Source organism: Sodalis praecaptivus (assembly GCF_000517425.1).
GTDB lineage: Bacteria > Pseudomonadota > Gammaproteobacteria > Enterobacterales > Enterobacteriaceae > Sodalis_A > Sodalis_A praecaptivus.
In genome coordinates this window covers 346,029-449,897 of record NZ_CP006570.1, presented here as the reverse complement: position 1 = coordinate 449,897, position 103,869 = coordinate 346,029, and the positions used below count along the sequence as shown (strand labels likewise).

The 103,869-nt window shown below is 54.0% G+C and carries 81 protein-coding genes and 2 pseudogenes (1 of these 83 cut by a window edge); 37 read left to right on the top strand and 46 right to left on the bottom strand.

The window, feature by feature from the left end:
- The first annotated feature begins 1,953 nt into the window (after positions 1-1,953).
- The 3 genes from SANT_RS22770 (at position 1,954) to SANT_RS22760 (ending at position 5,442) form a co-directional block, all read left to right on the top strand.
- A complete protein-coding gene (locus SANT_RS22770) occupies positions 1,954-2,982 on the top strand; it encodes a RepB family plasmid replication initiator protein (protein WP_025424535.1) in 1,029 nt (342 codons plus the stop codon).
- A 1,546-nt stretch (positions 2,983-4,528) separates the two neighbouring features.
- Positions 4,529-5,164 (top strand): AAA family ATPase, encoded by a 636-nt coding sequence (locus SANT_RS22765; RefSeq protein ID WP_025424534.1) that lies wholly within the window; start codon positions 4,529-4,531, stop codon positions 5,162-5,164.
- Complete coding sequence (locus SANT_RS22760) at positions 5,164-5,442, top strand: ribbon-helix-helix protein, CopG family (RefSeq protein ID WP_025424533.1); 279 nt, start codon at positions 5,164-5,166, stop codon at positions 5,440-5,442. Before SANT_RS22765 ends, SANT_RS22760 begins: the two co-directional genes overlap by 1 nt.
- 592 nt (positions 5,443-6,034) lie before the next feature.
- On the opposite strand, the gene SANT_RS22755 is transcribed toward SANT_RS22760, so the two are convergent.
- Together SANT_RS22755 and SANT_RS24440 are read right to left on the bottom strand one after the other, a co-directional pair.
- Positions 6,035-6,919, bottom strand: a complete 885-nt coding sequence (locus SANT_RS22755) for an N-acyl homoserine lactonase family protein (protein ID WP_025424532.1) — start codon at positions 6,917-6,919, stop codon at positions 6,035-6,037.
- Between the two features lie 22 nt (positions 6,920-6,941).
- Positions 6,942-7,490, bottom strand: coding sequence for a hypothetical protein (locus tag SANT_RS24440; RefSeq protein ID WP_148296393.1), 549 nt, complete (start codon positions 7,488-7,490; stop codon positions 6,942-6,944).
- Positions 7,491-8,204: 714 nt separating this feature from the next.
- Between SANT_RS24440 and SANT_RS22750 the strand changes: the two genes are divergently transcribed.
- The 11 genes from SANT_RS22750 (at position 8,205) to SANT_RS22700 (ending at position 17,915) form a co-directional block, all read left to right on the top strand.
- Positions 8,205-9,029 (top strand): N-acyl homoserine lactonase family protein, encoded by an 825-nt coding sequence (locus SANT_RS22750; RefSeq protein ID WP_025424531.1) that lies wholly within the window; start codon positions 8,205-8,207, stop codon positions 9,027-9,029.
- A complete protein-coding gene (locus SANT_RS22745) occupies positions 9,026-9,352 on the top strand; it encodes an NIPSNAP family protein (RefSeq protein ID WP_025424530.1) in 327 nt (108 codons plus the stop codon). Before SANT_RS22750 ends, SANT_RS22745 begins: the two co-directional genes overlap by 4 nt.
- 54 nt (positions 9,353-9,406) lie before the next feature.
- On the top strand, positions 9,407-10,279 hold the full coding sequence (locus SANT_RS22740) for an NAD(P)-dependent oxidoreductase (protein ID WP_025424529.1): 873 nt from the start codon (positions 9,407-9,409) through the stop codon (positions 10,277-10,279).
- 18 nt (positions 10,280-10,297) lie between these two features.
- Positions 10,298-11,734 (top strand): aldehyde dehydrogenase family protein, encoded by a 1,437-nt coding sequence (locus SANT_RS22735; protein WP_025424528.1) that lies wholly within the window; start codon positions 10,298-10,300, stop codon positions 11,732-11,734.
- Positions 11,735-11,803: 69 nt separating this feature from the next.
- Positions 11,804-12,208, top strand: coding sequence for a carboxymuconolactone decarboxylase family protein (locus SANT_RS22730; RefSeq protein ID WP_025424527.1), 405 nt, complete (start codon positions 11,804-11,806; stop codon positions 12,206-12,208).
- A 107-nt stretch (positions 12,209-12,315) separates the two neighbouring features.
- Positions 12,316-13,668, top strand: coding sequence for an MFS transporter (locus SANT_RS22725; protein WP_025424526.1), 1,353 nt, complete (start codon positions 12,316-12,318; stop codon positions 13,666-13,668).
- 20 nt (positions 13,669-13,688) lie between these two features.
- The gene (locus SANT_RS22720; RefSeq protein ID WP_025424525.1) at positions 13,689-14,597 is read left to right on the top strand and encodes an NAD(P)-dependent oxidoreductase; all 909 of its coding nucleotides are present in this window, start codon (positions 13,689-13,691) and stop codon (positions 14,595-14,597) included.
- 3 nt (positions 14,598-14,600) lie between these two features.
- Positions 14,601-15,002, top strand: coding sequence for a cupin domain-containing protein (locus SANT_RS22715; RefSeq protein WP_025424524.1), 402 nt, complete (start codon positions 14,601-14,603; stop codon positions 15,000-15,002).
- On the top strand, positions 14,995-15,738 hold the full coding sequence (locus tag SANT_RS22710) for a carboxymuconolactone decarboxylase family protein (protein ID WP_025424523.1): 744 nt from the start codon (positions 14,995-14,997) through the stop codon (positions 15,736-15,738). Before SANT_RS22715 ends, SANT_RS22710 begins: the two co-directional genes overlap by 8 nt.
- 87 nt (positions 15,739-15,825) lie before the next feature.
- Positions 15,826-16,494 carry a GntR family transcriptional regulator gene (locus SANT_RS22705; protein ID WP_025424522.1) on the top strand — a complete coding sequence of 223 codons (669 nt, stop codon included), beginning with the start codon at positions 15,826-15,828 and terminating at the stop codon, positions 16,492-16,494.
- 311 nt (positions 16,495-16,805) lie between these two features.
- A complete protein-coding gene (locus tag SANT_RS22700; protein WP_025424521.1) occupies positions 16,806-17,915 on the top strand; it encodes an AI-2E family transporter in 1,110 nt (369 codons plus the stop codon).
- Between the two features lie 266 nt (positions 17,916-18,181).
- Here SANT_RS22700 and SANT_RS23735 read toward each other — a convergent pair whose 3' ends face one another.
- The 8 genes from SANT_RS23735 to bla form a co-directional block, all read right to left on the bottom strand.
- On the bottom strand, positions 18,182-18,586 hold the full coding sequence (locus SANT_RS23735; RefSeq protein ID WP_025424520.1) for an RcnB family protein: 405 nt from the start codon (positions 18,584-18,586) through the stop codon (positions 18,182-18,184).
- A gap of 317 nt (positions 18,587-18,903) precedes the next feature.
- A complete protein-coding gene (locus tag SANT_RS22690; protein ID WP_025424519.1) occupies positions 18,904-20,142 on the bottom strand; it encodes a M20 family metallo-hydrolase in 1,239 nt (412 codons plus the stop codon).
- Positions 20,139-21,212, bottom strand: a complete 1,074-nt coding sequence (locus SANT_RS22685; RefSeq protein WP_025424518.1) for an arginase family protein — start codon at positions 21,210-21,212, stop codon at positions 20,139-20,141. The genes SANT_RS22690 and SANT_RS22685 overlap by 4 nt, the downstream gene beginning before the upstream one ends.
- Positions 21,213-21,352: 140 nt before the next feature.
- The gene (locus SANT_RS22680; protein WP_025424517.1) at positions 21,353-22,186 is read right to left on the bottom strand and encodes a substrate-binding periplasmic protein; all 834 of its coding nucleotides are present in this window, start codon (positions 22,184-22,186) and stop codon (positions 21,353-21,355) included.
- A gap of 33 nt (positions 22,187-22,219) precedes the next feature.
- The gene (locus tag SANT_RS22675; RefSeq protein ID WP_025424516.1) at positions 22,220-22,975 is read right to left on the bottom strand and encodes an amino acid ABC transporter ATP-binding protein; all 756 of its coding nucleotides are present in this window, start codon (positions 22,973-22,975) and stop codon (positions 22,220-22,222) included.
- A gap of 29 nt (positions 22,976-23,004) precedes the next feature.
- Positions 23,005-23,670, bottom strand: coding sequence for an amino acid ABC transporter permease (locus SANT_RS22670; protein WP_025424515.1), 666 nt, complete (start codon positions 23,668-23,670; stop codon positions 23,005-23,007).
- Between the two features lie 44 nt (positions 23,671-23,714).
- Positions 23,715-24,302, bottom strand: a complete 588-nt coding sequence (locus SANT_RS22665; RefSeq protein WP_025424514.1) for a cupin domain-containing protein — start codon at positions 24,300-24,302, stop codon at positions 23,715-23,717.
- Between the two features lie 471 nt (positions 24,303-24,773).
- Positions 24,774-25,628 (bottom strand): class A beta-lactamase, encoded by an 855-nt coding sequence (gene bla, locus SANT_RS22660; RefSeq protein WP_040133580.1) that lies wholly within the window; start codon positions 25,626-25,628, stop codon positions 24,774-24,776.
- A 344-nt stretch (positions 25,629-25,972) separates the two neighbouring features.
- Here bla and SANT_RS22655 point away from each other — a divergent pair, with 344 nt between their 5' ends.
- The 3 genes from SANT_RS22655 to SANT_RS22645 all read left to right on the top strand — a co-directional run bounded on the left by SANT_RS22655 (position 25,973) and on the right by SANT_RS22645 (position 28,363).
- Positions 25,973-26,515, top strand: a complete 543-nt coding sequence (locus SANT_RS22655; protein WP_025424513.1) for a TetR/AcrR family transcriptional regulator — start codon at positions 25,973-25,975, stop codon at positions 26,513-26,515.
- Positions 26,512-27,642: an MFS transporter gene (locus tag SANT_RS22650; RefSeq protein ID WP_025424512.1), complete on the top strand. Its 1,131-nt coding sequence runs from the start codon at positions 26,512-26,514 to the stop codon at positions 27,640-27,642. The genes SANT_RS22655 and SANT_RS22650 overlap by 4 nt, the downstream gene beginning before the upstream one ends.
- A gap of 211 nt (positions 27,643-27,853) precedes the next feature.
- Positions 27,854-28,363 (top strand): chorismate mutase, encoded by a 510-nt coding sequence (locus SANT_RS22645; RefSeq protein ID WP_420480366.1) that lies wholly within the window; start codon positions 27,854-27,856, stop codon positions 28,361-28,363.
- 279 nt (positions 28,364-28,642) lie between these two features.
- Here the strand turns inward: SANT_RS22645 and SANT_RS24435 are convergent, their stop codons facing one another.
- Positions 28,643-28,888, bottom strand: coding sequence for a hypothetical protein (locus SANT_RS24435; protein ID WP_148296392.1), 246 nt, complete (start codon positions 28,886-28,888; stop codon positions 28,643-28,645).
- Positions 28,889-30,066: 1,178 nt separating this feature from the next.
- Between SANT_RS24435 and SANT_RS22640 the strand changes: the two genes are divergently transcribed.
- Together SANT_RS22640 and SANT_RS22635 are read left to right on the top strand one after the other, a co-directional pair.
- Complete coding sequence (locus SANT_RS22640; RefSeq protein ID WP_040133579.1) at positions 30,067-31,839, top strand: glycoside hydrolase family 3 N-terminal domain-containing protein; 1,773 nt, start codon at positions 30,067-30,069, stop codon at positions 31,837-31,839.
- 104 nt (positions 31,840-31,943) lie between these two features.
- Entirely contained in the window at positions 31,944-32,510 is a 567-nt protein-coding gene (locus tag SANT_RS22635) for a TetR/AcrR family transcriptional regulator (RefSeq protein ID WP_025424509.1), read from the top strand.
- Positions 32,511-32,528: 18 nt separating this feature from the next.
- Here the strand turns inward: SANT_RS22635 and SANT_RS22630 are convergent, their stop codons facing one another.
- Complete coding sequence (locus tag SANT_RS22630; RefSeq protein ID WP_237234709.1) at positions 32,529-33,242, bottom strand: cysteine hydrolase family protein; 714 nt, start codon at positions 33,240-33,242, stop codon at positions 32,529-32,531.
- Positions 33,243-33,613: 371 nt separating this feature from the next.
- Between SANT_RS22630 and SANT_RS22625 the strand changes: the two genes are divergently transcribed.
- From SANT_RS22625 to SANT_RS22610, 4 genes are all read left to right on the top strand, one after another.
- Complete coding sequence (locus SANT_RS22625; protein WP_025424507.1) at positions 33,614-34,222, top strand: class I SAM-dependent DNA methyltransferase; 609 nt, start codon at positions 33,614-33,616, stop codon at positions 34,220-34,222.
- 410 nt (positions 34,223-34,632) lie between these two features.
- Positions 34,633-35,943 (top strand): phosphatidylinositol-specific phospholipase C domain-containing protein, encoded by a 1,311-nt coding sequence (locus SANT_RS23140; RefSeq protein ID WP_025424506.1) that lies wholly within the window; start codon positions 34,633-34,635, stop codon positions 35,941-35,943.
- A 481-nt stretch (positions 35,944-36,424) separates the two neighbouring features.
- The gene (locus SANT_RS22615) at positions 36,425-37,843 is read left to right on the top strand and encodes a hypothetical protein (protein ID WP_025424505.1); all 1,419 of its coding nucleotides are present in this window, start codon (positions 36,425-36,427) and stop codon (positions 37,841-37,843) included.
- Between the two features lie 438 nt (positions 37,844-38,281).
- On the top strand, positions 38,282-39,817 hold the full coding sequence (locus SANT_RS22610; RefSeq protein WP_025424504.1) for a cryptochrome/photolyase family protein: 1,536 nt from the start codon (positions 38,282-38,284) through the stop codon (positions 39,815-39,817).
- Between the two features lie 120 nt (positions 39,818-39,937).
- Here SANT_RS22610 and tehB read toward each other — a convergent pair whose 3' ends face one another.
- The 3 genes and pseudogenes from tehB to norV all read right to left on the bottom strand — a co-directional run bounded on the left by tehB (position 39,938) and on the right by norV (position 43,420).
- Entirely contained in the window at positions 39,938-40,804 is an 867-nt protein-coding gene (gene tehB, locus SANT_RS22605) for an SAM-dependent methyltransferase TehB (protein ID WP_025424503.1), read from the bottom strand.
- A 43-nt stretch (positions 40,805-40,847) separates the two neighbouring features.
- Positions 40,848-41,981 (bottom strand): annotated as a pseudogene (gene norW / locus SANT_RS22600) (NADH:flavorubredoxin reductase NorW).
- 11 nt (positions 41,982-41,992) lie between these two features.
- Positions 41,993-43,420 carry an anaerobic nitric oxide reductase flavorubredoxin gene (gene norV, locus SANT_RS22595; RefSeq protein ID WP_025424502.1) on the bottom strand — a complete coding sequence of 476 codons (1,428 nt, stop codon included), beginning with the start codon at positions 43,418-43,420 and terminating at the stop codon, positions 41,993-41,995.
- A 158-nt stretch (positions 43,421-43,578) separates the two neighbouring features.
- On the opposite strand from norV, the gene norR reads away from it, so the two are divergent.
- The 4 genes from norR (at position 43,579) to SANT_RS22575 (ending at position 49,518) form a co-directional block, all read left to right on the top strand.
- Positions 43,579-45,117 (top strand): nitric oxide reductase transcriptional regulator NorR, encoded by a 1,539-nt coding sequence (gene norR, locus SANT_RS22590; RefSeq protein WP_025424501.1) that lies wholly within the window; start codon positions 43,579-43,581, stop codon positions 45,115-45,117.
- Between the two features lie 342 nt (positions 45,118-45,459).
- Positions 45,460-46,374 (top strand): Rpn family recombination-promoting nuclease/putative transposase, encoded by a 915-nt coding sequence (locus SANT_RS22585; RefSeq protein ID WP_025424500.1) that lies wholly within the window; start codon positions 45,460-45,462, stop codon positions 46,372-46,374.
- A 305-nt stretch (positions 46,375-46,679) separates the two neighbouring features.
- Complete coding sequence (locus SANT_RS22580; protein ID WP_148296391.1) at positions 46,680-47,540, top strand: hypothetical protein; 861 nt, start codon at positions 46,680-46,682, stop codon at positions 47,538-47,540.
- Between the two features lie 898 nt (positions 47,541-48,438).
- Positions 48,439-49,518, top strand: coding sequence for a hypothetical protein (locus SANT_RS22575; RefSeq protein ID WP_025424498.1), 1,080 nt, complete (start codon positions 48,439-48,441; stop codon positions 49,516-49,518).
- A 234-nt stretch (positions 49,519-49,752) separates the two neighbouring features.
- On the opposite strand, the gene SANT_RS22570 is transcribed toward SANT_RS22575, so the two are convergent.
- From SANT_RS22570 to SANT_RS24425, 14 genes are all read right to left on the bottom strand, one after another.
- On the bottom strand, positions 49,753-50,661 hold the full coding sequence (locus SANT_RS22570; protein WP_025424497.1) for an AEC family transporter: 909 nt from the start codon (positions 50,659-50,661) through the stop codon (positions 49,753-49,755).
- 314 nt (positions 50,662-50,975) lie between these two features.
- Positions 50,976-51,764, bottom strand: a complete 789-nt coding sequence (locus SANT_RS22565) for an ABC transporter permease (protein ID WP_040133578.1) — start codon at positions 51,762-51,764, stop codon at positions 50,976-50,978.
- Positions 51,764-52,537 carry an ABC transporter permease gene (locus tag SANT_RS22560; protein WP_025424495.1) on the bottom strand — a complete coding sequence of 258 codons (774 nt, stop codon included), beginning with the start codon at positions 52,535-52,537 and terminating at the stop codon, positions 51,764-51,766. The genes SANT_RS22565 and SANT_RS22560 overlap by 1 nt, the downstream gene beginning before the upstream one ends.
- The gene (locus SANT_RS22555; protein WP_025424494.1) at positions 52,534-53,550 is read right to left on the bottom strand and encodes an ABC transporter ATP-binding protein; all 1,017 of its coding nucleotides are present in this window, start codon (positions 53,548-53,550) and stop codon (positions 52,534-52,536) included. Before SANT_RS22555 ends, SANT_RS22560 begins: the two co-directional genes overlap by 4 nt.
- A 216-nt stretch (positions 53,551-53,766) precedes the next feature.
- Positions 53,767-54,474, bottom strand: coding sequence for a radical SAM/SPASM domain-containing protein (locus SANT_RS22550; protein ID WP_025424493.1), 708 nt, complete (start codon positions 54,472-54,474; stop codon positions 53,767-53,769).
- 11 nt (positions 54,475-54,485) lie between these two features.
- A complete protein-coding gene (locus SANT_RS22545) occupies positions 54,486-55,715 on the bottom strand; it encodes a glycosyltransferase (protein WP_025424492.1) in 1,230 nt (409 codons plus the stop codon).
- Between the two features lie 343 nt (positions 55,716-56,058).
- Positions 56,059-57,288 carry a 2-deoxy-scyllo-inosose synthase gene (locus SANT_RS22540; RefSeq protein WP_025424491.1) on the bottom strand — a complete coding sequence of 410 codons (1,230 nt, stop codon included), beginning with the start codon at positions 57,286-57,288 and terminating at the stop codon, positions 56,059-56,061.
- A 9-nt stretch (positions 57,289-57,297) separates the two neighbouring features.
- On the bottom strand, positions 57,298-57,573 hold the full coding sequence (locus SANT_RS22535; RefSeq protein ID WP_025424490.1) for a DUF6137 domain-containing protein: 276 nt from the start codon (positions 57,571-57,573) through the stop codon (positions 57,298-57,300).
- A complete protein-coding gene (locus SANT_RS22530) occupies positions 57,570-58,340 on the bottom strand; it encodes a PIG-L deacetylase family protein (protein ID WP_025424489.1) in 771 nt (256 codons plus the stop codon). Before SANT_RS22530 ends, SANT_RS22535 begins: the two co-directional genes overlap by 4 nt.
- Positions 58,341-58,379: 39 nt before the next feature.
- Positions 58,380-60,248 carry a hypothetical protein gene (locus SANT_RS22525; RefSeq protein WP_025424488.1) on the bottom strand — a complete coding sequence of 623 codons (1,869 nt, stop codon included), beginning with the start codon at positions 60,246-60,248 and terminating at the stop codon, positions 58,380-58,382.
- Complete coding sequence (locus tag SANT_RS22520) at positions 60,245-63,925, bottom strand: hypothetical protein (protein ID WP_025424487.1); 3,681 nt, start codon at positions 63,923-63,925, stop codon at positions 60,245-60,247. Before SANT_RS22520 ends, SANT_RS22525 begins: the two co-directional genes overlap by 4 nt.
- Positions 63,926-63,946: 21 nt before the next feature.
- Positions 63,947-64,600 carry a histidine phosphatase family protein gene (locus SANT_RS22515; protein ID WP_025424486.1) on the bottom strand — a complete coding sequence of 218 codons (654 nt, stop codon included), beginning with the start codon at positions 64,598-64,600 and terminating at the stop codon, positions 63,947-63,949.
- Between the two features lie 20 nt (positions 64,601-64,620).
- Entirely contained in the window at positions 64,621-65,889 is a 1,269-nt protein-coding gene (locus SANT_RS22510; protein WP_025424485.1) for a DegT/DnrJ/EryC1/StrS family aminotransferase, read from the bottom strand.
- Positions 65,890-66,642: 753 nt separating this feature from the next.
- On the bottom strand, positions 66,643-67,263 hold the full coding sequence (locus SANT_RS24425) for a hypothetical protein (protein ID WP_148296390.1): 621 nt from the start codon (positions 67,261-67,263) through the stop codon (positions 66,643-66,645).
- Positions 67,264-67,507: 244 nt separating this feature from the next.
- Between SANT_RS24425 and SANT_RS22500 the strand changes: the two genes are divergently transcribed.
- Positions 67,508-68,578: an LD-carboxypeptidase gene (locus tag SANT_RS22500; protein WP_025424483.1), complete on the top strand. Its 1,071-nt coding sequence runs from the start codon at positions 67,508-67,510 to the stop codon at positions 68,576-68,578.
- A gap of 30 nt (positions 68,579-68,608) precedes the next feature.
- On the opposite strand, the gene SANT_RS22495 is transcribed toward SANT_RS22500, so the two are convergent.
- The 9 genes from SANT_RS22495 to SANT_RS22455 all read right to left on the bottom strand — a co-directional run bounded on the left by SANT_RS22495 (position 68,609) and on the right by SANT_RS22455 (position 78,681).
- Positions 68,609-69,910 (bottom strand): MmgE/PrpD family protein, encoded by a 1,302-nt coding sequence (locus SANT_RS22495; protein ID WP_025424482.1) that lies wholly within the window; start codon positions 69,908-69,910, stop codon positions 68,609-68,611.
- The gene (locus SANT_RS22490; RefSeq protein ID WP_025424481.1) at positions 69,907-70,833 is read right to left on the bottom strand and encodes a serine hydrolase domain-containing protein; all 927 of its coding nucleotides are present in this window, start codon (positions 70,831-70,833) and stop codon (positions 69,907-69,909) included. The genes SANT_RS22495 and SANT_RS22490 overlap by 4 nt, the downstream gene beginning before the upstream one ends.
- A gap of 5 nt (positions 70,834-70,838) precedes the next feature.
- Positions 70,839-71,603: an ABC transporter ATP-binding protein gene (locus SANT_RS22485; RefSeq protein ID WP_025424480.1), complete on the bottom strand. Its 765-nt coding sequence runs from the start codon at positions 71,601-71,603 to the stop codon at positions 70,839-70,841.
- Complete coding sequence (locus SANT_RS22480) at positions 71,600-72,466, bottom strand: ABC transporter ATP-binding protein (protein WP_025424479.1); 867 nt, start codon at positions 72,464-72,466, stop codon at positions 71,600-71,602. The genes SANT_RS22485 and SANT_RS22480 overlap by 4 nt, the downstream gene beginning before the upstream one ends.
- Positions 72,459-73,394, bottom strand: coding sequence for a nickel transporter permease (nikC, locus tag SANT_RS22475; protein WP_025424478.1), 936 nt, complete (start codon positions 73,392-73,394; stop codon positions 72,459-72,461). The genes SANT_RS22480 and nikC overlap by 8 nt, the downstream gene beginning before the upstream one ends.
- Positions 73,391-74,464: an ABC transporter permease gene (locus SANT_RS22470; RefSeq protein WP_025424477.1), complete on the bottom strand. Its 1,074-nt coding sequence runs from the start codon at positions 74,462-74,464 to the stop codon at positions 73,391-73,393. Before SANT_RS22470 ends, nikC begins: the two co-directional genes overlap by 4 nt.
- A 12-nt stretch (positions 74,465-74,476) precedes the next feature.
- Positions 74,477-76,069 carry an ABC transporter substrate-binding protein gene (locus SANT_RS22465; RefSeq protein ID WP_025424476.1) on the bottom strand — a complete coding sequence of 531 codons (1,593 nt, stop codon included), beginning with the start codon at positions 76,067-76,069 and terminating at the stop codon, positions 74,477-74,479.
- 22 nt (positions 76,070-76,091) lie between these two features.
- Positions 76,092-77,519, bottom strand: coding sequence for a M20 family metallopeptidase (locus tag SANT_RS22460; RefSeq protein ID WP_025424475.1), 1,428 nt, complete (start codon positions 77,517-77,519; stop codon positions 76,092-76,094).
- A gap of 241 nt (positions 77,520-77,760) precedes the next feature.
- Positions 77,761-78,681 (bottom strand): LysR family transcriptional regulator, encoded by a 921-nt coding sequence (locus SANT_RS22455; RefSeq protein WP_025424474.1) that lies wholly within the window; start codon positions 78,679-78,681, stop codon positions 77,761-77,763.
- Between the two features lie 853 nt (positions 78,682-79,534).
- Here SANT_RS22455 and SANT_RS22450 point away from each other — a divergent pair.
- Complete coding sequence (locus SANT_RS22450; protein ID WP_025424473.1) at positions 79,535-81,613, top strand: prolyl oligopeptidase family serine peptidase; 2,079 nt, start codon at positions 79,535-79,537, stop codon at positions 81,611-81,613.
- A 26-nt stretch (positions 81,614-81,639) separates the two neighbouring features.
- Here the strand turns inward: SANT_RS22450 and SANT_RS22445 are convergent, their stop codons facing one another.
- A complete protein-coding gene (locus tag SANT_RS22445; RefSeq protein ID WP_025424472.1) occupies positions 81,640-81,990 on the bottom strand; it encodes a hypothetical protein in 351 nt (116 codons plus the stop codon).
- Positions 81,991-82,575: 585 nt separating this feature from the next.
- On the opposite strand from SANT_RS22445, the gene SANT_RS22440 reads away from it, so the two are divergent.
- The 3 genes from SANT_RS22440 to SANT_RS22430 all read left to right on the top strand — a co-directional run bounded on the left by SANT_RS22440 (position 82,576) and on the right by SANT_RS22430 (position 88,007).
- Complete coding sequence (locus SANT_RS22440; protein ID WP_025424471.1) at positions 82,576-84,300, top strand: FAD-dependent monooxygenase; 1,725 nt, start codon at positions 82,576-82,578, stop codon at positions 84,298-84,300.
- Positions 84,301-84,843: 543 nt separating this feature from the next.
- A complete protein-coding gene (locus SANT_RS22435) occupies positions 84,844-86,634 on the top strand; it encodes a glycoside hydrolase family 3 protein (RefSeq protein WP_025424470.1) in 1,791 nt (596 codons plus the stop codon).
- Positions 86,635-86,735: 101 nt separating this feature from the next.
- The gene (locus tag SANT_RS22430; RefSeq protein ID WP_148296394.1) at positions 86,736-88,007 is read left to right on the top strand and encodes a glycoside hydrolase family 10 protein; all 1,272 of its coding nucleotides are present in this window, start codon (positions 86,736-86,738) and stop codon (positions 88,005-88,007) included.
- A 240-nt stretch (positions 88,008-88,247) separates the two neighbouring features.
- Here the strand turns inward: SANT_RS22430 and SANT_RS22425 are convergent, their stop codons facing one another.
- Genes SANT_RS22425 through SANT_RS22410 form a run of 4 tightly spaced genes read right to left on the bottom strand, consistent with a single transcriptional unit; the run spans position 88,248 to position 91,645 of the window.
- Positions 88,248-89,087, bottom strand: a complete 840-nt coding sequence (locus SANT_RS22425) for a metal ABC transporter permease (protein ID WP_025424468.1) — start codon at positions 89,085-89,087, stop codon at positions 88,248-88,250.
- The gene (locus SANT_RS22420; protein WP_025424467.1) at positions 89,084-89,944 is read right to left on the bottom strand and encodes a metal ABC transporter permease; all 861 of its coding nucleotides are present in this window, start codon (positions 89,942-89,944) and stop codon (positions 89,084-89,086) included. The genes SANT_RS22425 and SANT_RS22420 overlap by 4 nt, the downstream gene beginning before the upstream one ends.
- A gap of 8 nt (positions 89,945-89,952) precedes the next feature.
- Positions 89,953-90,762, bottom strand: coding sequence for a manganese/iron ABC transporter ATP-binding protein (locus SANT_RS22415; RefSeq protein ID WP_025424466.1), 810 nt, complete (start codon positions 90,760-90,762; stop codon positions 89,953-89,955).
- Positions 90,755-91,645, bottom strand: a complete 891-nt coding sequence (locus tag SANT_RS22410; RefSeq protein ID WP_162149620.1) for a metal ABC transporter substrate-binding protein — start codon at positions 91,643-91,645, stop codon at positions 90,755-90,757. Before SANT_RS22410 ends, SANT_RS22415 begins: the two co-directional genes overlap by 8 nt.
- Before the next feature lie 518 nt (positions 91,646-92,163).
- Here SANT_RS22410 and SANT_RS22405 point away from each other — a divergent pair.
- The gene (locus SANT_RS22405) at positions 92,164-93,558 is read left to right on the top strand and encodes a lytic polysaccharide monooxygenase (protein ID WP_025424464.1); all 1,395 of its coding nucleotides are present in this window, start codon (positions 92,164-92,166) and stop codon (positions 93,556-93,558) included.
- Positions 93,559-93,653: 95 nt separating this feature from the next.
- Here the strand turns inward: SANT_RS22405 and SANT_RS22400 are convergent, their stop codons facing one another.
- Positions 93,654-93,881 carry a hypothetical protein gene (locus tag SANT_RS22400; RefSeq protein WP_237234708.1) on the bottom strand — a complete coding sequence of 76 codons (228 nt, stop codon included), beginning with the start codon at positions 93,879-93,881 and terminating at the stop codon, positions 93,654-93,656.
- Between the two features lie 157 nt (positions 93,882-94,038).
- Here SANT_RS22400 and ppk1 point away from each other — a divergent pair.
- A pseudogene (ppk1, locus tag SANT_RS22395) lies at positions 94,039-96,093 on the top strand (polyphosphate kinase 1); the annotation flags it as partial.
- 331 nt (positions 96,094-96,424) lie between these two features.
- Here the strand turns inward: ppk1 and SANT_RS22390 are convergent.
- On the bottom strand, positions 96,425-97,372 hold the full coding sequence (locus SANT_RS22390; RefSeq protein WP_025424461.1) for a bifunctional helix-turn-helix transcriptional regulator/GNAT family N-acetyltransferase: 948 nt from the start codon (positions 97,370-97,372) through the stop codon (positions 96,425-96,427).
- An 811-nt stretch (positions 97,373-98,183) separates the two neighbouring features.
- Between SANT_RS22390 and SANT_RS22380 the strand changes: the two genes are divergently transcribed.
- Positions 98,184-98,639 carry a hypothetical protein gene (locus SANT_RS22380; protein WP_025424459.1) on the top strand — a complete coding sequence of 152 codons (456 nt, stop codon included), beginning with the start codon at positions 98,184-98,186 and terminating at the stop codon, positions 98,637-98,639.
- Between the two features lie 273 nt (positions 98,640-98,912).
- On the opposite strand, the gene SANT_RS22375 is transcribed toward SANT_RS22380, so the two are convergent.
- A complete protein-coding gene (locus SANT_RS22375; protein ID WP_025424458.1) occupies positions 98,913-101,174 on the bottom strand; it encodes a metallophosphoesterase family protein in 2,262 nt (753 codons plus the stop codon).
- Positions 101,175-102,078: 904 nt separating this feature from the next.
- Here SANT_RS22375 and SANT_RS24420 point away from each other — a divergent pair.
- Positions 102,079-102,417 carry a hypothetical protein gene (locus SANT_RS24420; protein ID WP_148296389.1) on the top strand — a complete coding sequence of 113 codons (339 nt, stop codon included), beginning with the start codon at positions 102,079-102,081 and terminating at the stop codon, positions 102,415-102,417.
- A gap of 972 nt (positions 102,418-103,389) precedes the next feature.
- On the top strand, positions 103,390-103,869 hold the 5' portion of the coding sequence (locus tag SANT_RS22370; RefSeq protein WP_025424457.1) for an Rpn family recombination-promoting nuclease/putative transposase. 429 nt of this gene lie beyond the right edge of the window; only the first 480 of its 909 coding nucleotides appear in the window; it begins with the start codon at positions 103,390-103,392; the stop codon falls past the right edge of the window.

Here is a 103,869-nt window from a genome sequence, read left to right as displayed (position 1 = left end):
ATGAAAACATTGACTTGGCTGCTACACAACAAATAAATCACGCACAACCGGAAAAATCTAGACATAGGTAATTGATTAGAAAGTAGATTTGGTTGAGAAACAGTCATAAACGTTGGAATCGGTCATCTAGTAGTGCGATAAATTTGAAATTTATCGAAGATGTCATGTGTGATGTGTGATGTGTGATGTGTGAAATAATACTATTTTGATCATATAATCGCATAGCAAGTATATGTAAGAGAAAAAAGCTTTGAGAGCTTATCAAATTAACCTTTAAAATTTCATCTATATGAAGTAATACATAATATATACTAAGTGTTACTTTATAGTATATTGTAGTACTTCATACTTATGTAGTAATCTCTCTTTCTTGCATGCATTAAAACTTGGAGAGAAAGACTACTTTTAGGGCAAAAGGGCAGGGTAATGGTATTCAAGTTGCTTGGCTCCAGCAACTGACCATTGAACCTAGTAGGGCATATCCAATGGAAGAACAGAATGTGCAGGGCCGGATTTACTTATCACGTTGAGCCAAAACGAAAGAGTGTATGTACTCGTTATGTACTACCACGAAGAAGTGAAGAGGGCTGTTGCAGATTGGTGTAACCTATCCACTGTATTGAGCAGGCGAAGCCTGAATTTAACTTAGACCCTGCATTGCATGATTAACTTGAAAAGCATCGAGACTCATCATTGTGCTTCTAATCGCGCGGGTGTCGCAGGTCTAGATGAATATGACAAGTGGTTCATGAAAACCGCTAATGCACCATGCTCAAACTGCTAAATAGTCCCCCTTTTCTGTACGTTACCGCAAGTCTCATGAGACTGCTTGTTATGAAGTAGTGAGTTTTCATAGTGACTCCCGACCATTACGGCTTATCGACAAGTGTTGCTACGCTCCCAAGGCCAGGGTATATCGATACTATGCTTTGCTCATCACTCTGGTTCTTATGTAAGGGAGCTTTCCTTATGGCTACAAACCGGATAAGCCTGACCGCTGTTGATTAGCATACATTGCATAATTTAGGTCAGGTCGCTGACGTTAACATGCTGGTTGAGTCGAGACGTCGTGTTGCTACGCGAAGTCTGTTTGATACAAAGTCGATTATGGACTCAGAGCGCGTGTATAAGAGCCGAAGAGGTGATATTGAGGTCTGTAGGTGAAAAAAGTCATGCACGCCGTCTAAAGCCGCTTGAGTACGCTGGTTTTCGATGATGAGCGCTAGAGCACTTGTAGCGTTCTACAATAAAAAAAACGGTATGCTCTGCACTTGTTAACATTTTTGCCTTAATGAAAAATTATTTGACAAAATCGGACGTGAAGTGTGGCGTCTTTGACCCTGCGAGAGGTGTTTTATCCCCGTTTTCCACAGGCCAGATCCTATAAATAGATCATGATAAGATCAAAAAGAGATCCTATAAGATCCCCATAGCCTGCAAAGCCTTGCTGTGACTGGCTTGGGAGGGGGTCAATAACCACTGAAATGAGTAAAACAACCGCTAGAGAGAGCACAATAACCGTTATGGTGAGAAGATCAACCGCGCTGGAGAGGGATGCTTAACCACTGTAGCGAGAAGCTACCCTTTAGGCTTGTGAATATCCTCATAAGTCGAGAAACACCCTAATTTATTGCCTGTATGAGAGTATTAACTAAAGCGTCCAACAACGCCGAAAGTTGTACCAGCCTTATCCACCACCGTGTGCCTAATCAGGTCCCTGGGAAAACATGAGCCCTGTCCAGCTAAAACTGTTACATCAGCAACTTAAAACACTTACCCTTCAAATCAGAATAGTTTGTCATCTCATAGATATGACCACTATGGTGAGGAAAGTAACCACTGTAGAGAGTAAATAAACCGCTATGGTAAGTAGCGTATCCGCTATAGTGAGTGATACTATCCACTATAACCAGTTAGGGCGATGATCGCTTGTTCATGTCACAGGAAACCCCTATGCCGAAAAAAGAACAAGAAAACAAAATGATAGCTGAAGCTTTTAGCGAGACGGATAAACGGACCGGCGAGGTTATTAACTTAACGCCAAACAGTAACAACACGGTCCAGCCTGTCGCGTTGATGAGGCTTGGACTCTTTGTGCCAACACTGAAGTCCACCAGCCGCGGTCGCAAAAACCAAATGTCTACCATGGACGTGACCGATGAATTAAAACAGCTTTCACTCGTCAAATCAGAAGGTTATGAAAACATCAAAATTACCGGCGCCCGGCTGGATATGGACAACGATTTTAAAACATGGGTCGGTATCATACATGCCTTTGCAAAGTACAAGGTGCTGGGTGACAGCGTAACACTCCCTTTTGTGGATTTTGCCAAGCTATGCGGTATCCCCTCTGTACGTTCCTCTGCTAAGCTCAGAAGCCGTCTGGATGCATCCCTCACGCGTATCGCGACTAACACGATCGCTTTTAGCAATAGGGAAGGGGAGTACTATGTCACTCACCTGGTGCAATCAGCAAAATACAGCACGAAAAACGACTCGGTGACCCTTCAAGCGGATCCCAAAATTTTCGAGTTATATCAATTTGATAAAAAGGTGTTATTGCAGCTTAGGGCTATCAATGAACTGTCTCGGAAAGAATCTGCACAAGCGCTCTATACCTTTATTGAAAGCCTTCCTACCGATCCCGCTCCGATATCAATGGGGCGCCTGCGAGCCCGATTAAACCTGACTTCGCGCACAATCACTCAGAACGCCACGGTAAGAAAAGCCATGGAGCAACTGAAAGAGATTGGCTACTTGGATTACACGGAGATAAAACGGGGGCAAACCGTTTACTTTGTTATTCACTATCGACGCCCGAAACTCAGACCTGCAGATATCCCTCTGAGCCTGCCTGATATCACCGATGAAGACTTAGAAAACATGAAAGAGCCCGCGGATCAAGGCGGTGAAATGGTGATGCTGTCCAAGGAAGAGATGGAATTACTTGAGAAAATCCGCAAGAGCAAAAAAAAGACCTAACCACTCCAGCGAGTAAAAGAGCTCACTACAGTGGTTAGTGGGTTTTTTTTTTACCTGCCTGAATCAAATAACCGCTGTGACGAGGATCCAACCGCTGTAGTGAGCAATCTCACTCGCTATAGTGGTTGGTGTTTACAAGGAGTTAGTAGATACTTACTTATAACGCCTTGTTTAGTAAAGATGTAAGTATGTACTAACTTTAAGCAGAAAATGTGGTTTTCCTTTGCCGCACGCCCCATTACTCACCACAGTAGATAGGCTCAATGCGCTCTCCTAATGCTCTCCGCAGTGGTTATTACTCACCTTAGTGGTTGGTACTAATGGCAGCGGCTGTTTCTCTCCATAGTGGATAGTACTCACCGCAGTGGTTGCTGCTCGCTCCAGTGGTTATTTTGAGGTTTTACTCGTTACAGTGGTTATCTAGGTTGCAACTTAAAGCGGCCAGTCATACTGAAATGGACTTGGATATCTAAATGGTGAGCAAAATAAGCCATAACTCTAAAATTTAGCCGCTGTGACAGGGTCACCTTGGCTTGGCTTACCATCCTAAACACATCTGATACACCAACACTGTGTCAAAGGTCTGGCTAAAGATTTCGAGGAACGCCTTCACAGTTCCGCGGCACATGACGTTGATTGGATGGCCTAAAAGAAAGGGGCGACAAGCACAGACGTCACAGCCTAATTTGTAGGCGTGTTTTCGTTCCCTGGCCCTGGCATAGGCGAAGATGATAAATGCATATCTGCAGTTTTGACTAAACAGCGCATGATCTTCAGGCTAAGAAGGTGGCAGCTGGCCTGAGTAAGATTTCTATGGGATCCGGCGTCAGCAAATCGGACTCTGACCATGAACAGTGAGCGGTCAACATTGGCTTAAGGGACACAAGCCATAACTTAACGAGCGGTATAAATTGATGGTCTGAGAAGACATTACAGAAACCTTTTTCACCTACCCCTAGGTCATTCTAGTCATCCGCTAACTAACGGCATTGCAGGACGATACCATCAGCACAGTTAGCAGCGAGCGTTATCACACATTTCCCATTTTCTTTTTCCTTAACATCAAGCGGGACATGGCCTGACGAAGGGCGAACCAACCACTCCTAGGATACGTATGCTGTAGTGAGGGCCTGAGAGCTTTGCAGAACATTTAGCCTGAAATGATATCTGTGCTCTGAGGCTGTTGCGTTGGCAAAACGCGGCAGACTGCCGCGCTGGACGATTTTCCGTGCCCCATTTATATCGAGCGCAAATTTGCGTAATGCTATCGGCACAAAGAGAAGTTGGAAAATGACGAAATTGAAGGTGAAAACTGGCCTGAAAGGACATCAGTGGGAAGAATAAGCTGTTTATCTGGGATGGGCGAAATACTCTGGGCATGGATTCTTATGTTGATGCAAGCAACGGTATGTATAAAGCGTTGACGTGGGCAAAATCGCTTGTTTACTTCATACTTCATACTTGAGATGTAATACTTGCTACTTTAAATATCACGAGTATAATCCAGTAAAGCTATTCAGCCACCACAAACATATGGAACACATTGATGATAACGATTATAGGCTGTAATAAGGGCGGGGCGGGTAAAACCACGACAGCGATAAACGTTGCCGTAGGGTTGGCAATGCAAGGCTATGATGTCTGCTTAGTGGACGCCGACGTCCAGCGTTCAGCGGCGCGATGGTATGCTGAAAGGGAGCAGGCCGAATTATTTCCAACGGTAACGCTTATCGAAAAAAGAGACAATATCTCGCAGACTCTCCGGAGCCTTGATCAAAAGTACGATCATGTGATTGTGGATGTAGCCGGGCGTAACAGTCGTGAGCTGATAACGGGGGGTACCGTCGCTCACCAAATCATAGCGCCACATCAATGCTCACAACTCGATCTCGATACCATGATTGAGCTTGAGCAACAAGTAGAAAGCATGCGCGATTTGAACCCGGACTTAAAAGCGTTCAGCTATCAAAGTATGGCAACCACGAATCCGGTTATACGCGGTAATGAACGTCGGGAGTTTTTGGAGTTCGTAAGTGAGTTCGCCGGTATCAAGCCGCTAAATGCTATCGCTTGCCATCGAAAAATCTATCGCGATGTCATGTCTGAAGGGAAGTCGGTTCTGGAGGCTTCAAATGAAAACGCAAAGACAGAAGTATTGGCGCTGCTCAAGGAGATATTTTAATGGCTCTGAAAAAACCCGTGAGAAGAACCGTGAGCGAGGCCGAGGCGGAGGCATTGGCAAATCGCCTGGCGGATCGTCCCTATGGAGAAACGCATAATTCTTCCTCAGCGTCTACGGCGCCACCAGAAGAGAAAATTGCTCGTACGACTATTTCGCTGCCGTTGTCGTTATTGCGGGAAGTCGAAGATATCGCCCTGGAAAATAAACGTAACGGTACGGATCCTAAAAATGTAAGTGCAATCATCCGTGAAGCATTAAACGCTTATCTAAAGACATAGCTAACGTTTTGATTCATCGTCGCCTAGATTTGTTGATGTTGTCTTCTTATTTTAATACAGGCGATGATGATTGTCACCGTTGTCACGACTGATTACCCTACCGGGTCTCTACCCGCGTATCGATGCTTTTATGTGAACCAGAAATCCATCGACAATACTAATGCTAAGCACATATTCGGATTCAGTATTTCAAGTTGACTGAATGACTATACGAAAGGGTGACCTTGATGAACCGATATTCATGGCAGCGACTAAAATGTTTAACGCAGGGCCGCAGAAAGTTGTCTCTGTTCAACGCGCATAAACATCATCCCTTCGCTGACATTAGACCTCCTGCACGACCTTGTATTTTAATTATTTGTTGTGGGTTTCAGCGCGATAACCGTGGTACGTGTTGGGTTGATTATTAAACATGGTAGCTGGCTATAAAAGGGTTTCCTGTAACGAGTCACCAACCAATGTTTTTTCTGAGAGCGCAAAGCGATAGGCGGTGGAAAACGCGAGTACGGTGCGGGTGTTTCAGTCGATTAAGGCGGCGTGCAACAGTCAGCATATTTTGGCGAATATGGCGAGTCTGCGCAGCCGCCGGGCCTTAACTATCCGCCAGACAAATTTCCGTTACCCGCAGGCCGTTATCCCGCAGGTTAGATTTGAAGACATCACGAAGACGTTCTTCATGGGTAGGAATTAGGCGTCTAGGGTCGTAGTTAACGATTTTCAACATATCTTCCGTGGCGCTGATCAGGTTTTTTTGACTACCTACGGCGAGTCCGATAGGGGTAATACGAATTTTACCGCTAAGGGTGCCGTCAGCCGCATGGACTTCCGTGAGATAGTTATCGTAGCTGTAGAGCAAGTCACCCGCGAGGACCCAGGAATTAGCAGAGTTTTTAGCTAAATCATTGCGAACATGTATCCACATCGAGGCAAATGTATGGCTGTCGTAGGCGACGTGGATATCTATACCGGGAATTAAGTCATCCATTGCCCCCTGTAAGCACCTTAAACGTCCCTCTTTTGCCAGTATGACGGCACGCAAAACATCCGCGGGATCGATACCCGTCATTAACCATTGCTGACTTTCCGGCAAAGACATTGCCCAGACCCATTTTGCCAGTTCCTCTTCTTGCATATAAAACGTGGCGTTGGGAAAAGCTTGCGTATTACCGAAATGGTCGAAATGAGCATGGGTTAAAAAAACGGTATCGATATCTCCCGGCGCCAGGCCAATGCCAGACAGCACTTCTTCAGGCGAATGCCAGTTAACTACACCGTAGCGTTTGGCCAGATATGCACCATATTCCTGATTATCAAATCCCACATCAACCATCATGGTGTGCTCGCCGCCCTTAATGACGACATAGCAATAGGAAAGTTTACGCGTCCCTTCATTATGGGCGCCATAAACAATTCCGCTTACCGGATAATCTGGTACATAGCTGTATTCAAGCACCCAAATAGAGTAATTGTTTTTCATAATGCACCTTTAAAGGTTATGGTTAAGGTTGAGTGTCCAATGCCGCATCTTGACAACAGGCACAGCTGAGAGAAGTATTAATGGTTTGCATTTTCAATGCCTGATCTGAAGCGCAGCGTAACAACGTACTTGCTTGTTTCAAATCAGACACCATTTCGGTAAGAAAATAATTAAGACTGGCGGCAGAGTTCATATTTTCCTTGATAGTTTTACAACAGGAAAACAGTAATTCTGCCGCCAGGATAACATGTAGATAATGCTCCCTGGATCTGACGGGAACATGTATGGAATATAAACCATCTTGATACTCTTTAACTCTCTCCAGTGGCTCCTGGGCTAGGGAAATATAATATTCAAAGCATCCTTTTGCTTGTCCAAGTATCAGCAATCCAGCAATCTGACCTATGAGACCATTCAAGCCGTCATAATAGGGTCTTATTCCAGAAGCATAGTAAATCCACTCATCTGGTCGCTCTTCATTACCATATTCTCCTAATTTATATGGGGAAAACCGACGGTAAACGAGTTGACTTCTTTCTCGGCTAGGGCCATGCAAAACGAGAGACATCATAGTTCTCCTGAACAGCTAATTTGGAAGTCTCTAAGTATTAGCCGATTGGTAAAAAAAACAACTGCAGTATGATGTAAATAATTAAATCTTTGTTGCGCGTCACGATTTTGCTCGCGAAGACTTCTTTCGGATTTTAGAGAAAAGTGATTTAAAAAAATGATAACGAAGGCATTTTTCATTATGTTATCTCGATTTCATTCCCTTTCTTATTCGCTTGCCATCATTAAGATCACCTGCTGTCGGTCATCTATATTACCGGTAATTCTCAAATTCTTTTAATGTCAGAGAACTGAAAAAATCTGGCCAGGCGTTATACATTAATCTGGCTGATCATATGCTCTGTTAGGCTAAGGGGATCAATGATTAACCTAAAAATAGGGCAGGGCACTCCACCGGAATCGTTTTACTTAACTCGGCACGAATTTTTTCATTTCAGGTTCAGTATCCAGCGTTTTTTCTAATGTTTTTTTTCTTGTGATAGGGCGTTTGTTGCCTTTATCAACGAGGGACAGTCTGTTTTGCGGTACGCCAGTGACGAAAAGGTACCATTTGTGCTTAAAACCGTCTGATTTGCAGGAATGTGAATCATATCACCTTTGTAATATTGACGGATTGTATGACAAGAAGATAATTTTTTGAGCAACAACCGTTAGCAAAATGTTGGATCGGGAGGACAGCCCGACCTTCTGAGCGCGAAAGAGGAGGAGTAGGCGGATGCCGAACTATCAAATTTATGCCATTCGTTACGCCCATCACCATCGCCTGGCGAGAGAGAACTTCATCGGCGGTGACATCCACGATGGGCCGATGCCGATTGATTATTTTGTCTGGGCCATCGTGGGCGACGAGCGTACGGTCATTGTCGATACCGGTTTTGACGCCGCGATGGCGGAAAAGCGGGGCCGTACGCTAATCCATCCCATCGCCGCGGGTTTGCAGCAGGCGGGCATCGATCCCGCCAGCGTAGCTGATGTCATCATCACGCATATGCATTACGACCATGCGGGTAATCACACCCTGTTTTCCAACGCCACTTTCCACCTGCAAGACCGCGAAATGGCGTTTTGTACCGGTCGCTGCATGTGTCATCACGAGATCCGCCACCCCTTCGCCGTCGAGGATGTCAGCGCGATGGTCCATCACGTATTTGCGGGGCGGGTTCGCTTTCACGATGGCGATAGCGAGTTAACGCCAGGGATTACCCTGCACCGCGTGGGCGGGCACTCCGATGGGCTTCAGATCGTGCGTGTTCGTACCGCGCGCGGCTGGGTCGTGCTGGCGTCTGATGCCGCTCATTTCTATGCCAATATCGAGCAAGAGCGCCCTTATCCCGTGGTCTTTCACGTCGGCGACATGATGGCGGGATATCAGACGGTGAAAAGGCTTGCCGATACCGCCGATCATATTGTTCCCGGTCACGATCCACTGATCCTGCGTCGCTACCCCGCGTTAAGCCCTGAGACGGAAGGGTGGATCGTGCGGGTGGATCTTCCCCCACAGAATGTCACTGACAATGCTTTGCCCCAGGAGGCGTCATGATCGTTGAACTCCGTATTTACCACTGCCTGCCGGGGAGATTGCCGGCATTATTGGAGCGCTTTCGCTCTACGACATTGGACTATTTTGCGCAGTATGGCATTGAACAAATCGGGTTTTGGACTACGCAGGTGGGCGAAAGTAACCACACCCTGACGTATTTATTGCGCTGGGAGAGCATGGCCGAACGTGACGCACGCTGGAGCGCCTTCCAGCACGATAGCGGCTGGGTTGAAAAGCGTACCGAAAGCGAACGGGAAAAGCCCATTGTCGCTCAAATCGAGAACAGTTTTTTGTCACCTACCGACTTTTCCGCACTGCGCTAACGGATTGATTGATCGGCCGTTGGTCGGCGAATGACCGCAACGAGAGAGGCTATTGTGAGAAAAATTAGCAAAGTTGGATTTATCGGTTTGGGAATGATGGGCGCGCCGATGGCCACCTGCCTGGTCAGGGCCGGCTACGAAATGTTGTTACAGGATGCGGATAAAGCGCGTACGCGCGATCTCTGCGCCCGCCTCGGCAGCCGCGCGTTAACCAAAGAGACCCTTGACGATTGCGATGTACTCATCACCATGCTGCCCAATTCCGATATCGTGGAGGAGGTCTTGCTGCATAACGGCTGGGCCAGCGCGCTGCCGCGGGATGCCGTCGTGGTCGACATGAGTTCATCGGTGCCTATGCGCTCCCGCCAGCTCGCCGGCGAAGTGGCGGCCATGGGGCTTCATTGGCTGGATGCGCCGGTATCCGGCGGCGTCAACCGGGCTGCAGAAGGCCAGTTGGCTATCATGGTTGGCGGCGAGCCACAGGTACTGGCACATTGCTCCGCGCTGCTTAACGGCATGGGACGTTCCGTTTTGCATATCGGCGGCGCCGGTGCAGGCCATGCCGCGAAGGCCCTCAACAATTTCGTGTCCGCCGCGGGATTGGCGGCTACCGTTGAAGCGCTGCATGTCGCACAACGGTTTGGCATCGAACCCACCGTTATGACCGATGTGCTTAATGCCTCGACCGGGCGCAGCAATACCTCGGAAAACAAAGTGAAACAGTTCATGCTCAACGGCCGTTTTGATTCCGGTTTTGCCCTGAAGTTGATGGATAAGGATCTGCATATAGCGCAAGCGCTGGCGGAGGATGTGGGTTATGCCATGACGCTGGGGCGCAGCTGTACGGCTTTGTGGCACGACGCGGCGGCTAAAGCCACCGCCGCTACCGATCACACCGAAATGTATCGCCTGCTGGCGGATGAATGATAAATCCAGGAGTAGAGCATGCAGCACTCTAACGCGTTTTATATTGATGGTCGCTGGGTAACGCCCGACCAGCCGCGAGAATTTCCGGTCATCAATCCGGCCACCGAACGCCCCTTCGCTACGCTGGCATTGGGTAATGCCACCGATGTTAACAAGGCGGTCGCGGCCGCTCGCCGGGCTTTTCTTCCTTGGGCGGCGGTCACGATTGACGAACGTCTGGCGCTATTACGGCGTATCTTGGCGCTTTATGAGCAGCGCTATGATGACTTTGCCGAGGCTATACGCCTGGAGATGGGCTCCCCGCGAACCTTTGCTCATGCGGGACAGGCGGCGCGCGGGCCCGCGCATTTGAAGGCCATCATCCAGGTATTGGAAGATTTCCCGTTTGAGATTCAGCGCGGCAGCACGCGCGTGTTATTGGAGCCTATTGGCGTATGCGGGTTGATTACGCCCTGGAATTGGCCCGTCAATCAGGTGATGGTGAAGGTTGCGCCGGCGTTGGCGGCAGGTTGTACCATGGTGCTGAAACCAAGCGAATATTCGCCCCTTAGTACGTTGCTATTGGCAGAAGTACTGCATGATGCAGGTGTACCGGCAGGGGTATTTAACCTGGTCAATGGCGACGGTGAAGGCGTGGGGGCGGCGATAGCCGCGCACCCGGATGTGGACATGGTCTCCTTCACCGGTTCAACGCGCGCCGGGATAGCGGTAGCGAAACTGGCGGCGGACGGCGTCAAACGCGTTGCGCAGGAGCTGGGCGGCAAATCGGCCAATCTTTTGCTGGATGATGTTGATCTTGCTGACGCGGTAACGCGTGGCGTTGCCGGATGTTTTACCAATTCCGGGCAGTCCTGCTCCATTCCGACCCGCATGCTGGTACCGCGTCCTTGGTTGGCGCAGGCGGCGGAAATCGCCGGGCGCGCTGCCGCCGGCTACCGCTGTGGTCCAACCGACGACCCGCGCACGCAGCTTGGCCCGCTGGTCAACCGCGCCCAGTATCAGCGCGTGCAACAGCTCATTGAAAAAGGAATTGAAGAGGGGGCGACGCTGGTGGCCGGCGGTCTTGGCAAACCTGACGGTATCACCGCGGGTTATTACGTGCGGCCCACGATTTTTAGCGACGTTACGCCTGAGATGACGCTTGCCCGCGAGGAAATTTTTGGGCCCGTCCTCTCTATCATGCCTTATGACACCGAAGAAGATGCCATCGCTATCGCCAATCGGTCGGAATATGGCCTGGCGGCCTATGTCCAGGCGCGGGATATCGACAGGGCACGCCGGGTAGCGCGGCGTTTACGCGCGGGCCAGGTTCACATTAATTATCCCCCAGCGGATTTTCACGCGCCTTTCGGTGGTTATCGTCGCTCGGGCAACGGCCGGGAGTGGGGCGAGGCCGGGTTACGCGAATACTTGGAAATCAAGGCCATGGTGGGGTATGGCATTAGCGACGACTGAAAAAATTTTAGCTCGAATTACCGTCATACAATCATATGATCATACATTGGCACTGTTCCTGGAGGCGTCATGAACGAAAGCGATCTGTTTCATAAGGGGTTTGATAACCGCAAAGAAGTGCTGGGCGATGCCCATGTCGAGCGCGCCTGGGCCAACGCGGATGCGTTTAACCGACCGGTACAACGCCTGGTCACGGAATTTTGCTGGGGCGCCGTATGGGGTGATAAAACGCTGCCTTTTAAAACCCGCAGCATGCTGAATATCGCCATGCTTACCGCCATGAGCCAGCATCATGAATTAGGCGTGCATGTTCGGGGTGCGCTAAATAACGGCGTGAGCGTCGAGGAAATCCGCGCAGTGCTGATGCAAACGGCAGTGTACTGCGGCGCCCCGGCCGCCCTGGCCGCCTTTCGCGTGGCGACTGCCGCAATCAATGACTGGGAGAAGGAGAAATCGACGTCGTCTTCATCCTAAGTTGCATGTTATCCGAGCTTCTGACCCTCACACTTCGCCGCCGTCAGGTGGCGGAATATTTGCCTGCAACACATCCGAAGAGATGTGGCTATCACGGGAGACCGAAAATGGTAAGCATAAGCGCCAACCAAACTGTAGCGGCTAACGCGCAGGAGCATTCGCTGGAAGAGAAAAGAAAGAGTGCTATCAAGGGTGCCTTCTTTTCCGAATATATCGATATGTTCGATATCTATTTGCCGGTCGTCGCCTTATCGCCGGTCCTGTTTTATTTTCAGCCGCCGAACCTTTCAGAAGGGGCGGCAACCATTTTTGCCTCGCTCGTCTTTATCACCACCTTACTGGGCCGCCCCTTGGGCGCGCTATTGTTCGGGATGGTGGCGGATAAACTGGGCCGGCGCAAAGCCTCTATTTACTCGGTCTCGGGATTCGGCGTCGTGACATTTTTGATCGCGCTGCTGCCGGGATACGAAACGCTGGGGCTGGGTTCTTATTTGTTATTGGTGTTGCTGCGCTTTGTCGATGGTATTTTTTTGGGAGGTGGCTACACCGGCGCAATGCCGCTGGCCATCGAATATGCCAAAAAAGAGAAACGCGGTTTTGTCGGCGGTTTTATCATCGCCGGTTTCCCCGCCGCCTATGTCAGTATCAACCTTATTACGATGCTGATGTTCGCCTTTTTTCCTCTCGATGGTCTCAACTCGCCTTATGTGCAGTGGGGCTGGCGGATCCCGTTCATTATCGGTGCGCTGCTTGCCGGGGTGCTGGCGCTCTATTATGTTTACAAAGTGTCCGAATCGGAAGTATGGCAAAGCGAAGGTGGTAACCAGCGCGAAAAATTGCCTCTGCTGGATTTGCTAAAAGGCAAAAGCGCGCGCAATCTGTTGCAAGTATTGGTCATGATGAGCGGTTTCTGGCTGACGCAGAACATTATCACCATCTTTTTACCTACCGGCCTGTTGCTGCACACTTTGCATCTCAGCGGCTTTGAACTGACGCTGACGCTGATGATCACTTATTTTGTGCTGTTTTTCAGTTATATCGGTTCAGGCATGCTCGGCCAACGCATCGGCCGTCGTCGCTTTTTCCTGATCGTCGGCCCGCTCATTGCAACGCTCGGCTCCGCCATTCTTTGGTCCCTTATCCATATTCCCCACCTTTCGCTCCCGGTTGTCGTCACCTTGGTGTGCCTGTTGGCGGTGTTGGTCACGTCTCCCTGGGGCGTCATTGTCACTTATATCAACGAGCGCTTTGTCACGGATGTCCGGGCGACGGGGTTTGGTATCGGGTTCAGCTTGTCCGTCATTTTACCTTCTTTTTACGCGTTTTATATGGATTGGCTGAGTGCGGTAATGCCGTTTAGTTTGACCGCCGTCGTGCTGTTGGCATTAGGCGGACTCATTGGCACCTACGGCGCATTCAAGGGACCCGAAACGAAAAATGTCAATTTCGCAACGCACTGAATATCGAGCGGGAGTAAGCAATGGATAACAGAAAAATCGGTTTTATCGGTTTAGGCAACATGGGCGGGCGTATGACGCGCTGTCTGGTTGACGCCGGGATCCACGTGATGGGGTTCGATACGCAACCCGGCGCCGCGGAGCGGGCGGGTGCCAGAGCGGCGGCGTCTATTCGTGAGGTGGCGGAAGAGAATACGCTGATTCTCATGTCGTTGCCCGACAGCCACATTGTCGAACAAGTCGTGACCGGTAAAGACGGCCTGGGCGCGTATTGTCGCGCGGGACACACCATCGTCGATCTGAGCACGGCCGCGGCCAGTTCCACGCAAAAATTGTCCGCGACGTTGCAACAGCGCGGCATCCATTACATTGATGCCGGTATTTCCGGTGGCGCCGCCGCCGCCGAAAAAGGCGCGCTGACGCTGATGGTTGGCGGCGATCGCGAGGCGATTCAAGCTATTGAATGGGTATTCGCGCCGATTGCCTCCAAAGTCGTCGTCATGGGCGACAGCGGCGCCGGCCATATCACCAAACTGCTGAATAATTTTCTCAATGCCGTAAGCCTGGCCGCCACGGCCGAAGTCATGGTGGCGGGGAAAAAAGCCGGGCTTGATTTACAGCGCTTGCTTGAGGTGCTCAACAGCAGTAGCGGCGTCAACTTTGCCACGCTTAACCGTTTTCCGCGCATTGTCCAGGGCGATTATCTGGAAGGTGGCTTGACGGGAAAACTCATGACCAAAGATCTGGTGCTCTACGCTGATTTACTGCATCAGCTCGGTATGGCTTCGCTGAATACCGCAGGGCCATTGGCCAGTTTCGGCTTGGCGACGGCGCTCGGCTATGGCGACGTGATCAGTAATCGCGTGGTGGATGCGATCGGGGATATTTCCGGCGGCGTGCGGCTGCACGCGCCCGAGCAGGAAGGAGAGTAGAGCATGAATATCGTTTACGGCCGGCAATCGGCTATGCCCTCTGAGAAACGCGGTGCGACCTTTACCGGCGAAGTCTGGGCGGATGCGGTACTGGCGACACACGATAATGTAACGATTAATAACGTCTTTTTCACGCCAGGAGCGCGAACCTGGTGGCACACGCATGAGCAGGGTCAAATCTTACAAGTTGTGGCCGGAGAGGGGTTGATTTGCCTGGCGGGGCAGCAGGCACAAATAATACGTACCGGCGACACCGTTTGGATCCCGGCGGGGGAGCGGCATTGGCACGGCGCATCTCAACACAGTTACTTGCTGCATACCGCCATCTCTCTGGGTAAAACCAACTGGCAGGATGAAGTGGCGGAGCAGGATTACGTTACGACGGAGGAGAAAAACCATGTCTAAGCAATCATTACGGCAATCCATCGAAGAGAAGCAGGGTTACTGGAGCGAAGGGCTGGCAGCGTGGTCGCGTTTAGATGCCGGTTTTCTCGACGCATGGCAGCGGCTTGCGGGCGTTCCCTTGCGTAAAAATCACTTGGAAAATAAAGTAAAAGCGTTTGTTGCGCTGTCGGCCTGCGCCGCCTCAACGCATTTATGGTTGCCGGGCGTGAAACGTCACATTGAGGTGGCGTTAAAATATGGCGCTACCGGGGAAGAATTGACGGAAGTGCTCGAGCTGACCAGTACGCTTGGCATTCATGCCGCCAATATTGGTGTCCCGCTGTTATTGGAAGTGCTGGAGGAGGAGGGGCTTCGTAGCGGCCCGCAGCCGCTCAATGAACGGCAAAATACGCTAAAAGATCGGTTCATTGCCAATCGGGGCTACTGGCACCATTCATGGGATGGTTTGTTAGAGCTGGATCCCGACCTTTTTGAAGATTACATCGCGTTCTCGTCCGTTCCGTGGCGCACGGGCGTTTTGCCCCCCAAAATTAAGGAGCTTATTTATTGCGCTTTTGATGCCTCAGCCACGCATCTGTATGAACAGGGATTGAAACTGCACATGCGTAACGCCATCAATTATGGCGCCACAAAAGAGGAGATTATGGAAGTGCTTGAAATCGTAAGCATGGTGGGAATGCATGGCGCCGAAGCGTCAGCCCCGCTTCTAGAACAGGCCCTTGCAGGTGCTGCCTGATAATACCGCCGCGCACGGCAGGACGCTTCCGTGCGCGGGAAAATTGTGCTAAAAGCATAATTAATATTGTCATACAGGAATACAAAAATGCCGGCTGATATGGGCATCATCAGGCCCGAAACCTTGCGTCAACGTGTCGAGAATTCGTTGCGCGAAGCTATTATGTCGGGTCGATTTCACCCTGGCGAACGCTTGATTGAGCGCGAACTGTGCGAATCCCTTGGCGTCAGCCGTACCTCGATCCGTGAAGCCCTGCGTAAACTCGAAGCGGAAAAGCTGGTGTGCATCGTGCCCCATAAGGGGCCGCAGGTGGCGATGATAAGCGAGCGTGAGGCAGAAGAACTTTATGCATTACGTGGCGTGCTGGAAGGCTATGCGGCGCATGAATTTGCCAAAAACGGTAGCGACGAGGCCATTGCCGAGTTCGGTCGGGCCGTGCAGGTGCTGCGTGAGGCCGCGTTATCAGCCAGACAAAATGATGTCCTACAGGCCAAAACCGCGCTGTATGATATTATGCTCACCCACTGCGGAAACCACTTAATCAGTGAAATTCTGACCAGCCTGCATTCACGTGTCAACCTGCTCAGAGCGACGTCGCTGATGAACCCCCGCCGTATGCCCTCCAGTCTCGCGGAGATTGACGCGATTTATCAGGCCTTGCAGCAGCGGGACGCGGAAGCCGCGCAACGGGCTGCAACGTTGCATGTGGTTAATGCCTGTAAAGTCGCCGTGCAGATGTTGCAGCAGCAATTATAAGGGCGGCCCACCGCTTTCGCCCCGTTATTGATTCGGCCCGTGCAGCGTTGGTCCCATTGCGGCAGGGCTTAACCTCCCCAACTTCTGTTGCCCCTACCTTAATTACCGCGCCAAGCCAGGCGCGGCAGACATGCGGCCGGCAGCGCAGGCCCGTGCTAAAAACGCGCATCTGGCGCGCGGGCTAGCGTGAGGCGCAGCCGGAATCACCGCACAATATTGCTTTCTTGCGGGTTAATGCCCACCCTAAAGCAGTAGCGGTATCAATTTCGGTAGCAAGTGCTACGGCGAATGTTGCAAAAACGAGGTTACTTATGAGATTTAAAGGTCTCACGAAAGGATTTTTCATTTTTATTCTGCTGATTGTCACGGCGGCTTTTTTCAATGTCTTATCACCTTATTATTCCGCTATTCTGTGGGCGGCTATTCTAGCGGTCATATTCCATCCGCTAAAGTTACAAATCAGACAGAAACTGGGCGACAAGAACGGTCTCGCGTCGCTTTTCACGCTGCTTATTATTTGCCTGATCGTATTTACGCCATTAGCATTGGTTATGTCGTCGTTGGCGTTCGAAGCTAATGTCGTCTATGCCAAGCTGCAGACGAACAATACGCAATTCCCCGTTATTGTATCCGATCTGATTCATCATCTTCCTCGTTGGGCGCGGCATCTGCTCGCGCAACATAATCTGGATACGGCAGCGGAAATTCAGCAAAAGATGTCGGGTCTAGTGTTACAGGGCGGGCAGTATCTCGCCGGCAGCGTTTTCCTCATCGGCAGGGGGACGTTTAGCTTTGTCCTCAGTTTCGGCATCATGCTTTATCTGCTGTTTTTCCTGCTAAAAGACGGCGCATACCTTGTCGGTTTGATCCTCGAAGGGCTGCCTTTGTCGACCTATGTTAAACATCATCTGTTTATGAAATTTGCCGCGGTTTCAAGAGCGACGGTCAAAGGTACCGTGGTTGTGGCGATCGTACAGGGTTTTCTGGGTGGGCTAGCCTTTTATTTCGCCGGCCTTGAGGGCAGTTTGCTTTGGGGCGCGCTGATGGCGTTTCTTTCTCTGGTGCCCGCCGTGGGTTCGGCAATTGTTTGGGTACCGGCGGCGGTGTATCTGTTCGCCACGGGCATGGTGTGGAAGGGGACATTCCTGGTGCTGTTTTTTGTGGTGGTGATAGGGTTGGTCGATAACATCTTGCGGCCGCTGTTGGTGGGCAAAGATACCCGGATGCCGGATTTTTTGATCCTTATCACCACGCTGGGCGGCATGGAAATTTATGGCATCAACGGTTTTGTCATTGGTCCATTGATTGCGGCGCTGTTCATCGCCTGCTGGAATCTTTTGTCCGGCAGAGATAACCGTGCCAACGTTGATGAAATCGATGAGGCTTTCATAGAGGAAGGGAAAAATCATCCCGAAGTGTGAGGTTCCTGCGCCCGGCGGCGGCCGATCGAGGGCGATCCCGTTGCAGATGTGATCGCTCGCCGCATTGGATGGCCGACGGCCCGCTATTGGTTCAAGGGGAATTAGCGCCCCTCGCCTGACGGCGCTGTTTTCACGCTGAGACCACCGCGCTGCGGCGGCCACGTCAGCGGGGTTTGTCACCGCAGGCGCGCGATGTGGCTGCCGCCCACGGCGTGACGTTACCTAGGCCCGGTGCCGATCAGCGTCCGCCACGTTCAACGCCAGCGTTAGCCGCGGAAAAAGATTTCGCCAGATTTCGCCTGTACAATTTTGGCGCTGTCGTTGGTGATCAAAATATAGTTGGCATTAATATAGGCCCAATGGGTGTTCTCTTGGGGCGCCGGGAGATGACGTTTCTGCCATTCGACAATAGTGTAGGATTTATCCAAATATTGCTCGGGCAGGTTATCGCCTATCTTGTATTGCTGGTAATTAACCACGATGGGATCAAGATCGTAGTTCGTGTTCGTGTTCGTGTTCGTGTTCGTGTTCGTGTTCGTGTTGGTATTGGCATCGGGCTGAGGTTGTGCGAGAGGGGTGGCCACCGCGTCGTCGGCCCGAACGAAAGAGGCAAAGCTCAACGAAACACAAAGTAATGCCGCTGAACATAAGGCGATTCTGGTGTTGCGCATAATGTTTTCCGCGTTGAAATGATGTTCATTACACTAGAGGGCAATCGCCGTATTGTACAGTATGGCGCGCGCCGTCTCGCCGCGGTAAATGTAAGAAAACACTACTTCTGCATTTCACGCGGGTGCAAAAGGGCGCGTCATGCGCCCGCGGTTGACGGACCTTGAACCCAGTGGGCGTGCGCCGCACTTAACTCGCCGCTGCGCTTCGTGTCGTTACGCCGAGCGTGGACGGCGCAAGGGAAATGTCGCCGGTGGGCCAAGCGGGGCGGGCGCAAGGAAAACTCGCCGTTACGCCACGTAAGGCCGGCGCATAATAGTTACGTCGATACGCCAAGCGCAGGCTGGGCGCGGCTAATCACGGCGGCGGCGGAGGCGAACACCCGTGCACCGGTTTTGATTTGCGCTTCGGCGCTGTCCTCGTCTGGACTATGGCTGCGACCGCCGATGCTGGGGATAAACAACATCGCCGTCGGAATACGTTGCGCCACCAGCATGGCGTCATGGAACGCGCCGCTGGGCAAGGCACGGTAACTTGCGCCGCAGGCGATAGCCTGACTTTCGATGATATCCCGCAGATGCGCGTCCATCGCCAGCGGCGCCAGGTCGCTTTGAATTTGCACCGCTGTGGTCACGCCCTGGCGGCCGTCACACTCACGCGCCAGCGTCAACAGCGCTTCACCCAGCATGTCTATCCGCTCCTGCTGGAGATCGCGCACTTCAACCGTCAATTCAGCAAAGGCGGGCACTACGTTGGTTACGCCCGGTTTGAGGCTGAGCGCGCCCATGTTCCATACCGTTTCCGAGCCCACCAAGCCGAGGAAGCGTTCATGGCACTGCGTCGCAAACGCAAACGCCGCCATGCCGGCATCGCGGCGCACGTCCATGGGCGTGGTGCCGGCGTGATCCGCCTGCCCGGCGAAGCTGACCTGGAAGCGCCGCATGCCGGCAATGCCGGTTACCACGCCAATGTCCAGGCCGGCATTGTCGAGTTTGGGGCCCTGCTCAATATGTGCCTCCAAATAAGCCAAATGGCGTGCGGGGTCGAGGCGGAGGAACGGCTGGGTTGGCAGCGCGGCCGCGGTTATCGATGTGCTCAGCGACGGATTGTTATTGACCAGTGCGTCGAATTCGGCGGGACTGAGCCTGTCGCAAAATGACCGACTGCCCAGGCAGCTTAAAAAACGCCCCTCCTCATCGGAAAATGCGATGACATCGATACCCGTTGCGGCATCTGGATAAGCCTGGCGCCATGCCCGCGCCACCTCAATGCCGTAAATCACCCCCAGCGCGCCGTCCAGCCAGCCGCCGTTGGGCACGCTATCGGCATGGGAGCCAAGCAAAAGCGCCTGCGTGACGTTAGGCTGTCTGCCATACAGATTGCCCACCGCATCCAGCGTGGGCTCCAATCCGGCGCCCGCCATCTCTTCCGCCAGCCAGCGTCGCGCCGCCATGTCCGCGGCGCTCAGCGCGGGCCGCGAAACGCCGCGTCCTTCGGCGCCAAAAGTGGCAAGGCGTCGGAGAGACGCCAGTACCCGTGCTTCATCAATATGCATCATTTACCCGCGGCCTTATCGATTTTGCGCTGCGCCAGCCCCGCCAGGAAATAGGTGAGCGCATAGACGATAACCCGGTACATAATGGCCGAACCCGGCGGGATGCATAAAAACGAGAAGCCGGCGCAGCCGCGACGTCCCACCTCGTAGGCGATGCGAATCGCTTCGTAATCCGTCATGCCCATCGGTTCGGCCAACTCGCCTAAAATATCCCCCTCGGTAGGACCCGCGCCGCCCAACACATCCATGTCGAAATGGCTATAGACCGCCTCGGTGCCCTGATAAGCCCGATCGAGATTATTGATAACACCCTCAATGCCCAGTTCGGTGCGGATTTTCCACATCGGCATAAAACAGCAGCCTTCTTTGACCATACGGCGCACCATCGCCGGGTCTTCCAGCATGCCGCGCTCGCCGATTTCCACCAGGTTAGGGATGGCGTAGTTGGGGCAATCGCGCAGCAATTTGTCTTTCCAATTAGTAGAGCCGGCGATGTGATCATTCATCGTCGCCCAGTCGTACGGCCAGCAGTCCCAATGCGTATCCAGGCTGACCATGCCGATTTTACCTTTATAGTGCTCCGCCACCGGCCGCCCTACCGCATAGGACGCCACCGGGGAATTTTGCCCAATAACGACCGGGATGGCTCCCGCGGCAATCACCTGCCGTACGCGGGTTTCTACCAACGCTTGCGCTTCCAGAATACTTTCCACCGTGCCTTCATAACTGGCTTCGGGGGAGATTTTGACGTCACCGTAATCGACGACTTTCAGATGCTCAAAGACATCGATATCCAGTTCCTGCACATAACCGCCGCGATAACGGATCGATTGCTGGCGGACCCGGGTGGTTGCCGCGAGCCATTCCATTTTATCTACGCCGCTGTATTTTTTGCCCCAACCGGCGGCAAAGGGTGCGCCAATAATGACGACGTCGGCGCCCTGAATATCTTCCTCGTTAATCGCATAGGGTACACCCAAGAAGGTGGGCATATCTTCTTTAATACGCGGGAAATGCACATTGCGCCAGGTTTTACCGGCCAGGGTTTGTTCCCATGTTGGATAGGATGGCATTTAATACCTCTTTATATCAATTCATCGCGCTAAAAGGGCCGCATGGCGGTAGGGTTTAGCTTATAGGTCAAGTTAGCAACGCGAATGCGGATAATTACGACGCCGGTTTCGCTATGGATTAATAGCCTAATGACCGAAGGTTATTGTGCTTTGGGAAATTCTTGTAAATTAGGCATGTCAACATAGCGACCGCCCTGCAAATATTTACCGACAATGGTATTCATTTGGCCGGATAAAATTAAATCTCTAAGCCCAATATTCAGCACAGATTGCAGCTCGGTGTCGCCTTTTTTCACCGTCCAAGCGATAGGCAGGAAGAAAACCGGTTTGTCAGCAAACAGGACTTTGGTGCTCGGCTGCTGTTTCACAAATTGGGAAGCGGTAAAGGCATCTTCAAAGCTGGCATCGGCACGGCCGGAGGCCACTTCCATAAAGCCGGCGGTTAAATTGCCCCCTGACAGGGAGGTCAATTTTGCCAGCGGTAAGGTGCGGCGGACAAAGTCCTCAGCGGCGGTTCCCTGAACAACGGCGATTTTTATCTCGGGTTTATTCATGTCCGACAGCGATTTAAAACGTGTATCGTCAGTTTTAACGACCGCGACGCTGCCCAGGTAAAACAGCGGTTGGGTGAAATCCACCGCCATGGCCCGCTTGACGGTCGCAAACGTCGCGCCGATAGAAAGGTCAAATTGGTTGGACTGTAATCCAGCAACAAAATTACCCCAAGTCGTTTCGACAAACACGGGTTTCACATTCATTTGCGCCGCGATGGCTTTAATCATATCCACATAAAAACCGGTAACTTCTCCGCTGACCGGATCCTTGGTGGTACCGGGGGGCGAGGGAATATAACCGATGCGCAGCTCACCGCTGGAGGTAGTTTTGGCCAATTCCCCGGCCGCTTGCGCGGGCGTCGCCGTTGCCAGCATTAGCGAAGAGGCGACCAGTATCAATGACAAAAAACGTTTAAACATGTGTGTATCCCCAAAAAATGTTGACCAGACGAATTATCGCAGCACCCGCGCCAGAAATTCTTTGGTACGCGTATGTTGCGGATGACCGAAGACCTGCTCCGGGTGACCTTCTTCAACGATGTAGCCGTTTTCCATAAATACCACGCGATTTGCCACTTCACGGGCAAAGGACATCTCGTGGGTGACGATGACCATCGTCATACCGTTTTCCGCCAGGCTGCGCATGGTTTCCAGGACATCGCCCACCAGCTCGGGATCCAGCGCCGACGTCGGTTCGTCAAAGAGCATTAACCGCGGACGCATGGCCAGCGAGCGGGCGATAGCGGCGCGCTGCTGTTGCCCGCCCGACAGTCGGGTGGGCTTGACGTGGAGCTTGTCGGCCAGACCGACTTGGGTGAGCAGTTGCTCCGCCGCCGCGCTGGCCTCGCGCCGTGACTGACCCAACACTTGCACTGGCCCTTCCATGACGTTTTGCAAGAGGGTCATATGAGGGAATAAATTGAAACTTTGGAATACCATTCCCATTTGTGTACGCAGATGATTATTTTTTTTCTCTGGCGCCAAAACCTTTCGGCCATTCTTTTCGATATAGCCGACCATATCGCCATCGAAAACAATCTCGCCTTTATCGTAGCTTTCGAGGAAATTGATACATTTAAGCAAGGTACTTTTGCCCGAGCCGCTGGGACCTATCAACGACACCACATCGCGTTCTTTTACTTCCAGATTGATGTCTTTTAATACCGCTAATCCATCGTAGGATTTCTCAAGACTTTTTATCGATAACATAGTCACCCTCATTTGTCGGGGGAGTTCGCTCAGGCGTTGTGCTTGATCTTATTTTCAAGACGACGCGACATCCAAATCCACGGGTAGGTAATCGCAAAAAATACCAGCGCCAAGAAGGTATAGACTTCCAGAGGTCGATAGGTCAGCGAAATCAGGTTATTCGACGATTGCAGCAATTCGTAGACCGCAATGACGGACCCCAGGGTGGACAATTTCATCAAATTAGCGAACTCGTTAATAAAGGGCGGGATCATGCGCTGTACCGCCTGTGGTAAGATAATGCGCCGGATGGTCAGGTAATAGGACATACCGATCGAACGCGCCGCCATGAATTGGCCCTTGTCCACGCCTTCGACGCCCGCCCGCACGATTTCCGCGACATACGCCCCGCAGTGGATACCGAGGGTGAGAATGACGGCACTTTCAGCGCCGAGTTTGATATTGAATAAAATGGGTACGCAGTAATAAACCCAGACAATTTGCACCAGTGCCGGGGTGGAGCGGATCACCTCCACATAGACTGTGGTAATAAAACGCAGCAATCGCGATGTGGAGCTGCGTAAAATGCCCACCGGCAGACCTATCAATAATCCGATAAGCGTGGCGCCAAACGTAATCTCAAGGGTGATGATTGCGCCATTTAAAAATACCGGCCAATACTGATATAAAAGCCCGAACTGCCAGTTGTACCCCATTGCACTCTCCTGTCAGGTAACGACCTGCTGCCTGTCTGTTTGCCTTAAAAGGTGGCGGGTGTGTTCACCCAGTAGATTTGCGCTTCTTCCTTGCCGTCATTGGCGTAGCCATGGGGAACATGGCTCGGAAAATGAAAGCCATCGCCCGCGTTGAGCCGGTACTGCTCCTCACCCACAATAAGCACGATCTGGCCTTTTAGAAGGTAGCCAACTTCTTCACCGGGGTGCTCAATCAGTCCGTCGCTGCGGGCCCCGGGCGGCACGATATGAATATGGGCCTGCAATAAGGTGCCGGATGCGGCATTATCCATGCGCTCTAGCCGAATACCGCCGGTACCCGCGCCGAGCGCGGCTACGTGCCGGGTGCCGCTGCGTAGCACAGGCTCAGAACCAGAGGGAATGTCGCGCAGCAGGTCGGAGACATTGGTTTCAAACACCCGCGCTAAACGATGCAGCAATGCAATGGACGGCATCACCAGGCCGCGTTCCACTTTTGAGAGCTGGCTTTCTGAACTGCTGGATAATTCGGCGCAAACCTTAAGCGTCAATCCGCGCACATGGCGAGCGTGGCGCACCCGCATCCCCAACTTTATCGCTTCGCTTTCGGCATTCTGGTTTTTATCAATACTCACGCGTTTTTTTTCCTGCTTTGGAAAAGGGTATTCATTTCATGAAAGTGACTTTCATAGAACTAAAGCAGTTTTCATGCCAATTGTTGGTGGAAACAACGAAGCAGTGGCACAGGGTGACGCTGCACTCAACGGTTATAAGTAGGTAATTGATTTTGAACCAGAAAAAAACAGAAGCAGCGTACTGTGCTGTTCGCTAACGGTTACGGCAAGCGCCGGTGGCAGGCTGACGCCGGCGGAAACGTTCATTACTGCACCGCTTTGACCAGATGATGCACAGCAACCGTGCAACGGGCCTCAACGACCCTGCGGTCAGCCGTGTTTTGCCGACCGGGGTGTAGCGAAGGGGAAAGCGGCGACAATAGCCGGACGCTTAAACTGGGCGGCGCAAAGGCCATAGACGGCGTTGAGAGATTATCAAAGGTGATAGGGCGGGCTTCTCTCGTGACGCTGGCCGCTCGATCTCGCCGGGCGTTAGCGAAAAATGATCTTACCGATGTTGGCTGCCACGCGATTGCTTTGCTGGAGAGTAGCGGCAGTTTGCGTGATATAAATCGCGATGTAAAAGGGCTGTTTCGGGTCGGGATAAACCGCAGCAATAATAGAACGTGACCCATATCCTCCGGCGCCGGTTTTATCGGCAATCCGCCAGCCGGTGGGCAGCGAGGCGCGCAACAGGTCTCCCGCCACCTGGTCGTCCATCATCCATGTTTGCAAAAGTTGGCGGTGAGGTAAGGTTAAAACATCGGTCGCGAGAATCGTTCTAAGGGCGGCCACGACGCTGGCGGGCGTGGTGGTATCGCGGACATCCCCCGGCACCGCTTCATTAAGCGAGGGCTCGAGACGGTCAAGCCGCGTAACGTTATCGCCGATGAGGCGCATAAAGCGGGTGACCGCACCGGCTCCACCAATAACCTCCAGGATGCTGTTAGCGGCGGTGTTGTCGCTATAGCTGACGGCGGCCCGGCATAATTCGCGTAATGTAAATTTTCCCGGCGCCAGGCGCGTTTGCGTGATGGGCGAGTAGTCCACCAGCGCTTGCGGCATGATAGTCACATGTTGTTCCAGCAGCGCCGAGTGTTGCCGCGCGTTGGCAAGCAAGGCGGCGCAGGCCAGAACTTTGTGGGTGCTGTTCAACGGAAAGCGTTCCTCGCTGCGGTAACCAAAGATCCGCTGCCCGTGAGCGTCAAGGATGGCTACACCAATCCTGGCATTGAGACGATTTTCCTCTTTTTGCAGATAAGGTTGTAAGCCGGCGGTCGTCAATGCCTGTACCGGTGGGGAAAGCCAAAAATAGAAGGCCGCGATGACGGCAGGGATAAGTCTCATTTCGCCTTAATTCCTTTTTTGGTGAATTGCTATTACCGAGCTGGCGCATCAGAGGTAATGCGGTGACACCCTGTGCGGCATGTCCGCAGGCTAACCACGGTAACCATGCCGGCAATGCGCCGTGATGACCGGCGACATCGCCGTCATGTACCGGATGATAAGCCATCCCGATATCGGGCCGGAATAGACTGAGTTTATCTATTTAGGCGGCGCATTGACGGTAAAGTAATCTGCCGCGAAGCACCAGGATAACCGGCGAGCGCGGCGGCTAGGGTGGCTGAAAGTTGGGTTACGCGCGACAGAGAGCATTGCAAAAGTAAAACGATCGGTTTACTTTGGTGCGTATGCAAAAGAAAACCACTATCCTTGAAGCCGCTGAGCGGCTGTTTTATCGCAACGGTTTCCACGCCACCAGCACCGATCGTATTTGCAGCGAAGCCAATGTCTCAACGCGTACGCTGTATCGCTATTTCCCTTCGCGGGAAGATCTAACGGCGGCAGTGATGGCTCACCGACAATCCCGCTTTTTTGCAACGCTTTACACCTCGCAGCATCCTCAGGCCATCAGCCGATTGTTTGATGTGCTTGAGGAGTGGATGCGCGAATATGATCCCCTGGGTTGCTTCTTCCTCAAAGCCTGGGGTGAATATGCCGAGGAAGAGGTAAAACTGTCGGCGTTGGCGCTTGACTATCGCTATGCGCTACGGGGGTACATCGCGGCATGTATTGGCCATTCTCACGGCGTGGGCCATGAAGCGCTGGCCGATGCGGTATGGATGCTATCCGAAGGGGCCATCACCTCCGCGCTTCTTATCGGGCCTGATGCTGCCCGCCATGCGGGTCTGGCAGCCGCACGTCTGATGGCGGGATGCGAGGAAGGGCGATGAGAGCGTCCGTGACGCTCGGCCTGACCGGCTTTGCGCTGATTGCTGTCACCTACGGAATGGCCCGGTTTGCGTGGGGGTTGATGCTGCCCGCCGTGGTGCGCGATATCCCGTTCAGCCCGCGTTTGGCGGGGGTTATTTCCGCCTGCGGTTTCGTGGCCTATTGTCTGGCCGTGATCGGGGCTTCCGTGGTTTCACCCCGGTGTGGCCCACGGTTGCCGGCGATGGCGGCGGCACTCTGCGCGGCCGCCGGCTTGCTGATCCTGGCCGCTTCCTCCTCGCCGGCCATGCTGGCGGCAGGACTGTTCATCGCCGGTCTGAGCCCCGGCCTGGCATCGCCGTCCCTGGCCGCTGCGGTCGGCCGTCGGGTTGCCGTGCCGCAGCAGCCGCGAGTGAACACGATCATTAATGCCGGAACCGGTGCCGGCATTATCCTCTCCGTGCCGGTATTGCTCTTCCTGCCGGGGGGCTGGCGCGCCGCTTGTCTGCTTTTTGGCGGTGTGGCGCTGGCCTGCCTGGCGCCGATTGCTGGTTATCTGCCCGCCGGCGGCGTGGCGCCGCAGATGAAGAACAAGCGCCCCCCTGTCTGGCCGATGGCGCGCCCGCTGGTGCGCTTGGTGGTGATTGCTTTTATCAGCGGCGTAGCCAGCGCGGCGTGGTGGAATTTTGGACCCGATCTCTTACATCACCACATCGGCGTGGATGACAACACGACCAGCTTGCTGTGGCTGATTAGCGGCGGCGCGGGGATCCTGGGGGCATTGACCGGTCCTGCGTCGACGATTGTCGGCCTAAAACAGGTATATCGCTTATCTCAACTATTTATGGCGGCGCCGCTAATACTGCTGGCGTTCAGCCATGGCTTCTCATGGTGGTTGTTACCTGCGGTGGCGCTCTGTGGGGTGGGTTACGTCACGCTAACAGGCGTGATGCTGGTATGCGGTGCCGCCTCGACGAAAGCGTCTCCCGCCGCCGGGGTGGGCGCCGTGTTTTTCATGCTGGCGGCGGGTCAGGTGGCGGGATCGGTGGTCTTCGGGCTCCTTTATGCGCAAGTAGGCGCTGTCACGGCGCTCGCCTTGTTTTCCGCTCTTTCCTTGCTGCTGATGAAGTTTACACCCGCAACACGTTGATGGGCGTCAAACGCAGCGCGTCATTGGGTTGTTTTAGAGCGGCGCCTATAACCGTCGTTTGTGTATTTTTTCAGGAACCTGCATAGCCAGATGAGGTGAGTTTTTTTATTGAAATGATTTGATTGTATGATTACATAGGTAACATATTAGCCATTTATATGTTAACAAAAGGTAAAGCAAGATGAATAAAAACCTCTCTTTGGGTTTATTTATGATGAATTTACTGTTTTGTCTTTCCGCCGTGGCGGCGCCTGCGCCTCAAGGAGGCGTTGCTGCATTGATGAATCAACGCCTGTCTTACATGAAAGATGTCGCTGGATATAAGGCTAGCCATCATTTGGCTATTGAGGATCTTCCTCAGGAAGCTCGGGTGTTATCTGCCTCAGTGGCTGAGGCGGAAACCCTGGGATTGAACGGCGATTCGATTAAGCCCTTCATCCAAGCGCAAATGGATGCCGCCAAGGCGATTCAGTATCGCTATCGTGCCGATTGGTTATCCAAACCCGAACAAGTTTGGCAGCCTAAGCCGCTCGAGCAGGTAAGATCACATATTGGCACCTTAAGCACCGCGATACTGCACGCCATTAGCGCGCGATTAACCCAAGGGCAGACATTCACCGATCAACAGGCATTTATGCATGCCCTTGAACAGACGAATCTCAATGACGGTGATAAACAACGCCTGTGGGATTCACTAACCCAAGTGACATTGAAAAAATAACGGTTAGGGCGGCTGGTCTGGCATCCGCATCCGTTAGCACTTCAATCACCGGCTACTCCGAATCCCCGATGAATCAACACGGGGGCAAGCTGACTTAAAACCCGTCTTCTGCCCCGGCCAAGGCCCTGATTATCATCGTCAACCGGTCATTATCGACGATAGTGGGCTGAGTTCTAGCGCCGGCGTGAAGGCAACACAGCCTATTCACCCCCCGTATTGATTTGTATTAGCGCATTGATGGCGCGACCGCTTGATAAAAAGTGAATGACGACAACCCGATTAAGGTACTCTTAAGTTTTTCCATGCCGCTGGCGTGGGGGCTGGATGTTTGTTTATTGCCGAAACACTAACGTCATAGCAAGTCCACTTTGGATACGCCATATCACTACTTTTGCGAAACTGGCACTTCTTCACGGTCTTATCGCTATTGCCGATGTTAATGATATTGGTTCCAGAATCAACTTCATTTGCATTGCAAATAGAATAAGAATATGCCGCAATTGTTAAATACTTTAATATATTCATAATTGCCTCATAAAAAATGAAATAAAATACCCCTGGAGGACCGTCGCTTATGATAGCCGCAAGACTTCAAGATCGACGGCGTACCCACTGTACATTAATGCGCCATCCTCAGAAAGCCGGTTGCCGTTAAATCGTTATTCAAGCACGATAAATTCCCTCCGGAGAAGGGGGGCGTGGAAACGGCGCAAGAAAAATACTCTTCAGCCGCTGTTCGCAATATTAATACCCGTGGAACTGACCACAGCGTAAATCACCCGCCGAGTAATATTTTTATTTTGTGGCATAAGTCACAATGCACCGGCGTCGGACATGGCTTTACGCGCATCACGCTTATGCCTTAGTTAAAAATAGGCACTGGGGGCGATGCTGGCCCATTACCGGGTTCCGGTTATCAAGAGTTAGATATTGTATGTCGTGGTAGGGCCCGCTTGGGAAAACGCCTTCCGCCTCCGAACAGGTTACGCAACGCAATACGTTCTTGAGCCAAGCTAAAGGTGAGAGCAATAGGTGAGAGTGGCTCTCGCGCCTATGCGATAATGGCTAAATAATTATTTTAAATCAATGAATTATCTGTGATCTTTTGTTTTATGATCTGGCGCGGTGACAGGATGTGCCCCTCCGACAAAGAGAGTGCAGTCTATGGCGACACGCACACTTTAAAAGTAGCCCGGGCTTTCCCGACGCAAAAGTTAAGTTGCCGGTATTCCATTAAGCCTCCCGTATTCCCTTCTGTTTTCCATTATTTTTTCAGGGCGCAACAGCGATTTATTTAAATCTGACCAGCCTAAGCGAGGCATCGACCAACATCGGATTTTTATTCATTTAATACCGCTATACGAAGACCCGGCGGGCAACTTTACCGCTATCTAGGTTATTCATTGCTAGCCCGCATATTCTATTTATTGAAATTGTTTATAAGCCATTTAATGATTGTTTGGTGAAAAAATGTTTTATTGTCTCTCTATTCCAGGTTCTTACAACGCACAGGTTTCGGGCTAACTTATCCGTCATGTTGAAATAATGCATAATAAATGAACTAGGAGCACTATATGTTGGGATATCGAAAATTAAGGCGATGGTTACCGATTGCGTTGTGCGCTTGGCCGCTGGCAGGGTGTATCCAGGAGCAAGACGGCAAAGAGAAAACCGAAAAGGAGATAGAGCGACGCGTTAACGCCATGTCGTTGGAGGAGAAAATTGGTCAAAAGCTTATGCTTGATTTCCGCTATTGGGATCCGCACGGCAGACCCCAGCAAGATATGATTGCCCCCGACGCTACGGTTGCGCAGATTATTCGTAATAACTTTATCGGTGGCGTCATTCTTTTTGCCAACAATCTTAAAACCCCATCGCAAATTGAGGCGCTTACCTCGTGGTATGCCGCGATGAAAACCCGTAGCGGCCTGCGTCTGTTCATCGCCACCGACAACGAGGGCGGCATCAAATTCCGTTTGCCGCGCGGTGACTATGCCACGTTTCCCGGCAATATGGCATTGGCCGCCGCCGTAGAAGGCGGCGCGGATCCACAGTTGGCCGTTGAGCAAGGGCGGTGGATGGCCCAGGATATGCAGTCGCTCCACATCAATACCAATTTTGCCCCGGTGGTGGACGTTAACACGAACCCCTTCAACCCGGTTATTAATGTGCGGAGTTTCAGCGATGATGCGCCAACCGTCGCGCGCTTGGCTGAGGGTATCACTGCGGGTATGCATCATCAGCGGCTCATTACCGTTTATAAGCATTTCCCGGGGCACGGAAGTACATCGACCGATTCCCACACCTCCCTGCCGCGCGTTGATCGTTTAAGGAAGGACGCCTTCGCTATCGATATCGCGCCTTATAAGCATGCTATTGATAATCATATCGCTCCTGACATGATTATGACGGCCCATATTCAATATCCGGCGCTGGATAACACCCAAATTTACAGCCGATATGGCGAAAAAATGACGGTACCCGCCACGATGTCCCATGAAATACAGACCAACATTCTGCGTAAGGTATTGGGGTATCGCGGTGTCACCATTTCAGATGCGTTGAATATGGGGGCGATTGCCGATCATTTTACCCAGGCTGAAGCCGTCGAACGGGTGTTTGCGGCCGGGGTTGATATTGCCCTGATGCCGGTCAGTATTACCTCTCCCTCCGAAGCGGACCGACTGTCGGTATTGATTCATCATATTATCAGTAAGGTCCGGGCAGGGGAGATTAGTGAGGAGGATATTAATGCTTCCGTTAAACGTATTTTGCGCCTAAAGCACTCTCATCTTTGGCAAGACAGCAGGCGTAGTCTCTCCTCTCTTCTGACCAACGGGCGAAAAATAGAGAAAGAGATTGCGGACCGATCGATTACCGTCGTCATTAATCGGCATGCCACACTGCCTTTGAAAGATAAGATGCTGCGCTATCTGATCCTTACGCCCTCGGAGGAACAGGCAAAGGGGATTGCGGCGGTAATGATGCAGGAGGGCTATCGCAATGTCGTGGCTAAACAGACAACCAAGCTGACGGATTTAGAAATCAAATTGGCTATTGCGCAGAGTGATGTGCTGCTACTGGGCACCGTTTCGACCCATTTTAAAGATCCCGCAATGCGCGGGCAGCCCGCACTAAGCGATCGGGAAGGCGACAACCCTGATAGCGATGCGAATACGCTTTCCTGGTTCCGTTATGCCGGTAAATTGGGTAAAAAACGGATTCACCTCTCCTTGCAGGCCCCTTACGATATCGTCAGCTTTGCCGACGATGTAGACGCCGCCGTTGCGACCTATTCGTATTATGGTTATGACAACGGTATCTGGCTGGGGCCCTCAATGGTTTCGCTGGCGCAAATTTTGACGGGGACGCGCTCGCCGCAGGGGAAACTGCCGGTAACGCTATGGCATAACTACGATGTGGATACCCATGCCGGCGCCGTCGCCTTTCCCCGTGGCTATGGTTTGAGTTGGTAATATCGCGCGTCTGGAATGGTGTGGACCGCTCAGAAAGGGCCGCCGTCACGGCATTTTTTACATGGTAAGATATCGTATATCGATACGCTAATTGGGTGAGAAAGATGGGACGTTCCAGCAAATTACAGGCTGGCGCCAATCGGGCGCTGATCGTTGAAAAGGCGAGCGAGCTTTTCAGGGCGCGCGGTATTGCCGAGGTCAGCGTGTCGGATATCATGCAAGCGGCAGGGATGACGTCGGGAGGCTTTTATAAGCATTTTGCCTCAAAAGAGGCGCTGGCGGCGGAAGCCGCCAGATTGGCTTTCGATCGGTCCAGGCAGCATTGGGACAGCATCGCCAGCGATTGTCCGCCGCATCCGCAATGGCGAATAGCCGAGCGCTATCTCGCGTCCAAACCGGCCGAGAAACGCTGCCCGATGATGGCTTTTGGCAGCGACCTGTTGCAGCATAACAATGCCGCATTGGTCAGCGATTGCACGCAGGGCGTCAATGCGCTGCTTACGTCTTTTCTCAATGCCGCGGGAGAAAAGGATAGGTCGTTCGCGGGAAACGGAAAGACGTTGGCCGTCTTCGCCGCCATGGTGGGAGCCAATTATCTGAGCGAAATCATAAACGATCCCGCGCTGTCGGATGCGCTAAAAACCGCCGTCCTGGCCATGTTGGACACCTAGCCTGGCCCGATCCTGGTTCTAGCGCGTCGCCGAGGGTGGGACTGCTCCCATTGCCGGCGCAAACTTCACCGCGTTGGCAGCGGAAAGCCTGATGGCGTCGATCAACGCGGCCGTGCTGAGGATTTCAGTGGCGTACGTCGGGCCATCGATGTCCATCGCCGCATGCAGCGCCTCATGAGAGCGCGCCGACGTGGCGTCACGAACCAGCGTGACGTGAAAGCCCAGCTCCATACCCATGCGGGCGGTCGCCTCCAGGCAGGTATTGGCCAAAAGACCGACGCAAATAATTTTTTCTTTACCGTAGCGCTTGAGCTTATGTTCAAGGTCGGTATTGGGAAATCCACTTGATCCCCAATGCTCGGTGGCCACGATGTCACCAGGCTGGATTGGGAAGTCATCGTGAAAGGTACCGCCCCAGGTACCTTTGGCGAAAACCTGACGTTCGCTCGCGGCTAGCTGATAAGGCGTGGGGTATTTCCAGTCGGCGTAGTCGCCCTGTTGCCAGCGGTGATGCGGAACATGATACACGGTGATGCCGGCTGCGCGCGCGGCGGCAACGATATTACGTAAATTTTCATGCATATTGTTTTTAAGCGCGATGTCCTTCATAAAGGGGAATAATTTCCCGCCCTCTGCTAGAAAGTCATTATATAAATCAATACACAACAAGGCGGTAATCGCGGGCTCATAAGCGGGATTAGACATTTTTTTCCTCATTGACGGCGTCAGCATTGGCGTGACTAAATAGATTACTATCATAATCTAAATTGACAAGGAATAAGCGCATTCCGCCGTCGCTGTGCTTTGGCACGTCGGGAGCCGTCGGCGGTGATCATGCGTAAAGGGGGACGGTTCGATTATTTGGCGATGCCTCACCTACCGGATAAGTCTATCAACGACCTGATCATGGTCAACCGGCTGCCGCGCTAAAGCGATATAGCGTATTATCTTAAGGTCGCAGCTTGATAGTGGTGCAAGGTGCCTATGGCCAAGTGACGGCTGGCGCGGACGACGGCTGCGGTGTTGGAGACCGTTTATCGTCCCTCTGCCCTTGATGGCGATTATTGGTGGATGGGCAAAAATCGGTAGGAGAGCAAGAGATCATGAATGACGCGGCGGCGGGCAATATACTGGGGCTTTACCAGCGGCACGCGGCCGCCTTCGCGCGTCAGCGCTCACGCCGCCTGATCGAAAAACCGTGGCTGGATAAATTTATTGCCGCCATGGGAGGCAACGGCCGTCTTTTAGATATCGGCTGTGGTAATGGGCAGCCTATCGCGGAATATTTTATACGGCGGCATCTCTCTGTTACCGGTATTGATGGCGCTGTTGCAATGCTTGACCGCGCCCGGTCCCGTTTTCCACAACAACGCTGGCTCCACTTGGATATGCGTGCAATGGCGCTTGATGAGACCTTTGAGGGCCTTATCGCCTGGGACAGTTTTTTTCATTTGCCGCGGGAGGATCAAAAGTTGATGTTCCCGATCTTCAATCGCCATAGCCACAAGGGTAGTGCGCTCATGTTTACCAGCGGTCCGGGCAACGGTATCGCCATGGGGGAGTTTGCAGGAGAACCGCTGTATCATGCCAGTCTGGCGCCTGATGAGTATGGTGCACTACTGGCGGAGCAGGGGTTTGCGGTGATTGATAGCGTAGTTGAAGATCCTTTGTGCGGCGGGCATACGATTTGGCTGTGCAAACGGGTGGAATAGCAGCGGCGAGAATTTATCGGCGAGCGCCACCGCCGCCAGGCCGCTCCGCCTGTGTAATATTACCTCTAAATTAATCAACAAATTGACGCCAGCTGGGTGAAAAATCGCGTGCCTACGACCCGATGCAACATAATATGATGCTAACGCCGCTGGGCGCGACTGCGCCGGCGGCTCCATCATGCGGGCCTCTGCCTACTCTTTTAAAAGCAGGAGAGCTACCGGGTTTGCAACGGCAGGCAATTCTAATTCGTTTAGCGTTAATGTATATCTGTTGTCCCGCGTCTCGCTTAATCTAACACAGCGCTGTTATATCGACCGACTAAATTGTGTTTGGATTGCTTAAAGCCGATTCGGCCTTTTACGTCATTTAACAAAAACAGACTTCACCACGATAAAATTATGAGGTACGTATGATGTATTCGTTATTAAGCGATACGTGCAAATGGATGTCTGCTATCGATGATTATAAAAGTCTTGCCCATATCTCTATCCCGGGCACCCATGAAAGTTGTTCGCGAAAGGGTGCTGCCAATGTCACCCCTGATTTAGACAGCATTATTGCAACCCAATATTATGAGTGCACGATAACAAAACAATTATCTGCCGGGATCCGTTATCTGGATATGAGATGTTGTATTGTTGATGATAAATTGGCAGCTTATCACGGTGACTATTATTTGAATATTGATTTTGATGAAGTGTTGAATGAATGTCTGACGTTTTTGGCTGAGAATAAATCTGAAACCATTATCATTAGGCTCAGGCGAGAAACGACACCGACGGCTAGAAAGAAATTTATGGATGTTTTCACGCGTCGCTATGCTAAATTCCTTGACAAAATGTATTTAATGCCGCAAATCCCCCTTATCGGTGAGGTCAGAGGAAAAATTGTTTTATTATCAAATGAAAGTATTCTGTCAAGTATACACCAAAGTTTAACTAGGGTTCAGGATGATTTTTCCCAGATGCGTGCATCCGATAAATTAGAAAAAGTACTCGCTTTTATACAAGAGACGATAAAGGCAAACAGAAAGCCAACCATTGAAACACTTTATATTAATCATTGTAATGCAATGAAGCCTCCTTGCCTCTGCCCCCAGTCATTTGCGCAAGACTTGCTGAAATTATTGACTAAAAGTTTCAAGGAGGGCCTGAAGGGTGAGCATGTAGATTTTGCCCGCTACGAGGCCGCACGGATTGGGATTATAGTCATGGACTTTTATACTGAAGCGATGGTGGCGGAAATAATTAAGCGCAATGAAAATAAGTACTTACTTGATTTTCCAATCCTTACGATTGCCAATAAAAACCGTGGTCAGAATTATCTCTATGCGTCGTTATACATGGACGATGGCATGGCCCGCCGGCACGTTTTTGGTTGGGCGCCGGGCCATAGGGTGAATAAAGGCTATTGGATGTTCATCAATCACGCCGACCAAAAAAATGAATTTTTTATTCTGAATAATTATTATAAAGAATATCTGTATGCAAGCAGCCGTGTGGAGGAGAATAGACGATCGGTGTTTACCTGGATAGCGGGTGTGCCAACACCAGAAAACATTTGGACCGTTAAAGATGGGCATATCTATAATAATTTTTACAAGTGTTATCTTTATGAAAGTAGCCTATATTACAATGCTGACCGAAAAATAATACCTTGTTGGACAGCCGATGAACATATTGAGGGCGATCTTTGGAAATTTACACGAGAAAATAAATAATGTCTGACCGTGTGGCCCGGACTGACCATCCGGCTTGTCATTTACCAGCAAACCATCGGCGTCGCGGGTGTCCGGCAGCCTGCAAACTACGCAGGCCTTTGCGTCAAAGAGAGCATGGCGAATAGCCTGTGCGCACGGGCGCGGAAAAGGCAAGGTATCGCATTGATGCGTCACCGCCCAAGATCAAGTCACTTACTCGTCGCATAACGGCGGCGAACTCTCTTGGCGCCTAGCGCGAATACGAGGTGCTCAACAGGCCGTATTCCGGCGCTACAGAATGCATATCCAGCAATATACCCTCAGTTAACAACTCTTTGCTCAACTAAGAGGCCGTACGTTATTGTAGAACCGTCTAGTAATCATGTTATTTTTTCCTCTATCGGGTATGAGATAACCCGTCTCATTTCGATATTAAAAGCGTGTATTTGTAACGCACCTATTTATTATATCAACGTTGACCTAAGTCTCTAGGGAGTTTTCTATGCCAGTAGAATCACCTGCGTTGCAAAACCATCGGGTGGGTATGTTTAATAATAAAACCTATCGATATAAACGCAAAAGCGATAATATTATGCCTCGTGTCAATCCCGCGGCAATTGACGGAAATCCTCTTGGCGAACAAATTGAAAGGTTAATTCACACCAGAAATGACACGCCCAGTATTAATCAAACGTTCAACAGCAATAATAGCTCTATGCTACATAAGGTGATAACGTTGTATGCCTTATTGAACAACACTAAAATATTAAATACGACGCAATCTTCGTTACCGAACGGCAGTAATCACACCGATCTTTTGTCATCACAGGCGCTTGCCAAACTAGGGGAGGGGGTAAACATCACCACTGAATTTGCTGGCGTTACCTTAGCGGGTGGCGGTGTGGGGGTTCTGGGAGGGGCAAAAATTACGGCAAATCACACGGTGAGGAATGACTCGAACGTCAACAATCCCTATAGGTATCAAGCCAGCGCCGACAAGCCATCGCTTACGCTTGCCAATGAGCCGCGTTTCGCCAAACGCGAAACCCGACATGAGGGACGGCGCAGGGCAGAAGATAAGGGGGCTGAGTCTTCCTTCGGCCGCCGCAAGAGAAGCGCTGACCCGGTCAATCAGCCTAAGGAGTTGACCACGCGCGTTAAACGGGCGTTGGATACCCTGTCCGAGGATATTGGGTGCCCAGCAGGAGGATCGATGAATCCCTTGCGGACCACTTTATGCACTACGCTTGCAAATATTGAGAGAGAGATTTTACTTGATTATACCCCCCCCTGTTGGGAAAGAAATCTTGCCCAGGACGCGGCCAGAGCACATGTAATCGTTTCAGAGGAACCAGAAACCATCGAGTCGGACCCCCTGCATTCTCCTATCAACGTAGACATCATCACCGGAGTCATTTCGCCAAGCTCATCTCAAGAGAGAGTGCTCAATCCCGATGAGCGCGGGAGCGGCTCCGCACTGCGCGAGGACATATCAAGTAAGACGGCCACAATTGAGGATATTGCCGTTGCGGTGGTGGAGGAAATCGCCGCCGGTGTCTCTTCACTCGGAACGATTGCCCTCACGGCGGCGGAAGAAGTAGCGGCGGGCGCCAGCGTAATTGAGAATGCCGCCGTGGCGGCGTCAAGAGAGATTGCCATGGGGGCTGCTGTCATTGAGAAGGCCGCCACGGCGACGGCGCAACAAATTGCGGCGGGCGCCGCCGTCATTGGGGGAGTGGCCGCGGTAGCGGCGGGAGAGATTTTGACACAAGCGACCGGCATCGACGCTGCAATTGCCGCTACGGCGGTCGAACTCGGCATAGCAGATATCGCGGCGCAAGAGGATATCGTCGAGGAGGTAAGCGACACATTGGCCCAAGCTATTCCCGATAAGGTTGAGATCGCCGACGCCGAAAGATAAGGCTTTCTCCGGTCGCGACCGGGATAAGCCAAAGTGGCTCCGCGCTTTAGGCTTGCGGTTCTTTTCATAACCTCCGTGGCGTAGGTTAATGCCAACGGGCGGAATAGGCTTTTCTTTAGACATGGACCGCGCGTCAAGCACTCGTGCGCGTGGTCTCATGCGCTTTAATAATACGGTGGGACTTGCGTATCGTTCCAACCCCGGTTGTTTACACCCTTCCACATAATAAGCGGGGCTAATGGACATCGACCGACCTTGAGTGGGTGGCAATCTGCTGACAAAGAGGGGGCCGTGCGCCACAAAAGCCCGCTTTTCCACTTTCCCTTGTCGCCTATAGCGTTCCACATCTTGCCGGATTGTTCATGAGTTAATCGTTTTGGCTACAGGCTCTAACGGTGTCTGCCGCCTATCCTTAGAAGAAATGAATGAGGAAACGCGATGGCGGAGACAGAATTGCGGCTTGTGCTAGGCGATCAGCTTAATGCGCAACACAGCTGGTTTCAGCGTGTCGATAAGCATGTCGTTTATGTGATGATGGAAGTACGTCAGGAAACAGATTATATCCTGCATCATGCGCAAAAGATCATTGCGCTATTCGCGGCCATGCGCGCATTCGCCGCGTCGCTGCGGGCGCAGGGGCATCGGGTACATTATTTTAAGATCGGCGATAAAGATAACCAACCGCGACTCACCGACAATCTGGACGCGCTCATTGCCCATTACCACGCCCGCCGCTTGTGCTGGCAATTGCCGGATGAATATCGGCTCGATCGGCAGCTTCATCACTATGCGTCACAGTTGAAGATAGAAACCGACGTTGTCGATACCGAGCATTTCTATACCGCGAGGATGGCGGTGGGGGAATTTTTTGCCAAGCGTAAGCAATGGCTGATGGAAAGTTTTTATCGTCAAATGCGCCAGCGATACGGGATTTTGCTTGATATCAGCGGTCAGCCGGAAGGTGGTAAATGGAACTATGATCATGACAACCGCAAGTCCTGGAAAGGCAAGCCTGCGGTGCCAGACGACAGGCGCCCAACCCATAACCACGCCCGGCTTTGGCGTGAAATTCAAGATGCGGGCGTCCCTAGTTTCGGTGAGGCGCACAATGGGCAATTAAGCTGGCCGATTAGCCGGCACGAAGCGCTGCAGCATTTGGAGTATTTCATTGCGGCGCTACTGCCGGAATTCGGCCAGTTTCAAGATGCGATGAGCAGTAACCAGTGGCATTTGTTCCATTCGCTGCTCTCCTTCGCCATGAACAGCAAAATGCTGGCGCCGCGGGAGGTGGTGGACAGGGTCGAGCAGGCTTATCGCGACGGCGATGTGCCGTTAGCCTCTGCCGAAGGTTTCATCCGGCAGATCCTGGGGTGGCGTGAGTATGTGCGCGGCGTTTACTGGTCACAGATGCCGGGCTATACCGAACACAATCTATTACAGCAGCGGCATAAATTGCCGCATTATTATTGGGATGGCGACACGCGGATGAATTGTATGGCCCATGCGCTGGGTCAGTCTTTGGATCGTGCGTATGCACATCATATCCAACGCCTCATGATCATTGGTAATTTCGCTTTATTAGCGGGGATCGCGGCAAACGAGGTCCATCAGTGGTATCTCGGCGTCTATATCGATGCCTTTGAATGGGTAGAAGCGCCCAATACCCTAGGTATGAGCCAGTACGCCGATGGCGGTCTTATGGCCAGTAAACCCTATGTATCCAGCGCCGCCTATATCGATCGCATGAGCGACTATTGCGGGGGATGCCACTATCGACGCAAGCAGCGCCACGGCCCGGGTGCGTGCCCTTTCAATTCCCTTTACTGGGACTTTTTCGCCCGTCAGCGCAGCCGGCTGGCAGACAATCATCGTTTGAGCAGAGTTTATTACCAGTTGGATAAGATGTCCGCCGATGAACGTGATGCTATCGCGGCCTATGCCGCGACACTGCGTCAGGGGTTGGAAAATATCTGACCTGTTTTCACCTCTGGCATGAATCTAATCACCGATCGTTGCCACAAGCGCGGGCCGCATGGCCTGCTCGATCCCGAGCCGCCTGTGCGAGAGGCGGGCGTCATCATCTCAGCGGGGCCATCAGGCGTTTTTGCTGGCCAATAACGTGGCGAAGCGCAGCTTTATTCGATCACCATTAGCGTCTGTTTTATGTAGCTGACCCACATCCTCATTATATTTGATAATGTCCCAGCCTTGATAATATTCCTTTAGTTCACCGGCTTTGAACGTGAACGGGAAAGGAAGCGGGCAAGGGTAATCGTGGCTATCCATCGCCGCAACGATCAGATTATATCCACCGGGCGCGGTGCACGCCTGCATATTGGCAATCAATGACGGGATCCTATCCCGGTCCAGGAACATCATTACCACGGTAGAAAGAATAAAATCATATGATTTATCAATCACCACGCTGTTTAAATCTTGCACGTCAGCGGTCATTACCGAGGATAGCTTCTCCTCCTCTATCAGGGCGTTTAACCGCTGTATGCTCTCCTGGTTTTTGTCCCATGCGGTGACGTTGAAGCCTTTCAGACCGAGGTAAAGCGCGTTACGCCCCGATCCGCAGCCCAGATCCAGCGCCTGGCCCGGTGCGATGACGCTTGCGGCTGCAACGACATCGGAATGCGTTGCGGTCAGCTGATATTTTTTGTGGAAATACTCTTCGGCTGAGCAGTAGAAGGTCAGTTGGCATTCCATGTCCTCGGAGAAAGACACTATACGATGCCACTGCTGGGGTTCAACAAAGGGGGTCTGGCTGCGTGGCGTGAAAACCAGGGTTTCGGTAACCTCATCCGCTTCCGTCATCATGGCGAAGGTCAACGAGCCGCGCAAAATAGTCAATTTGGCCCAGGTACCCGGCTGGGTGTTGTGACGGAGGGTGAAACTTTCCGGTAGGTCTTTACTGTTCCATATAGGCATAACTTTATAAGGTAATAAATTTTTCATCGGCTTGATTCTGCCGCCGCGCAAGCCGCGGCAGTTCTCCTGTTTATGGATGTATGTCGCGCAGCAGGGCAATAGCCTGCGCGGTATAGTCTTCGCTGATGACAAACGCGCGTAGTCGCTGTTGCGCGTCGTGTCCCCGGGCCAACATTCCGCAGGCATTCAGCTTGATGTCCCACTCAAGGCCGGGAAGAAGGGGCGTGCCCGCCAAGAACAGCGGGCATTCAGGGGTTTTCACTTTTACCAGCAGCGCGGGAAGACGGAGTCTTTCCTCCTTGCCTAGCAGGTTTTTAGCCAGCGTCATCGCGCTTAATTGGATAGGCTGCAAAAACGGCAGCATCCTGCCCTCAATTTCGGCGCTATCGCCCAAGGCGAATATATTCGCGTCCGAGGTTTGCAACTGGCTGTTAACGCAAATCCCGAGCCGAGTTTCTAGGCCAGCCTCGGCGGCTAAAACAACGTTCGGTCAGAGCCCCACCGCGGCGACCACCGCATCAGCCTGCACCTCTAAACCATTTTCCAGCCTGACGCTGAGCCCCTCAGCCGTTTTATTCACCGCCGCCAGGGCGTTGTTCAACGAAAGCTGAATGCCCATCTTACGACATTTTTGCTGCAGGCGGCTGCTCAGTTCGGCCGGCATTAACGATGCCAACAGGCTATCGGCGCGTTCAACCAGCCACACCCTTTTGCCGGCGCGATGAAGATCCATGGCTAATTCGGTGCCGATAAGCCCGCCGCCCAGCACGACAATTCTGCTCGCCTGTTGTAAAACGGCGTGATGTTGCCGGTATTCCTCTTGGCTATTGAAGGTGGCGATAAATTCGCTACCCGCTATTGCCGGTACTCTGGCTTGCGCACCGGTCGCCAGGACCAGCTTGTGATAAGGTAAACGCTGGGTACCGCAAAGGATCTCTTGCGACGACCTGTCGATGCCGGTCACCAGGGTATAAGGGCGTAGGTCAAGATGATATTCTTGTGCAAACTGCAAAGCGGACTGGCGCGTCAAATCCTCGGCGCGTTGCTTCAGGCTGAAAACATGGCTCAGGTCCGGCTTGTGATACTCATCGCCGCTGTCGGCGGTAATGAGCGTCAACGCCACCCGCTTGTCGATGCGACGGATATTTTTTACCAGCTGACGGGACGCAAATCCGGAACCGACAATCACTATTTGTTGCGCCATTTTGCCTCCTATCACAGGGGATCAAAAACGTCTTTACCCAAGGCGCAACCTGGGCACAAGAAAGTATCCGGCACGTCCGACCAAGCCGTGCCCGGCGCGATATCTTGTATGGGTTCACCTATTGCCGGTTCGTAAACCCATTGGCACACGGTACAGAGCATACTGACACCGGCGTCGGCAGCCGGCGTGGCGGCGCGCGCGTCTAGCTCCGAGTTGACGCCTGCAGGCGCCTCGTCCAGCGGATGTAGCGCCCAATCGCGGGCTATCTTGCGCCCGTGTTCGCGGCACGCTTCCAGCGCGGCATTATCCGGACGCCATTGGGTTTTCAATGAAAGGGCGACGTCAAATCCGGCATCCATTAGGCGGGTCTGGATACGATCCACCGCGCCGCCGGTCCAGCCAAAACTGCCAAAGGCCGATGCCTTTTTGTTGCGAAAACGCAGTCCGGCCAATTCTTCAAGCATACCGGCAACTTTTGGCATCATGACGTTATTCATGGTCGACGATCCCACGAGTACGCCTTTAGAGCGGAAAATCTGCGTCAAAATCTCGTTTTTGTCATGACGGGAAACATTGTAGATTTTCACCGCTACGGACGGATCGGCACTGTGAATACCCTGAGCGATAGCATCGGCCATCAGTCGCGTGTTAGACGACATGGTATCGTAAAACAGGGTGATACGATCTTCCTGATAATCCGCCGCCCAGGTAAGGTATTGCGCGACAATTTGCGTCGGATTGTCGCGCCACACCACGCCATGGGAGGTGGCTATCATCTGCAAAGGTAAATCAAAGGCGAGAATTTCATTGATTTTCGCCGTTACCAGGCGGCTGAAAGGCGTCAATATATTGGCGTAATACCGGGCGCACTGTTCGTAGAGTTCTGCTTGATCAACCTCATCATTGAATAAGTGCTCATCGCAATAATGCTGTCCAAAAGCATCATTGCTGAATAAAACCGCGTCGCCGGTCATGTAGGTCATCATACTGTCCGGCCAATGGAGCATGGGTGTTTCAATGAAGATGAGTTGCCTCCCATTACCAATATCCAACCTATCACCGGTCTTTACCGTGTGGAAGCGCCATTCGGGATGATGGTGGTGGCCGGTTATAGAATCAATGGCCTGGCTGGTACAATAGATCGGCGTGTTGGGAATGCGGGCCATGAGCTCGGTCAACGCGCCCGCGTGATCTTCTTCCGCATGGTTGATGATAATGTAGTCGAGCGTCTCCAGGTCGATTTCCAGCGCCAAATTAGCCACAAAATCGCGGCTAAACTTGTGATCGACGGTATCGATCAAGACGTTTTTCCCTTCTCGGATTAAATAGCTGTTATAGCTGCTGCCCCGATGGGTCTTGTATTCTGTGCCATGAAAGTCGCGAATTTCCCAGTCTTTCTGCCCAACCCAATGAACAGTGTTAGTTACCTGAATAGACATCAATACATCCTAACGAGTGTGAAAAAGTCTATAGACAAGGGCAAATACCGGGCCAGTTTTTATCTATCTGATTTCTAATGAATTAATAATTATTTGAGTCATTATGACAATAGAGTAGAATGGTCAAATTGACCTAAACCTTGTCGGAATGACCTTGTATGAGTCTCTCATTACAATCGTTGGCCAAAATCGCCATTGAGTTACAGCACGGCCTTTCCAGTAGAGATCGTTTTCAGCGGCTGATAAGCAGCGTCCGAGAGTTGCTAAGTTGTGATGCGTCGGCATTGCTGCGTTATCAGCATCAGCAATTCCGACCGCTGGCGATTGATGGCTTATCACCTGACGTTCTCGGCCGGCGTTTTGCGCTCTCCTCCCACCCGCGGCTGGAAGCAATCGCCCGCGCGGGCAACGTTGTGCGTTTCCCCGCCGACAGTCATTTACCCGATCCTTACGACGGCTTGATTCCCGGGCAGAACGAATTAAAAATCCACGCCTGTATAGGGTTGCCGCTGTTTGCCGATGAGGAACTGATAGGGGCTTTGACATTTGATAGCCTGAATCCCGCGCAGTTCGATGCGTTTAGCGACGAGGAACTGTGGTTGATAGGCGCGTTGGCGTCTTCGGCGCTTTATAATGCCTTGCTGGTGGATGCGCTAGAAAAGCAGGCACTACCTACCGCCGCCGAGGCAAACTCCAGGAAGCAAATTACATGGCGGGCGGAGGATGAGATGGTGGGGTCTTCCGCGTCAATGCAGCAGCTCAGGCACGAAATAACTGTCGTCGCGGGCTCGGAGCTGAATGTACTTATCACCGGCGAGACGGGGGTGGGGAAAGAGCTGGTCGCCAACGCGATACATCAGCTATCGCCGCGAGCAGCTAAGCCATTGGTTTATCTAAACTGTGCGGCGTTGCCGGAAAGTGTGGCGGAAAGTGAGTTGTTCGGTCATGTGAAAGGCGCCTTCACCGGCGCAATTCACAACCGGACGGGCAAATTTGAGATGGCCGACAACGGTACGCTATTTCTAGATGAAATCGGCGAATTATCGCTGGTGCTACAGGCCAAGCTTTTGCGGGTTATTCAATATGGCGACGTGCAGCGAGTAGGAGAAGACAGCACCAAACGCGTCAATGTGCGCATTCTAGCCGCGACGAATCGCGATTTAAAACAAGCCGTCGTCGATGGACATTTTCGCGTTGACCTGTTCCACCGCCTGAGCGTATTCCCGCTGACGGTCCCACCGCTGCGGGAACGAAAAGACGACATCGTTTTGCTGGCGGGGTTTTTCGTTGAGCATAGCAAAAACAAGCTTGGACTCCGACAACTGAGGCTGCCTGCCGACACACTGGCTATGTTGGTGGATTATGGCTGGCCTGGCAATGTACGCGAATTAAAACACGCTATTGAACGTGCGGCCGTTTTGGCGCGCGCATCGCATAATCAAGGCGACGTGACGTTATATAGCAGCCTATTCAATCTTGTCCCCACCGATAACCGTCAAAGGCCTGTTGCCACTCGTGATGAACCCACGGCGTTGACGACGCTCAATTTTCAACTGGCGACCCAGGGATTTCAACGGCAATATATCGCCAAAGCTCTTCAAGAAAATCAAATGAACTGGTCTGCAACGGCGCGCGTCTTGGGACTTGACGGCGCGAATCTTCATCGCCTGGCGAAACGTCTGGGTATGAAGCAGTAATTCAGACTGGCTATGAGAGAAAACCCTCTTTATTTCCCGTTAGCGAAGAAGAGAGGGGATAGTGAATGAAGATGTTTTTCTCCTCGCCGAATAGCGTTTTGGGTGAAAAAGGCAAACAAGCCGAGCACTGTGAAATGCACGATGGATTCGCTTGTAACCGATTAAGCTTACATTTTCATTTTAGGTGTTTTTTTTTGGCCAAAAAAAGTTTATTTGCGCGAAGAATGACAGGAATCTGTAACGATAATATCTAATAAAAACAAAGAGATAAATTAACCATAATGGATGACTTTCTCCATTGGTTTGGGTTATGATGTCGCCCAATTAAGCCAGGGAGGCTCAATGAACTCTTCTTTGTCACACCACGATGCCTTATTCAAACAATTTCTCGCCGATAAAGAGGTCGCGCGCGATTTCTTCAACATACACCTACCGCCCGAAATGAAAAATCGTTGCGACTTTGCTACGCTCAACGTGGTTTCAGGCAGTTTCATCGATGATGCTTTACGCAGTCTTTATTCAGACATGGTCTATTCTGTTCGCACCAGCGAAGGAGAGGGCTATATTTACTGTTTGATTGAACATCAGTCCAGACCTGAGAAACATATGCCTTTACGCCTCTATCGCTATAGTCTGGCGGTAATGCAAAGGCATCTCGAGCAAGGTCATCAAGCTTTACCGGTGGTGATCCCTATGCTGTTCTATCATGGACGCACCTCGCCCTACCCATGGAGTACCCGGTGGCTGGATTGCTTTGCCGACCCTGAGCTGGCAGAATCGGTGTACACGCAGCCCTTTCCGTTGATTGATGTGACGGCCATGTCGGATGACGAGATACTGACGCATAAACGCGTTGCGCTTTTGGAGCTGGTGCAAAAACATATTCGTACCCGTGATATGTTGGCGTTAGCGGGTAAATTGGCCGGGCTGATGAATACCTGGAGCCTGTCTCGCGAACAGTTTCGGGGGTTGATGTTTTACATCGCCGAATGGGGAAATGTAAATGATGTTGAGCGATTCCTGAAGGAAATCGCGTTACAAATAAGCGACTACAAGGAGGAAGTCATGACGATAGCGGATCAGTTGCGTCAGCAGGGCGTTGAAAAAGGCATTCAGCAAGGCATTCAGCAAGGACGTTGTGAAGCAAAAATTGAACTTGTCCATCGTTTGCTTGCAAACGGAGCTGATTTTGCCCTGATAAAAAGCGCTACCGACCTGTCGGATGAGGAATTAACCCGCTTAAAAGATCTTCAATAAAAGAGATACGCGTCAGTGCGCGAGGGTAACCCCTTAGGGGACTATCGACAGGGCAGCGGGGACTTACCTGCTGCCTTTTTTTTCGTTCTTAATCGCGATAAAACCAGGTTTGTCAGGCTGCCCTTTCTTACGGAATAAAGCAGCAACACAGAACGATGTGTGAGGGGAATGAGCGAAAATTTAAAACCCAAAATCATTGGCCCTTTATACTATACGGGCACCGTCCCCCTTTAATTAAACAGAGAATGGTATTAATGGTTAATATTAGCGGCCTACCACACTTGACGACATCGATTGACAAATCATTGGAAACTGCAACCGTTTCGCCTCCTTCAGTTTCCTCGACGGAACTCAGCCAATGCTCACAAAGTGACGCGCCGTCGTGCGAGGATGATTTTGAGTCAGCGCTATCAACTCTCTTTTCACAGGCGGAGGATTTTGTTGATAAAATAAACGTGCTAAAAACCTACTTCACGGATGTTGAGGCCGCGATTGCGCTCATGCATGAATATAATACCGGCGTGAGCAATCCGGCAGAGAAAAGGTATGTGCGAAAGGTGAAAGAGGGTGTTAATCGTGCTGACTATCAATATAAGTGTGCTGAAATGAAGGGCATAATAAAAGTAGTGAAAGAGATGAGCAGCTACTGCCCAGCGCTGAAAACCAAACTTGGTCATCTTTTTTTTATCGAATCCAGCTTCTCATCAAAAAATGAGGCGCTTATTTCCGAGGAGTATTGTCTTGCCGCTGCTGCAGACATTGCAACGCTGCTGCCAGTCGTGCCCACGCTCTTATCGCTGGCGGAAAAACTGGGAAAAGGTCTTGGTCACCTAGAAGCAAAATTCTTGGGCTTGAAAGCTGAAACTGAAAAGACGTTTTTGACGACGTTCTGCTACGCTCCCGATCACCCGGAGACCCACTATGTGCAATTGGCTGAAGGGAAATCGCAGAATGACTGGGTGAACTATGTCAAAAATCTGTCCAACATTGACGCCTATGGAAGAATTCCAGCACGGCTGGCGAAATTTAGCGATCTGTTAGATTTAGATAACAAGTTCATTATCAAAGAAAAAAATCCTCTTTATAGCGACTTGCGCAGTATGAAGTTAGGGAAACCTTTACCTGATTTTACCTATCTAAAAGAGGGGTGGTCTGATTTAGGCTAAGGTCTGTTTGTTCTTCACCGAGGCACTCTTTTGCATAGGCATAAATGGACACGACGTCAGGGGTGCAGGGGCCTATAAGCACCATGTGGGCGTATGAGTAAAATACGAGGTACGAGTAAGGCATGGCGGCGCAAGTAAAGCGTGCGGCGCACAAGTTAAGCACGGCCGTAAGAATAAAGCGCGGGCGTAAAAGTATAGCGGGGTAATCATCGGCATTAGCTTTAGCTTGTATAGTTACAACATGCTATAAGCGGATTGTCACATTACTGTCTTTCGCTATAGCCAAGTCTGCACCATAAGCCAATTGGCCTAGTGGCCTAGTGGCCTACGGGAAGGTAAACCAATTTGCTATACGAAACGGCATGCTATTATTTGTTTCTGCAACCCTAGCCGAGAGGCGCTTTCGCATTATTCCATCGCCGCGGTCATATCACTTCCTTGGCTTTCGGCCAGAGCCTGATAGTCCTGTCGCGCTTTACTAAAAAACGCAGCCGGGACCGCCGACCATAGACGTTTAGCCTTTCCCTCTGGCGGTTGAACACGGGTAGGTGCTACTCGCTCCATGAAACAGTGGCCGGTATGAAGGGAAAATAAATAGTCCGGTCATCTTGTGGGGTGGTAATTACTAATTCTCAAAACAATTCTATTGTATATAACGCATGATGAAACACTCACGGCAGTCAATATAACGTTTGCCCGAAGATCAAGATAAAGCGTGAATGATAAAAATAAAGTAAAAGAGGGATGGACAAGGCATGTTTCTCATGAATAATCATCAAGCATACTATTCCAGCAACGGTTGTCACCGTGTTGAAATAAGACCCTTTTCATTTGTCAATAACCAAACTCTTTTGTGTATAAATTTTAATTTTCCAAATTAACTCAGTGAGGTATATCAATGACGGAGATATCTATTTCGCAGCCCCCCTCTCTGCGGGTCGCTAACAATATTGGGAAAGAAATTAATATTGATGAAACGCAACCATCACTGACAGAGTCCCTGAAAAACTCGGCCAGAAGAAATGATGATTTTAGTATCGACTATCTTTTTACTTTGGCCTGTGAAAACACCGACGCAGGGCAGGAAGCGGCTTCATTTCTGTTCGATTTGTACACCGGGAAAGAGGCGTGCCACCCCGACTTGCCAGAACAGTTAGGCAGGGATAGCTTGAAATTTTTTGATATCGTCAACGACAGGAATAAAGAGAAATTACCCAGCGAAGCCTGGAAGGTGCCGGATAAGGTGTTGATTATGGCTGGATATACTTGTCTGCGAGATACCCAGCAGTACCAAGATATTTTAGCTAGCATGGATAATAATGCCCTAATCAATTGTTGCACTTATGGCAATGAACATCGTTCTTTTTTTGATAGCAACCGTTTGATAAGCGCGGCTGAAATACAATCCGCGACAAGTAAACTGAACGGCAATAATGCAGGATTAACGTTTAGTGATACCACAGCCATTAGCGCAGAAGATATTACAACCAAAAACATACCACAAAACTTACTCTCAACCTTGCTCAACATTGACGAGAACGGCAATCAAACGCCTTCGGTAGGTCATTTTATCCCTCTTTTGATCCGTGATCATTGGGTCTTGTTTGGTTTAAGTACGTCCAACACGGGTCAAACGACGGCGGTGATGTTTGATAGCCAGGATAGCCTAAAACCAGAAGAGGTCGATTTTTTGCGAACGCTGGCGGATTTTGCCGGGGCTGAACATTTTTTGCCGGTGAGCGCTCCGCTGCAACATCATGCGCCTAATGCCTGTGCCGTGTTCGTTTGCCATGCGATGTCGAGTATAGCAAAGGATCCGACTGCGCCAGCAGACGAGACGCTACAGGCTTTCGTTGAATCTTTTTTAGCACTAACTGACGAGGAACAGGCGAGGTTCAATAAACACGGCCGCGCGGAGCTTTATGGCAATGTGTTGGATACGCTTTCGCTGGATAGGGGTGTTCGATTGGAACCCTGATATCATCCCAGCCCCGTCTAGCTGAGAGAGATATGCCACCTCTGTCGGGCTGTGTGGTTCACATTGGTGGGATTTTTCGCGTCAAGAGCGCCGCTAGGAAGGGCTTCGTCGGCTCAGCCCACGGGCAAATGCGACCGTTAATCGCTCGCTGTCACAGACGTTATGCACGTAGACGTTGCATGACCACCATGCCGGTTAACATCAAAGTCTAGCGTCTTTACGTTACCAATGCCGTTAGGTGAGCATAACGGTCAGTAGGCTGGTGATGATGATAATGCTGATAAAGACCGATAGCGAGCCAGCAAAGCTTGAAACGGAACCGAGCGTGCTAAGACGCGAAGTAAATACGGGAGAAAGAGAGGATATCGGCGCGAAGACCGCAACCGCTACCACTTGGCGAATTTCCAGCGGCAACGGGGTGGCAAAGTAAAACAATGCCGCGAACATTGCCGCGACCCCGTAGCGAACTATTAGCACTTTATAGGCATGTTTCAGCTGGGTGCGATCGATATTGATTTCCAGCATACAGCCGATAATAAGCATGGCGATGAAGGGATTGGCGTTGCCAATGATGCCGGTCAGGATCGTGACCTGGCTGGGCAAGTGAAACCCCAGTAGGGCGGCTATCAACAGCGCCAGGTAAACATCGAACGCTACCGAGGAAAATAGCCGCCGCAGGGTGTTGCTAAGACCGGTATTGTGGCCAGTGGCATTGGCTGCCGCCACATAACTGCCGCCGGTGCAAATAACGGAATTGCCGGCGTCAAAGAGGCAGGTGGCCACGATACCCGCCGGTCCCAGAAAGCTTTGTACATACGGTAGCGTAAAGCAGCCGATATTATAGCCCGGGGTATTGATCATATAGAAAGCCTTCACCCCGTTCTCTTTGCGCCGCCCCATCCAGTAACCCGCAAACAGCAGCAATAAATTGCATCCCAAACCCATGACCACCAAAATCAAAAGCGAGAAATCCACCTGGAAGCTGGCGAAACCGGTAATCACCGCCGCCGGCAGGGTAAGATTCATCATGATTTTTGACAGGGCCACGCTGTCTGACAGTTGTAACACCCCTTTGCGCTTTAACCCGTACCCAATCATGATGATTAACAAAAACGAGAAAGCTTTAATGAGGACGTCCAACATAAACGGTGATCCAATCGATAATATACGCGGGCGCGGGCATGCGCTGGGAAAGGGCTACTATAACACTTTCTTACTTAAGAGATCATTTCCTCCCCGGTGCTCTGAGGTCGAAATTTTGCCCGCTCAGCGAGATGAAGGCGCAGCGGCGCCTCAGGGCATTAGTCGGTATGAATGTCCGTTGCCGGAAATCCTCGACACTATTCCACGGCTAAAGCAGGTGCGCCGTGCAGCCAATAATAAGCGTATGCGACTTGCCGGGCTGGAAAAATTCACCCTGCCGGCGCAATTTCCCCCCTGGCTTGCCGCCGACGCCTTCAACTTGAGGCTGAACGATAGCGGCGAAGGGCGCGCGCCCACATCCATCGGGCCGCGATAAAAAATACTAAAGCCACGCTCAGCGCGCCGAGCGCCAGCGGCCCATGACATTGCCCCATCAGCGCCATTACCGGATAGCTGGTCATCACCGCAATAGGAAAGACAAACCGAAAAACAAACCGCCATGGAAGCTCAAACAGTTGAATAGGCCAGCGGGCAAAACCGAACAGGGCAGTGAGCACATTGGTAAGGTTTTGCACGGAAATCAAGGCAAAAGAGGCGGAAAATGCCAGTACAAACAGGGCATAGGCGGTGGTCAGGCCGCCTAGGGCTAACACGATGGCCAGGATAATGCCCCCCCATGAAGGCGATACCGGAAGATGTCCCCAGCCATAGGCCGCCACGCCCACTCCCAGCAAAAAATCGAAAATTTTCCATATACGGATATCCGCCAAGGAGCAGAGGAAAAGGGGATCGACCGGTCGCAGCAGAATATAGTCAAAGGCGCCGGTGCGGATCCCGGCCACCGCCGCGGTCAAGCTGGGGGCGATAACACCTTCGACAAGCGCGTAAAGCATCATATACCAGCCCATAAGCGTCAACATGGGCTCAAACGACCAACCTGCCACGGTGCGCCGCTCGGCGAACAGCAGCCACAGGGGCACCAGCTGCAGCAACGCTAACGCGAGGGATAACAGTCCTTGAATGATAAATTCCCAGCGGTACTGCATCGCTCGCTTCAAACTCAGCACTAGCGACAGACGCAGGATGTTAACGGTGTGTCGCATTAGCCGAACGCCGTATACCGGCGGATGCCCAACCGCCAGACGCCCATCGCGGCGATATAGAGCGCCGCGACCATGATCGCCTGCACCGTCAACCAAAAGGCGGCGGCTAGGGGGGAATGTTTCCCGGTAAATATCTCAACCGGCAAGGAAATCACGAATCGGAACGGCAGCCAGCGGGCGACACGACCAGCCCAATCCGGCAAGAACGTCAGCGGAAACATGAAGCCGGATAATACGCTACTGGCGGCGGCATAGACTTTGTGGACAACCAGCGAACGCTCCATCCAAAAGGTCAGGCAGCCTATCAACAAATGAATGGCCTGATTGAGCAATAGACCGCCGGTGAAGGCGCACAGCAGCATAAGCGATTGCTGCCAACTAAACGGATTGCGCGTCGTCGGAAGGGTAAACGCCAGCACTAACAGCGGTAACGCGACGATAAGGCTTAGGCCCAATTCGGCCAGCGTGATCGCGCCGTAATTGATGAAGGGGTGCACGGGCCGCATCAGCCAAAAAGAGAGATCGCCAAGGCGGATGTTTTCATTCATTTCCCACACGCTGTTGCAGCTGGTCAAGATGGTGGTGACCAGCACGGCGAGATAATAAAGATTGAAATCTTCGCGCGTGTAGCCATGAAACGTGCCGCCTTGGGCGACCGCTTGCCAAAAAAATAACATGATCAAGGGCAAGGTAAGGGTGAGCAGCCAGAGTAGAAACTCTGCCCGAAAGGCGAAGGTTTGTAACAGCCGGATTTTGATCAGGGCGAATATCATTCGGTTTTGCCCTCCGTGGCCGGCAAGGGGGGGCGTGGCGGCACCGAGGCGCCGAACATTCGGCGCAGGATTTCCTCCAGCGGGGGATCTTCAATTGTCAGATCATGCGCCAACTGCTTCTCCACCAGGAAATGAATACACTCCGGCAGCCGATCGCGATGGATCCTGAGGCTGACCCGCTCCCCCCGCTGGCCGAGCGGCGCGGGTGACGGGCGCATAAAATCAGGGGGCGTCAGCGGCCCCTGACTGACAAACGAGACAATTTTTTCATGACCTTGCCTGGCGGCAAACGTGCGTAAATCGCCGTCATAAGCGATGGTCCCGTTGTCCACAATCACGATGCGTGGGCAAATGGCGCGTATGTCTTCCACATAATGTGACGTCAGCAAAATCATTGCATTATGACGACGATTGTATTCCAAAATGAACTGGCGCAGCGCGGCTTGCATGGCAACATCCAAACCCAGGGTCGGCTCGTCAAGCAATAGCACGCGGGGAAGATGTATCAGCGATGCCGCGACCTCGCAGCGCATCCGTTCTCCCAACGAGAGTTGCCGGGTTGGTTTGTTCAGTACCGGATGCAGCTGCAACAGATCGCTCAATTCACCCAAGGTACGCCGGTAAGTTGCCTCGGGGATCTTAAACAGCACCCGCAGCATGTCTAACGTATCGGCGGGGGGCAGATCCCAGATAAGCTGCCCCTTATTCCCCATGACCAACCCCATGCTGTGTAAAAACGCGGTTTCACGGCGGTAAGGCATGTAACCTTCGACCGTTAACCGGCCACCGCTGGGATGCAATAATCCGCTCAGCAGCTTAACAAGGGTCGTTTTACCCGCCCCGTTGGGACCGAGTATGCCCACGCGTTCGCCGTTGGCGATGTGGAGATTGACGTGGTTTAGGGCCGTCACCGTTTGATACTTTCGCCGCCACAGCGCGCTCAGCGCGGCGCCAAAGCTGCTGCCGCGTTGATGGACATGATAAATTTTGCACAGATTATCCGCTTCAATCATGGCCGGCCCGCCGTTATCGGGGGGTAATCACGGCTAAGGATTGCTCCAGGACGTTCGCCGCAGTCGGCATACGCTGGCGCCATGCTAGAGTTTAGGGACCCGCGGATAACGCCATTCCCCCCCTGTTGGCCGTTGCACTCTGTACAGAAAGCCGAGGGGGGAGTGTGGGGACCACACAAGCACCGTGGGGGGCACCGGTGCCAAACCGCGGATGCGTCAAAGCACATAATCAAACGCCTCGCTTTGCAGATGCGCCATATTATTACAACGGCGGCAAATGGGGGTGGCGTTACGGTTGCCGCACGCCAGCGCTTCTCGCGCTTCACGAAAAGCGGGCGCGTCCCAAATAGCCATTATCGGCGTGGTGAACACATTGCCAAACACCACTTCTTCACGGTTATCTTCATAGCACAGCACCACATTGCCCGTAATGGTGATGATCAGCATGTCCGACGGCGCATAACAGGGATGATGAGTGCCGATCTCGGGACCGGCGGCGACATTGCCTGCCCGGTTGGTGAGTTGCAGCTGATCGGGGATTAACCAAGTTAAAGCCGGTTTGGCCTCGCCCGGCTGGCCGTCGTGTTGGGTGATGATAAAATGCTTGATGCCGTTGTCATACAGTAGACGGTATTTCTCGTCGGTCAGATAATCACCGTTGCTATACAGGATCTGACGTACCGCCGGCAGCCGCTCGGTCACGCGGGCGACGAATTGCGGCAGGCGGGGGTGCAGCAGCGGTTCATTGTAGAAATGGTATGACAGCCGTCCGTTGAAATGGCATTCCTCCAGGCGGTCGAGAATGCTGTCGAACTGTGCCGGCTTCATGACTTTTGGCGCATCACGCGGCGCAACAACATTGGGACAGTAGGTGCAGCGTCGATTGCAGCGGGAGTTGATTTCTATTTCCACCATTGTGAACATTTGCCTGTTCCTTATTTTGACGGTTTCACGATCGGTCGATGGGTAAACTCCTGATAAAGGGATTGCAACCGCGGCAGCACCACTTCCGGGGAAAATAACGCCGCCGGCGAAGATTTTCCGCTTCGCTTTTCCTCGGCGGAAGAGGGCGTCAGGGCGCGGCAAACGCGATCCACCAATTGGTCGATATCACCCGGCGGTGCGAGCAACTGGGGGGAAATTTTTCCAAGAATCTCCTTGATGCCGCCGACGGCATAGGCGGCGACTGGGGTACCGACAGCGGCGGCCTCGATCGACACGCCGCCGAATTCTTCATGCTCGGAGGGCATGACGATGACCCGGCAGGCGGCGATGGCGGTCGCTACCTGGTCATTGGGAATAAATCCGGTGATTACAAACTGCGCTTGCAGCCCATAGTGGGCGACCTCGGCCTCGAGCCGGTGCCGCTGAGGGCCGTCGCCCACCACCAGAAATTGCAGTCCCAGATGGCGCAAACGATCGGCCATAATGACAAAATGCGACCAGCCTTTTTCATGGGCGATCCGCCCGATGAATCCCAAAGTGCGGTGTGTTAATCCGTAGCGCGTACGAAATACCCGCACCGCCGCCGCCCCCGGGTGCTGGAAATGGCGTGTATCGACGACGTCAGGCAGGATTTCTACCCGCCGCGCATAAGGACGGATTTTGGCCGCGGTTTGTTCCGTGAGCGTGATAGCTGTATCGGCGGCATGAACGGCTTTCGTCTCCAGATAACGGGCAAACCGGTGCATGAGACGGTCCAGGCGCGACATCGGCCGGTAAATGGCCAGACGCGAGCAGTGGAGCGTCAATATCATGGGACATGAGAGCAGTTTGGGCACCAGGCATGCCACGAGTAACGCCGGAATTTGTCCATCCAGATGAATATGGACCAAATCAAAGGGCGTTTGCCGCGCCTTACGGCGTACGCGTAATAAAATCGCTAACGCCCAGGATTGCGTTAGCCCTTTCAGCCCCGTCAATTCCGAGCGCCATTCAGGCAACGAAAAGTAGGTGCGCTCAACGCTCAAATTGGCGTGTAATTTGCGGTTTTTCGGTAAGCCGGGAAAGCCTATAGTCATGACATGCTGCCGGATCCCCTGCTGGGCCAGCCACATGGCCTGCCGCCAGATTTGTATCTGCATCCCTCCAAGGGCGTCGTAGTGGGCGGGCCAGGTCTTGACATCGGGATGGTGAAAAAAAGGCGTTAACCGTAATAAATGCATATTACCGTCCTATTAAGCTATTAAGCTATTAAGCTATTAAGCTATTAAGCTATTAAGCTATTAAGCTATTAAGCTATTAAGCTATTAAGCTATTAAGCTATTGAGCTATTGAGCTATTGAGCTATTGAGCTATTGAGCTATTGAGCTATTGAGCTATTGAGCTATCGAGCTATTAAGTCGCTAGCCGCGGGTGCCACAATCCGTCCATTCCTTTTACGGGACAGGCGCCCGGTGAAAGGCATTAACACAGCCTGGCCGCCGGCGACGGCCGTTGCTGTTGCGTAACGCATCCTGCGTCATAGCGCTAGCGTGGCGACAACGTCTCGCCGGCGCCGTGCCCTCATCAGCAAGGATGAAGAAGATGCTTTCGCAGCAGGGCCTCAATAAGATCCACTGACACCGGCGTTAAAGGGATACCCTCATTATTCAGCAGAGGAACGCCCATATCCTGCAGTAATATCATCGGGACTTCGTTCGCCGCTGTTCGCAGATAACCGCGTTTGTTATCAGACAGCAGCATCTGCATCACGGCTTCCGCGGTAGTGCCGGCGGGCGCCCGCAGGTCGACGCCGTTGAGCCGCAACAAACGATAATGCCAGTCATAGGCTTTGGGGCTCAGTACGCCAAGCGCGGACGCAATCTCCGCCGCCACAATCATACCCAGCGCCACCGATTCGCCATGCGTTAGCCGCCCGGCGCAGGCGAGTTCGATGGCGTGCCCCACGGTATGTCCGTATTCAAACGCCAGCGCCTGGCGCTTTTCCCGTCTGTCATGGATCATGATTTTTTGTTTTGCTCTAACGCCGGACCGCACAATGCGAATCAACGCGTCCTCGTGATACTGCGCATCGGGATTGAGCGCCTGCGCTAGCGGTGATGCCTCTTGCGCCTCAATGATCAGAACGTTTTTGATAATCTCGCATAAACCCGACCGGATATGCCTGGCGGGCAGGGTCATCAGAAATGCGGTGTCGGCAAATACCGCTTCGGGCATGTAGTAGCATCCCAGCAAATTCTTGCCCTGCGGCATATTGACCGCCTGTTTATGAGAAACCACGGAGTCGCTCATCGCCAGCAGCGTGGTGGGAATATGCACCAGCCGGATGCCGCGAAATAATAACGCGGCCAGCAACCCTGCAAGATTGCCCACCACGCCGCCCCCCATTGCGACAATGACGCTGTTGCGATCGACGCCAACGCTGAGTAATTGATTAGCCAGCGTTTCGAGCGTCGTCAGGGTTTTGTTTTCTTCCCCCTCCGGGATGGACCAAACCCGGATAGGGCAGTCCGTGTGCAGCTGCCGAACGAAGGATTTGACGTGCAGCGCATTGACGGTATGGTCGGTAATGACGTGCAGTGAGGACGCCACCATGCCGGCGAGATGATCCGCGATAGCGCCCGCGCAATGGCTGCCCAGCCAAAAAGGATAGGCCATCTCCTCAAAACGCAATTCGTTTTTCGCCATGGAATGGCTCTGCTCGTGCGGATACCCCAAGGACAACGCCTGTCCAGCCGCGCGCCGGGGGCGGGTTTCCTGGCATGTGGCGGGACGCCGATCGTTGCTGCTCTTCATCTTTTTCCCCTATGGATGATATGAAAAAAAGGCTTTTCCAGCCGATGCCCGCGCGTGATAGGCGCGATGCACAATGTCCGTCAATTCATCAACGCTTATCGTTAACGGCTGATAACGGGTCCATCCCAAACTGCAATCGAGCAGCGCCTCAAGCCGTACCATGAATTCGATGGCGTCGCGGGCGGGGATCGTTAACCGTCCGCTGGCGTTTATCATTTCCACCGCTTCGCCGGTGGTATCGCAGGCAATTTTGTAAATTAATTTGCGGATATAATCGGCCGTCATTGGCGTGCTGGCTCCCATAACCGTTCGGCGTGGCAAACAGACTCGTCGGCGCCCCTTTGGCGTCTCGCCAATTGTTGGGAGTAGTGAATAATCGTCTCAACGGTTGCCGGTTCGAGTTGGCTGGTGTAGCAGGTCATGGCGCAATATTTTTCCCTTACGGCGGCATCAATATCGACCGTTGCAACGATGTCCATCCCGCGGGCGCGCAGCGCCGTTTCCAGCGCCGCAGGCGAAAATTCGCCGGCGTAAGGCAGATCTTCATAAAAAACGCGTCGCCACGTCCCCGGTATCCGACTTAGGCTGCGATGGACGATGTGATGATCGACGTGGCCGCCAACGGCCGCCGGCGCGATAACGATATCGGGTAGGGTGGTTGCTAACCTGAGCCGCAGCGTCTGGGTAACATTTTCGGCACGCGTGTCATCGTCGCGCAGCTCCTGGCGCTCGCTTACCGCGTCATAACCACACAGGCTGGCGTCGGGAAAATCACACGGGCTAAAGTCCAGGGTAAAGCGCTGGCAAAAGGCCCGTTCTTCCTCCATACGCACCTCATGAATGGCCTCGGGCCCCGCCTGGCGCAGCAAGTCGGGTACGGCCCACGCGCTGCGGGTAAAAACCGTCACCAGCGTGAATGCGCAATGGGGCGCGAGTAGGGCGATGATCCCCGCCAGTGAAAAAGCCGCATCGTCAGGGTGAGGGGCAATCAACGTAATGCGCTTACCCTCCCAATTATCGATGAATGTCCGGGCGTCAAGGGTCGAAATCATAGGGCCGCTCCTTTGGGTATGTGCCGCTGTCGATCGCGGCTAAGCCTGCTTGGCCGGCGCGCCCGGCCGCGTCCCGGCAAGGATGTTCTCCCGGTACCGGATCAACTGCTGCGCCAAGAGCGAAAGATCTTCGCGCAGGCGCGCTTTGCCTCGAGCGCTAAACTGGCGCACTTCCCGATTGATACCGCTAAGAATGACGCAGGCCGCCGCCGGGAGTGAGGCGGCGACAATATCTACCGTCGGCGGCGCATAGTGCTTATCGTCATCCATCAGGTGTAGCGTCTCGAAGGGCAGGTGATGGACCAGCAGGAATGCGGCGATTTCCAGCTCGGGCCAGCTCACGTCTCCCCAGTTGGCGTTCTGATGGAAGCGATGGAGGCCTGCTTCGGCATCCCCTTGCCAATGCCATTCGCCCCAGGCATAACGCAGGGAAGATCGGATAGGCCGCAGGCTGCCGCCAAAGGGCGGGATCGTAAGTGAGCACAGCCAGGAGGGCAAAGCCGGCGCCGGTTCCTGACCCATGCGCGTTTGCAGGCGTTGCCATAGGCGGTTTAACATTTCGCCTATGGGTACGCGCGAACGCTGCCCGGCGACCCGCGCCAGCGGCGGGTGGCTGATGTTCTCGATGCTGTGCCGGCTTTGCAACAGCCAGCGGCGACGTTCGGACCCGTTGGCGTGCGCGAGTAGGGCGCGTAACGGCCGGAGGCCGTGGAGATGCTGCGTAATATGGTAACCGTCCATAAATGCGGCCTGGGCGGAGGCGGCGCAGACCTGTTTAAGCCGCCCGAACTCCGCCAAACCATAGGCGTTTTCGCCAATGAAGCGCAGATGCATCAGAGGATTGCCCGAGGGGTCCGTTATCAGCAGCGGCGTTTTCCTGGGATTAATGCGCCTTAAGCGCGAGCGCGCCATGGCGGGAGCATTCCAGGGCAGCCAGGCCTCCCCTGTCCCATATCGCTTTTCCAGCGCCGGGCAGTGGATAACGACGCGGGCCCCGGCGCCGACAGAGGCGGTTTCAGGCAGTGCGGCGGCGAGCGTGGCCAGGAAAGCGGCATGATCCTGCGCTAGCAGCAATTGCCAAAGGGGACGCCGTTCACGGGCAACAAGCGGCGAGTGTGAAAATTGGGTCGTCCAGACCTCCGGCGCGGCTATTTTGCTGACATGGCCGATACTGGCGAACCACAGGCCGTTGACCTTATCCGCCAGCACGCTCACCAGTGCCGAGACGGTACGGCCGGTATCGGGCTTATCGTCGACAATCAGCAGATTGGGGCGGTCCGGCAAGGCGTCGCAAAGACGCAGCAGCGTCGCCAGCTCCGCGGGATGATAGCGGCACGACGTATCCTGTTGTCGAAGCGGCCGCACCGTAAGCCAGGGTGGCGTCGATTGGGTTGTTTTCGCCACGCCGGCGACCCAGCGCGGGGCGACGATACTGCCGCCGCTGCGGATGCCCACAATCACCAGGGGATGCCCGTCAGCCTGCTCACGGGCGAAGCGGCCGGCATCGGCCATGCACACTTCGGTATCCCCCAGGTCATAGCCATAGCATTCCGGCAAGGGGGTAGACAGTATGCGCGTCAGCAGTTCCAGCCACGGGGCCATTTGGCCTTGCAGCGTCAGGGTAAGCGATGGATAGCTGGCCGGAGTGCTGGACGCATTGTGACCGCAGGCGATAGACATGACATTAAGCTGGGCATGGTTCATCGCGCAGCGGATTTGTCGCCGTAACGCCAACGGTTGATGGCTAGCCTCCGCCAGCAGGCTCAAATCGCACCAAATCTGATAGAGCGCGCAGGCGCAGAGATAACCATCGCCGCCCAGTTGACATTCGGCCTGGCGGAGTCGCTCCACCAGCGCGGCGGGGGTGATGTCGACCCGGGCGGGATCGATTGTGTGCGGTATCATCATAGCGTCTTAGTCCTGATGGCTGAAATAATGGCGATAGGGTCGACATCGGCGAGGCTAAAACGGCCTCTCTCGGCGGTTTCGGCACGGTTGAGCACCTGCTGAATGGCTTTTTCGCCCTCTGCCGTCATGCCATAAGGCACGAGGGACAGCTGTTCAACGAGCCGTCGGCGCTGGCCGGAGGTCAGGCGTTCGGCATGATGCGCCAGCAGATAGTCTTTGGCGCGTTTGAACCGGCATTGCCACTGGGTCACCTCCTGTGCGACAGCCTCAGCGTTGCGGGCGTCAATCGCCGCTTCGGGGAGATGGTGCAGCACCGCTTCGCGTAAGCGGGCATGTTCTGGCGCGGTGATTAAGCCCCGTACGGTGGCCGTCATATCACGGCGGTGCAGCAGGCTCACCCCAAGACGTTCCGTGGCGACGGCGGATAGCGTTGACTGAGCCAGGCGTGTTAGCGCCTGTTGCGGCCATCGGGCCGCGAGCAATAATCCCAACTGCCCGGCGGCGATATGCAGATGATCCCACCGTGCTTGACCACAATCGGTTGCCTCCAGCCGTGCCACGGCCGCCAGGAAAGCATCCCAAGCGCCGTCGAATCCCGCGAGGCAGGCATCCGCCACCGCCTGCGCAAGGGAGCCGTCCAGGCACAGCGAGGCCAACATGGAGGCAAAAGGCAGGGAATAGACGGTGACGCGCTGACGGGAGAAATCCACCGCCGCGCGGTAGGCGGCATAGGCGTGCATGAGCTCGCGCCACGGGGCCTGCCCTAGTAGGGCGTAGACATGGGCGACGCGATCGTTGTCGACATAGGAAAAATCATAGGCGGCGTCGAACAGCGTGCGTAACCACAGCACCAACTGCGGCAGATCGTCGTCGCGCCATGCCCCGTCGTCGCTACGCTGCAGGCGCAAAAAAAGCGTCCAGGTGCCTAACTGACAGACCCGGTTGACGACGACGCGCCAGACGGGGTTCCATTCGACCAGGCGCAGTGCTAACGCCTCGAAAACATAGAGTCGGCCGATTTGATTCTCGTCCGCGTTGGGCAGTTCGGCAAATTCCACCACCCACTCCCGCTCGGTGACCACAAAACTGGCCTTATGCACCACAAACGGTAGAGAGATTTCCAGGGTATGCGGGGTGAAGCGCAATAAACAGGAGCGGGTATCGCCAAACGCATCGGCGCGTTCAATCAGTTGCTGAAGCCGGGCGGGCAAGCCGCGGTGGGACTCAGTACGAAAGTGGGCCAACATCCATTGATGCAGTAGGTTGTGCAATTGATGGGCGTTACGTATCGGCAACTGCTGCGGCGTCATTTCGGCGGCGATCGGCATTAATACCTGCCAGCGTAAGAAATCATCGCCCAACTGTTGCGCCATCTCCTTATCCAGCTCCAGGGTAAAACTGTCAGGCAGGGGCTGGTGGCGGGCGGCCGTTATCCAGCCTAGTAACCCCGCTAAGGCTGCGGTCTGCCCGTCGGTAAGTGGGAAGTGTTGCGCAAAGGCAATCCAGCCCGCGAGCAAGTCCAGATAGCGGCGATAGACAACGGGGTCGCGCCGTTCCACCACGTCGGTCAAAACCGCCTTGAGCACCTGATCGTAGGTGTCCACCAGGTCTATACGGCACAGCCCGATCAACGTGATGAGCCGGGCCTGCCGGAGCGCCGTCATAAGTTGGCTGGTGGCCTGCAATAGCCGTTCGGCTTCCCGCATACCGGCCTGCGCCTGCGCCGCTTTGAAGCGGCCAAGCGGCGCCAGAAAGCGCGCGTAGCTTTCAAAGGCTTCGGGATGGCTTACCAGCTCCGCCAGCAAGGGGGGCGCCAACGGGCCGTAAGTGATGACATGTAACAGCGATAGCGGAGAAATGGCGGCATGGCTGGCGTTCATGATGCGCTGAATAATCGCGGTACGTTCCGCGTCGGTATAAATCGGTAATTTTACGGTGTCGTCCAACACCCGCAGCAGGCATTCCAGCCGCCGCGCGTCGGCAGGCGCCGTCATCGCCGCCTGTACGCGGTCAGCCAGCTGCAGGGTAGGCAACGTTGTCATCCACGCCTCGGCGTTCAGCATCTGTTTCATCAGGCGAAGATCGGTGAGGGCGCCCAGTGAAGGCGCGAGATCGGGCAGCGCCGCGCAGAGCTGCGGCAACAGCGTGCGGGGCAAGCGCCGAGCGTTATAGGCGTGTAGGTACCCGCGCGCTTCCCCGGCTGTCGGCCAGGCGTCCGGCAGCAGAGAGAGCGTCTCTTCTCCCCCATACGGCAGGAGCCACCCCGCTAAACTCGGGCTGCGGACTTCGCGGGCGGTTTGCAGCCAGGCGTCTGTAGGGAACAGCGTGCGCCATCTCAGTGCGGCGGCGGTTTTTTCCGCTAGCGGCGGCGGCCCGGCCAACGCTTGCTGCAGTAATATCGCGAGAGCCTCGCGGGTGAGTGGCGCTGCGGGTACCGGCGTCGTGTCGTCGAAGATGGCCTGTATGGCGGTGGGCAAATTGACACGTTGCGCGGTTTCGCTGGTTAGCGGGATTGCCGGTTGCTGGGCGCTGAAGTAGGCATAGTCCTCCTCGCTATCGATGACCACCCACGTTACGGTGGGTACGTGCGCCAGGCGCACCAAGAAAACGGGCAAATTTTGCTGGCGGAACATAATGCCGGCATGTTCACAGGCGACGCCTGTTTCCACGAATACCGCCGCCAGAGCCTTTTTCCCGGACGGGGAAAGCCCTAAATAGCGCCCCCATGCCTCGTCCAGAGTAGTGGCGCACAGAAAATGACCGGCCGCGGGCGCCATGGCGGGCAGCAGCGCGTTCACGGGTACGGCGCGCAGCGCGCCGGCCAAACGGGCGCGGGTGGCGGCCGTCAGCCGTTCGACCTGAGACTCTAGTCGATAGCCCGGCGCCGGCCGAACCTGCACGAGCCAATACTTCATCATTGTGGCCTGGCGTAATTGCGCGCCGTGCCACAACGGTGCCTTGCTTGACGGCCAATAATACGCCACGGCGTTAACGCGCGCGCCGGGGGATTGCGCCGAGGCGAAACCAAACCCCAACGCCAGCTCGCCCCGCACGCCATCTGAGGCGCTCAAGCTCATCGCGGTCGCCGACACCAGCCCGAGATCCGTTTCCAGTACCCACTCGGTATCCAGTGCCGGCTGTGCGAAATGCTGATGTAGCTGTTGCAGGCGTTGTATTAATTTCCGGCAATCCTCCGCGGTCAAATAGGGGGACTGTGACGGTTCGGCCACACAGGGCACGCCCTCAACCAGCCGCTGAGCGAACCATGCGATAGGCTGCGGCTGATAATTGGGATGGTCCAGTTTTTGTTGCGCAATCGCCTGGGCCGTGAAACCGCTGAAAACTACCTCGGCCACCCGCTCGGCAAAATCGGTTTTAGCGAGGCATATAACGCTGGCATAGCCCCCGGCATTGACGAACCGATCGCCATCCTCCAGTCCCGCGCTGCGGATAATCCAGGGCGGCGGGCCGCAGCGTTCCTCTACGTATTTCATCCGATCGGGATGTTGGGACAGATAGCGGCGATACAGGTCCTGCAATCGAGCGGCATCAGCCTGTGGGTGCGCGTTGACGATAGCCTGGGCGTCATCGGGACCAAACCCCGCTAACGGCGGCACCAGCGCCGCGAAGTCCTGCTGTTGTGAGAGCTGCTGTAAACGTTCATATTTTGCGGTCATAGCGTTCTCTTGGCGTTCTGGTTAAAGCCATAAACCCAGGTGGTTTTGCGCATTGGTAAGCACCAGCCGAGAAGGGCCGCCCAGCGTTTCGTTTTCGACCACATGCAGCGCGGTGTGACTTATTCGCAATCGCCAGCGCTGTAATGCGGCGGGTTCAAGCCCCAAAAGCGTCATAATGGCTAACTCAATCGTTAACGCATGAGACACGATAAGCGTGAGGGCCTCCCCACCGCGAAACCGATGGCGCTGCTTGAGAAAATCGCTGACCCTCGCCTGTTGGGATGTCACCGTTTCAACGCCGGGTTTCGCTTCCGTGGCCGTATTGTCGATGCGCGCCTGGAGCAGGGCATCCCAATCCGGCAGCGTGAGCGAGGGATTAAGCGGCGGACTGACCCGCATCTCCTCCAGACGATCGTCTTGTATCAAGGGTAAGCCGAGCCGTGTGCCCAGTACGGAGGCCGTTTGCAGCGCGCGCCGCATCGGGCTGCTATACAACCTGGCGCCGGTCAACCCTGCGGGGAAATGGTCGGCCAGCAGCCGGGCTTGCCGCTGGCCGATGGGGGTCAGCGGCGAGTCAGGCGCGACGGAGTCGAAACGATCGTGCGCTTCCTGCCGGTTGCACACCGCTTGCGCATGGCGGATAAACACGAAACGATGGCGTGGTGTAGTGGTCATCGGTTTTCCCTCGAACGCCGTTACAGGCAGTGCGCGGAGCGCAGAAGTTTATCCAACGCATGCTGTATATCCACCATGTCCTCTTGCTCCGCCAATAACGCGCGATGGGGGAGGGTAAGGTGGCTGCGGGCGAATTGTTCCGCTTGCGGCAGGTTAAATCGCTGCGGTTGAACGGCTGTTTGAAAATGCTCGCTTAAGATAAAACGTCGCCGGCTGGCGGGCTGATACAGGGGACAGGCATTCAGCGCGGCATACATCGGCTTGCAGGGCAGAGAGAGCTCTGCGGAAAGGGCGTTTGCCCACTGCTCAATGGAGGCGTGCTCCAGCGCGGCAGCGGGTAAGCCTATGACATACTGATAATAAACCCGTTCGGTCGTACCTGGCGTGGTGTGCTGCGGCGTACAGCCGGTTTGTCGCACCAGCGTGTCCAAATAGCTCGCGTTGCGCCGTCTGACGGCGTTTTCCGCGTCCAGCTTTTCCAATTGCGCCAGCAGAATGGCGGCGTGAAATTCAGATAGACAATAGTTTGATCCCATCAAGGCGGCCGTTTCCACTAACTCCATCCCATCGATGGGCGGGGGCGCGCTGGCAAGGCTGCGGCCATCCGCGCGCAGGTGGGATAAGCGCTTGGCGAGGTCCGCGTCTTGGGTGATAACCGCGCCGCCTTCACCGCTGGTCAGCAGCTTGCTGTGCTGCATGCTGAAAGTTCCCGCGCTGCCGAACGTGCCGACATGCTGCCCCGCAAAGCGTGCGCCGTGCGCCTGGGCACAATCCTCAACGAGCGGTAGTCCGTGCTCATTCGCCAGCGAAAGCAGACCTTTGACATCGGCCACCGCCGAGCCGAGATGGACAACCGTAATGGCGCGACAGCGCGGCGTAATCGCGCGTTTAACCGCCTCTACGTCCAGGCAGCCGGTTTGCGCATCGACATCCGTTAACACGGGTATGGCATTGATCCCCAAGACCGCGGAGGCGGACGCTACCCATGAAATGGCCGGCACGATAACTTCGTCGCCCGCCCCCACCCCCAATGCTTCCAGCGCCATACTCAAACTGGCGGTGCCGCATGCGGCGGGTACGCAATAGCCTGCGCCGGTATAGCGAGCGAAAGCCTGGGCAAACTGTTGTTCAAAACACATGACGCCGCGATAAGGGCCGCTAATGGACCAGCGGCTGCTCTCCAATACCGTCAGCAGATTATTGACGGTTTGTGAAGAACTTGCGGGCCACCGTGGCCAGGGGTGTTTCCGAATAGCGCTGCCGCCATGTACCGCAAGTCTCGACGTCATATATAATCTCCTTTTAATAATTCGTCACATTAATATCTCTTAGCGTAATTTAAATAACTTCGTTATTGTTATATGAGGCTCAATTTTAAGTTTCTATCAGCTATGCATGAATTGCAATAGTCTATTGCTCCGCTGCGAAATGCACAGTGATTAATTTGGAGGAAATAATAAGAACGCAATTATACTATTTCATATATTTAGTATTACGTTATTTCTCCCTCGGCGGCCAGAATGAAAATAAGCTATAATAAGCTATTAATATGTTGTCAGTTTAATTATATCTGCAAATCATATATATTGATTTAACGAGGTTGATGCTCTCATTGATGAACGTTTTTTTCCAGCGCTGGCAGGACAAAAAGTTATTGCGCTGGGCATGGACGAAAGCAGGGCGGAAAAACCGCGCGGAATTAACGCGTAGGGCCTTAAGATAAAGGCGCGTTTCACCGTGTATGGACGATGATAACCGGGTATGGTTAAACTTTGCCTGACGCCGCGCGTCATTAAGGGATGCCGGGATTGCGCTTGGGCAGGCAGTGTCAGACCCGTCTGGTTGGCTGGTTGGCTGGTTGGCTGGTTGGCTGGTTGGCTGGTTGGCTGGTTGGTAGGCTGATTGGCATGATGGGACCGGGATGGCGGGCTAAAGTGCCATCACCGCGGGATGATTCCGCGCCAGACATTTTCTTCACGCCTGCCAAGCCAGGCGTTATGGCCGCGCCGTCGTGTCGGCAGCGCGTGGAATAGCGGTCTCCTTTAATCACCCCATAATTTAATCGACATTTCATAATCCCCGTAGGGACTGTCGCTATCGATGGCCCTTTCTTGCTGAAACACCGGGGGACGCGGGCGTTTTACCGGATTAGGAGGGGTGAAAGTGGGAGAATGCCAACCGTAACCATCGCAATGGGGCCGTGCTCTGGAAGGCGCATGCACGGAAGCAGCGGAACTTCCCGGAAGAGGGTCGGTTACCGCGAACGAAAGAGCGTCATCCTTGAAAGTGTAGGCGGTTTTATGCTGGCTGCACAGGGTTCTTTGGTCCTTGGTTTCAAAGTTAATCCCGCCCCGCGTTAACTTTGACGCTCCTTTAGCCGGACCCGGTTCACTTTGCTCTTTAAAAAAGGGCTGAGGCCGATCGTCGACCGAATAAGACACCTCGGGTACAGGGGAACGGTAAGAAAAATCTATTTTATCTTCGGCATAGCATTCTAACGCTACACCCAGTGCCGCTATGAGTAAGGTGGATAGTCTGAAGCTACAAATAATAGCCGTGTTGTATTTTCGCCGGGATGAAGCGAAAGGCGCGTCAACATTTTCGGTAGCCGTTAAGCCTCCGTCTGAGGGCGTGAGTGATTTATTCGTTGTTAAAATTGGCATTTATTCCTTTCTCCTTGAACATTCCCCTCCGTTTTGCTGCAAGCGTCAACGTTCACGGGGATGGCACGACCGAGGGAATTACCCTCGCTATTTCTTTTTATGCCGCGCGCGTGCTGAAAATTAACATCATTAACCGGCTAATGTTTAAACGTAAAATAAACATCGCTCTAGTTTTGAGGATTTTTGGCGTCTATCCGTGTTAAGTAGAGTAAGGTCATGGTGATCCCCTCTCGCGGAGTAATGTATGAAGTATCCCTTTATCGCATTATGGCTGATAATAATAGGCGTAACTTTATCCGCAGCGGCCCCCGCCGCAACCGAGATATTTCACCCTTTGACCCATGATTGCGCTACGACGAATAACGTCCCGGCTGGCAAACCGACGATTTATTTAATATCCAGTTCATCTCAATACGATGAAAGCATTATCGGCGAGATCGAGACGGTATTTCGCCGGCAAGGTTATGCCGTGGATAGCCGTTATCTTGACCAGCATCCCACGCCGTTGGGCTATGTGAATACGGACGACATTCGCGCGGCAACGCTAATCAAAGCGTTAACGGATGACAATGTAAAATATCTGTGGTTTGTCAGGGGAGGGTCTGGCGCGCTGAACCTTTATCCTTATTTGTATCGTAGTCGCTACAAGATAGCGGCCTCTTCCCCCAAAGTGCTTATCGGCTTCAGCGATGTGACGGTCCTGCATCACTTTATCAATAACGTCATCAAGTGGCCCAGCGTTCACGGTATTCTTGCGTCCTACAACCGCGAAATGTATGACGTGCGCAAAGATGAACAGGTGAGTATGTACAGCAGCATACCGCAGATTTTCCGCACGGTGGCGAACGGTATGACCTATACGGGCATTGAGCCGCTCAATTTGCCCGCCTTCGCGGGCGGTCAAGGCATTGTAAACGGCGGTAATCTGACGTTGATGCAGTCGCTATTCTCCACTCGCTATGAGAAAAGTTATGCCGATAAAGTTCTGCTTATGGAAGACACCGGCGTCACCTATAAACAGCTTGACAGGACACTCCATCAGCTCGAGTACATGAAAAATTTCCGTCCCAAGGCGGTTATTTTTGGCCAATTCTATCCCATCGGCGCGGATAAAAAGGAGCGAGATCTCAATCGCTACGTGCTGCAGGACTTTGCCAGACGGGTGAATTTTCCAGTCTATTATTATCCCGAGTTTGGCCATGGAAAAACGAACCAGCCGTTTATTCTGGGCCAACGGATGACCATTCAGTGCAATAAACATTATCGCTATTGCAGCCTGACTCAACCGCCCATCAATGCTGCGTCGTCCGCCTGACGGTGTTTATCCGCCGCGGCTTTAACCGACTCACGCAACCAGCAACGGCCGCAGAAAGCTAAGGTCTGCTTGGCTATCGAGCGACTGCAGTTGCAAATAGAGGGACGCCGCGTCCGCCAGCCCCTGACAGCAGTCGACAAACTTTTGCCGCCGATCGTCCTCGGTGAACCGCTCTTCAAGGCCGCCTTTGGCACTGTGCCGCTGCGCTGTCAATTGACGCCCGTCTTTGAAGTGCAGCGTCACGCTATGGGGCAAATTGTCGTGCATTTGTTCTTCTTCGGCGCGCCAGGCGACCATACTGATGCGAGCCAATTTCACGGGATCGGCCTGCTGCATAACCTGTCGCGGCGTGAAATCGCTTACGCTGAGCCGGCCTTTTTCCAACATGACCTGAACGCAGTAAGGCATGGAAAAGCGGGCCTGCATTTCATTCTCCGGCTGCGCATAGGCCAGGTTACGCCAGTTGGCGACGCCGACTTTGGTAACAACCTGTTCAATATCCTCAGCGTTGAAGCGGTGCTGGGCTTGCAAATCGGCAATAGCATCCAAAATGCGATGCGTGGATCCGCAGCAGGGATGCTTTTTCGGCATGAGGCCAACCCGTTCAATCACATGGTCGGGGGGAATAGAGTATTCAGGCCGCTGCTGAGCGGATTGACCCGCATACAGTTCGCTAAAACCCTGCGGGCCTTCGATAATGTCCCGCCGGCCGCTCATGCCGGTTTTGGCCAGAACGGCAGACTCCACGGCGCCGCGCGCCGCCATGCCGGCGTGAAACGGTTTTAACGGCGTACCAAATTGGCCTTTTACGCCGCTGGCCAGGCTTACCGCGATACTGAGCGCACGCGCAATGCCGGCTTCGTCCAACCCCATCAGCCAGGCCACGCCCGCGGCGGTGCCGATACATCCCACGGTGGAGGTGCCATGCCACCCGGCGGTGTAATGGGATCGCCCTACTGTTTCACCGATCCACGCCTGGGCTTGCAGGCCTATCAGGTAAGCATCAATCACTGCCGTACCCTCGCGCCGTTGCGCCAGCGCCACCGCCAGAAGCGCGGGTACCAGCACCGCTGAAGCATGGCTCATACCCGGTGCGAAGTTATCGTCATAATCAATGGCGTGCGCTGCGGTCGCATTGATCAAGGCCTGAACGGCGGGGGAGCGGTAGGGCACCGTCCAGGCATCGCTTACGGCGCGGGTGGAGAAATCATCTCGCCCCGCGTAAAGACAGGCCAGCGTATCGGTAATGGCCTCTATCGCCAGTTTTCGGGCCTGCGGCGTAAACCTCTTGGGTTGCGCGCACCAGGCGGCGAGAGTCTCGATCACGGTCATGATAAAATCTCCCTTGCGTTGAGCGAGTCAAAAAGCAGTTGTAGAAGTCGGCCGGTTTGAAAACGGTTCACCTCTTGTCCGGGCGTATCGGTGTCTACACGATGGATGATGACTAAGGCCAACGACGGTATCACCAGGCAAAAATGACCGCCCGCGCCGCGCGCCGAATAGCTGCCATTTGGGAGGATTACCCCCGGCCAGGCGACGCCGTCGCGCGTGACCCACCACATCGCGCCGTAAGCGCCGCGGCAGCCGGCGTGGGAGACGGGTAGCGTGCTGCTCTGGACCCAGTGCGTCGGTATCACCTGGCGATCGTCCCATCTGCCCTGCTGCAAAAATAACTGGCCGAACCGGAGCAGGTCACGACTGGAAAGACGAAAGGGATAGGCGGGGTGGTCCGAAAAAACCCCGGGCTCCATGGCGCCATCCTGCGCGGGACGGAAGTCCTCCATGCCGATGGGGTCGGCGATCCGCCGCGCGAAGGCGTCGTGGATCTCCTCACCGGTCAGCTGGCGCCACACGCTGCCGAGGGCGTTGAAGTCCCAGTTGTTGTAGCACCAGTTGTCGCCGGGCGCGTAACGATGGCGTGGAGGTTTGATACTTCTCATCCAGGGGGTTTCGTAATTGGCGGGATGATAAATGCCGGAGCGGGCCATCAGTAAATCATACAACGTCGCCTGCCGTTCAAGCGCGCTCAGCCGCTGCCGGTCGTCAATCCCCAACTGTTCCAGCGTCAGCGACCAATCAAATCGCGATTCCGCCTGCGCGCAACCGAATAAGGCGCTCAGAAAACTTTTACGCATGGAGTGACAGGGATAGCGTCGTGTATCGTCGCCGTAGCGGAAAAGGATGTCGTGCCGGCGCGCGACCAGCATGGCGGCGCTGTCTAAGGTGGATAAATAGTGTTCCAGTGGGCTAAACATGGTCGTTATCCCTCGCTGGCGGCCAAAAATCGACGGCTGTAGGCGTGCGTCACCTTCCCCTGGCGCAGAGCGTTGGCGGTGAATTCCTCCAGAAGTCTTCCCTGATACATGATGCCGATCCTGTCGCATAAGTGTGCCACCACCGCCAAATCGTGCGTGACGAGAAGATAGGTCAATCGACGCTGCCGGCGCATTTGGCTAAGCAAATTAAGGATCTCTGCCTGCACTGAAACGTCCAGCGCTGAGGTGGGCTCATCCAGCAGCAGGGTCGACGGCTCCAGGATTAGCGCGCGAGCGATAGCCACCCGCTGGCGCTGCCCGCCGGAAAGTTGATGGGGATAGCGGTAACGGAACGCGTCTGACAGGCCGACGGCGTTCAGCACTTCGCTGATGCGCGTTTCATGGCGATCAAGCCCCTGTAGTTGTAACGGCTCTCGCAAAGTATTCCATACCATTTTGCGCGGATGCAATGAGGCATAGGGATCTTGAAACACCATCTGGACATCCCGGTAGCAGCCTTTGTCGCGCTGGTGCTGCTGCTCACGGTTGTTAAGCAGGATATGCCCCTGATAATGATGATTCAGCCCCGCCAACGCGCGCAGGAGGGTTGACTTACCGCAGCCCGATTCACCGATAAGGCCATAGCTTTCACCTTGTCCCAGAAGAATATTAACGTTGTCGACCACCTGACGGCGCTGACGTCCCTCGCCGAAGGCGATGCTTAATGCCAGGGTTTCAATACTGCGCTGTGCGCTGGGAATCACATTCATAGGGCGACACCATAACGGTAGCTCGGGCCGTCCAGCCAGGCCGGATCGCGCGCGGGGACGCTCAGCGTTGCCACCGGATGGCGCAGGCGCGGCTGACTGTCGAGTAATGCCCGGGTATAAGGATGGCAGGCGTGCTCCAGCTGCGCCGCGGCGATTTCCTCGACGATACGGCCGGCATACATCACCAGCACCCGGTGACAAAAGCGCGACACCAGATTGAGGTCATGGGTAATAAACAGTAAACCGGTGTTGCGCCGCGCCAGTTGTTCATCGAGGATAGTCAGCACCTGTTGACGCACGGTAACGTCCAGTGCGCTGGTGGGTTCATCGGCAATGATAAGATCCGGCTCGGGGATCAGCATCATCGCGATCATCACCCGTTGCCCCATGCCACCTGAAATTTCATGGGGATAGAGCCGGAATACTTGTTCCGCTTCGCGGATATGCACGGCTTCCAGCATCGCCAAGGCTTTGTCGCGGGCGTCTTTTTGACTTACGCGCGCATGCAAACGGTAGGCTTCAGTAATTTGCTGGCCGATCCGCATCAGCGGATTAAGGGAAAATTTCGGGTCCTGTAATATCATGGAAATACGATTGCCGCGGATGCGGCGCATCTGTTGCTCGCGGGCATTGAGCAAATCGATATCGCCAAAACACATCCTGTCGGCGCTGATACGGCCGACTTTGGGCGTCAGCTTGAGCAGCGCTCGACAAGTCTGGGACTTACCCGAGCCGGATTCCCCTACGATGGCCACTTTTTCCCGCCCGACGGTAAATGACACATTTCGCACCGCAGGATGGTCCTGATAGGCGCCTTTAAACACCACACTGAGATTCTTAACGTCCAACAAAAGATCATTCATGGCGGAGGTCCATCACGTCGCGCAGGCCATCGCCTAACAGGTTGAAAGCCAAGCTGGTAAACAGAATGGCCAGACCGGGGATTGCCGCGATCCAGCCGTGGTTCATCATGAATTCCCGCCCCGAAGAGAGCATGGCGCCCCACTCCGGGCTGGGCGCCTGCGCGCCCAGGCCGAGGAAACCCAGCCCCGCCGCGGTCAGGATAATGGCGGCCATATTCAGCGTGACGCGCACCACCACCGAGGGCAGGCACATCGGCATCAAATGGTGCAGGATGATATGCCATGAGGACGCGCCCTGTAGCCGTATCGCCGCGATATAGTCCATTTTGCGAATCGATAGCGTTTCCGCCCGCGCCAGGCGCGCAATCGGCGGCCAGGAGGAGAGCGCGATGGCGATAATCGTGTTCTCAAGGCCGGGGCCCAGGGCGGCGACAAACGCCAGCGCCAGAATCAAGCTGGGAAACGCGAGGAAAATATCCACCAGACGCATCAGCACCGTATCTACCCAACCGCCGAAATAGCCGGCGGTGGTGCCGATAATCAGACCGAGCGGGGTGATAATCACGGCGGTAAGCGCGGCGATATATAGCGTAATTCGCGCCCCGAAGATCAGCCGACTGTAAATATCCCGGCCCAGCTCATCGGTGCCGAGCCAGTGATCGGCGCTGGGCGGCTGCAGGCGATGGGACAGATCCTGGACGTAGATATCCTGGTTGGCCAATACCGGCGCCAACAGCGCCGCCGCCAGGATGAACAGCAGCACCAACAGACCGAACAGCGCAGACCGATTAGCGCTAAAGCGGTGCCACTGTAGCCACAGCTGCTGCATCCTTGCCTGCAACGGCGTCGCGGGCGAAGACGCGGCGATCCATTCGCGCCAGGTTGAACGCGGACGCGCCGACAGCGGCTTGTTCAAGGAGTCGGTCATTGAACCTCCCGGCGGGTGCGTGGGTCGAAGAGGTGATAAAGCAGGTCGCACACCACATTCAACAGGACAAAAATCGCACCGGTCAGTAAGGCGCAGCCCACCACGGCATTCATGTCGCCGGCCAGCAGCGCATTGGTAAGATAACGGCCAAAGCCCGGCCAGGCGAACACGGTTTCGGTCAGCACCGCGCCCTCCAGCAGCCAGGCCCAAGAGAGCGCCACCACCGTCAGCGTCGGCACCGCCACATTGCGCAGGGCATGCACCCAGACGCAGCGCGCCCAGGAAAGCCCTTTAACCCGCGCGGTGATAATATATTCCTGCGCCAGTTGTTCGATCATAAAGCTACGGGTCATGCGGCTGATATAGGCCAACGAACTCAGGCCGAGAATGGAAGCAGGGAGAATGATATGGCTGAAAACATTGCGGAACACCGCCCAGTCGCCCGCCATAGCGCTGTCGATAAGCCAAAAGCCGGTGACCGGGTGCAGATCGAATTCATAAATAAAATCCACACGGCCGGGACCGCCGATCCAGCCCAGCGAGGCGTAGAACAGCAGCAAACCCATCAACCCGAGCCAAAAATGCGGCGTTGAGTAGCTGATAAGCCCCAAAAAACGAATCAGGTGGTCGAACCAGGAGTTACGGTACATCGCCGATAGGACGCCGGAGGGAATACCGAGGCCGGTACCGATAATCGCCGCCACCGTCGCCAGTTCCAGCGTCGCCGGGAAGACCCGGGCAATATCCTGCGCTACCGGGCTATTGGTGGTGAGCGCCATGCCGAAATCCAAATGCGATACCGACACCAGATAGTCGGCAAACTGCTGCCACAGCGGCTGGTCCAGGCCCAATTGGTGATACATCTGGTTATAGGCTTCCTGGCTGGCGTTATCGCCAATGACGGCCACCACCGGATCGATAGGCAGCAGCCGGCCAATGAAGAAGGTTAACGCCGCAAGCCCCAGCAGCGTACACAGGATGGACAGCACGCCTTTCAGCGTGGCGGACAGGTAGCGCCAGACGGGAAAGATGTCCCTCGGCTCGGCTGCGGTGGAGAAAGCCTGCGACATGACGCGCCTCCGTTATTTGCGTGCTTTGTTGTACCAAACGCGAAAACCGTTCCAGGTCCAGTTTTTCAAAACCGGATTGATTCCCGCCGTGTTGTACATCTGGAACATGATCGCCATCGGACCTTTTTGCATGACCTCTTGTTGCAAATCGGCGTAGAGCGCAACCCGTTTCGCGTCATCAGGTTCCATTACCGCCGCCTGGACTTTTTTATTCAGCTCGGCATCAAAATAGGCGGCGCGCCAACTGGGGTATTGGGTCGCGCGGGCGTTTTTGTCGTTATCCGGATTAAACACCAGCCGCGAGGCGTTGCCGTAAGCGTCCGGCACCGAGGTCTGCCAGGCCATCATGGCGCTCTGAAACTCGCGGCCGCGCACTTTGCTGAACAACTGTGCGTTGGCCATCCGCTCTAGCGTGAGCTTTACACCGATTTTGGCGGCGTTTTGCTGCACGCTCTGCGCGATGGGTGCCGAATGGGGCAGCGTGCCGAAGTAAACGGTGGCGCTGAAACCCTGGGGGTAGCCCGCCTCCGTCAGCAGCTGCTTGGCTTTGTCCAGGTCCAGTTTGAACGGTTGGCCGGCCCGGTCGTCCAACGCCCCGAAGGCGCCGATTTGCACGAAGCTGGCGCGGGGGACCCCGAGGTACGGCATAACGCTTTTCGCCAGGCCGTCATAGTCGATCAGATAGCGCATGGCGAGGCGGACTTTCTCATTTTTGAAGATCGGGTCTTCATTATTGAACGTCCAAAAGAATAACTGCGGTTTGAGCACTTTCTCTACTTTGACCTTATTACCTTCATCAAGGGTTTTCAGGTCATCCGCAGACAGGTCGCGGGCGATATCCACATCCCCTTGGGTGACCAGCAGCCGCTGCGTGCCGGTTTCGGCAACATGGCGAATCAACACCCGCTTCAGCGGCGGTGGTCCGCCCCAGTAGCGATCGACGGCCTGCAACATGACGCCTTCCCCCGCGTTCCAGCGGGTGAGCTGGTAGGGGCCGACACAGGCGGTATGGGTTGTCAGATAGGCGTGTCCCATATCGCCGTTGACCGCTTCCTTTTCCACCTTTTTCCGTTCCAACAAGGAAGAGACATTATTGGCCGCAATCGCCTGTAAGATCAGCGTGGTGGGATAGGGCTTATCCAGTTTGAATACCAACGTGCGATCGTCCGGTGCCGTGATCGTGTTATCGACGTTTTGCTTGTTAAAGCCGTAATCGGTGATGGTGGCGGCGTTGCCATAACCCAGTTTCACTACCCGCTGCAGCGACCAGGCCAGATCCCCCGCCGTGGCGGGAGTACCGTCCGCGAAGGTGAGGTTGTCGCGCAAATGGAACGTGATTTGCCGGCGATCGGGCGAGACATCCCAACTTGACGCCAGCGAAGGCACCACTTTTTTCTCATCACCGGGATCGAAGTCCACCAGCGTGTCGCAGGTATTGGAGTAGATTTCGCTGGTCACCACCTCGCCTATCTGAGCGGGGTCCCAGGTACTGATGGCATCGATATTCCAGGCCATCACCAGCGAATCGGGTGGTGTGGCGGCCTCGGCCGTTGCGCTGCAAGCGCCCGCCGCTAACAGCAGGGCGGCAATTCGGGTCAATGTCATGGTGCTCTCCTAAAGCAATCAATCACAACGTCTCGGGGCGCGGCTGAACAGGGGGTTTTACCTCGGCCGGTATCGGACACCGGTAGGGAGTGGCGCGGGTTTGTTCAAAATGGACTTTTTTGACCTGCGCAAGCAACATTTTGTCTGTGAGCACGTCAATGCCCGTGGCGGCCATGATTTTCGCGACATGAGCCAGGCCCTTATGGGCGGCGGGCATTTTTCCCTGAGCGGTCAATTGCCAGGAATGGCCCGGCGTGCCGATGGCCATCGTCGGCACATGCGCTTGTACCGTCGGGATAACCCAACTGACATCCGCCACATCGGTCGAACCGATCATTGGCTCACCGTGGGTGTCGAGGGGGATGATATAGTCGCTCAGGGATTTGGGATGAGCGGGTTTCATTCCGGTCCGGCGATAATCGTTTTGAATATCCGCGGCGCTAAGCGTGCTTTGAATCTCATCGGCGAAGGCGTAATCGCTTTGATCGAACGCGACCGGACCCAGCAGCGCGAAATTCTGCTGCATGGCTTCTTCCAGCGGCCGGTTACCCAGCAAATTGGCGACCGCGCTCATGATACTGACGGTTAATTGCGTGTCGGTCATGATGGCGGCGCCTTCGGCCACCCGTTTTACGCGCGCGTTGAGTTCAAACATGCTTTCGACATCGCGGGCGCGGATGGCATAGCGCACGGCGGCCTTGGCCTGCACCACGTTCGGCGCGATGCCGCCGGAATCAAGCATGGCATAATGGATACGCGAATCCTGCGGGACATGTTCACGCAAATACTGTACCCCCACGTTCATCAGTTCAACCGCATCCAGCGCGCTGCGGCCCAGGTGCGGTGCGGCGGCGGCATGGGAGGCGCGCCCCGTGAAGAAAAAGTCCATACGGGTGTTGGCGAGCGATAGCGCTTTTGCCACCTCATGATGGGCGCTGGGATGCCAGGTAATGGCGACATCGACGCCATCAAACGCGCCGGCGCGCGCCATAAAGGATTTTGCGGCGCCCCCCTCTTCAGCGGGACAGCCGTAATAGCGCACCCGGCCGGGCTGACCTGTTTTGGCCAGCCACTCTTTCAACGCGCTCGCCGCCAGCATCGCCGCCGAACCCAGCAGGTTATGGCCGCAGCCGTGGCCCTGACCGTTGCCCGGCAGCGGCGAATATCGGGCGACACCCGCTTCCTGACTGAGTCCTGGGAGGGCGTCATATTCGCCCAGAAAGGCGATGATCGGGCCCCCGAGGCCGGCTTCGCCCATCACGGCGGTGGGAATGTCGGCCACGTTTTCCGTCACCTGAAAACCCTGTTTTTTCAACATCGCGGTGTGTTCCGCCACCGAGCGATATTCGGTATAACAAATTTCTGGCATACCCCAGATGCGATCGCTCAATGCGCAAAAATCCGTTTTGTGCTCGTCCACCAGATCCCAGACTAACGCTTTGTTCGACATGATTATCTCCGGCATTGCAAGCGGAAAATTGAGGCCGGCGCGGGCCCCGCTGGTTTTCAGCATGCGTCAAGGCCGCCGTTGCGCGCCAATGAACAATTCACAACGGCTAGTCCAAATTTGCATAGTTAAGCGGCGCCGGGGGGCAGCGAGGGTAGCGTGCCTCGCAATGAACGGTGGGTAATGCCGGGCGGGTGGGGAACCCGCTATGGCGCCGTTCGTCCGTGCCAGACGAACGGCAACGTCAGCTTGCCGCGAGCGCAGGTTCGCAAAGACGGGATGCCTGCTGCCAGAAAAGCTCCGCATGGGGATGGCGCAGCACCGGCTGGCGGTAGAGACGGATATCAAGCGTCATATCCCAACAGCTCTGGCCGGCGCGCGTCAGTTGTCCACCGCGCAGTTCCTCCTTTATGAGGCTCTCCGGCAGCCAGGCGACGCCGCTGCCGGACAGCACCATCGCTTTCAAATTAATTGACATGCCGTTTTCATAAATTGGCTCGAGCGGAAGCGGCCGGCGCGCGAGCAGACGCGCGAGCGCATGGGCAAAGAAGGAATTTTGACCGTAGCTCAGCCAGGGGATTGGGTCGGCGCTCTGGCCAATAGGATAGAGCGGTTTGCCTTCGCTGTCGGGGCGGCAGACGGCGATGGCGCGCTCCTGTCCCAGCGACAGCATAGGGTAGGGCGCCAATTGCTGAATGAGCGCGACCGAGTCGTGAGCGTAGGTCAGCAAAAAATCTGTTTCCCCCGAGTGCAACAACGATATGTGCTCGACAAAGGTCGGTTTTTGATCGCACAGACGAATAAAACGGGTGTGGTTGGAACGATTGACCTGATTAATCCACTCCGGAAAAAACGTTAGGGAAAGCGTATTCAGCATGGCGAAACGCAGCACTGACGTGCGTTTTTGGTAACGCTGGTGCAGGTCGTTACGCATATGGGTCAGCGCGAACAGGGTTTCGCTGGCGGTGGAGAGAAAGGTCTGCCCTTCGGGCGTAAGCGTTATCGGGTAGGTATTACGGTTGAATAGCGGCACCCCCAGCCATTCCTCCAATTGTCGAATGCGTCGGCTCAAGGCGGATTGCGTGATGTGTCGCTCATCGGCAGCGCGGGTAAAGCTGTAGCAACGTGAGACACTCAGAAAATCTTCAAACCATTTCAGCTCCATAGCGGGTCACCTGTCAGGTTGAGAAATGTGTGTTTTCGGTTGAACAACAAACCGCACGCAAGAAACGCGCCAGAGTGGCAAGGTTCGCCATCGCGCCGCGGGCGCGCGTTTAGACGGGGCAACGGGGCTAATGACGGTCACGATGCCGCTCAAGGGCCCAGATGTGCACTGGCGTGGTGCGCCTGGCGCGCGGGGGGAAAATTACATCACGCCATGCTAGCCGCGCTGTTTGCGCGCCTTGGCCCTTTGTGCAGGGTTGCGATAAGGCAGTGGGATGTTACCTTTGCCCCTGCCTCAAAGAGCAAAATTGAATTCGCCTCCGTGTCGGCGAAAGGGGCAGATCAGCAGATCATGATGATGAAGCAGCCACAATGAATAATGACCTCATCCTACTCAGCCAAACAGATAATAAATTGGCGGCTATTGCCCAGGCGATAGCGACCCTGCGAGAAAGATTGCCAGCAGGACGAAGCATCACGCATACTCTCTAGCGCGGGCGAAAGACAAATATCGCGTTGTCGAAAGATTTTACCCGGCGGTGCTATTTTCGTGGCAAAGTCCCTTTTCACACCACCGCCGTGCTCAATGCGGGATAAGGGATAATGCCACCCAAGACGCCTTTCTTAGCGCTTGTCGGAAAATGCCGTCTGGGATGGCAGCGCCGGCGGTTGTCGCTACTGCCCTTAAGCACGTTTCCCGCGACGCCGCAGGTCAGGATCGACCTCACCTATTGAATTAGCTATGTCCGAGGTTATCCCGAAGTGAGGTATTAGCCAGGCGCTTGGATCTGCCGGTTATCCCTTGACGCCAATGTATTCACTTTAGTGTATCAACCTCAGGAGCCGTATTCACCATGACGTCACTATCCAACTTCACCCCCGCGCCCAACGCCGCTGCCGGTGATGAATTCCTGTGGCTGGAAGATCTTCGTGGCGAGGCCGCGCTACGGTGGGTAGCGCAGGAGAATCAGCGCACCCTTGCGCGTTATGCGCAAGGGCCGCATTTCCCCGGGCTGGAACGGCAGGTAATGGATATCCTGAATAAGGACACCCGGATCCCCTGGGTCAGCAAGCTCGGGGGTGACTATTATAATTTCTGGCAGGACCAGGCCAATCCGCGCGGGCTACTGCGGCGCACGACGCTCCAGGAGTACCGCAAAGCCGAACCGGTATGGGAAACGGTGTTGGATATCGATGCATTGGGCAAAGAGGAAGGCAGGGAATGGGTGTATCGCGGTTCGCAGTCGTTGGCGCCGGCATACCGATATAGCCTTATTGCGCTGTCGCCGGACGGCGGTGACGCCGTCGAATTCCGCGAATTTGACCTGATCGCCAAGCGCTTCGTGAAAGAGGGTTTTAACGTGCCTTTGGCTAAAAGCGACGTGTCGTGGATCGATAAAGACACCGTGTTCATCGCCACGGATTGGGGACCCGGCTCAATGACCCAGTCGGGTTATCCGCGCATCGCCAAACGCTGGCGGCGCGGCACGCCGCTGAGCGCGGCCGAAACGGTGTTCGAGGCGCGGCCGAAGGATCTGGGGGTCTTTGCCTACCACGATCGCACGCCGGGTTTTGAGCGCGATTATGTCGGCCGCAGTCTGGATTTTTATCGCCGCGACAATTACCTGCTGACTGCACACAACCAGCAAATCAACATTGCCATTCCGTCGGACGCCGAGTTCAGCACCCACCGCGAATGGTTGCTGATAAAGCTGAGCAGAGCGTGGGTGGTGAACGGGAAACGCTATCCTGCCGGCGCGTTATTGGCGGCGAACTTCGATGATTTCCTGGCGGGAGACCGGCGATTGCAGGTGTTATTCACACCCCACGGGCAAAGGGCGTTAAGCGATTACGAAAGGACACGCGACCATCTTATCCTTATTATCATGGAAAACGTGGTAAGCCACCTTGAAGTGTTGACGCCGCGGTGCGATAGCTGGCAGCGACAATCGCTGGGCAATCGGTCAATGCTCAGTACGCTTTCCGCCGAGGGCATTGATGAGGAAAGCAATAATTACTTTATGACCGTCGAAGGCTTCCTTCAGCCCACCTCGCTGCATCTGGGCAATCTCGACGGTGACGGCGTGGAACGGTTAAAGCAGGGCCCCCACGACTTTGATCCCGACCGTTACCGGGTCAGCCAGCACTTTGTCCGTTCCAAGGACGGGACCTCAATACCCTACTTTCAAATAGCGGCCAAGGATCTCCAGCTGAACGGCAGCAATCCCACGCTGCTGTACGGTTATGGCGGCTTTGATGTATCGCTGTTGCCGCACTACTTGGGCAGCGACGCGCCTTGCTGGCTGGAGCGTGGCGGGGTGTATGTGGTCGCCAATATTCGCGGCGGCGGCGAGTATGGTCCCGCCTGGCATCAGGCGGCGCTCAAGCAAGACCGCCACCGCGCCTTTGAGGATTTTGTCGCGGTTGCGAAAGATCTCATTGCGCGCAAGGTCACGTCATCACCGCATCTCGGCGCGCGCGGCGGTAGCAACGGCGGCCTGCTGGTGGGTAATATGCTGACGCAGTATCCGCAGCTGTTCGGCTGCATCGTCTGCGAGGTGCCGCTTTTGGATATGCAGCGCTATACGTCGCTTTCCGCTGGCGCATCGTGGATTGCCGAATATGGCGATCCGGACGACCCGGCGCAATGGCACTATATCAAAGCCTTTTCGCCGTACCATAATATCAAGGCGCAAACTGCTTATCCGCCGGTGCTGTTTTATACCGCTACCAGCGACGACCGGGTCAACCCGGCTCACGCGCGTAAAATGGCGGCGCGTATGCGGCAAATGGGCCACCAGCAGGCGTATTTCTATGAAAACACCGAAGGAGGGCACAGCGCCGCGGCGGACAAGAGACAAGCCGCGTTCCACAGTGCGCTGGTCAGCGAATTTCTCTGGTCCAGCTTAAACCGCGGCACGCCGGAAGCGTAGGCATTACCGGCCTGCGTCAGCCATATTTACTGGCAGCATGCCGGGGAGAAGGTTTGGTGACCGCGTCCTTCCCGGCATTTAAACGTCGTGGCTTGGGTGTCTATTACCCATACGTTATTTTTGCGATGTAACGTGAATACGGTCTTCTCTATGGCGATGGCGTCATCCGCCAGGTCTTTCTCAATTTCAATCGTCGCTGCGGTGGGATTTTCACCCAGCGCCGTCTGCGTGATGCGTAGATTCCCCGGTTCGAAAAAATAGCCTGCATCCATGGCATTGATGGCTAATTTAATGAGCGGTAATGCGTGTTCCTCATTATTTGCCCATGCCGCAAAGTGGCAGAATAATAATATAAGAGCAAAAAATGCTGGCTTCATTGCGCTGCTCCCTCCTGTATTCTTTACTCGAAAGCCTGTGTCGTAACGCATTATTGATGTGCATTCCCTTAGCGCCAGCATAGCATTCATGGCCAGTTCGTCATCTTAGAAACTCTCTTTTATTCTCTCAAATCTAAAATTTTCTTATCAATCCACGGTTCGGTTTAGGCCGGTTAGACCTGTTTTTTGGATCGAGGACCATCCGGGTTGACAAGGTCAGACGCCTAATCGCCGTTCGACAGGAAACGCTTAAAATAGGTCTGCCCGCCGGAGGCAAAGAAGAATGTAGTCGCCTAAGCGACCAGCGGAGCCTGTCTCAGGGCATCCGCGGTTGACGGGGGGTTAATTATTATTCGTCGCGAGAGTCCCGGGAGCGAAACCCGACATTGGCTCAATAATACCGCAGCGACAGGCTTCCTCCACAGGGATAGGCTATAACTATAGTTATATTAATAATGATCCAGAAAATTATGGCGACAATCATTATCATGAAGTGATCCCGTGCCCGCTAACGCGCGGCGACAAAGGCGAGCCGCAGCTAGCGCCTGCCGACCTGCGCAGAATTGACGTCAAAGGAGCGTGATAATGCAACACACCGATTGTGATGTCGTGATCGTGGGGGCGGGCCCGACGGGGTTAATGGCCGCCTACCTGCTTCAGCGCTGTGGCGTCCGCTTCCGCATTATCGACAAAGCCCTGGCCCCCAACCGAGAATCCCGCGCCGCCGTGATGTCGGCCCGCTCGCTGGAGCTTTTTGCCTCGCTCGGCCTCAGTGAGACGTTATTAACCAAAGGCATCATGACGCAACAAATCGATTTCCACCTCTCGGGCCGTCGCAAGGGTGGACTGAATTACGATTTGTGCGAGATAAATGACACCCCTTTTCCCTTTATTTTGATGATCCCGCAGTCTGCAACGGAACAGACGTTGTTGGACGCCCTTGCCGCCGGCGGGGCAGAGGTTGAACGCGGCGTCGAATTAGTGGGGCTCACCCCCTCCCAAGAAGGGGTGGACATCGAAATAAGCCAGAATGGCGAATTATCACGCTTACGCGCGGCCTATGTACTGGGAGCGGATGGTGGCCATAGCAAAGTGCGCCATCACCTGGCTCTGCCGTTTACCGGTGCGCCTTACCCGCAAAATTTTCTGCTCGGCGATGTTCAGGTGAACTGGGAAAACGGCCATGATCATTTCCGTATCTTTATGCATGGCGAGCGCATCGGCCTTTTTCTGCCGCTGGCGGGCAGTGGTCTTTCACGCGTCATGACGACCGACATTGGCGCCGCAGATAACAATCTTAACGGCGACGGCGATAACGACACGCGTTACGCTGGCCACGATAACCATAACGTAAGCGCTAAAGAACGGGACGACGGCGAACCGGCAGCGCTTGAACTGGAGGAACTACAGCGCGCGTTTTCCTCCGCGGCGCAAGTGCCGGTCACGCTGGGCAATGCGCAATGGCTCACAAAGTTTCGCACCCACCATCGCTGCGTGGATCATTACCGCATCGGGCGCATTTTTGTGGCGGGAGACGCCGCCCATATCCACTCCCCGGCGGGGGGGCAAGGAATGAATACCGGGCTACAGGATGCCGCCAACCTGGCCTGGAAACTGGCGGCGGTCTTGCAACATGACGCGCCGGAGAGCCTGCTTGAGACTTATGAAAGCGAACGCCTGCCCGTGGCGCGCGATACCATCGCATTCACCGACAAACTCTTCAGCCTGGCCGCGGGGCAGAGCGGCTGGCGCGCCCGGCTGAGGGATGCGCTAGCGCCGGTCGTGGTGGGGCCGGCCTCTCGTCTTGGGTTTGTGCAGGCAAAAGCGTTTCGCAAGTTTGCTCAGCTTGATATTCGCTACGGCGAAAATCCTTTTCTTGCCCCACCAGGCTCCTCTGATGCCCCCGCCAGGCCGGGAATACGGGCTCCAAATGCTCAGCTCAGCCGGCATCAGGATCTGTTCGATGTGTTGGCCGGCTATTGTTTCCATGTACTGGTTTTATCCCGCAGACGGCTGTCGCCCCCGCAGGCGGCCGCTGTTCTGAAATCTCTGGCGAGCTTGGCGAGTGAAACCGTTAAAACCGCGCTGGTGGCCCGTTTGACGGTCGGTATCCACCCGGGAGTGGAAACGGTCACGGGCAAGGATGTTTTTGTCCGCTACGGCTTAGTCAACGACACGGCGCAGGCCGTACTGCTGATCCGCCCGGACGGCGTCATTGCCTGGCGTGGCGATAATGATGACCTTTCGCCGCTTATCGCCTTCCTGCAACGGTTCTCTGCTGCTGAGGGGAGCTCTTCCCCCTCGAGTTGAATCCCCCCCGGCGCGCCAGTCTGGGCGCCTCCATCGCCTCCATCGCCTCCATCGCCTCCATCGCACACATCGCACACATCGCACACATCGCACACATCGCACACATCGCACACATCGCACACATCGCACACATCGCACACATCGCCTGCTCGCGGCGACAGCAAGCGCTTATATCGCGCTGGCGCCATTACGACTCCACTCATTTTCCGGCTCGCTGGGGCCTGTAAACGCGCGTTTACCCACCTGTCGCGCCGCGGCCGTCAGCGGCATCTAGCGCTCCTTTGCGGTGTTGCCAAGTCGAAGCGCCATACCGTTATGCCGGCGATATAACCACAGCTAATTGGCGCCAGGAGGATGAATCAATCATGCAATTAATTCACTTATTCAGCTATATTTTCAGAAATCGTTGATTGGCTGTTTAATTTAAAATAAACCTTATGCATCCGAAAGCAATACACTTACGTAATGACCCTGCGGGGGTGTATTTTAAACGACATTCTCTTTTTGCTTAGCATGCCGTGTAACTTAATGAGGAGCGCATAAATGGACATTAAACAGAAAATCGGCGCAATGACCCTGGAGGAAAAAATCGGTCAAAAAATCATGCTTGATTTCCGTTATTGGGATGCCAACGGCAACGGTAAGCGGGACATGATTGCTCCAGACGAAGCCATAGCAAAGATAATTCGCGATAACGGTATCGGCGGCGTAATCCTCTTTGCCAACAATTTACAAAATAAAGCACAAATACAGACGCTGACGGACTGGTATGCGGGAATTCATACCGGCGGCGATATTCATTTATTTATCGGTACGGATAATGAAGGTGGAAACGTATTTCGCCTTCCCCGCAGTGAATACGTTGCCTTTCCCGGTAATATGGCCTTGGCGGCAGCCTGGCTGGGCGGCGCCGATAAGGAACTTGCCCGCGAACAGGCGCAACATATGGCAAACGATCTGCGGGCGTTATCGATCAATGTCAATTTTGCGACGGTGGTTGATGTCAATACTAATCCGTTTAACCCTGTTATCAATGTCCGTAGTTTCAGCGATGACGTTACAACCGTTATCTCGCTGGCGGAAAGCATTCGCGCGGGCATGCACCAGCAGCAAATGATTACCGTTTACAAGCACTTTCCGGGCCATGGCGCTACGTCGACCGATTCGCATACCGCCCTGCCGCGGGTTGACCGTGACCGCCAGGAGGCGTTCGCAATCGATATTGCACCTTATCAGCACGCCATCGCCAGTGATACGCCGCCGGAGATGATCATGACGGCGCATATCCAATACCCTGCATTGGACGACACCCGGGTGCGTAACCGTAACGGCGTGGATATTACCGTGCCCGCCACGATGTCACGTTGCATCCAGACCGACATCCTGCGTAACCAATTGGGTTTCACCGGCGTGACATTGTCGGATGCGCTGGATATGGGCGCCATAACCGATCATTTTAACCCGGATGACGCCCTTGAACGTGTGTTTACCGCCGGTGTTGATATCGCCCTCATGCCGGTCAGCGTCGCTGCGCCTGCCGAGGCTCAACGCCTGTCGCAACTGATTGCGCTGATGGCGCAAAAGGTAAAACAAGGGGTTATCAAAGAGGAAGACATTGATGCCTCCGTTGCGAGGATCTTAACGCTAAAGCGGCGCTATCACCTGCTGGAAAAGGGAAAGAAAAGGGCGCCGCAGCCTGCCGCCGATGGACAGGCGCTGGAAAAGCGCATCAGCGATCGGGCGATTACCGTCGTCATCAATCAGCAATCGACGCTGCCTTTAAAGGACAAAACCCAACGCTTTTTTGTGCTGACGCCGTGGGCTGAGCAGGCCCAGGGCATTGCGGCGGTAATGGCACAAGAAGGGTATCGTACGGTGGAGGCGGCGAAGGAGACAAACCTGACGGAGGCGGAGATCAAAGCGCGCATCGCGCGCTGCGACGTTTTTATGCTCGGTACGCTCTCTACCGCCTTTTCGCCGGTGGAGAGTGCGGCGTCGCCGTATAAACCCCAACCCGATGAGACCAGCGATCGCTACCTTGCCTGGCTGCGCTTCGCGGCGGCGCAGGGGAAAATACGTCTCCATTTATCCCTGCGGGCGCCTTACGACATTGTGAACTTCGCCGAGGAGGTGGACGCAGCCGTTGCCTCTTACTCCTATTATGGCTATGACAACGGCGTTTGGGGCAGCCATGCCATGATCTCGCTGGCTGAAGTGCTCATCGGTCAGCGTTCGCCGCAAGGGAAACTGCCGGTCAATACTTGGCATCATTATGATGTAAAGACCAATAGCGGTACCCTGGCTTACCCCCGCGGGTTTGGGCTTAGCTGGTAACAATAACGGAATGGCTGCCGCCGCGTTTATCGCGGCCAATCTCATGATGAATGACATTCATGCTTTGAATCAGGGAGACAATAGTGCGGAGTGACAAAGGAATGGTACGTTGGCTGATAATCCTCGTATGGCTGGGGTTACTGGTCGGCTGTAGCAATAAACGTGCGGCGGAGCGCCTGCCGCCGTTAACCAGCAAACCTCAGGCGTCGGAAATGCGCGGCGTCTGGTGGACGACCCTGTACGGGCTTGATTGGCCCGGGCCCTCGACGCTTGATGCGCCCAATGACGCAGAGCGCATTCGACAGCAGCAAAACGCGCTGACGGCCAAGTTGGACAATCTGGTCAAGATCGGGGTTAACACGGTTTTTTTTCAGGTCAAGCCTGATGGTAACGCGCTTTATCGTTCCGAACTATTACCCTGGTCGGAAGTCCTCACGGGAACGGTTGGCCGGGATCCGGGCTATGATCCGCTGGCGTTTATGCTTGCACAAGCGCATAAAAGAGGTCTGAAAGTGCACGCCTGGCTCAATCCTTACCGGGTTACCCTGAATACCCGGCCAGAAACCGCCGCCGCGCTGAATGCCACGCTAAGAACATCACCCGCCAGCGTTTATGCGCTCCATCCTGACTGGATACGTATCGCCAGCGGCCGCTACGTTCTGGACCCCGGCCTGCCCGAGGTGCGCAATTGGGTCGTCAGCGTTGTCACTGAATTGGTCAAAAATTACCCGGTGGATGGGGTGCAGTTCGACGATTATTTTTACTACGAAACCCCCGATTCCCGCCTGGATGATGATGCCACTTACCGGCTGTATGGACAGGATTTTAGCGATAAAGCCGATTGGCGGCGCCACAATACCTTACTGATGATTCAGCAGGTCTCCCAGGCAGTAAAATCCCTTAACGCGCACGTTGCCTTTGGCATCAGCCCTGCCGGCGTCTGGCGCAATGCGGCGGATGATCCCCGCGGTTCGGCTACCCAAGCCGGGGGGCCTGCCTATGATACTGCTTACGCGGATACCCGGCAGTGGGTACGGCTGGGCCTGCTGGACTACATCGCTCCACAGCTGTATTGGCCGGTGGCGCGGCAGATAGTCCGGTATGATGTGTTGGCAAACTGGTGGTCGGAGGTCGTACGCCCTACCCACACCAAGCTGTATATAGGCGTCGCGCTTTATAAAATAGGCAGTCCCACGAAAGTCGAACCGGATTGGGGCGTGGAGGGCGGGGTAGCGGAGTTAAAAAAACAGCTGGATATTAACGACGCCTTACCCGAGGTCAACGGAACTATTCTGTTCAGCGAAGCCTATCTTAGCCGGCCGCAGACCGCCGCCGCGGTGGACTATCTGCAAAGCCGGTGGCGGCCTGAATAGGAAGTAACTGAAATCCACATCGCCCTACCGTTACCAGCAGGGTCATTGTAACGCATATTGCCCCGCCGTTGCCGGCAGGGCCATTGAGGGGCGTGACCCCGCCGTTGCCGGCGGGGCCATTAAAGGGCATGACCCCGCCGTTGCCGGCAGGGCCATTAAAGGGCATGACCCCGACGTTGCCGGCAGGGTCACTGGTGGGTACGGCCGCGCCGTTTTCGGCAGGGCCGTGCCCGGTGGGTGTTAGGCCGCATAGCGGACACGGTAACTATGCACCCCCTTGATAAGGAAGACCGCGGCAAACATCAGGGTGAAGAACAATACGATGGTCGCCCCCGGCGAGCTATCCAGGAAGAAAGAAACGTACACCCCCAAAAAGCCGCCGGCGACGGCGATGGCCACGGAAGCCAGCATCATCGACCAGAATTTTTTGGTGATAAGGAAAGCTATGGCCCCTGGAGCAATCAATAACGAGACGGACAAAATGATCCCGACCGCTTTAAGCGCTGCTACGATTGTCAAGGCAAGGAAGCAGAGCAGGCCGTAGTGCAATAGGCGCACATTAAGGCTGGAGGCTTTGGCTTGCACCGCGTCAAAGGTTTGCAGCAGCAGATCTTTCCATTTTACGGCGATGAACAGCACCGTAGCGGCGGAAATGACCGCCGCCTCGATGAGATCATCCGCGCCAATTCCCAGCATGTCGCCAAACAAAATATGCTGCAAATGGAGCGTGGACTGCACTTTGACATACATCACCAGCCCGACGCCAAACATACCGGAAAACACGATCCCCATCAGCGTGTCGTGCTTAATGCGACTATTGTTTTTCAAAAAGCCGGTCGTCATGGCGCAAACCAGACCGGCCACGAAAGCGCCAACCGCCAGTGGAAGCCCGATCATATAGGCGATGATGACGCCCGGAAATACCGCATGACTCATGGCGTCCCCCATCAGCGCCCACCCTTTTAATACCATCAGGCACGACAGCAGTGAGGCGGGAACGGCGATAAGAAGCACAATCAAGAACGCATTATTCATGAAAGCAAAATGAAAGGGCATCAGCAAAGTGTCTGTCAGGCTCATCCTTTTTTCCTTAACTCGGTGCGAGCGCGTTTACGGGAGGCTAATAAGCCGTGCCGCGGCGCCAAAACGAATGCCAGCAAAAAGAGGAGGGTTTGCAGCGAAACGATCAACCCGCCGGTAGCGCCGTCAAGAAAGTAACTGCTGTATGCGCCCACGAAACTGGTTAGCGCGCCCATAGGCACCGACACCATCAGCAAACGAGGGAAACGATCGGTCAGCAGCCAGGCGGTGGCGCCGGGCGTCACTATCATGCAAATTACCAGAAAGGCGCCGACCGTCTGGAGCGCGGCGACCGTCGAAGCGGCCAGCAGAGTGAAGAACAAACACTTCAGCCCCACCGGATTAATCCCGACGGAACGCGCATGGTTTTCATCAAAGAATACCACCATCAGATCTTTCCACTTCACCAGCAAAATGGCCAGCGAGATACAGCCGATGAGCGCCAATTGCATAATATCGGACGGCGCAATCACCAACAAATTGCCCAGCATGATCGTCTCGATATTCATCGCGGCGGGCCGCAGCGACAGCATAAATAGCCCGAAGGCGAAGAAAGATGAGAACGTCAACCCGATAATGACATCCTCTTTCAGCTTGGTGCGTTGATTGATGAATAGCATGGCCGAGGCGGCCAGACCCCCCGATAAAAAGGCGCCGGCCGATAACGGCAACCCCAACATCTTGGCGCCGGCGACGCCTGGAACAATTGAATGCGATAGCGCATCCCCCATCAGGGACCAACCCTTCAGCATCAGATAACAAGAAAGAAAGGCGCAAACGCCCCCCACCAATGCGGAAACCCACATCGCATTGCACATATAGTCATAGGTAAAGGGCTCAAGTAGTACGTCAAGCATAACTGTCCTCAGCCGGCCTCTGGCGCCAACACATTATCGTCCCAGGAGAGCTGATGAAGCGCGCCATCAAAGGCGCGCTCGATATTGGTCCGGGTAAAGATCTCCTGCGTCGGTCCGCAGGCCATCACGGTTCCTTTCACCAGGACGGTCATGTCGCAAAACGTCGGTACCGAGCCGAGATTATGAGTCGAGACCAAGATGGTCCGGCCCTCATCGCGCAGTCCGCGCAATAGGGTGACGATCTGTTTTTCGGTCTTCAGGTCCACGCCTGTAAAGGGTTCATCCAATAAGATCAATTGACCATCCTGGGCGATGGCGCGCGCCAGAAATACCCGTTTCCGCTGGCCGCCGGAGAGCTCGCCGATCTGCCGCTTTCGCAGCCCGCCCATAGCGACACGCTCCAGGGCGCATTCCACGGCATCTTTGTCCGCCTGACGCGGGATGCGCATCATCCCCATATGGCCGTAGCGTCCCATCATCACCACGTCCTCCGCCAGAACGGGGAAGTTCCAATCCACTTCTTCCGATTGGGGAACGTAGGAGACGAGATGACGTTTCAACGCCTTAGCGGGGGGATGCCCCATGACGGTAATTTCGCCGCTGGCCAAGGTGATAAATCCCATGATCGATTTGAATAAAGTCGACTTGCCGGAGCCGTTAACGCCCACCAGCCCGGCGATGACCCCGCGTGGGATGGCAAATGTCGCCTGTTTCAATGCCAGATGGCCGTTACGGTAAATCACGGTCGCTCGGCGGACGTCAAGTGCCGTTTCGCCGGCGGGCGAAACGGTGAGTGCGGCATCGATGCGGTTAGTCATGCTTAACCCCGGCGGTCATGCCTTCCGCCACGGTATCTGCCGTGACGCGCAGCAGGTCAAGATAAGTGGGGGTCGGACCTGTGGGCTCGCTTAATGAATCCACATACAATACGCCGCCATAATGTGCGCCGGTTTCGCGGGCCACTTCACGCGCCGGTTTATCGGAAACGGTGCTCTCGCTGAACACCGCGGGGATCTGGTACTTTTTGACGGTATCGACGACTTTGCGAATTTGCTGCGGGGTGCCTTCTTGATCGGAATTGACCGGCCAGAGATACAGCTCTTTCAAGCCAAAGTCGCGGGCGAGGTAGGAAAACGCGCCTTCACTGGTCACCAGCCAGCGTTGCGAGTCAGGAATTTGCGCCAGCTTTTCTTTGACCGGGGCGATTTCGGCGGTGATTTTATGCTTATAGAGTTCCGCATTTTGCTGATAAGTTTGGCTGTGAGCGGGATCGTATTTCACTAGCGCATCACGAATGTTATTGACGTAGATAATGGCATTATCGGGAGACATCCAGGCGTGCGGATTGGGTAAACCGCTATAGGGGCCCTCGACGATCCCGATGGGAACTACCCCCTGCGAGACGACAACGTCGGGCACATCATGCAGCTGCTGATAAAATTTCTCGAACCAACGTTCCAGATCGAGTCCATTCGATAGCAATAATTGAGCTCCCTGGGTACGCTGAATATCGCCCGGCGTGGGTTGGTATTCATGTATTTCCGCCCCGGGCTTGGTGATGGATTCGATGTCAGCCGCATCACCGGCGACGTTTCTTGCCATATCCGCAATGACGGTAAAGGTAGTGACGACTTTGAATTTATCCGCAGCGGCGGACGATAACGAGGTCAGCAGCAGCGATAACGTTACGGCGGAGACCATTATTTTTGCTTTGTTTTTCATAAAGTAGCGATTTCCTTGAAGGCGTTTAACGGGGCAGATTGCAAACAGGCGCTAGCATAAGGGGTGGTCGACATTATGTAAATGCTAATGATAACGATTATCATTAGCATGTATGTTTCGTTGTGGTTCCGTTTAACTTTTCTTTAGCCGCCAGGCTTTTGCTTCCCGCGCCCATGCCACGCTGCTTCATGAGCCATGAGCCATGAGCCATGAGCCATGAACCCTTGACAACCATGCGGCATATTTATAGGCCCGCTATTATCTGCCGCCAGACGTCATCATCCGCCCAATTGTTTGTCAACTTACGGCACAAACGTCTTTCATGGCGTTCATCATTAATTATGAAATAAATTGTCATTGCTTTATTCAATTGCACATAACTTCTTTTTTTGTTGACGAAAAACAAGGGCGTTATGCGCAAGCGCGGCAAGGGTGAATGCTATTCCACCTTACCGTCAGTCGTTTAAAACAACCACGCCAAGGAGGCGGATTTAATAATGTCAAAAAAACTCAGCGTGAGTAAATATGCCGCTCAGCCGGCGGTACGCCATGGGCATGTTCCTACCCCTGCCTCGCGTGCTTATTTCGCCTGGCAACAGGGAAAACTGGATTCGGGGCAATTAAACCAGCGCGAAGCGGGTAAATTTTTTCCCGCCGTTGCCGCGGGTCTTTCCGATCCCGTCGCGCCAACGGACGTCAATAATATGGTACCGCCGCCGGACGGCAAAATTGCCAGCGCCAACCAGGGTAATGGCGAATTCCTGGATGAGCCCGGCACCCATTGGGAAAAACATCAAGTCGTGGCCGGTGAGCTGCTGACCTTTTCCTGGTCTTACAGTGCAAAGCACCTCACCCGGCGCTGGAATTATTTCATCACCCGCCAGGACTGGGATCCCAACGCGCCGTTAAGCCGTGCCCAATTTGACACCCAGCCTTTTTTTAAAGTCGAGCTGACCGAGCAGCCGTTCTGGAGCAATGGCACGGCGCTTACCCCGCCTGAACCGACGGTACATGAGGTGATGCTGCCGCAGCGTTCAGGCTACCACGTCATTTTAGCCGTATGGGAAGTGGCGGATACTGGTAATGCGTTCTACCAGGTCATCGATGTGGATTTCGTCGACGGTGATGATAACGGCGACGATAACGGCGACGATAACGGCGAGACTACGCCCGTTGCGCCTAACGGACTGCGCGCCACGGAGATCACCAGTAATGCCATTACCCTTGCGTGGAATAGCACCACCCCGGCTGCCGGTGAATATCGACTTTATCGCGACGGCAGCCGTATTTATGCGGGTACTCAGCCGGGCTTTATTGACACCGGACTGGCGGAAAATACGCCCTACAGTTATGCCGTAAGCGCGGTGAATGCGCAGGGCGTTGAATCCGCGCAGAGCCAGGCATTGCTGGTGACAACGTCGAGCCAAACCTTGCCCGATTCTCCGCCGGCGGCGCCGAAAAATCTGCACAGTATGGGGGTAAGCGCCGACGGCGTGAGCTTGATGTGGGGGGCGTCAGCCGACGCTAACCGGATGGGCAATTACATTGTCTATCGCGATGGCGTGGCATTGATAACCCTGCCGGTTTCACAGCTAAGCTATAACGATACCGGCCTTGCCGCCGGCACCACGTATCGCTACTACGTCATCGCTAGGGATGTATCCGGCCAGGTCTCTGCGCCGAGCAATACGCTGACGGTGACCACCGACGACAACGATGAGGGACAGCCGGGGAATTACCCGGAATGGAAACTGATGACCTCTTATACTCGCGGCGATAAGGTCAGCTATCGCGGCAAAGATTGGGAATGTCTGCAAAGTCATGTCGCTTACACGGATTCCTGGTCTCCGGGGGGAGAAGATTATCTGACCCTGTGGCGGCCGTTAAGCTAACGTTTCGCTCTGGCAAGTGGACGCAATTTGTGTCCACTTTATTTTTTCCGGTTCGGTAGCCGCTGTCTCGATAAAGGCTGACGAGGCGGGCGTCATTAGGTCTGATTCGGCGGGAGGGTATATTTCTTAAGCGAGATGACAAAATGCCGATGATTTTTTTTAATTTTGGCGCCTCGTTCACACCAATATGAGGCGAAATGAAAAAATTCATCGCTGGTGAGTTCAAATCCCAGCTCAACATGTTTAACCAAGCCTGCGGCCAACAGCCGCTCTGCTTCTTCCAGGGATGAGACCAGGACAGGCGTCATTGTTTCTTTTACCATTTTGTTTGCTGATACCGTCTAAACGATATGTCCGTTTCATTTCATTAAGATGACAGAAATGTCGCGCCCGCGCTTTTTTTCCCTACAACCGACACACAACCGTCATATAAAAACTCAATAATTACTGCCTCTAGCCCTACTGTGTTATGAGGTCGTTGTGCATTCAGAGCGTTATGTGGATAAAGAACTCAGCTGGCTCGCTTTTAATGAGCGCGTCCTGCAAGAGGCTGAAGATGTCACTAATCCCTTGGTCGAGCGAATTCGTTTTCTCGGCATTTATTCCAGCAACCGTGATGAATTTTATAAGATCCGCTTTGCCGATCTGAGGCGAAATCTTCTTATCAGCGCTGCTCAGGGCAAAGACGAAGGCTATCGACGATTATTGGCTGAAGTGAAACATAAGATTGCGAAAAATAACGAGAAATTCGATAGTCTTTACCATGATTTGCTGCGAGAACTGGCTAGAAACCAGATTTTTTTGCTCAATGAGCGCCAATTATCTGAACCGCAGCAGCATTGGCTGCGGGACTATTTTCAACAAACCCTGCGCCCGCTCGTAAGGCCTATCCTTATCGACCAGGACACCAACTTGGTCACTTTCTTGCGTGACGATTCAACCTACCTGGTGGTGAAAATGACGCGGGACGAGGCGGTAAATTACGCCCTACTGGAAATCCCATCAGACAGGACTCCGCGTTTTATCACCTTGCCCGCCGACAGCGGTTCACGCCGGCGAAAGCCCCTTATCATTTTGGATAATGTGATAAGACTGTGCCTTAACGATATTTTTGACCCGTTTTTTGATTATGACGATATTCATGCCTGGTCGATGAAAATGACTCGGGATGCGGAATTCGATCTTTCGTTTGAAATGGATACTAGCCTGCCAGATTTGATGTCCTCTGGGCTAAAACAACGGTTAAAGGCGGAACCCGTGCGTCTGAGTTATCAACGCGACATGCCGGCGGACATGCTCGCTATGTTGCTCGATAAACTGGGCATAGAAGATCACGATTCAGTGATTGCCGGGGCGCGTTATCATAACTTTCGCGATTTTCTGAAGTTTCCCCATATGGGTAAGAGCCGGCTTATTAATAAACCGCTGCCGGCGCTGGCTCACCCGCATTTCGCTGGTTACCGCAATGTGTTTGACGCCATCAGCGCCCGGGATATTCTATTGTATTATCCTTACCATACGTTCAAACATACCTTGGAGATCTTGCGCCAGGCGTCATTTGACCCGCATGTGCTGGCCATCCGGATCAATATCTATCGGGTGGCAAAACAATCTCGGGTCATCGAATCGATGATTCATGCCGCCTGTAATGGCAAAAAAGTCACCGTCGTGGTGGAACTGCAGGCCCGATTTGATGAAGAGGCCAATATTGAGTGGTCGCGGCGGCTGAAGAATGCGGGCGTACACGTTATTTTTTCGATTCCAGGGCTTAAAATCCATTCCAAACTGTTCCTAATCAGCCGCCTGGAGGAGGGCAAACTGGTACGTTACGCTCATATTGGCACCGGTAATTTTAATGAAAGTACCGCGAAGTTATATACCGATTATGCGTTGCTGACCAAAGATCCTCGTATCACCGGGGAAATTCGCCAGGTATTTAATTTCATCGAAAATCCCTATAGGCCGGTGTCGTTTCACTGGTTGTTGGTAGCGCCCCTGAACATGCGTAAGGGGCTATATCGTCTGATCGATGCGGAAATGGCCGCGGCGAAAACCGGCGCGGCGGGTCACATCAAGCTGAAATTGAACAATTTGGTCGATCAAGGGCTGATTGAGGAATTGTATGCCGCTTCCGCCGTTGGGGTATCGGTCTGCCTGCTGGTCAGAGGGATGTGCTCATTGGTGCCTGGCGTGCCTGGCGTAAGTGAAAACATCAAGGTAATAAGTATCCTGGATCGTTTTCTGGAACATGATCGGGTGTATTTATTCGGTAACCAGGGGCACCCGCGGGTGTTCATCTCGTCGGCGGACTGGATGACGCGTAATGTCGATCACCGTATTGAGGTCAGCGTGGAACTGCTGGACAACGATATCCGCCAGCAGGTTATTGCGGTGCTCGACCTGTTATTCAGCGACACGGTGAAAGCGCGGGTCGTGGATCAGGCGATGAGCAATCGCTACGTGACGCGCGGGCGCCGCCGCAAAACCCGCGGCCAGTTGGCCGTTTATCACTATCTGGCCGAATGGCCACAGGCGGCCAGAGCGCCAAGCGTATTGCCCGCGATGCCGGCTACCTCGTCGGTTGTCGTTCCGCCCGACGCGGACGACACGCCGAGCGCCGCACGCAGGCGCCGAGGACAAGGAGGCTGACCCACGTGGTCAGCGCCGCTTTTCAGCAAACACACCGCGATGGGTCGGACGCCGTGGCGGCATAATATTGATGAGAACGGCCTTAATCCACGATCATTACTCGGCCTGAGGTATAGTTATTGCTGCGTATTCTCGTCCTGCTATCGTACGGCCTTCGTTCGACCGCCGTACCCGATGTGCGGCAATACCCCATCAAAGGCTGATTAGCGTCGTGTTATTATCGTAGCGGTCGCGCTGGGTCGTTTTCGGTTTGCCGGCGGGGCGCGCACCTGAGGCTGTCCCGCGGCAGCTGTTTCTCGAACCAGTGATGGGCATAAGGATTGGTATTATAGGGTGCGATTTCCCGGAAGCCATTGCGCGCATAGAGCGCGCAGGCTTCCGTCAAGCTGCGATGTGTGTCTAGCCGCAGGGTCGGCACCCCTGCCGCTGCGGCCTGCGTTTCCAGCGTCGCCAGCAGCCGCTGCGCAATGCCAAGACCGCGCGCCGCGGGGTCAACCCACATGCGTTTGATTTCACCATAGCCGCCGTCGACGATTTTCACCCCCCCGCAGCCGACCGGTGTGCTGTCCAGAGTGGCAATATGGAAATAACCCGACGGCGGCGTGAGTTCCTCCGGCTCGGCGGAGACGGAGCGAGCGGGATCAAATCCTTCTGTAAAGCGCTGTGCAAGCTCCTGAAAATAAGCGTGAATACAGGCCTGCGCCTCGGGGGAAGCGGGATCGGCTGGGGCAATCGTTACCGCGGCCGCGCGTAAGTAGCGCTCCACTTCTCCCACCGCCATAAGTAGCCGGCCACGCTGGCGATCGCTGAGCGGCGTTAGGAGCGAATCGATCCGTTCGTTTGAGCGTTGGTCAAGTTCTTGCCATACCTGCAACCCCGACGGGGTTAACTCGACACGCTGTACGCGTCCATCCCGGCTGTCCCGCCGACGGATCAAGAGCTTTTCGGTTTCAAGTATACGCAGCATGCGGCTGAGATAGCCGGAATCGAGCGCCATGCGCAGCCGCAATTCGCGTACCGTGGCGCCGGCAGGGCCGATCTCGAAGAGCAGCCGCGCTTCACCAAGCGGACGGCCGCTGCTGAGGTAATTGTCGTTAAGCACGCCGAGCCGGAGGGTGAGCATCCGGTTGAAACGGCGCATCAGTTGAATATGTTCATAGTTCATTGCCTGACTTTAGTCAGATAAATGCAATAAAGCAATGTTTTTTGGCGGCACTTGCCTGTCACTCCGTAGCGTGACGAGTTGACGTAACGCTAGTCGCCGCGTGCAGGCCCTACCGCGAAGGGGGGAAGTCTGCGCAAACATGCTCTGTCCGAGCATTTATATTCCCTGATGGCGAAACATAATGAGGTAAAATTAGCATACCTTGGCTATTCAAAAAGGCTTAACAATATAATCGAGAACGAACCAGCCAATGGTTGTTGCAAAAGCAGGGTGGGGCTATGCTATTTTCCTTGCAAGGGCGCAGGCCAGGCGTTTTGTTTCTTTCGGTCATCAGATTGGCTGGCCGTGCCGCTAATAAGAGAATTAAAAGCGGCCTGTCGTTATGACCCTTGGCGGGGAAAACGTCAATGGATAATAAATTAGCGGCGTGACCGATGCTTGAAAAGACGTTGGCGAAAGCAATAATGCCGGGCGCCGCGACCCTTTTGGCCGTAATGACCTACGCCGGCGGTGTCTATTTCCAGCAGAAATTAATCTTGATGCGCGCGCGTCACATTTTATACGCCGGGAATAATGCCCTGGCCGAGCATTCGCTATACAAGCAAATATCTAATCTTTGCTTTCACTATCCCCTCACTCTTCAGCGGTAGGCTAACGTTCATAATGAGAAGTACGGTTTATAGCGCAATGAACGTGTTACCGCCGTTATATGTCTTTCTTGCAGAGAGGTAAACACATGGCAACAAGGCGTCACCATCCTCATCAATCGCAGCGGCACACCACGGACACACCTTCTGAAAACGTCGGCGCCATGACCGAAAAAGAGGCTGTGAGGAAAAAAACGCGCCATCGACGCACTACCGCCGCTCGGGTAAGAGCGACGAAAAGGGCTAGATCGATCCCTATCCCCGAGCAAACGGCGGTTGACAATCCCCTTGCTGAAATAGTGCTGCCGGACGGGTCGGTTATGACTAATCCCTGGTGTTTCACCAAAAGTCTATTGGGCATGTTTCCCGGCTTCTTAATACTAAATTGTGAAAAACTGCGCACAAAGCCGGCTGAAAAAAAGGCGCCAGCGTTAACGCCAATCGAATCGATGGAAAATGATCACACTACGATGAGAGCGGTGGAGGTGGCCTCGGCCGCGGTGCTCGCGGCTGAAGCTGCCGCGACGGTCGCTGCGGTTGCGGCGGGGGCCGCCGTAGAAGCCGCGGGCGCGGCGATTGAGGCGGTAGTGGAAGCGGCGCAAGAAGAAACGTCGCTCTAACCGCCTCGGCGGGAGTAAGCCAGGTCGTGTGATCTTGCACTGAACAGCACGACCTGAACCTCATCGCCGACTCAACCCACTTTATGCTGTCGCCGCCAACGTAAAGGGGATGGATGCCGGCTGCGACGCGCAGGGCGACACCCGTCAAGGATATTACCCCTATGTTCACCGTGACTCCGCTCGGAAAGTGACGATTTTGCCACTAACAGACAGGCGGTAAAACACTCCCGCCAGGCAAGGCCTGGCCAGGCCTGGCTCACCGTAGCCATGACGCTACATCGCTGTGCCCATCAACAAGGCACCGCGGGCTGCAATGTCGTACCCATACTGGCCGTCGCAGGTAAAATGATCGTAATGTAACGCTGAACGCGTATTAAAGATGCTTGTGATCACAAGTGTGAAGTAATACTCTCCTGCTGGAAGAGGAGCCAATGTGTCAAATATCACTTTACGCTGTTGCGGAATAATGGCGCTCTGTCGCGCTATTAATTCTCCCTCCAGGTCTTGGCGGCGAACCTCTACGTGATAGTGCAGCTGTGGTGATGTGCTCTCATCATTGCGCCATTCTATCGTTAAGATGCCATCTTCATATTTTGCCGCCAGCGCCATGATTTTGGGCTTGACGATGGATGTGGGTTTGGCGGCGGATTGGCGAGGATAGACCGCCTGAGAGGGGTGCGTATTATTCAATTCGTCGCCGGCAGCGCGCTGAATATGGGCTTCAGGGGGCGTGAGCGCCGCAGCGCGATAAGGGGGATGAGCCACGGCGGCATTGTGGCGATGATAGGCCGGCTGCTCCCACTGGCCATTTGCATCCATACGCAAATGCAGCACGGCATGTCCGCTGTGGTTGACTTCGTCACCGGAAAAGCGGTCCGAAAGGCCGACAACATGATAGCCGCTGAAAGAGATATCCGCGCCGGGGACGCTGGCGCTGAAGTAGTGGGTCCATGTCCCATTTGCAAAGGCATAGCTGAACATGGCCAGATGGGTTCTCCGTTCACCGGCGACGTACCAGCGCCTTATCACGGTAGCGTAACGAATATCGGCATGCCATGGCATCGGATGCGCGATTCGCCGCCCCGTGTCATTTCCGCCTAAGGGGGTGGCAAGCGTATTCTCCGCCGACCATTCCAATTGAACGGCGTTTTCCGTCACGGACCTAGCGGTTGCTCCTTCGCCGATGATGCATAGCGCGTGACAGGGAGAAGAAAAATTGCCGATTATTGGGTCCTTCTGACGCTGGATGCCGGCAAAACCGCCTCTTTCGCCAAGATTGAAATAATATCCGCTGTAATCATGGTGTGCCTCATCGTCCCAATTTGGGGCATCGTGCTCCACATAAATAAGTTCGGCTTGGTCTTGGTTAAAGCATGCTGTGATGCCGGGTCCGCAAGTTGGCACAGCAACCTTTTCGCCGCCATTTACCCCCTTAAGTATATCTTTGCGCAACGCGTCGATCGTCTTCCAGACAGCCGCATCATAGAGTTTGTCACCGGGATACCCTTTCTGTGCGGTAACGGAGCGGCCTGGCAACGGCAGGTTATTTTGGTATACGCGATACAGCAAACGATCCGCTCGTGTGCGCCACGATTGCGCGATGTTATCCGGCCAGTTGGCGATCTTCTTCACTAACGCCGGCAGTTGGGGTAAGGACACCTTGTGGTGAAACGCCGCCAGCGGCTGATGTCGATAAAAATCCCAAGCTTCAAAAATCAGACTGTCGCTGTTTATCTTCAGTAGCCAACCTGTGCCCTTCCGTTCTTCCCCTTGCTCTGTCGCGGTCAGTGAGGGGACTTCCACCAGCGTGCCAAAGGAACGTTGCATTATTTCAATGGTGCCAAAACCGTTGTGCGTATGCCCGCTTATCACGACTAACTGCGGGTAATGTTCAAAAATATCTTTCAGTCTCTCATGATGATAACGCGAGATGTCGCAGAATGCCGTTTGCCGATGCGTAAAACTCAGCGCCTGAGGGATTATGACAAAGATAGGCCTATCAAGACGGGCATCCCAAGCCAGGCACCTTTGCAGCCAGTCCAGGGATTGTGCTGAGAGTGACATAGGTTCACTCCCTCCAGGATCCGAATTGAGCACAATAAAATGGTAACCGTTAAGCCAATAGTCTCCGCACTGGGTTTCGGGGTAGACGGGCGGTTTCGCCGTATGAGAGCAGCGGCCATAAGGAGGCAATAAATCGGGCTCGATAAGCGCATTTTTACCCCCGCGGACGCTCTGATTGCCCTGCATTACCACAGCATGACAACGCGGGTTTGACGCCAAAGCAGAATCGATAATCTGCCGCGTCCGTCGTGTTTGCGCCGGCTTGCCGGCCAACCCGCCGACGATGACGACCTGCCGAATAAGCTTATGCAGGCAGATATTCTCCAGGCACCGAGACAATAGGTGATAATCGTCATCACTCGTCGGGTGTATATCGCTGATAAGGGCGACTTGGGTGGGAAAAGCGTCTCTGCTTGGCCCTGCCTTCTCCCGATTATTGATCTTACCGCTGTTCGATTTTAGTATTTTCAACGCGAGGCACCTTTCGCCAGAGAGTGATGTTATCCCTGTTGTGGAGAAACATATTGACGGCAGGAGGAGGCTAACAATGCGTCAGCACTCTCCATCGGCTTGATTGTTGATCTGTTCATAAGGCTATCCTTTGGGATGGCGTTAGCAAAGGATGGCGTGTTGTGTCAGGCATAATCGAAAGCGCCCAGTGGTGAGGAAAGGATACGCCGTATCCGCTAGCGCCAGCATGGGCCCTGTTGCGTTTACGCTGCGGGATTGCAAATCATCAGCGTCAGCGCGCGGTAGGGTTACCGCGCGGGATGAAATTTGTTCCGCATCGAATAGGTTATCGATGCCGTTGTCTTAGCGCGGGACCGGAAATGCTGATGGCCGGTAGAAGTAGGGTAAATCAGCGGAAAAGGTCAGGCGGCCTAATAAACGCTGTTTTTATCACGGTATAACTACGAGGTTTAAGCGATTCAGTAGGCAAGTATTCATTAATTGGCTGGCAGGCGAGATCATGATGGTTTAATGTCAATCCTCTTCGCAAACACGCAAAATTTATTTCACGAAAAATAACGGATCGTCAGGACTCTCTTTATCATGTGAATGAAAAAATATCGGCAACCATAAGTAGAGTAGTTAAAATAGGTGCCGTCTGATATAGCATTTTCATGCCCTGGCTTGAGGGCACACGCGAGGAAAACGTCTAAACGGTCATTGTTTGATAAAAAGGGAGGTTATTTCATTGTCTTATGAACGCAATGGTTCTCGATGTGCTAAGAAGCATGATTGCGCAACAGCAACAGACGTTATCAGAAAGTAAATAAATTAAATAACCTTTCCTATGGCTGAGCCTCGTAGAGGTTTAGGGTGCTGAAAATAATCTGCTCGAGCGAATAGGATAAACTGTAGCGGAGAAAAAATGAACGTCAACACTTCTACCCACTGTGCGTCTACAGCATTATTGCAACCCTATGCAGGCAGCAGAAAAAACGTGTCAGCCTCGACCCGCCAGCCAGTGCATAACAACAGGGGCGTGCACTTTAGCAATGTTATTTCAATTGTAAAAATTAGCAATGGCGGACGTGAAATAACCACACTGAGCCGATTTGAAGAATTGTACAGGCGGCACGTGGATGTACAGGCAAAACTGAGCGGGATGCGTTGCGCATACGGGCACGATAATCCTCGCACCGATCCGCAAAATTTTGACCTTGAATTCGCGCTAAAGAGGCTAGAGGGCTGCCCAGAGAATGCGTAATGTCACTCTTTTTAGGTGGCGTTTGCCGTGTGTAGGGCCGATGGCCTGCCTCTAGCTTTGCTATCCTGCCAAATCCACAGAAGCAGATACTACTGAAATAACGATCCTTGTGTTTAGTGAATATTCACTAACACATCGCACTCATCAGTCATTTCATGGCTTGCTTTGCCCTTGATGTTGACAATTAAAGAATCTTCCTGCTTGAGGGCAAGACAGAACGCAATCACCGTTGTGAAAGGGCTAACCAATGTCTTATCTATTAGTAATCACGTAAGCTATCTGCCCTTTAATAAATTACCGTTACCCTGCGGTTTGTCCCTGCTCATCATCACGGCATAGCGGGATGATAGAGTGAAAAGTGAATATTATCGTATGATGGTAGGGCGCCGTTAATGACATATTATTGCGAGAGGTATTTCTCCGCCCGGGGCGGTATCATCAAGACTTTTTATCTGAGAATTATTTATCAATGAATTAATTGGGATAATATCAATTTTGGCTGGAAAAAAGACTTTTATAATAAGACTTAGAATTGATAAGATAAGGGGATAATGGATAAGGATATTCTTTAGCGAAGGGGGAAATGCCGTTGAAGCCGTTTTGAGCGCCGTGAAGAGCCCGTGCTTTTTTCATTACACTTTATGGTGGCAACTTCTTTAGCGTTGATACTCCCCGTTATAGCGTGAACTATTCCGTTAACCAGGAGACTTTGTCGCGCCATAAGAAAATCACCTTATCACTAACCGGTGCCCCCTAAAAAGAGAGCAGTGAAATGATTACTCTTTGGCATCACGTAAAAAATAAGATTTTGGTCACCGCAGCGGTGAAAACACTGACAAGCGAGCAGCATCGCCGCGAATGCCTGCCTCATGGCGGGCAAATCAGGGACACTACAAACAGGGGTTTATGTAAACAGCATGATGCTCGCAATACTGACGCGATGATGCGGCGGACTTATGCCAGGGAGGCGCTATGTCACAGGTTATTTGCCAGCACGACGCGTTGTTTAAACGGTTCCTCGGGGATATCACCGTGGCGCGAGATTTTTTGGCTGTCCACTTGCCGGCGACAATTTGCCGTCAATGCGATCTGCGGACGCTGGCGATGGCGCCGGCCAGCTTTGTCGAGGAGAACTTACGCAGCCAGCTTTCCGATATGCTGTACTCGGTAAAAACCGCGAGCGGGGAAGGGTATATTTACTGCCTGATAGAGCATCAGTCGCGCCCTGAGAAGCTGATGCCGCAGCGTATGCTTCGCTACAGCCTGGCGGCGATGCAGCAGCACCTTGATCAGGGGCACGAACAATTGCCGGTGGTGGTGCCGCTGCTGTTTTACCACGGGCGGACGTCGCCCTATCCGTACACCACGCGCTGGCTGGATTGCTTTGCCGACCCTGAGCTGGCAGAATCGGTGTATATGCAGGCGTTCCCGCTGGTGGATATCACGGCGATG

Coding starts and splice junctions, on each gene's coding strand:
- SANT_RS22770 (WP_025424535.1), top strand. CDS start 1,954: ATGCCGAAAAAAGAACAAGAAAACAAAATGATAGCTGAAGCTTTTAGC.
- SANT_RS22765 (WP_025424534.1), top strand. CDS start 4,529: ATGATAACGATTATAGGCTGTAATAAGGGCGGGGCGGGTAAAACCACG.
- SANT_RS22760 (WP_025424533.1), top strand. CDS start 5,164: ATGGCTCTGAAAAAACCCGTGAGAAGAACCGTGAGCGAGGCCGAGGCG.
- SANT_RS22755 (WP_025424532.1), bottom strand. CDS start 6,919: ATGAAAAACAATTACTCTATTTGGGTGCTTGAATACAGCTATGTACCA.
- SANT_RS24440 (WP_148296393.1), bottom strand. CDS start 7,490: ATGATGTCTCTCGTTTTGCATGGCCCTAGCCGAGAAAGAAGTCAACTC.
- SANT_RS22750 (WP_025424531.1), top strand. CDS start 8,205: ATGCCGAACTATCAAATTTATGCCATTCGTTACGCCCATCACCATCGC.
- SANT_RS22745 (WP_025424530.1), top strand. CDS start 9,026: ATGATCGTTGAACTCCGTATTTACCACTGCCTGCCGGGGAGATTGCCG.
- SANT_RS22735 (WP_025424528.1), top strand. CDS start 10,298: ATGCAGCACTCTAACGCGTTTTATATTGATGGTCGCTGGGTAACGCCC.
- SANT_RS22730 (WP_025424527.1), top strand. CDS start 11,804: ATGAACGAAAGCGATCTGTTTCATAAGGGGTTTGATAACCGCAAAGAA.
- SANT_RS22725 (WP_025424526.1), top strand. CDS start 12,316: ATGGTAAGCATAAGCGCCAACCAAACTGTAGCGGCTAACGCGCAGGAG.
- SANT_RS22720 (WP_025424525.1), top strand. CDS start 13,689: ATGGATAACAGAAAAATCGGTTTTATCGGTTTAGGCAACATGGGCGGG.
- SANT_RS22715 (WP_025424524.1), top strand. CDS start 14,601: ATGAATATCGTTTACGGCCGGCAATCGGCTATGCCCTCTGAGAAACGC.
- SANT_RS22710 (WP_025424523.1), top strand. CDS start 14,995: ATGTCTAAGCAATCATTACGGCAATCCATCGAAGAGAAGCAGGGTTAC.
- SANT_RS22705 (WP_025424522.1), top strand. CDS start 15,826: ATGCCGGCTGATATGGGCATCATCAGGCCCGAAACCTTGCGTCAACGT.
- SANT_RS22700 (WP_025424521.1), top strand. CDS start 16,806: ATGAGATTTAAAGGTCTCACGAAAGGATTTTTCATTTTTATTCTGCTG.
- SANT_RS23735 (WP_025424520.1), bottom strand. CDS start 18,586: ATGCGCAACACCAGAATCGCCTTATGTTCAGCGGCATTACTTTGTGTT.
- SANT_RS22690 (WP_025424519.1), bottom strand. CDS start 20,142: ATGATGCATATTGATGAAGCACGGGTACTGGCGTCTCTCCGACGCCTT.
- SANT_RS22685 (WP_025424518.1), bottom strand. CDS start 21,212: ATGCCATCCTATCCAACATGGGAACAAACCCTGGCCGGTAAAACCTGG.
- SANT_RS22680 (WP_025424517.1), bottom strand. CDS start 22,186: ATGTTTAAACGTTTTTTGTCATTGATACTGGTCGCCTCTTCGCTAATG.
- SANT_RS22675 (WP_025424516.1), bottom strand. CDS start 22,975: ATGTTATCGATAAAAAGTCTTGAGAAATCCTACGATGGATTAGCGGTA.
- SANT_RS22670 (WP_025424515.1), bottom strand. CDS start 23,670: ATGGGGTACAACTGGCAGTTCGGGCTTTTATATCAGTATTGGCCGGTA.
- bla (WP_040133580.1), bottom strand. CDS start 25,628: ATGAGACTTATCCCTGCCGTCATCGCGGCCTTCTATTTTTGGCTTTCC.
- SANT_RS22655 (WP_025424513.1), top strand. CDS start 25,973: ATGCAAAAGAAAACCACTATCCTTGAAGCCGCTGAGCGGCTGTTTTAT.
- SANT_RS22650 (WP_025424512.1), top strand. CDS start 26,512: ATGAGAGCGTCCGTGACGCTCGGCCTGACCGGCTTTGCGCTGATTGCT.
- SANT_RS22645 (WP_420480366.1), top strand. CDS start 27,854: ATGATGAATTTACTGTTTTGTCTTTCCGCCGTGGCGGCGCCTGCGCCT.
- SANT_RS24435 (WP_148296392.1), bottom strand. CDS start 28,888: ATGAATATATTAAAGTATTTAACAATTGCGGCATATTCTTATTCTATT.
- SANT_RS22640 (WP_040133579.1), top strand. CDS start 30,067: ATGTCGTTGGAGGAGAAAATTGGTCAAAAGCTTATGCTTGATTTCCGC.
- SANT_RS22635 (WP_025424509.1), top strand. CDS start 31,944: ATGGGACGTTCCAGCAAATTACAGGCTGGCGCCAATCGGGCGCTGATC.
- SANT_RS22630 (WP_237234709.1), bottom strand. CDS start 33,242: ATGCTGACGCCGTCAATGAGGAAAAAAATGTCTAATCCCGCTTATGAG.
- SANT_RS22625 (WP_025424507.1), top strand. CDS start 33,614: ATGAATGACGCGGCGGCGGGCAATATACTGGGGCTTTACCAGCGGCAC.
- SANT_RS23140 (WP_025424506.1), top strand. CDS start 34,633: ATGATGTATTCGTTATTAAGCGATACGTGCAAATGGATGTCTGCTATC.
- SANT_RS22615 (WP_025424505.1), top strand. CDS start 36,425: ATGCCAGTAGAATCACCTGCGTTGCAAAACCATCGGGTGGGTATGTTT.
- SANT_RS22610 (WP_025424504.1), top strand. CDS start 38,282: ATGGCGGAGACAGAATTGCGGCTTGTGCTAGGCGATCAGCTTAATGCG.
- tehB (WP_025424503.1), bottom strand. CDS start 40,804: ATGAAAAATTTATTACCTTATAAAGTTATGCCTATATGGAACAGTAAA.
- norV (WP_025424502.1), bottom strand. CDS start 43,420: ATGTCTATTCAGGTAACTAACACTGTTCATTGGGTTGGGCAGAAAGAC.
- norR (WP_025424501.1), top strand. CDS start 43,579: ATGAGTCTCTCATTACAATCGTTGGCCAAAATCGCCATTGAGTTACAG.
- SANT_RS22585 (WP_025424500.1), top strand. CDS start 45,460: ATGAACTCTTCTTTGTCACACCACGATGCCTTATTCAAACAATTTCTC.
- SANT_RS22575 (WP_025424498.1), top strand. CDS start 48,439: ATGACGGAGATATCTATTTCGCAGCCCCCCTCTCTGCGGGTCGCTAAC.
- SANT_RS22570 (WP_025424497.1), bottom strand. CDS start 50,661: ATGTTGGACGTCCTCATTAAAGCTTTCTCGTTTTTGTTAATCATCATG.
- SANT_RS22565 (WP_040133578.1), bottom strand. CDS start 51,764: ATGCGACACACCGTTAACATCCTGCGTCTGTCGCTAGTGCTGAGTTTG.
- SANT_RS22560 (WP_025424495.1), bottom strand. CDS start 52,537: ATGATATTCGCCCTGATCAAAATCCGGCTGTTACAAACCTTCGCCTTT.
- SANT_RS22555 (WP_025424494.1), bottom strand. CDS start 53,550: ATGATTGAAGCGGATAATCTGTGCAAAATTTATCATGTCCATCAACGC.
- SANT_RS22550 (WP_025424493.1), bottom strand. CDS start 54,474: ATGTTCACAATGGTGGAAATAGAAATCAACTCCCGCTGCAATCGACGC.
- SANT_RS22545 (WP_025424492.1), bottom strand. CDS start 55,715: ATGCATTTATTACGGTTAACGCCTTTTTTTCACCATCCCGATGTCAAG.
- SANT_RS22540 (WP_025424491.1), bottom strand. CDS start 57,288: ATGAAGAGCAGCAACGATCGGCGTCCCGCCACATGCCAGGAAACCCGC.
- SANT_RS22535 (WP_025424490.1), bottom strand. CDS start 57,573: ATGACGGCCGATTATATCCGCAAATTAATTTACAAAATTGCCTGCGAT.
- SANT_RS22530 (WP_025424489.1), bottom strand. CDS start 58,340: ATGATTTCGACCCTTGACGCCCGGACATTCATCGATAATTGGGAGGGT.
- SANT_RS22525 (WP_025424488.1), bottom strand. CDS start 60,248: ATGATGATACCGCACACAATCGATCCCGCCCGGGTCGACATCACCCCC.
- SANT_RS22520 (WP_025424487.1), bottom strand. CDS start 63,925: ATGACCGCAAAATATGAACGTTTACAGCAGCTCTCACAACAGCAGGAC.
- SANT_RS22515 (WP_025424486.1), bottom strand. CDS start 64,600: ATGACCACTACACCACGCCATCGTTTCGTGTTTATCCGCCATGCGCAA.
- SANT_RS22510 (WP_025424485.1), bottom strand. CDS start 65,889: ATGACGTCGAGACTTGCGGTACATGGCGGCAGCGCTATTCGGAAACAC.
- SANT_RS24425 (WP_148296390.1), bottom strand. CDS start 67,263: ATGCCAATTTTAACAACGAATAAATCACTCACGCCCTCAGACGGAGGC.
- SANT_RS22500 (WP_025424483.1), top strand. CDS start 67,508: ATGAAGTATCCCTTTATCGCATTATGGCTGATAATAATAGGCGTAACT.
- SANT_RS22495 (WP_025424482.1), bottom strand. CDS start 69,910: ATGACCGTGATCGAGACTCTCGCCGCCTGGTGCGCGCAACCCAAGAGG.
- SANT_RS22490 (WP_025424481.1), bottom strand. CDS start 70,833: ATGTTTAGCCCACTGGAACACTATTTATCCACCTTAGACAGCGCCGCC.
- SANT_RS22485 (WP_025424480.1), bottom strand. CDS start 71,603: ATGAATGTGATTCCCAGCGCACAGCGCAGTATTGAAACCCTGGCATTA.
- SANT_RS22480 (WP_025424479.1), bottom strand. CDS start 72,466: ATGAATGATCTTTTGTTGGACGTTAAGAATCTCAGTGTGGTGTTTAAA.
- nikC (WP_025424478.1), bottom strand. CDS start 73,394: ATGACCGACTCCTTGAACAAGCCGCTGTCGGCGCGTCCGCGTTCAACC.
- SANT_RS22470 (WP_025424477.1), bottom strand. CDS start 74,464: ATGTCGCAGGCTTTCTCCACCGCAGCCGAGCCGAGGGACATCTTTCCC.
- SANT_RS22465 (WP_025424476.1), bottom strand. CDS start 76,069: ATGACATTGACCCGAATTGCCGCCCTGCTGTTAGCGGCGGGCGCTTGC.
- SANT_RS22460 (WP_025424475.1), bottom strand. CDS start 77,519: ATGTCGAACAAAGCGTTAGTCTGGGATCTGGTGGACGAGCACAAAACG.
- SANT_RS22455 (WP_025424474.1), bottom strand. CDS start 78,681: ATGGAGCTGAAATGGTTTGAAGATTTTCTGAGTGTCTCACGTTGCTAC.
- SANT_RS22450 (WP_025424473.1), top strand. CDS start 79,535: ATGACGTCACTATCCAACTTCACCCCCGCGCCCAACGCCGCTGCCGGT.
- SANT_RS22445 (WP_025424472.1), bottom strand. CDS start 81,990: ATGAAGCCAGCATTTTTTGCTCTTATATTATTATTCTGCCACTTTGCG.
- SANT_RS22440 (WP_025424471.1), top strand. CDS start 82,576: ATGCAACACACCGATTGTGATGTCGTGATCGTGGGGGCGGGCCCGACG.
- SANT_RS22435 (WP_025424470.1), top strand. CDS start 84,844: ATGGACATTAAACAGAAAATCGGCGCAATGACCCTGGAGGAAAAAATC.
- SANT_RS22430 (WP_148296394.1), top strand. CDS start 86,736: ATGGTACGTTGGCTGATAATCCTCGTATGGCTGGGGTTACTGGTCGGC.
- SANT_RS22425 (WP_025424468.1), bottom strand. CDS start 89,087: ATGAGCCTGACAGACACTTTGCTGATGCCCTTTCATTTTGCTTTCATG.
- SANT_RS22420 (WP_025424467.1), bottom strand. CDS start 89,944: ATGCTTGACGTACTACTTGAGCCCTTTACCTATGACTATATGTGCAAT.
- SANT_RS22415 (WP_025424466.1), bottom strand. CDS start 90,762: ATGACTAACCGCATCGATGCCGCACTCACCGTTTCGCCCGCCGGCGAA.
- SANT_RS22410 (WP_162149620.1), bottom strand. CDS start 91,645: ATGGTCTCCGCCGTAACGTTATCGCTGCTGCTGACCTCGTTATCGTCC.
- SANT_RS22405 (WP_025424464.1), top strand. CDS start 92,164: ATGTCAAAAAAACTCAGCGTGAGTAAATATGCCGCTCAGCCGGCGGTA.
- SANT_RS22400 (WP_237234708.1), bottom strand. CDS start 93,881: ATGGTAAAAGAAACAATGACGCCTGTCCTGGTCTCATCCCTGGAAGAA.
- SANT_RS22390 (WP_025424461.1), bottom strand. CDS start 97,372: ATGAACTATGAACATATTCAACTGATGCGCCGTTTCAACCGGATGCTC.
- SANT_RS22380 (WP_025424459.1), top strand. CDS start 98,184: ATGACCGAAAAAGAGGCTGTGAGGAAAAAAACGCGCCATCGACGCACT.
- SANT_RS24420 (WP_148296389.1), top strand. CDS start 102,079: ATGAACGTCAACACTTCTACCCACTGTGCGTCTACAGCATTATTGCAA.